99 protein-coding genes and 1 riboswitch (2 of these 100 cut by a window edge) are annotated in these 114,054 nt (G+C 67.9%); of the genes, 56 read left to right on the forward strand and 43 right to left on the reverse strand.

What is annotated here, in order from left to right:
• On the forward strand, positions 1–538 hold the 3' portion of the coding sequence (locus CAL29_RS31715) for a hypothetical protein (protein ID WP_179284183.1). The gene continues 53 nt to the left of window position 1, outside the view; 538 of the gene's 591 nt are visible here — the last part of the coding sequence; its start codon lies beyond the left edge, outside the window; it ends in the stop codon at positions 536–538.
• Between the two features lie 43 nt (positions 539–581).
• Here the strand turns inward: CAL29_RS31715 and CAL29_RS31720 are convergent, their stop codons facing one another.
• Positions 582–800, reverse strand: coding sequence for a hypothetical protein (locus tag CAL29_RS31720; protein WP_179284184.1), 219 nt, complete (start codon positions 798–800; stop codon positions 582–584).
• A 94-nt stretch (positions 801–894) separates the two neighbouring features.
• Between CAL29_RS31720 and CAL29_RS25305 the strand changes: the two genes are divergently transcribed.
• The 7 genes from CAL29_RS25305 (at position 895) to CAL29_RS25335 (ending at position 6,711) form a co-directional block, all read left to right on the forward strand.
• Complete coding sequence (locus CAL29_RS25305; protein WP_179284185.1) at positions 895–1,857, forward strand: aldose 1-epimerase; 963 nt, start codon at positions 895–897, stop codon at positions 1,855–1,857.
• Positions 1,858–1,873: 16 nt separating this feature from the next.
• Complete coding sequence (locus tag CAL29_RS25310) at positions 1,874–2,473, forward strand: DUF2946 family protein (protein ID WP_094855687.1); 600 nt, start codon at positions 1,874–1,876, stop codon at positions 2,471–2,473.
• Positions 2,474–2,504: 31 nt separating this feature from the next.
• A complete protein-coding gene (locus tag CAL29_RS25315; RefSeq protein ID WP_094855688.1) occupies positions 2,505–3,404 on the forward strand; it encodes a LysR family transcriptional regulator in 900 nt (299 codons plus the stop codon).
• A 57-nt stretch (positions 3,405–3,461) separates the two neighbouring features.
• Positions 3,462–4,040, forward strand: coding sequence for an NUDIX hydrolase (locus CAL29_RS25320; RefSeq protein WP_094855689.1), 579 nt, complete (start codon positions 3,462–3,464; stop codon positions 4,038–4,040).
• Positions 4,037–4,801, forward strand: a complete 765-nt coding sequence (aat, locus tag CAL29_RS25325; RefSeq protein WP_094855690.1) for a leucyl/phenylalanyl-tRNA--protein transferase — start codon at positions 4,037–4,039, stop codon at positions 4,799–4,801. Before CAL29_RS25320 ends, aat begins: the two co-directional genes overlap by 4 nt.
• A 49-nt stretch (positions 4,802–4,850) precedes the next feature.
• Positions 4,851–5,597 carry an arginyltransferase gene (locus CAL29_RS25330; RefSeq protein ID WP_094855691.1) on the forward strand — a complete coding sequence of 249 codons (747 nt, stop codon included), beginning with the start codon at positions 4,851–4,853 and terminating at the stop codon, positions 5,595–5,597.
• Between the two features lie 64 nt (positions 5,598–5,661).
• Positions 5,662–6,711 carry a quinone-dependent dihydroorotate dehydrogenase gene (locus CAL29_RS25335; protein WP_094855692.1) on the forward strand — a complete coding sequence of 350 codons (1,050 nt, stop codon included), beginning with the start codon at positions 5,662–5,664 and terminating at the stop codon, positions 6,709–6,711.
• Positions 6,712–6,928: 217 nt separating this feature from the next.
• On the opposite strand, the gene phaP is transcribed toward CAL29_RS25335, so the two are convergent.
• On the reverse strand, positions 6,929–7,519 hold the full coding sequence (gene phaP / locus CAL29_RS25340; RefSeq protein WP_094855693.1) for a TIGR01841 family phasin: 591 nt from the start codon (positions 7,517–7,519) through the stop codon (positions 6,929–6,931).
• Between the two features lie 501 nt (positions 7,520–8,020).
• On the opposite strand from phaP, the gene CAL29_RS25345 reads away from it, so the two are divergent.
• The 3 genes from CAL29_RS25345 to CAL29_RS25355 all read left to right on the forward strand — a co-directional run bounded on the left by CAL29_RS25345 (position 8,021) and on the right by CAL29_RS25355 (position 11,576).
• Positions 8,021–9,001: a tripartite tricarboxylate transporter substrate-binding protein gene (locus tag CAL29_RS25345; protein ID WP_094855694.1), complete on the forward strand. Its 981-nt coding sequence runs from the start codon at positions 8,021–8,023 to the stop codon at positions 8,999–9,001.
• A gap of 354 nt (positions 9,002–9,355) precedes the next feature.
• Positions 9,356–10,345, forward strand: a complete 990-nt coding sequence (locus CAL29_RS25350) for a Bug family tripartite tricarboxylate transporter substrate binding protein (RefSeq protein ID WP_179284186.1) — start codon at positions 9,356–9,358, stop codon at positions 10,343–10,345.
• Between the two features lie 7 nt (positions 10,346–10,352).
• Positions 10,353–11,576 carry an alpha/beta hydrolase family protein gene (locus CAL29_RS25355; RefSeq protein WP_094855696.1) on the forward strand — a complete coding sequence of 408 codons (1,224 nt, stop codon included), beginning with the start codon at positions 10,353–10,355 and terminating at the stop codon, positions 11,574–11,576.
• A 6-nt stretch (positions 11,577–11,582) separates the two neighbouring features.
• On the opposite strand, the gene CAL29_RS25360 is transcribed toward CAL29_RS25355, so the two are convergent.
• The 3 genes from CAL29_RS25360 to CAL29_RS25370 form a co-directional block, all read right to left on the reverse strand.
• Positions 11,583–12,452: an IclR family transcriptional regulator gene (locus CAL29_RS25360; protein WP_373559808.1), complete on the reverse strand. Its 870-nt coding sequence runs from the start codon at positions 12,450–12,452 to the stop codon at positions 11,583–11,585.
• A gap of 107 nt (positions 12,453–12,559) precedes the next feature.
• Positions 12,560–13,366, reverse strand: coding sequence for a competence/damage-inducible protein A (locus CAL29_RS25365; RefSeq protein WP_094855698.1), 807 nt, complete (start codon positions 13,364–13,366; stop codon positions 12,560–12,562).
• A 48-nt stretch (positions 13,367–13,414) separates the two neighbouring features.
• A complete protein-coding gene (locus CAL29_RS25370; protein WP_373559809.1) occupies positions 13,415–14,233 on the reverse strand; it encodes an EI24 domain-containing protein in 819 nt (272 codons plus the stop codon).
• Positions 14,234–14,382: 149 nt separating this feature from the next.
• On the opposite strand from CAL29_RS25370, the gene CAL29_RS25375 reads away from it, so the two are divergent.
• Positions 14,383–14,802 (forward strand): thioredoxin family protein, encoded by a 420-nt coding sequence (locus CAL29_RS25375; protein ID WP_094855699.1) that lies wholly within the window; start codon positions 14,383–14,385, stop codon positions 14,800–14,802.
• Positions 14,803–14,821: 19 nt separating this feature from the next.
• On the opposite strand, the gene CAL29_RS25380 is transcribed toward CAL29_RS25375, so the two are convergent.
• From CAL29_RS25380 to CAL29_RS25390, 3 genes are all read right to left on the reverse strand, one after another.
• Positions 14,822–16,303: a DEAD/DEAH box helicase gene (locus CAL29_RS25380; RefSeq protein WP_094855700.1), complete on the reverse strand. Its 1,482-nt coding sequence runs from the start codon at positions 16,301–16,303 to the stop codon at positions 14,822–14,824.
• A 215-nt stretch (positions 16,304–16,518) separates the two neighbouring features.
• A complete protein-coding gene (locus CAL29_RS25385) occupies positions 16,519–16,857 on the reverse strand; it encodes an AzlD domain-containing protein (RefSeq protein WP_143277742.1) in 339 nt (112 codons plus the stop codon).
• The gene (locus tag CAL29_RS25390; protein WP_256977744.1) at positions 16,857–17,603 is read right to left on the reverse strand and encodes an AzlC family ABC transporter permease; all 747 of its coding nucleotides are present in this window, start codon (positions 17,601–17,603) and stop codon (positions 16,857–16,859) included. The genes CAL29_RS25385 and CAL29_RS25390 overlap by 1 nt, the downstream gene beginning before the upstream one ends.
• A 142-nt stretch (positions 17,604–17,745) precedes the next feature.
• Between CAL29_RS25390 and CAL29_RS25395 the strand changes: the two genes are divergently transcribed.
• The 4 genes from CAL29_RS25395 to CAL29_RS25410 all read left to right on the forward strand — a co-directional run bounded on the left by CAL29_RS25395 (position 17,746) and on the right by CAL29_RS25410 (position 20,577).
• Positions 17,746–18,666: a branched-chain amino acid transaminase gene (locus tag CAL29_RS25395; RefSeq protein WP_094855701.1), complete on the forward strand. Its 921-nt coding sequence runs from the start codon at positions 17,746–17,748 to the stop codon at positions 18,664–18,666.
• A 90-nt stretch (positions 18,667–18,756) separates the two neighbouring features.
• A complete protein-coding gene (locus tag CAL29_RS25400; protein ID WP_094855702.1) occupies positions 18,757–18,972 on the forward strand; it encodes a zinc-finger domain-containing protein in 216 nt (71 codons plus the stop codon).
• Positions 18,973–19,037: 65 nt separating this feature from the next.
• Positions 19,038–19,460, forward strand: a complete 423-nt coding sequence (locus CAL29_RS25405; protein ID WP_094855703.1) for a YybH family protein — start codon at positions 19,038–19,040, stop codon at positions 19,458–19,460.
• A 16-nt stretch (positions 19,461–19,476) separates the two neighbouring features.
• A complete protein-coding gene (locus CAL29_RS25410; protein ID WP_094855704.1) occupies positions 19,477–20,577 on the forward strand; it encodes a YheT family hydrolase in 1,101 nt (366 codons plus the stop codon).
• Between the two features lie 10 nt (positions 20,578–20,587).
• On the opposite strand, the gene CAL29_RS25415 is transcribed toward CAL29_RS25410, so the two are convergent.
• Positions 20,588–22,105 (reverse strand): beta-barrel assembly-enhancing protease, encoded by a 1,518-nt coding sequence (locus CAL29_RS25415; RefSeq protein ID WP_094855705.1) that lies wholly within the window; start codon positions 22,103–22,105, stop codon positions 20,588–20,590.
• Between the two features lie 72 nt (positions 22,106–22,177).
• On the opposite strand from CAL29_RS25415, the gene galU reads away from it, so the two are divergent.
• Positions 22,178–23,023 (forward strand): UTP--glucose-1-phosphate uridylyltransferase GalU, encoded by an 846-nt coding sequence (gene galU / locus CAL29_RS25420; protein WP_094855706.1) that lies wholly within the window; start codon positions 22,178–22,180, stop codon positions 23,021–23,023.
• 63 nt (positions 23,024–23,086) lie between these two features.
• Here galU and CAL29_RS25425 read toward each other — a convergent pair whose 3' ends face one another.
• The 4 genes from CAL29_RS25425 to CAL29_RS25440 form a co-directional block, all read right to left on the reverse strand.
• Positions 23,087–23,956 (reverse strand): cytochrome c oxidase assembly protein, encoded by an 870-nt coding sequence (locus CAL29_RS25425; protein ID WP_094855707.1) that lies wholly within the window; start codon positions 23,954–23,956, stop codon positions 23,087–23,089.
• 120 nt (positions 23,957–24,076) lie between these two features.
• Positions 24,077–25,183: a porin gene (locus tag CAL29_RS25430; protein WP_373559836.1), complete on the reverse strand. Its 1,107-nt coding sequence runs from the start codon at positions 25,181–25,183 to the stop codon at positions 24,077–24,079.
• 91 nt (positions 25,184–25,274) lie between these two features.
• Positions 25,275–25,610, reverse strand: coding sequence for a hypothetical protein (locus tag CAL29_RS25435; RefSeq protein WP_094856904.1), 336 nt, complete (start codon positions 25,608–25,610; stop codon positions 25,275–25,277).
• A gap of 585 nt (positions 25,611–26,195) precedes the next feature.
• Positions 26,196–27,206, reverse strand: coding sequence for a sodium:calcium antiporter (locus CAL29_RS25440; protein WP_094855709.1), 1,011 nt, complete (start codon positions 27,204–27,206; stop codon positions 26,196–26,198).
• Between the two features lie 95 nt (positions 27,207–27,301).
• Positions 27,302–27,428: riboswitch (yybP-ykoY riboswitch) on the reverse strand.
• A 129-nt stretch (positions 27,429–27,557) separates the two neighbouring features.
• Here CAL29_RS25440 and CAL29_RS25445 point away from each other — a divergent pair.
• On the forward strand, positions 27,558–28,913 hold the full coding sequence (locus tag CAL29_RS25445; protein WP_094855710.1) for an aminopeptidase P N-terminal domain-containing protein: 1,356 nt from the start codon (positions 27,558–27,560) through the stop codon (positions 28,911–28,913).
• Between the two features lie 91 nt (positions 28,914–29,004).
• On the opposite strand, the gene CAL29_RS25450 is transcribed toward CAL29_RS25445, so the two are convergent.
• Complete coding sequence (locus CAL29_RS25450; RefSeq protein ID WP_373559810.1) at positions 29,005–29,460, reverse strand: hypothetical protein; 456 nt, start codon at positions 29,458–29,460, stop codon at positions 29,005–29,007.
• A 32-nt stretch (positions 29,461–29,492) separates the two neighbouring features.
• Here CAL29_RS25450 and CAL29_RS25455 point away from each other — a divergent pair, with 32 nt between their 5' ends.
• From CAL29_RS25455 to ruvC, 5 genes are all read left to right on the forward strand, one after another.
• Positions 29,493–30,857: an FAD-dependent monooxygenase gene (locus CAL29_RS25455; RefSeq protein ID WP_256977746.1), complete on the forward strand. Its 1,365-nt coding sequence runs from the start codon at positions 29,493–29,495 to the stop codon at positions 30,855–30,857.
• A 159-nt stretch (positions 30,858–31,016) separates the two neighbouring features.
• The gene (gene dusB / locus CAL29_RS25460; protein WP_094855711.1) at positions 31,017–32,042 is read left to right on the forward strand and encodes a tRNA dihydrouridine synthase DusB; all 1,026 of its coding nucleotides are present in this window, start codon (positions 31,017–31,019) and stop codon (positions 32,040–32,042) included.
• A 47-nt stretch (positions 32,043–32,089) separates the two neighbouring features.
• Positions 32,090–32,329 (forward strand): helix-turn-helix domain-containing protein, encoded by a 240-nt coding sequence (locus CAL29_RS25465; RefSeq protein ID WP_088599925.1) that lies wholly within the window; start codon positions 32,090–32,092, stop codon positions 32,327–32,329.
• 61 nt (positions 32,330–32,390) lie between these two features.
• Entirely contained in the window at positions 32,391–33,980 is a 1,590-nt protein-coding gene (gene purH / locus CAL29_RS25470) for a bifunctional phosphoribosylaminoimidazolecarboxamide formyltransferase/IMP cyclohydrolase (protein WP_094855712.1), read from the forward strand.
• A complete protein-coding gene (gene ruvC / locus CAL29_RS25475; RefSeq protein ID WP_094855713.1) occupies positions 33,980–34,525 on the forward strand; it encodes a crossover junction endodeoxyribonuclease RuvC in 546 nt (181 codons plus the stop codon). The genes purH and ruvC overlap by 1 nt, the downstream gene beginning before the upstream one ends.
• Positions 34,526–34,634: 109 nt before the next feature.
• Here ruvC and CAL29_RS25480 read toward each other — a convergent pair whose 3' ends face one another.
• The gene (locus CAL29_RS25480) at positions 34,635–35,909 is read right to left on the reverse strand and encodes an RNA-guided endonuclease InsQ/TnpB family protein (RefSeq protein ID WP_094856907.1); all 1,275 of its coding nucleotides are present in this window, start codon (positions 35,907–35,909) and stop codon (positions 34,635–34,637) included.
• A 124-nt stretch (positions 35,910–36,033) separates the two neighbouring features.
• On the opposite strand from CAL29_RS25480, the gene CAL29_RS25485 reads away from it, so the two are divergent.
• The 3 genes from CAL29_RS25485 to ruvA all read left to right on the forward strand — a co-directional run bounded on the left by CAL29_RS25485 (position 36,034) and on the right by ruvA (position 38,826).
• Positions 36,034–36,450, forward strand: a complete 417-nt coding sequence (locus tag CAL29_RS25485; RefSeq protein WP_256977872.1) for a serine/threonine-protein phosphatase — start codon at positions 36,034–36,036, stop codon at positions 36,448–36,450.
• Entirely contained in the window at positions 36,447–38,132 is a 1,686-nt protein-coding gene (locus tag CAL29_RS25490) for an ATP-binding protein (RefSeq protein WP_094855715.1), read from the forward strand. The genes CAL29_RS25485 and CAL29_RS25490 overlap by 4 nt, the downstream gene beginning before the upstream one ends.
• A 121-nt stretch (positions 38,133–38,253) precedes the next feature.
• Positions 38,254–38,826, forward strand: coding sequence for a Holliday junction branch migration protein RuvA (ruvA, locus tag CAL29_RS25495; protein WP_094855716.1), 573 nt, complete (start codon positions 38,254–38,256; stop codon positions 38,824–38,826).
• A gap of 74 nt (positions 38,827–38,900) precedes the next feature.
• Here the strand turns inward: ruvA and CAL29_RS25500 are convergent, their stop codons facing one another.
• Positions 38,901–39,833, reverse strand: a complete 933-nt coding sequence (locus CAL29_RS25500) for a complex I NDUFA9 subunit family protein (protein ID WP_094855717.1) — start codon at positions 39,831–39,833, stop codon at positions 38,901–38,903.
• Between the two features lie 64 nt (positions 39,834–39,897).
• Positions 39,898–40,866 carry a threo-3-hydroxy-L-aspartate ammonia-lyase gene (locus tag CAL29_RS25505; RefSeq protein ID WP_094855718.1) on the reverse strand — a complete coding sequence of 323 codons (969 nt, stop codon included), beginning with the start codon at positions 40,864–40,866 and terminating at the stop codon, positions 39,898–39,900.
• 200 nt (positions 40,867–41,066) lie between these two features.
• Between CAL29_RS25505 and ruvB the strand changes: the two genes are divergently transcribed.
• A complete protein-coding gene (gene ruvB, locus CAL29_RS25510) occupies positions 41,067–42,134 on the forward strand; it encodes a Holliday junction branch migration DNA helicase RuvB (RefSeq protein ID WP_094855719.1) in 1,068 nt (355 codons plus the stop codon).
• Positions 42,135–42,182: 48 nt separating this feature from the next.
• Here ruvB and recQ read toward each other — a convergent pair whose 3' ends face one another.
• Positions 42,183–44,006 (reverse strand): DNA helicase RecQ, encoded by a 1,824-nt coding sequence (gene recQ, locus CAL29_RS25515; RefSeq protein ID WP_094855720.1) that lies wholly within the window; start codon positions 44,004–44,006, stop codon positions 42,183–42,185.
• A gap of 155 nt (positions 44,007–44,161) precedes the next feature.
• A complete protein-coding gene (locus CAL29_RS31725; RefSeq protein ID WP_094855721.1) occupies positions 44,162–45,673 on the reverse strand; it encodes a hypothetical protein in 1,512 nt (503 codons plus the stop codon).
• Between the two features lie 265 nt (positions 45,674–45,938).
• Between CAL29_RS31725 and CAL29_RS25525 the strand changes: the two genes are divergently transcribed.
• Both CAL29_RS25525 and CAL29_RS25530 read left to right on the forward strand, forming a co-directional pair.
• Positions 45,939–46,646, forward strand: coding sequence for a response regulator (locus tag CAL29_RS25525; protein ID WP_094856908.1), 708 nt, complete (start codon positions 45,939–45,941; stop codon positions 46,644–46,646).
• 6 nt (positions 46,647–46,652) lie between these two features.
• Positions 46,653–48,218, forward strand: coding sequence for an ATP-binding protein (locus CAL29_RS25530; RefSeq protein ID WP_094855722.1), 1,566 nt, complete (start codon positions 46,653–46,655; stop codon positions 48,216–48,218).
• 26 nt (positions 48,219–48,244) lie between these two features.
• Here the strand turns inward: CAL29_RS25530 and CAL29_RS25535 are convergent, their stop codons facing one another.
• Together CAL29_RS25535 and CAL29_RS25540 are read right to left on the reverse strand one after the other, a co-directional pair.
• Positions 48,245–49,402 carry a cytochrome d ubiquinol oxidase subunit II gene (locus CAL29_RS25535; protein WP_094855723.1) on the reverse strand — a complete coding sequence of 386 codons (1,158 nt, stop codon included), beginning with the start codon at positions 49,400–49,402 and terminating at the stop codon, positions 48,245–48,247.
• Positions 49,399–50,742: a cytochrome ubiquinol oxidase subunit I gene (locus CAL29_RS25540; RefSeq protein WP_094855724.1), complete on the reverse strand. Its 1,344-nt coding sequence runs from the start codon at positions 50,740–50,742 to the stop codon at positions 49,399–49,401. Before CAL29_RS25540 ends, CAL29_RS25535 begins: the two co-directional genes overlap by 4 nt.
• Positions 50,743–50,996: 254 nt before the next feature.
• On the opposite strand from CAL29_RS25540, the gene CAL29_RS25545 reads away from it, so the two are divergent.
• Positions 50,997–52,763 (forward strand): glutamine--tRNA ligase/YqeY domain fusion protein, encoded by a 1,767-nt coding sequence (locus CAL29_RS25545; RefSeq protein WP_094855725.1) that lies wholly within the window; start codon positions 50,997–50,999, stop codon positions 52,761–52,763.
• A 38-nt stretch (positions 52,764–52,801) separates the two neighbouring features.
• On the opposite strand, the gene CAL29_RS25550 is transcribed toward CAL29_RS25545, so the two are convergent.
• Complete coding sequence (locus CAL29_RS25550; RefSeq protein WP_094855726.1) at positions 52,802–53,077, reverse strand: hypothetical protein; 276 nt, start codon at positions 53,075–53,077, stop codon at positions 52,802–52,804.
• A 248-nt stretch (positions 53,078–53,325) separates the two neighbouring features.
• On the opposite strand from CAL29_RS25550, the gene minC reads away from it, so the two are divergent.
• The 3 genes from minC to minE all read left to right on the forward strand — a co-directional run bounded on the left by minC (position 53,326) and on the right by minE (position 55,760).
• Positions 53,326–54,423 (forward strand): septum site-determining protein MinC, encoded by a 1,098-nt coding sequence (gene minC, locus CAL29_RS25555; protein ID WP_094855727.1) that lies wholly within the window; start codon positions 53,326–53,328, stop codon positions 54,421–54,423.
• Between the two features lie 260 nt (positions 54,424–54,683).
• On the forward strand, positions 54,684–55,499 hold the full coding sequence (gene minD, locus CAL29_RS25560; protein ID WP_094855728.1) for a septum site-determining protein MinD: 816 nt from the start codon (positions 54,684–54,686) through the stop codon (positions 55,497–55,499).
• Positions 55,500–55,502: 3 nt separating this feature from the next.
• On the forward strand, positions 55,503–55,760 hold the full coding sequence (gene minE / locus CAL29_RS25565; protein WP_094855729.1) for a cell division topological specificity factor MinE: 258 nt from the start codon (positions 55,503–55,505) through the stop codon (positions 55,758–55,760).
• Between the two features lie 257 nt (positions 55,761–56,017).
• On the opposite strand, the gene CAL29_RS25570 is transcribed toward minE, so the two are convergent.
• Positions 56,018–56,239 (reverse strand): glycine zipper 2TM domain-containing protein, encoded by a 222-nt coding sequence (locus tag CAL29_RS25570; RefSeq protein WP_094855730.1) that lies wholly within the window; start codon positions 56,237–56,239, stop codon positions 56,018–56,020.
• Positions 56,240–56,838: 599 nt separating this feature from the next.
• Positions 56,839–58,512: an energy-dependent translational throttle protein EttA gene (ettA, locus tag CAL29_RS25575; protein ID WP_094855731.1), complete on the reverse strand. Its 1,674-nt coding sequence runs from the start codon at positions 58,510–58,512 to the stop codon at positions 56,839–56,841.
• A 196-nt stretch (positions 58,513–58,708) separates the two neighbouring features.
• On the opposite strand from ettA, the gene CAL29_RS25580 reads away from it, so the two are divergent.
• From CAL29_RS25580 to CAL29_RS25595, 4 genes are all read left to right on the forward strand, one after another.
• Complete coding sequence (locus CAL29_RS25580; RefSeq protein WP_094855732.1) at positions 58,709–59,233, forward strand: hypothetical protein; 525 nt, start codon at positions 58,709–58,711, stop codon at positions 59,231–59,233.
• Between the two features lie 14 nt (positions 59,234–59,247).
• Entirely contained in the window at positions 59,248–60,393 is a 1,146-nt protein-coding gene (locus tag CAL29_RS25585) for an ABC transporter substrate-binding protein (RefSeq protein WP_094855733.1), read from the forward strand.
• 49 nt (positions 60,394–60,442) lie between these two features.
• Entirely contained in the window at positions 60,443–62,323 is a 1,881-nt protein-coding gene (locus CAL29_RS25590) for a branched-chain amino acid ABC transporter ATP-binding protein/permease (protein ID WP_256977747.1), read from the forward strand.
• Between the two features lie 77 nt (positions 62,324–62,400).
• Positions 62,401–63,333, forward strand: coding sequence for a LysR family transcriptional regulator (locus CAL29_RS25595; protein WP_094855734.1), 933 nt, complete (start codon positions 62,401–62,403; stop codon positions 63,331–63,333).
• 196 nt (positions 63,334–63,529) lie between these two features.
• On the opposite strand, the gene CAL29_RS32135 is transcribed toward CAL29_RS25595, so the two are convergent.
• Complete coding sequence (locus CAL29_RS32135; protein ID WP_255361982.1) at positions 63,530–63,658, reverse strand: hypothetical protein; 129 nt, start codon at positions 63,656–63,658, stop codon at positions 63,530–63,532.
• A gap of 422 nt (positions 63,659–64,080) precedes the next feature.
• On the opposite strand from CAL29_RS32135, the gene uvrA reads away from it, so the two are divergent.
• The 3 genes from uvrA to CAL29_RS25610 all read left to right on the forward strand — a co-directional run bounded on the left by uvrA (position 64,081) and on the right by CAL29_RS25610 (position 72,010).
• Positions 64,081–69,855, forward strand: a complete 5,775-nt coding sequence (gene uvrA, locus CAL29_RS25600) for an excinuclease ABC subunit UvrA (RefSeq protein WP_094855735.1) — start codon at positions 64,081–64,083, stop codon at positions 69,853–69,855.
• 27 nt (positions 69,856–69,882) lie between these two features.
• Complete coding sequence (gene pabB / locus CAL29_RS31900; protein ID WP_256977749.1) at positions 69,883–71,178, forward strand: aminodeoxychorismate synthase component I; 1,296 nt, start codon at positions 69,883–69,885, stop codon at positions 71,176–71,178.
• Between the two features lie 175 nt (positions 71,179–71,353).
• A complete protein-coding gene (locus CAL29_RS25610) occupies positions 71,354–72,010 on the forward strand; it encodes an aminotransferase class IV family protein (protein WP_094856911.1) in 657 nt (218 codons plus the stop codon).
• Positions 72,011–72,045: 35 nt separating this feature from the next.
• Here CAL29_RS25610 and CAL29_RS25615 read toward each other — a convergent pair whose 3' ends face one another.
• Positions 72,046–72,996, reverse strand: coding sequence for a LysR family transcriptional regulator (locus tag CAL29_RS25615; protein ID WP_094855736.1), 951 nt, complete (start codon positions 72,994–72,996; stop codon positions 72,046–72,048).
• Between the two features lie 175 nt (positions 72,997–73,171).
• Here CAL29_RS25615 and CAL29_RS25620 point away from each other — a divergent pair, with 175 nt between their 5' ends.
• From CAL29_RS25620 to CAL29_RS25635, 4 genes are all read left to right on the forward strand, one after another.
• A complete protein-coding gene (locus CAL29_RS25620; protein WP_094855737.1) occupies positions 73,172–73,927 on the forward strand; it encodes a nitroreductase in 756 nt (251 codons plus the stop codon).
• The gene (locus tag CAL29_RS25625) at positions 73,927–75,477 is read left to right on the forward strand and encodes an AMP-binding protein (protein ID WP_143277745.1); all 1,551 of its coding nucleotides are present in this window, start codon (positions 73,927–73,929) and stop codon (positions 75,475–75,477) included. Before CAL29_RS25620 ends, CAL29_RS25625 begins: the two co-directional genes overlap by 1 nt.
• Before the next feature lie 32 nt (positions 75,478–75,509).
• Positions 75,510–76,046 carry a gamma carbonic anhydrase family protein gene (locus tag CAL29_RS25630; protein WP_094855739.1) on the forward strand — a complete coding sequence of 179 codons (537 nt, stop codon included), beginning with the start codon at positions 75,510–75,512 and terminating at the stop codon, positions 76,044–76,046.
• Positions 76,047–76,126: 80 nt separating this feature from the next.
• Complete coding sequence (locus CAL29_RS25635; protein ID WP_179284188.1) at positions 76,127–77,113, forward strand: Bug family tripartite tricarboxylate transporter substrate binding protein; 987 nt, start codon at positions 76,127–76,129, stop codon at positions 77,111–77,113.
• 46 nt (positions 77,114–77,159) lie between these two features.
• Here the strand turns inward: CAL29_RS25635 and CAL29_RS25640 are convergent, their stop codons facing one another.
• From CAL29_RS25640 to CAL29_RS25675, 8 genes are all read right to left on the reverse strand, one after another.
• Entirely contained in the window at positions 77,160–77,819 is a 660-nt protein-coding gene (locus CAL29_RS25640) for a thiopurine S-methyltransferase (RefSeq protein ID WP_094855741.1), read from the reverse strand.
• 5 nt (positions 77,820–77,824) lie between these two features.
• The gene (locus CAL29_RS25645; protein ID WP_094855742.1) at positions 77,825–79,129 is read right to left on the reverse strand and encodes a UDP-N-acetylglucosamine 1-carboxyvinyltransferase; all 1,305 of its coding nucleotides are present in this window, start codon (positions 79,127–79,129) and stop codon (positions 77,825–77,827) included.
• An 83-nt stretch (positions 79,130–79,212) separates the two neighbouring features.
• Positions 79,213–79,896: a GntR family transcriptional regulator gene (locus CAL29_RS25650; protein WP_094855743.1), complete on the reverse strand. Its 684-nt coding sequence runs from the start codon at positions 79,894–79,896 to the stop codon at positions 79,213–79,215.
• A gap of 1 nt (position 79,897) precedes the next feature.
• On the reverse strand, positions 79,898–80,929 hold the full coding sequence (locus CAL29_RS25655) for a Bug family tripartite tricarboxylate transporter substrate binding protein (protein ID WP_094855744.1): 1,032 nt from the start codon (positions 80,927–80,929) through the stop codon (positions 79,898–79,900).
• Positions 80,930–81,000: 71 nt separating this feature from the next.
• Positions 81,001–81,759: a class II aldolase/adducin family protein gene (locus CAL29_RS25660; protein ID WP_094855745.1), complete on the reverse strand. Its 759-nt coding sequence runs from the start codon at positions 81,757–81,759 to the stop codon at positions 81,001–81,003.
• Between the two features lie 196 nt (positions 81,760–81,955).
• Positions 81,956–82,804, reverse strand: coding sequence for a tRNA threonylcarbamoyladenosine dehydratase (locus CAL29_RS25665; protein WP_094855746.1), 849 nt, complete (start codon positions 82,802–82,804; stop codon positions 81,956–81,958).
• A 49-nt stretch (positions 82,805–82,853) separates the two neighbouring features.
• Positions 82,854–83,522 (reverse strand): response regulator, encoded by a 669-nt coding sequence (locus CAL29_RS25670; protein ID WP_094855747.1) that lies wholly within the window; start codon positions 83,520–83,522, stop codon positions 82,854–82,856.
• Positions 83,519–85,093: an ATP-binding protein gene (locus CAL29_RS25675; RefSeq protein WP_094855748.1), complete on the reverse strand. Its 1,575-nt coding sequence runs from the start codon at positions 85,091–85,093 to the stop codon at positions 83,519–83,521. The genes CAL29_RS25670 and CAL29_RS25675 overlap by 4 nt, the downstream gene beginning before the upstream one ends.
• Positions 85,094–85,407: 314 nt before the next feature.
• Between CAL29_RS25675 and CAL29_RS25680 the strand changes: the two genes are divergently transcribed.
• From CAL29_RS25680 to purU, 5 genes are all read left to right on the forward strand, one after another.
• Positions 85,408–86,604, forward strand: coding sequence for an MFS transporter (locus CAL29_RS25680; protein WP_373559811.1), 1,197 nt, complete (start codon positions 85,408–85,410; stop codon positions 86,602–86,604).
• Positions 86,605–86,638: 34 nt separating this feature from the next.
• On the forward strand, positions 86,639–87,289 hold the full coding sequence (locus CAL29_RS25685; protein WP_094855749.1) for a gamma-glutamylcyclotransferase: 651 nt from the start codon (positions 86,639–86,641) through the stop codon (positions 87,287–87,289).
• Between the two features lie 135 nt (positions 87,290–87,424).
• Positions 87,425–88,057, forward strand: a complete 633-nt coding sequence (gene pdxH / locus CAL29_RS25690) for a pyridoxamine 5'-phosphate oxidase (RefSeq protein WP_094856913.1) — start codon at positions 87,425–87,427, stop codon at positions 88,055–88,057.
• 37 nt (positions 88,058–88,094) lie between these two features.
• Complete coding sequence (locus CAL29_RS25695; RefSeq protein WP_094855750.1) at positions 88,095–88,607, forward strand: flavin reductase family protein; 513 nt, start codon at positions 88,095–88,097, stop codon at positions 88,605–88,607.
• Between the two features lie 33 nt (positions 88,608–88,640).
• Positions 88,641–89,495 (forward strand): formyltetrahydrofolate deformylase, encoded by an 855-nt coding sequence (gene purU, locus CAL29_RS25700; protein WP_094855751.1) that lies wholly within the window; start codon positions 88,641–88,643, stop codon positions 89,493–89,495.
• A 28-nt stretch (positions 89,496–89,523) separates the two neighbouring features.
• On the opposite strand, the gene CAL29_RS25705 is transcribed toward purU, so the two are convergent.
• The 5 genes from CAL29_RS25705 to CAL29_RS25725 all read right to left on the reverse strand — a co-directional run bounded on the left by CAL29_RS25705 (position 89,524) and on the right by CAL29_RS25725 (position 94,083).
• The gene (locus CAL29_RS25705) at positions 89,524–90,261 is read right to left on the reverse strand and encodes an amino acid ABC transporter ATP-binding protein (RefSeq protein WP_094855752.1); all 738 of its coding nucleotides are present in this window, start codon (positions 90,259–90,261) and stop codon (positions 89,524–89,526) included.
• Between the two features lie 26 nt (positions 90,262–90,287).
• The gene (locus tag CAL29_RS25710) at positions 90,288–90,980 is read right to left on the reverse strand and encodes an amino acid ABC transporter permease (protein ID WP_094855753.1); all 693 of its coding nucleotides are present in this window, start codon (positions 90,978–90,980) and stop codon (positions 90,288–90,290) included.
• Between the two features lie 10 nt (positions 90,981–90,990).
• Complete coding sequence (locus tag CAL29_RS25715) at positions 90,991–91,746, reverse strand: amino acid ABC transporter permease (protein ID WP_094855754.1); 756 nt, start codon at positions 91,744–91,746, stop codon at positions 90,991–90,993.
• 172 nt (positions 91,747–91,918) lie between these two features.
• The gene (locus CAL29_RS25720) at positions 91,919–92,818 is read right to left on the reverse strand and encodes an amino acid ABC transporter substrate-binding protein (protein ID WP_094855755.1); all 900 of its coding nucleotides are present in this window, start codon (positions 92,816–92,818) and stop codon (positions 91,919–91,921) included.
• 362 nt (positions 92,819–93,180) lie between these two features.
• Positions 93,181–94,083 (reverse strand): LysR substrate-binding domain-containing protein, encoded by a 903-nt coding sequence (locus CAL29_RS25725; protein WP_094855756.1) that lies wholly within the window; start codon positions 94,081–94,083, stop codon positions 93,181–93,183.
• A gap of 264 nt (positions 94,084–94,347) precedes the next feature.
• Here CAL29_RS25725 and CAL29_RS25730 point away from each other — a divergent pair, with 264 nt between their 5' ends.
• The 7 genes from CAL29_RS25730 to CAL29_RS25765 all read left to right on the forward strand — a co-directional run bounded on the left by CAL29_RS25730 (position 94,348) and on the right by CAL29_RS25765 (position 110,473).
• Entirely contained in the window at positions 94,348–96,033 is a 1,686-nt protein-coding gene (locus CAL29_RS25730; protein WP_094855757.1) for a thiamine pyrophosphate-binding protein, read from the forward strand.
• A 153-nt stretch (positions 96,034–96,186) separates the two neighbouring features.
• Positions 96,187–97,380, forward strand: a complete 1,194-nt coding sequence (locus CAL29_RS25735; protein ID WP_094855758.1) for an acyl-CoA dehydrogenase — start codon at positions 96,187–96,189, stop codon at positions 97,378–97,380.
• A 370-nt stretch (positions 97,381–97,750) separates the two neighbouring features.
• A complete protein-coding gene (locus CAL29_RS25745) occupies positions 97,751–99,304 on the forward strand; it encodes a hypothetical protein (RefSeq protein WP_143277746.1) in 1,554 nt (517 codons plus the stop codon).
• 137 nt (positions 99,305–99,441) lie between these two features.
• Entirely contained in the window at positions 99,442–100,224 is a 783-nt protein-coding gene (locus tag CAL29_RS25750) for a hypothetical protein (protein ID WP_094855761.1), read from the forward strand.
• Positions 100,225–100,355: 131 nt separating this feature from the next.
• Positions 100,356–103,616: an autotransporter outer membrane beta-barrel domain-containing protein gene (locus tag CAL29_RS25755; RefSeq protein WP_094855762.1), complete on the forward strand. Its 3,261-nt coding sequence runs from the start codon at positions 100,356–100,358 to the stop codon at positions 103,614–103,616.
• A 178-nt stretch (positions 103,617–103,794) separates the two neighbouring features.
• On the forward strand, positions 103,795–107,031 hold the full coding sequence (locus CAL29_RS25760; protein ID WP_094855763.1) for an autotransporter outer membrane beta-barrel domain-containing protein: 3,237 nt from the start codon (positions 103,795–103,797) through the stop codon (positions 107,029–107,031).
• Positions 107,032–107,044: 13 nt separating this feature from the next.
• The gene (locus CAL29_RS25765) at positions 107,045–110,473 is read left to right on the forward strand and encodes an autotransporter outer membrane beta-barrel domain-containing protein (RefSeq protein ID WP_094855764.1); all 3,429 of its coding nucleotides are present in this window, start codon (positions 107,045–107,047) and stop codon (positions 110,471–110,473) included.
• Positions 110,474–110,506: 33 nt separating this feature from the next.
• On the opposite strand, the gene CAL29_RS25770 is transcribed toward CAL29_RS25765, so the two are convergent.
• The 4 genes from CAL29_RS25770 to CAL29_RS25785 form a co-directional block, all read right to left on the reverse strand.
• Positions 110,507–111,352 (reverse strand): hypothetical protein, encoded by an 846-nt coding sequence (locus CAL29_RS25770; RefSeq protein ID WP_094855765.1) that lies wholly within the window; start codon positions 111,350–111,352, stop codon positions 110,507–110,509.
• A gap of 110 nt (positions 111,353–111,462) precedes the next feature.
• Entirely contained in the window at positions 111,463–111,912 is a 450-nt protein-coding gene (locus tag CAL29_RS25775; RefSeq protein ID WP_094855766.1) for a MaoC family dehydratase, read from the reverse strand.
• A gap of 79 nt (positions 111,913–111,991) precedes the next feature.
• The gene (locus CAL29_RS25780) at positions 111,992–113,014 is read right to left on the reverse strand and encodes an amino acid ABC transporter substrate-binding protein (protein WP_094855767.1); all 1,023 of its coding nucleotides are present in this window, start codon (positions 113,012–113,014) and stop codon (positions 111,992–111,994) included.
• Positions 113,015–113,214: 200 nt separating this feature from the next.
• Positions 113,215–114,054: the 3' portion of an L-threonylcarbamoyladenylate synthase gene (locus CAL29_RS25785; RefSeq protein ID WP_094855768.1), read on the reverse strand. It continues 192 nt past the right edge of the window; only the last 840 of its 1,032 coding nucleotides appear in the window; the start codon falls outside the window, past its right edge; its stop codon occupies positions 113,215–113,217.

A 114,054-nucleotide genomic window follows, 5' to 3' on the forward strand; every position in this document is an offset into this window, starting at 1 on the left:
CCCCGCCGCGGCGCAGGTCGCGAGCCCCTCGTCCGAGGGGCCGGATTTCGGCAAGTGGGAAACCAGCGTCCTCGGCGGCTCGGGCAAGGAAGTGGTGCGCGCCGCCACCTGGAGCGCGAGCAACAAGACCCTGCTGTCCTACGACTTCTACGTCGACGACTGCCGGGGCGTGAGCTTCTCCATGGCATGGATACGCGCCCAGCCGGCCGATCACGACCTTTACCTGAACCACGTGGCCACCACGCTGCAGGTCGACGCGCATCCGGCGATTCCCTTCCTGAGCACCTACCAGGTCGCGAAAGGCGAGATCGCGTCCGTGCTGACGCTGGCCGAGATCGACGATTTCACGGCGGCCATCGAGCAGATGGAGCAAGGCCGGACGGTGCGCATGCGGGTACCGTGGGACGTCGAAACCCGCGCCAACGACATCCTGGAGGACTATCCGCTGGACGGTTTCGCCGCGGCGCTCGCCTGGGCGCGCAAGACCTGCTGGGACATCGCGGGCCATCGTCCGGGCAAAAGCCAGCCGCTGCCCTGAGCGCCGGCGGCGCGGCAAGGCCGGCGAGACGCCGCGCCAGCCGTCACATCCGCACCGGCCGCGGATCCACGGGAGGATCGCCCGCCGGCGGCTCGCCCTCGGGAGGATCGCCCTCCGGCGGCGGCGCCTCGTCCGGATCGGGCGGCGGGCTTTGCGGACCGCCCGGCGGCGGCACGCCGGGATCGGCGTCCGGCGGCTCGGGCGTGATGTGGGCGCGGTACGGGACGGGCTGGATATCGGCGGGAAGCAACAGGCTCATCATGGCGGGCAAGGGTCCGGTCGGACGGCGTTTCTCGGTTGGGGATGCCCGGCGGCCGCAAGCGCCATGCCGACGCGCCTATCCCTATAATCCAGCGATGACCGACACCGCCACCCCGCGCCTCACCCCCCTGCGCCTTGCGGCAGGCCCCGCCACGCTGGAACTGCTGCCCGCGCTGGGCGGGACCATCCTCCGCTACGACTGGCACGGCGTGCCCGTGCTCCGTCCCACCGACGGCATTCCCGAACAATCGCGGGTGACGGCCTGCTACCCCCTGGCGCCTTATTCCAATCGCATCGCCGGCGGCCGCCTGGCCTTCGGCGGCCAGTCCTGGGACATTCCGCGCACCGCGGACAACCATCCCTTGCCCATACACGGCCTGACCTGGCAGCGGCCCTGGACCGTGACGCGCCACGACGCGACGCACGCCTGCATGGAACAGAGCTACGAGGTGCCGGACGCGCGGACGCCGGATGCCCCCCTGCCCTGGCCCTTCCCCTTCCACGCGACGCAAACCTTCGAGCTGGACGAGGACGCCTTGCGCATGACGCTGGCGCTGCGCAACACCGGCAGCACGGAGCAGCCGGCCGGGCTGGGCTGGCATCCCTATTTCCCGCGCACGCCGCAAACGCGCGTGCGCGCGCAGGTCAGCCACATGTGGGTCAACGACGACCAGAGCCTGCCGCAAGAATTGCTCGACACCGGCGGCGCCGTGGGCGACGGCTTGCCGGCGGCGCAAGTCGACCTGGACAACGTATTCAACGGCTTCGCCGGACAGGCCAGCGTCGCCTGGCCGGAGCGCGGCATGGCGGTGGACCTGGAGGCCGAGCCGCCGCTGGGCCACCTGGTGATCTTCACGCCGCCGGGCAAGCCACACATCGCGGTGGAGCCGGTCAGCAATATGACCGACGCCTTCAACCGCTACGCCCGGGATCCGGCGCCCGAACTGATCGAGCTCGCCCCCGGCGTGCGCCAGGACCGCGCCACCGGCACCCTGCTGCTGGCCCCCGGCGCGCAGGCGAGCGCCACGCTGACCCTGCGGCCGCGCCGGCTGCGCTGACCCGCCCGGAACGCGCATGGACGACGCCGTACTCGCCGCGATCAAGCGCTGGCCCGACGTGCCGGCGGTTTCCGGCTGGCTGTCGCTGGACGAGCGCGGCCGCTGGCGGCTGCATCCCAACGGCGATGCCGGCCAGGGCGGCCCGGGCGAAAGCATCGCGAGCCCCGCCATCCTCGCCTTCATCGACCGCAACTACGCGCGCGACGACGAGGGCCGCTGGTTTTTCCAGAACGGCCCCCAGCGCGTCTACGTGCGCCTGGACGCCGCGCCCTACATCCTGCGCGTGAGCGCGGACGGCGCCGGCCTGCAGACCCACACGGGACTGGCGGTGCGCCGGGTGGCCGCGTGGTGGCTGGACGAGGACGGCCGGCTCTATGCCGACACCGACGCCGGCCCCGGCATGCTCGACGGACGCGACATGCCGCGCGTGCTCGACGCCCTGGCCCTGGAAGACGGCACGCCGGCCCTGGAAAGCCTGGCGACCCTGCCCCTCCAGGGCACGCTGAAGGTCTGCTACCGGCCGGCCTCCGCCACGGCCCGGCCGGCGTCCGCGCCCCTGACTCACGCCACCCGCGACCGCATTGCCCAGGCGCTGGGCTACGCCGTCGGCGCTTGAAGCGCGACCGCTCCCGCACCGAGGACATTCCATGGACACGCACGGCGCGATGCGCACTTTCGCCAAGGTGGTCGAACTGGGCTCGTTCGCCGCGGCGGCCGACAAGCTGGACCAGGCCCGCTCGGCGGTCACGCGCCAGGTCGCGTTCCTCGAACAGCGCTACGGCGTGCGCCTGCTCAACCGCACCACGCGCAAGCTGGGCCTGACGGACGCCGGCCAGGCCTTCTACGACCGCATCCGCCCCATCCTGGCCGACCTCGACGACCTGGAGCAGGCGCTGCAGGCCGAGGACAGCCGCCCCAGCGGGCGCCTGCGCGTGGCCGCCCCGGTCTCCTTCGGCGTCCGCCACCTGGGCCCCGCCATCGCCGACTACATCGCCGCCTATCCCGACGTCTTCATCGACCTGGACCTGAACGACCGCGTCGTCGACCTGGTGGAGGAAGGCTACGACGTCGCCGTGCGCATCGGCAGCCTGCCGGACTCCACGCTGGTGGCGCGGCCGCTGGCGCCGCAGGCCCTGAAGGTCTGCGCGTCGCCGGCCTACCTGGCGGCCCACGGCGAACCGCGCCACCCGGAGGACCTGAAGCGCCACCGCTGCCTGCAATATGCATATTCCCGCACGGGCAACGAATGGCGTTTCGAGAAGGACGGCCAGACCCATGCCGTGCGGGTGCCGACCTTCCTGCGCGCCAACAACGGCGACATCCTGCGCACGGCGGCCGTGGCGGGCCACGGCATCGTCCTGCAGCCGGGCTTCCTGGTCGACACCGACATCGACGCCGGCCGGCTGGTGCCGCTGCTGCGCGACTACAGCCATGCGCCCATCGCCATGTACGCCGTCTATCCGCACCGCCGCTACCTGACGGCCAAGGTGCGCACCTTCGTCGCCTTCCTGGAGGCGCGCTTCTGTCCCGCCGCCCCGGATCGCTGAGACGCTTGCCGCCCGAATGACGCGCCGCGGCGCGCGCCACCCGTTAGAATCGGCGTCATGAGTGCAAATCCCATCACCTATTTCCCCGCCCCGCGCCTCTCGCGCTACTGTAGCCAGTGCGGCGCCCCCACCGTCCGCCGCGTCCCCGAGGGCGACAACCGCGAGCGCGACGTCTGCGACAACTGCGGCGCCATCCATTACCAGAACCCGCGCCTGGTGGTGGGCACCGTGCCCGTCTGGGAAGGCCGCATCCTGCTGTGCCGCCGCGCCATCGAGCCGCGCTACGACACCTGGACGCTGCCGGCCGGCTTCATGGAACTGGGCGAGACCACCGCGCAAGGCGCGGCGCGCGAAACCCTGGAGGAATCCGGCGCGCGGGTGAAACTGGGCGGCATCTTCACCATCATCGATGTCCCGCAGGTGGACCAGGTGCACGTCTACCACCTGGCCGAAGCGCTGGGGCCCGAACTCGATCCCGGCCCGGAAAGCCTGGAGGCGCGCTACTACGACGAGGCGGACATCCCCTGGGACAATCTCTCCTTCCGCACCGTGGTGACGACCCTGCGGCACTACCTGGAAGATCGCCGGCGCGGCACGTACGGGCCGCACTACTACTCGCTCGATACCTCCCATTGAAACTGCCCTGGCTGGAACCCGATACGCCGCTGCCGCCCGCCGAGTCCGCCCTGCGCGATCCCGACGGCCTGCTGGCCGCGGGCGCCGACCTGTCGGTGGCGCGGCTGCGGGAGGCCTACGGCAAAGGCATCTTCCCCTGGTATTCCGATGGCGAGCCGGTGCTCTGGTGGAGCCCGGACCCGCGCATGGTGCTGGCCTGCGCCGACTTCGTCGAATCGCATTCCCTGGCCAAGCGCCTGCGGCGCATGGCGCGCGAGGAAGGCACGCCCGCGGCGACCGTCGAGGTGCGCGTCGATACGGCCTTCGAGCAGGTGCTGCTGGCCTGCGCCGCGCCGCGCGGACAACAGCACGGCACCTGGATCACCATGGAGATGCGCGAGGCCTACCTCGCCTGGCATCGCGCGGGGGCGGCGCACAGCATCGAGACCTGGATCGACGGGCGCCTGAGCGCCGGCCTCTACGGCATCAGCCTGGGCGGCATGTTCTTCGGCGAGTCGATGTTCACCCGCGTCACCGACGGCTCGAAGATCGCGCTGGCCCACCTGGTGCGCTTCCTGGTCCGCCACGAGGTCCCCTGGATCGACTGCCAGCAGCAGACGCGCCACCTGGCCAGCCTGGGCGCGCGCGCCATCCCGCGCGCGCGGTTCGTGGCCGAAGTACAACGGCTGACGCAACGCGCCACGCCGCCGTGGCGCCCGGGGCGGCTCGACACCCAGGGCCGCCTGCATCCCCGTCCCGCGCCTGCGGGCGATCCGGTTTAGGCGTTATCATGTTCCTACGCAGCCGGCCACGGCCCGGTTGCGGCCGCACATGAGCCAGCTCAAGGAACTTCCGTTTTCCACTCTGCAGTTCTATGCGACAGCGCCCTATCCGTGCAGTTACCTGTCCGGACGCCAGGCCCGCTCGCAGGTGGCCGCCCCTGGCCACCTGATCAATGCTGGCACCTATTCCCAACTGGTCGAACAAGGCTTTCGCCGCAGCGGCCTGTTCACCTACCGGCCGCATTGCGACGGCTGCAACGCCTGCATCCCGGTGCGGATCGACACGGCCGCCTTCGCGCCCAACCGCAGCCAGCGTCGCGCCTGGCGCGACCACGCCGACCTGCAATCCTTCGTGGCCGAGCTGGCCTGGTCGCCTGAACACTATTCCCTGTACACGCGCTACCAGCAGGGCCGCCACCCCGGCGGCGGCATGGACGAGGACAGCCGCACCCAATACGCGCAATTCCTGCTGACCAGCCGCGTGAATACCCGGCTGGTGGAATTCCGCACGCCGGCGGGCCAACTGGCGATGGTCTCCATCATCGACGTGCTGGACGAAGGCCTGTCCTCCGTCTACACCTTCTACGACCCGGACATGCACGGCAGCCTGGGCACCTACAGCATCCTGTGGCAGATCGAGCAATGCCGCACGCTGGACCTGCCCTGGCTCTACCTGGGCTACTGGATCGAGGCCAGCCGCAAGATGGCCTACAAGGCCAACTTCCAGCCGGCCGAGTTGCTGGTCAACGGCCTCTGGCAGCCGGCGCGGGAAAGCGAAGGGGCGGCGCGGCCGTAAGCTGGGCCCGGCCCCGCGCCGAAAGGCTCGCCGAGCCCACGCTCTGCCTCTACAATTCGCCCCCATGCCTATCCTCTTTCACGCCTATCCCCTGGCCCGCGCGGCGCTCTTCGCCATGGACGCGGAAACCGCGCATGAAGTGACCTTGAAGTCGCTGCAGCGCGCCTACGAATGCGGCGCCACGCGCTCGCTGCTGCACGCCGCGCCGCTGGCGCCGGCCGACCTGATGGGGCTGCGGCTGAGCAACCCCGTCGGCCTCGCCGCCGGGCTGGACAAGAACGGCGCCTACGTGGACGCGCTGGGCAACCTGGGGTTCGGCTTCATCGAAGTCGGCACGGTGACGCCGCGCGCCCAGCCGGGCAATCCCAAGCCGCGGCTGTTCCGCCTGCCGCGCGCCGAAGCGCTGATCAACCGGCTGGGGTTCAACAACCAGGGGCTGGACGCCTTCATCGCCAACGTCACGCGCAGCAAATGGCGCGCGAATGGCGGCATCCTGGGCCTGAACATCGGCAAGAACGCCGATACGCCCATCGAGCGCGCCGCCGACGATTACCTGATCGGCCTGTCGGGCGTGTATCCGCATGCCGATTACGTGACGGTGAATATTTCCTCGCCCAACACCAAGAACCTGCGCGCCCTGCAGAGCAGCGACGAATTGGGCGGCCTGCTGGCGCAATTGCAGGAGCGCCGCAAGGAACTGGCCGACACCCACGGCCGCCAGGTGCCCTTGGCCGTCAAGATCGCGCCGGACCTGACCGCCGAACAGGTCGACGCCATCGCGGACACCCTGCCCCGCTACGGCGTGGATGGGGTCATCGCCACCAATACCACCCTCTCGCGCGACGCCGTGACCGGCCTGCCGCACGCGCAGGAGACGGGCGGCCTGTCGGGGCCGCCGGTGCACGAACTGTCCCTGGCTGTCATCTCCCGCCTGCGCGAGCGCCTGGGCAAGGACTTCGCCATCATCGGCGTCGGCGGCATCGTTTCCGGCCGCCAGGCGCGCGAGAAAATGGCGGCGGGCGCCAATGCGGTGCAAATCTATACGGGCCTGATCTACAAGGGCCCCGCCCTCGTCCGCGAATGCGTCCAGGCCGTCGCCACGCGCGGCGCCTGACAGGCAGTACGGCGAGAAGCACGAGGCGACGAAGAAAAGCCCCCGCGCCGCATGGCGTGGGGGCTTTTTCTTTCACCGGGGGCGGCGACAAGGCAAAAAAAAGGGGCCGCCCAAAGGCGGCCCAATTTCCAGCTCTGCTCAAACTCTACAAAGCATACCCCTGCTCAAGCGGCCGGCCAAGCGAGGGTCTCCCCGTACCCGGCCGTGAAAAACCGGCTTAAGCTGCGGCGGCAGCGCGACGGCTGCGGGGCGAGGCGACCTTGTTGGCAACGTCGGCGGCATCCGAAGCAGCCTTGAAGGTCGCGTTGGCGGCGGCATTCAGGTTGGACTCGGCCACTTCGGCGGCCTGCTTGGCGGCCTTGGTGAGCGAATCGAAAGCGCTGGTGGCGGTAGCCAGCGAGGACTTGACCAGGGCGACAGCGCCTTCCGAACCGGTCGGGGCGTTCTTGGACCATTGGTCGATGGCTTCCGAAAGCTGGCTCTGGCCTTCGGCGATCTGCTCTTCGCCCAGCTTGACCAGTTCGGTCTGCACGCCGGTGACGATGTCATACACGTGCTTGCCGTAGGCCAGGGCCTTTTCCGCGCCCGGTTGCACCAGGCCGGTCGAGAAAGCCACGGCTTCCTGGGCATCCTTGACGTCGGTGGCTTGCTGCGAACGCAGGGCAACTTCATCCAGGCTGGCCTTGACGACCTTCAGGTTCAGGTCGATCAGCTTTTCGAAACCGGCGAACAGCGCGGTTTGAGCGGCGATGAAGGTGTTCAGTTGGGCTTTTTGGCGGGCCAGAACTTGTTGCGGAATGGCGGTCATGAACGAATCTCCTGTGTGGGACATCACGGGTCCCTGATGTGTGTGTAGATGTCCGTCTGGGTTCGTGTGCCGATGCACGACGAAAAGCCGGACAAAACAATTACTTGAGTACTACGTAGCCATCGAGGGGTGGCGCCCCGTGACCCGCGCCCTACTGCCGGTCGAGTCGTCTGCTGCACTGCACAATTGCCATTTTAAGCACGTGCAATTTGATGTCAAGCACATTTTGTGCATCGCAACAAAGAGATACCCGCGCTGTGTGGCAAAAACCACTTCCCTCACATGGCATTTCGGCTCGCCTCCTACGCAGGCCGGCTTTGTTACGGTTCTGATGCAACATGGGGAAACACCTGGGATGACACCGTTGCCTTTCTTACTTAGACTCGTTTAAAAATACCGAACACAAAAAGAAGAAGCATAGGGAGGCATGATGGGACGCCCCGTTCCCGCATGGACAGCCCGCTTGCAGCGAATGACGAAATAAACCCTGAGGAGACGTCAATGGTTTTTCGTGCCCGTCCGGTTTCCGCGCTGCTTGCGGCGGCTACTTTCTGTTGCATGGCTGGCGCGGCGCATGCCGCCTATCCGGATCATGTGGTCAATATGGTGGTGCCGTTCGCCGCCGGCGGTCCCACGGACAACGTGGCGCGCTCGCTGGCCGAAGCCATGCGCCCCACCCTGGGCCAGACGGTGATCGTCGAGAACAAGGGTGGCGCGGGCGGCACCATCGGCACCACCTACGTGGCGCGCGCCGACCCGGACGGCTATACCGTGCTGCTGATGCACGTCGGTTTTTCCACCGCGCCGTCCCTGTACAAAAACCCGGGCTATGACGCGCTGAAGAGCTTCGAGCCCATCGGGCTGGTGGTGGACGTGCCGATGACCGTCATCGCCCGCGACAATTTCCCGCCCAACACCATCCAGGAGCTGGCCAAGTACGTCAAGGAAAACAAGGACAGCGTCACGCTGGCCAATGCCGGCATCGGCGCCGCCAGCCACCTGTGCGGCACCATGCTGAGCGAAGCCTTCGGCGTGCAGTTGCTGACCGTGCCGTACAAGGGCACCGCGCCGGCCATGAACGACCTGCTGGGCAAGCAGGTCGACCTGATGTGCGACCAGACCACCAACACCACGCAGCAGATCGCGGCCAAGAAGGTCAAGGCCTATGCCGTGACCAGCCTGCAGCGCGTGCCGACCCTGCCCGACCTGCCCACCATGAACGAGTCCGGCTACAAGGGCTTCGAAGTGGGCATCTGGCATGGCATGTGGGTGCCGAAGGGCACGCCCAAGCCGGTCGTGGACAAGCTGGTGAAGAGCCTGCAGGCCGCCGTCAACGATCCCAAGTTCCAGGAACGCATGACCGGCCTGGGCGCCACCGTGCTCGTGAAGGAAGCCAATCCGAAGGCGCTGGACGACAAGGTCAGGCAACAGGTGCCGCAATGGGCGGAACTGTTCAAGAAAGCGGGTGTAGAAAAACAATAAACCCGATCGATCGGCCCCTCGTCGGGCCGTGTGGAAAGCCCGGCTTGCCGGGCTTTTTTTTTGCCGCCGGGCCGCCAAGAGAGGCCCACCCCCTACCCGCTACGCGGGCCCCCTCAAGGGGGCGGCGTTGGCGGACCGGCAAAGCCGGCTCCGCTACGCCCTGGATGGGCATCGAGGCTTGCGGCCGGCTTTTTTTTCGCCAACGTGTACGAATTCCACTGGATTCCGCTCGATCGAGCATTGATCGCCGGGACATAGCAAGTTGATATGGCGCGCCCTGGCAATGGTATTGGATCGCGCGCGGCCATGCGCTTAGTATGGCGGCAACCATGGAGCCCCAAGAGACTCACAGCGATGGCTATAAAAACGGCGCCGGGACACGCCTTGACGATTGCCGCGGCCATGGCGGCCGCCACGCTTATCCCCGCTGCTTCACTCGCGCAGAGCAAGCCCTGGCCCGACCATGCCGTGCGCATCATCGTGCCGTTTGTCGCGGCCGGGCCCACCGACGCGCAGGCGCGGTGGGTGGCGCAGCAGCTCAGCGCGGCGACAGGGCAGTCCTTCATCGTGGAGAACCGCGGCGCGGCGGGCGGCACGCCCGGCACGCAGTACGTGGCCAAGAGCCCACCTGACGGCTACACCTTGCTGGTAGCCAATCCCGGTCCGCTGACGGTCGGCCCGCAATTGCGGGATACCGGCTATACGCTCAAGGATCTGGCGCCCATCACCCTGCTGTCCAAATCGCCGAGTTGCGTGGTGGTGAAGCCGGCCATCCCCGCCAAGACCTTCAAGGAGTTCGTCGCGCTGGCCAAGAGCAAGCCCGGCCAGATCAATTACGGCAGCGCGGGCCTGGGCACCGTGGGCCAGCTCACGACGGAGCTGATCGCCCAACAGGCGGGAATCAAGCTCAACCACATCCCTTACCGAGGCGCCGCGCAGGTCACGACGGATCTGCTGGGCGGCGCCATCGACATGAACGTCATGCAGATCGGCACCTGCGTGCCGCTGGCCAAACAGGGAAAGCTGCGCGCCCTGGCCGTGACCTCCCTGACCCGCTATCCGCAGTTGCCTGACGTGCCGACGCTGTCCGAATCGGGCCTGCCGGGTTTCGAGTTCAACAACTGGAATGGCGTACTGGCTCCGGCCGGCACGTCGCCCGAGATCCTGAAAAAAATCAGCGACGTGCTGGGGAAAGCCTTGGCTACCCACGAAGCGCGAAGCTGGCTGGCCTCGCAGGGGTACACCGCGGGCCACGAATCGCTGGCGAGTTTCGGCACGCTTCTGGCCGCCGAATCCGCCCGCTGGGGCAAGCTGATCCAGGTCGCCAATATCAAACCGGAGTAAGCGGCACATGAACACGCAGATTGCCTCTCCGTCCAAAGACACAGGTCAGCCCGCCACCGTCGCGGGCAAGAAGGACGCCGCGTATTTCCAGTACTTCCCCGGCAACTACCGCTGGTCCTCCGGCATGATCAACATGATGGGCGTGGCGCCCTATGGCGGCAGCGACATCAGTGAACTGCATCGCATAGGCCTGATGCTCAAAGGCAAGGACGGCACCGACGACCAGGCATGGTTCGAGGCGTGCGTGGCCATGGGAGATCGCATACGCGAGCAGGCGGAAGGCTTCGACGCCAAGGGTTATCGCCACTCGGCGGCGCATTCCTATCTGCGCGCCTGCAATTACTACCAATTCGGCGAACGTTTCCTGACACCGAAAACGGCGCGGTCGGACCAGGCCTACAAGACGGCGATGAAGTGCTTCAAGCGCCATCTCGAACTGGGCGACATCAAGGGCGAAGTCGTGGAAGTGCCCTACGACAATGGCCAGAGCATGCCCGCTTACTTCATCCATGCGCAGAACCCACGCAGCGAGCGCGTGCCCTGCATGGTGTTCTTCGGCGGCCTGGACATCACCAAGGAAATCCAGTTCACGCGCGGCGTGCCCGATCTGATCAAGCGCGGCATCTCATGCCTGGTGATCGATGGCCCCGGCACCGGCGAAGCGATCCGCTTTCGCGAACAATTCCTGCGGCACGATTACGAGGTGCCGGGCAGTGCCTGCATCGATTACCTGCAAACGCGAGCCGACGTCGATCCCGGGCGTATCGGCATCGTCGCCATGAGCCTGGGCGGCTACTATGCGCCGCGCGCGGCGGCCTTCGACCATCGCTGGGCGTGCTGCATTGCGTGGGGCGCGCAATGGGATTACCACGCCGTGTGGAAGAAGCGGATCGACGCCGCGCTCAAGGCCAGCATGTCCGTGCCAGGACATCACATCCTGTGGATATTCGGCGTGGACAACTACGACGACGCGCTGAAAAAGCTGGAGCCCTTCAAACTGGATGGCGTCGTCCAGAAAATGACCTGCCCCTTCCTGATCACCCACGGCTCGGAGGACGAACAGGTAACGATGGCCGACGCACACAAGCTGCTGGCGTCATGCGGCTCCAAGGACAAGACCCTGCGTGTCTACACGCCCGAAGAAGGCGGCGCGCAACATTGCCAGCGGGATTACCTGCCGCTGGTCGTCGCCGACATGTGGAATTGGGCGGGAGACCGCCTGTTCGCCTGATCCCCGCTACGCGGCCTGCGCGCCCTTGGGCGTCAGGGCCAGGTCGGCAGAGGCGGAAGCGGAGCCCGGCGCCGGGGCTTCGAACCCCAGCGATTCGGAAATCTGCGCGGCGGTGTCCTTCAGCCGCTGTATCCACTCGTCCTGCAGCCGCTCGGCCGGCGCGGAGATCGACAGGCCGGCCACCAGCTTGCCGGTATCGTCGTAGATGCCGGCGGCGATGCAGCGCACGCCCAGCTCCAGTTCCTCGTTGTCGCGCGCGTAGCCGTGCCGGCGCACCAGCGCCAGCTCGCGCTCCAGGGGCTCCAGCTCGGTCAGGCTGTTGCGCGTATGGCCCGCCAACCCCGTGCGCAGCGCATAGGCGCGCACCTGGCGCGCGTCGATGGTGGACAGGAACAGCTTGCCCGTGGACGTCAGGTGCAGCGGCGCGCGGCCGCCGATGGCGCGCACCACCTGCATGCCGGAACGCTCGCTCCAGGCCCGGTCGATATAGACGATTTCATCGCCCTGCTGCACCGACAGGTTGACGGTCTGCCCGGTCAGCCGGTGCAGGAGGCGCATGGGCGAGAGCGCGGCCTCGCGCACGTTCAGGCGTCCCTTGACCAGCGACCCCAGTTCCAGCAGCCGCATGCCCAACTGGTAGACGCCGTTGTCCACCCGCTCCACATAGCGCCCGACGACCAGGTCGTTCAGGATGCGGTGCGCGGTGGAAGCATGCAGCCCCGTGGTCGCCGCCAGCTCCTTCAGGCTGACCGGCTCCGGCTGGGCGGCCAATGCGTCGAGCAGGGACATGGCCCGCTCCAGAACCTGGATGGCAATAGTGGTATGGACGCCCGCCACGGGCGCCATCCCGGTGCTATCAGTCGTAGAACGCCTCATGGAATCCACACCCTTCTCGCGCCGAGATCGCCGCAAGGGATTTTGCGGCGTCGCAGCATTTTTATCGTTCCCGTATTGTGAAATACGAACGGGCTTTTGACAACCGCTCAATCCGGGGCGGTCATCCGTCCCCCCAGGCGCTGCGCCTCCTCGCGCAGGAAGGCCAGGGCCGCCGCGGCGGCCACCGGCTCGCCTTTCACGCCCAATTCGATGTGCGGGCGCTCGCCGCGTTCGCCCACGCTGGGCAGGCTGAAGGCGCGCACCTCGGGCCAGCGTGCCTGCACGGCTTCCATGGCGGGGGTGATGCGCGATTCGGGCAGGCCGTAGACCAGGAAGGAATGCTCGGCATGGCTGACCTGGTGATGCAGGTGGCGATACCGGTTGTCCAGGGTCCACTCCAGCATGGGCCAGGCCATGACGGGAAAGCCCGGCACGAAAGTATGGTCGCGGATGAAGAAACCGGGAATGCGGTTATACGGATTGGGCACGATTTCGCTGCCGACGGGAAATACCCCCATCTGCAGGCGCTGCTGGTTTTCCGGCGTGCTCATGTCGGCGCTGCCGCGGCCCTCGGCGGCCATGTCGGCGCAGCGCAGGGCGATCTGCTCGGCCGCCTCGGGATGCAGGGCCAGGGGCAGGTCCAGCGCCGCCGCGGCGGCCTGGCGCGTGTGGTCGTCCGGCGTGCCGCCGATGCCGCCGCAGGAAAAGACGATGTCGCCGGTGGCGAAGCTGTGCCGGTACGCCGCCACCAGCGCGTCCCGCTCGTCGGACAGGATCTGCGCCCAGGCCAGCTTCAGGCCGCGCGCCGACAGCAGCTCGACGACCTTGGAAAAGTGCTTGTCCTGCCGCCGTCCGGAGAGGATTTCATCGCCGACGATGATCAGTCCGATGCGTCGCGCGTTTGCTGTCGCCATGTGCATTCCCTGAAATGATGAAGGCTGAAAACAAAGAGGCCGGCGGCGTCAGGACACGTCGATGACGTCGATGACGGTTTCCTGCCGCAGCCGTTGTAGCGCATCCAGCCCGTAATGGGCGAATACCAGCGCGGAAAACACCGGCAGGAAGATCCATGCCGGCGGCAGCAGGTTGATCAACGCGCAGATGAAGCCCAGCGACCAGAAGCCCATATTGTGACGCCGCAGCAGCAGCTCGCGCTCCGCCGGCGTGGCGTGCTCGACGATGGCGTCGATACGCATCATCCGCGAAAACGCGAAGGCCCACCAGAAGATATGCAGCAACAGCGCCATCGGCGGCACCAGCCACAGCGGCAGCGTCAGCACCCAGCCCACGCCGAAGGCCAGGCTGACCCACAAGGCGTTCCATACGCTCACGGCGGTGGCGTGGCGACCCCGCGGCGCCACCGTCTTGTATTCGCGTTCGCCGACGTGGCGCAGCACCAGCGGCATGACGAATACCGCGGCGATCGCCAGCCCCAGGATGCCCGACAGCGGCAGCAGGATGGCCGCGGCCAGCACCGGCACCAGGTAGACCTTGAGCGAGAACAGGCCGACGCTGATCAGCCAGTCGTCGACGCTGTTGATGACGTGCCATTGCGACGCCTCGTCGCGCAGCCATCCGGTCAGCGGCGCCCAGCCGAACCACAGCAGCAGGATGCCGCCGGCGAGCGCGATGAGGAAAGGCAGCAGCACCGCGAACAGCATGCTGGGGTGGCATTGCGACACCGTGGCGCGCTTGAAGGCGCGCGCGATCCCGGCCATGCCGGCGCTGGGCGCCGGCGCGCCGAGTCGGGCCGGCACGGAGGAAGAAGGTCTGGTCATCATGTAGGAAAGCCTCGCGGGAGATCGCGGGTATGATAGTTGACATCCTCCCCGGCCAGACGTTCGGAGACGCCCAGGGCGCGCATCGCGGCATCCCGCCGCGATGCCTTGCTTCGATGGGTTCCCCCCGCTGGCGGCACTGCCTCGCCGATATGTCCGCTTCCTCGACCTCCACCGCCCCCCTGCCCGTCCCGGCCAGCCTGGCCTTCGAACCGGACCACCCGGCGCTGCGAGCGCGGCTGCGCGACCCCGGCACGGCCCTGGTCGCCTGCTTCTGCGCCGCCTGGTGCGATACCTGCCGCGAATACCGCCCCAAGCTGGACGAACTGGCGGCGCAATGGCCGCAATACGCCTTCGCCTGGATCGATATCGAGGATCACGCCGACCTGCTCGGCGACGAGGATGTGGAGAACTTCCCGACGATACTCGTCCAGATGGGCGACCGGACCGTCTTCTACGGCCCGATGCTGCCGCATATCGGCCATCTGGAACGCTTGCTGGGCACGCTGGACGACAGCAGCCCGGCGGTGACGACCCAACTGCCCGACGTGCGGGCGCTGCTGGGCCGTTGAGCCGCCGTCCTCAGGATGCTCAGGACGGCTTGCGATTGCCGCCCAGTAGCACGGCCACCTTGCGCTTGGGCGCGCCCGCGCGCTCCTGGGTGTCGGGCTTGTCGGCTTCGGCCTGCAGGGCCGAGGGGCTGGGCTCGTAGGGGCGGAAGAAGAAATCGTCCACCGGCGGCCGCGCCGGGGCGTCGTTGTAGCGGCGCCGGCCGGACGAACCGCGGCTGTCCCGGTCTTCGTGGCGGTCACGGCCGCCGCGGCGTTCGCGGCTGCTTTCGGGCTCGCCGCCCCGGCCATGGCTGCGCGCCAGCAGATCGGCCGGCACGTCGAGATGGCCGCGCGGCACCTGGCGCTTGATCAGTTTTTCGATGTCCAGCAGGAATTTTTCCTCGCTGGGCGTATACAGGGCGATGGCCTCGCCCGACGCGCCGGCGCGGCCCGTGCGGCCGATGCGGTGGACGTAGTCCTCGGCGTTGTACGGCAGGTCGTAATTGATGACGCAAGGCACGCCGGCCACGTCCAGGCCGCGCGCGGCCACGTCGGTGGCCACCAGCACTTCCAGTTCGCCGGCCTTGAAGGCTTCCAGCGCCTTCATGCGGTCGGCCTGGCTCTTGTCGCCATGGATCGATTCGGCGCGCACGCCGTCGCGTTCCAGTTGGCGCGCCAGGCGGGCGGTGCCGATCTTGGTGTTGGAGAAGACGATGACCTGGCTCAGGTTGCGCGACTTCACCAGGTGCACCACGGCCGCGCGCTTGCCTTCCGAGGTCATCGGATAGGCGATCTGCGTGACCGTGTCGGCCGTGGCGTTGCGCGCCGCGACCTCGATTTCCACCGGGTCGTTCTGGAAGGAACGCGCCAGCTTGCGGATCTCGTTGCTGAAGGTGGCCGAGAACAGCAGGTTCTGGCGCTGCTTGGGCAGCAGGCGGATGATGCGATCGAGATCGGGCAGGAAGCCCATGTCCAGCATGCGGTCCGCCTCGTCGAGCACCAGCACCGAGACCTGGCCCAGGTTGACGTTCTTCTGCTCGACGTGATCGAGCAGGCGTCCGGGCGTGGCCACCAGCACCTCGCAGCCATTGCGCAGCGCTTCCTTCTGCGGGCCGATGTCGACGCCGCCGAACACCACCGCCGAACGCAGCGGCGTGCGCACGCTGTAGCGCTTGACGCTCTCGAAGACCTGGTCGGCCAACTCGCGCGTGGGGGTGAGCATCAAGGCCCGCACCGGATGGCGCGCCGGCGAGGCGCTGGTATTGGCCAGCGGCATCAGGCGATGCAGGATGGGCAGCGTGAACGCGGCCGTCTTGCCCGTGCCGGTCTGCGCGGCGCCCATCACGTCGCGGCCCGACACGACCACCGGAATGGCCTGCGCCTGGATGGGCGTGGGCGTGGTGTAGCCGGTGTCGGCGATGGACTGCAGCAGCAGCGGGTGCAGGCCGAAGTCCGAGAAAGTGGGCGCGGGCGTGGCGGCGTCTGCCGGCGTAGGCGCGGCGGGAGAGGTGGAGTCTGTCATCAGGATAGGCGATACCGGGCCACGTGCAAGGCACGAAACTGGCAAAAGGTCAGGCCCGGATTGCTGTGGAATGCGTAATTTTAGCGCAGGTGGGCGTTTCTGCCGCGTCCGGGTCCCAAGCGGCGGGATCCCGCGGGGGATTTCGCCGGCGCCGCGGCCCCCCTCTCCGCCCCCTCTCCGCCCCGCCAGCCGGGCCGCCCGCCCGGCGGCCGCGCCTATCCCGCCACCCAGCGCAGGCCCCACAGGGCCAGCATGCCGGCGACGATCACCAGCACCGCGCTGCGCGTGCGGAAATAGACCAGCGCGGCCACCACCGCCGCCAGCAGGCGGGCGTCGAAACGGGGCCCTTCCCCGGGCGTCCAGGGCAGGATTTCCGGCACGATGATGGCGGTCAGCGCCGCCACCGGCGCGAAACGCAGCGCCCGGCGCAGGCCGTCGGGCAGCGGCAGGTAGTCCCCGAACACGGCGAAACCGGCCCGCGTCAGGATGCTGCAGACGGTCAGCAGCCCGATCGCGGCATAGACGTACAGCTCGTACTGCGAAAAATCCGGCATCACGCGCTCCTGCGCCAATGGCGCTCGGCCAGCATGCCGGCCGCCACGCCGGCGAACACCGCCAGCGCCAGGCCCAGCCGCAGGGGCAGCGCCTGGCCGCACCAGGCCACCACCCCGGCGGCCAGCATGGCTACCCGCATCGGGCGGGCGCCGGCCAGGGGAATCGTCACCGCCAGCAGGGCCAGCACGGCGGCGAAGTCCAGCGACCAACTGGTGGGCACCATGGCGCCCAGGTAGATGCCCAGGATCGAGGAGGCCTGCCAGACGACCCAGCCCGGGGCGATGACGCCGACGAAGAACCAGATCTGTTCCCGCGTGCCCCGTTCGGCCGCCTCGCCGTAGCGGGGCATGAACAGGACGAACCCCATGTCGGTCGTGAAATAGCCCAGCGCCAGGCGGCGCGGCCAGCTCAGGTGGCGGATATAGGGCTGCAAGGCGGCGCCGAAGATGACGAACCGCAGGTTGACCACGCAGCCGGCGGCGAAAATCAGCCAGAGCGGCGCGCCGGTGGCGATCAGCGGCAGCGAGGTGAGCTGGGCCGAGCCGGCGTAGAGCAGCAGGGTCATCGCCAGCGCCATGGATTCGGTCAGCCCCGCCTTGACCATGGCCACCCCGGTCACCAGGCCCCAGGTTGCGGTGGCGATCAGCGAGGGCACGACGGCGCGCAGCCCCTCCTTCATGGCCGCCAGGCGCTCCTGGCGGATCAGCGCGATGTCAGGATCGGAAAACGCCGGTTCGGAGGACAACGGGCTACCTGTGACGAGGGAATTCCGGCGCATGCCGGAGGAATCGACTTGGTGCAAGGACGTCGGACAGCCGCACCGGGATAGTGCGTATTGTAGCCGCGCCAATTGATACAATACGGCCCATTCTTTGTGGAGAGCTACCATGTCGATGGCGGACCGAGACGGTTTCATCTGGTATGACGGCAAGCTGGTGCCCTGGCGCGACGCCACCACCCACGTACTGACCCACTCCCTCCATTACGGCCTGTCGGTCTTCGAAGGCGTGCGCGCCTACAAGACGGACGAAGGCACCGCCATCTTCCGCCTGAAGGAACACACCCGCCGCCTGTTCAACTCGGCGCACATCTACCAGATCCCCATGCCGTACGACCAGGCCACGGTGGAGGCCGCGCAGTGCGAAGTGGTGCGCGCCAACAACCTGGAATCCTGCTACCTGCGGCCGCTGGTCTTCTACGGCGCGGAAAAGATGGGCGTCTCGCCCAAGGGGGCCAGGGTGCACGTGGCCATCGCGGCCTGGCCCTGGGGCGCCTACCTGGGCGAGGAAGCGCTGGCCCAGGGCATCCGCGTCAAGATCTCGTCCTTCGCGCGCCAGCACGTCAACGTGACCATGCCGCGCGCCAAGGTCGCCACCACCTACGCCAACTCCATCATCGCCAACGCCGAAGCCCTGCAGGACGGCTATGACGAGGCCCTGCTGCTGGACACCGAAGGCTTCGTGGCCGAAGGCGCCGGCGAGAACGTCTTCATCGTGCGCGACGGCGTGCTGTGCGAACCGGAAATCGCCTCCGCGCTGACCGGCATCACGCGCTCCACCATCCACGCGCTGGCCGCCGACCTGGGCATCCCCATCCGCACCAGCCGCCTGACGCGCGACGATATCTATATCGCCGACGAAGCCTTCTTCACCGGCACCGCCGCCGAGGTCACGCCCATCCGCGAGGTCGACAACCGCACGATAGGCAGCGGCCGCCGCGGCCCCATCACCGAACGCTTGCAGAAGGCCTTCTTCGACGTGGTCCAGGGGCGCGACTCCAAGCACAAGGACTGGCTCACCAAGGTCTGACCGGCGCGGCCCGCCGCGGGCCGCCCTTTTTTCAACCGGCGCGCGCCGCGCGCGCCAACGGCTTTGCCCTTACCCATTTCAGGAATCATCATGACCGCCGCCGCCGCAACCGCTCGCCAGCACGAAACCATCGAGGTCGGTGCGGAAGACCTGCCCGTCTTCTGTCCCGGCCCCAAGGCCCCGCTGTGGAGCATGCACCCGCGCGTCTTCCTCGACGTCGCGCACACCGGCAGCGCACGCTGTCCCTATTGCGGCGCCGAATACCGCCTCAAGCCCGGCACGGTGCTGACCGGGCACGGCCACTGATTCGTTTACCGGAGCACTGGACGACGCGCGCCGCGCGCCCCGCGGCCCATTGTTTTGGATAGCTCATGTTCGCCACGCCCGACGAAGCCGAACACGCCTTCTACGAAGCCCTGGAACAGGCCGATCCCGTACGCCTGATGCAGGTATGGGCCGACGATGAGGAAATCGTCTGCATCCATCCCGGCGGCTTGCGCGTGGTCGGCCACAGCGCCGTGCAGGAATCCTGGCAGCAGATCCTGTCCTCCGGGCCGCTGCGCCTGCACCCCATGCGGCCGCTGGTCCTGATGAGCATGATGAGCGCCGTGCACGTGCTGATCGAGCAGATCGCCACGTCCGACCATCCCCAGGCATCGTTCGCCAACTGCTACGTGACGAACATCTACCACAAGGGCCCCACCGGCTGGCGCATGGTCATGCACCACGCCTCGCCGGCGCCCGCCGAGGCCGGCGTGCTCGATCTGCACGACGTCCCGGACATGCTGCACTAGACGAACGGACCCGCCATTGGCCAACGCTCGCCTGGACACCACGCCCTGCCCCGTGCCCGCCTGGCTGCCCGACGGGCACAGCCAGACCATTTACGCCGCCACGCTGGCGCAGTACCACCGCATCGCCTTCGTGCGCGAGCGCGTGGAGACGCCCGACGGCGACTTCGTCGATTTCGACTGGACGGGACCCGGGCTGTTTCCCCACAAGGCGCCCGACAACCAGGGCGGCATCGTCACCCCCGCGGTCGCCAGCGTGCCCACGGCCGCGGCCCGCTGGGTCACCGACGCGGACTGGGCGTCGCTGCCGCAGACGCCGGGCACGCCGGCCCTGGTGCTGTTCCACGGCCTGGAAGGCGGCAGCATGAGCCGCTACGCCCAGTCGATCTCGCACCACTTCCGCGCGCGCGGCTGGATCGTCGCCATCGCCCATTTCCGCGGCTGCTCGGGCGTGCCCAACCGGCTCGCGCGGGCGTATTACTCCGGCGATTCGGACGAGGTCGGCTTCATGCTCAACAGCGTGCGCGCCCGCGTGCCCTATGCGCGCTGGCATGCCGCCGGCGTGTCGCTGGGCGGCAATGCCCTGCTGAAGTACATCGGCGAACAGCAGAAGCAGGTCGAGTGGCTGGCCGCGTGCGCCGGCATTTCGGTGCCGCTGGACCTGGTGGCCGGCGGCAACTGCCTGTCGAAGGGCTTCATCAACCGCCGCATCTACAGCGCCTATTTCCTGCGCACCATGAAGCGCAAGGTGCTGGAGAAGGCGCGGCGCTTCCCGGGCTCCATCGACGTCATGCGCATCGCCCATGCGCGCGACCTGCGCGACTTCGACGACGCCTACACCGCGCCCATGCATGGCTTCCGCAACGCCCTGGATTACTGGACGCGGGCCTCCAGCAAGCCCTGGCTGTCCAGCATCGCGGTGCCGACGCTGGTGCTGAACGCGCGCAACGATCCCTTCTTCCCCGAGCCGGCCTTGCCGGGACCGGCGGACTGCTCGGCCTCCGTGCTGCTGCACCAGCCGGCCACGGGCGGACACGCCGGTTTTCCGACCGGCGCGTTTCCGGGACACCTGGGCTGGCTGCCGCAGCGCCTGGGCCGCTTCTTCGAAACGGGGATGTAGGCCCCGCGAATCAGCCCTTGAAGCGCTGCAAGAGGCGGCGCTGTTCTTCCAGGCTGTCGCGGACTTCCTTGATCTGGACGTCGATCTGCGACTGTTCGTAGAAATCGCGGGAGATGTCGCGCGCCTGGCGCAGTTGCGCCTCGGCCGCGGGCAAGGCGCCGATGGCCACGTAGTAGCGCGCCATTTCGCGGCGCGCGCCGACGCGGTCGCCGGTGCTCTCCTCGCTTTGCGCCAGCATCTGGTGGAAGGTCGGCTCGTCGACGCCCCATTGCTTGATGCGCTCGCGCAGGAAGGCCTCGGCCTGGTCATGGCGGCCGGCCTTCTGCAAGGCCTGCACGTACGCCATGCCGATGGCGTAGCGGTCCGGATATTTCTTCCAGGCGGCCTCGGCCAGCGCCAGCGCGCGCGGCACGTCCTTCTGCGCGACGGCCAGGTCGATGGCCAGCTTCGCCAGTTCGGGCGACGAGCGGCCGTCGGCGCTGGCCTGATCCAGGTTCCTGGCCGCGGCGGTCAGGTTGCCGCGCTGCAGCTCGCCGTAGGCCAGGCCATAGAACGCCGCCGACTGGCGCAGCCCCGTCAGGGTGCGCGATTCGTCCTGCAACTGCTGCGACGCGGTGCGCAGGCTGATCGCGTCCTTGCCCTGCACCACGCGCATCTTGGCGCGCAGATACCAATAATCGTCGCTATCCACGTGATGCACGGCCGGCATGCTGCGCACCCGGTTCTGGATATCGGACATGCGATCGATGGACAAGGGGTGGGTCGACGCCCACGCGCCGCCGCCCGTGCCTTCGTTCAGGCGCGAGGCGTTCATCAAGCGGGCGAACATGCGCGACATGCCGGCCGGATCGAAGCCGGCGCCGGTCAGCATCTGGAAACCGGCGCGGTCCGCCTCGCGTTCCGCGTCCCGCGAGAAGCCCAATTGCCGGTCGATGGCGGCCGCCTGGCCGAACGCGGCCACCCCCATCGCCAGGTTGCCGCCGCCGCCCGCCAGCGCCGCGAGCAGCGCGCCGGCCAAGGAGGCCAGCGCAATGGCGCCGTTCTGGCTCTGCTGGGTCATGCCGCGCGCGATGTGGCGTTGGACGACGTGGCCGATTTCATGGCCCAGCACGGCGGCCAGTTCGGATTCGCTGTCGGTGGCGACGATCAGGCCGGTGTTCACGCCGATGAAACCGCCAGGCATGGCAAATGCATTGATCTCGGGATCGCGCACGCCGAACAGCTCGATGTCCGGGACGGCGCCCGGCGAATACTGCACGAGCTTGCGCCCCAGCGCGGTCAGGTACTGGTTCAGCTCGGGATCGTTGATGTAGGTGGGATCGCGCCGGCCTTCCGCCATGATGGCCTGGCCCAACTGTCTTTCCACGTAGGGAGAAAGATCGGCGCTCGAGGCGGCGCCCATCGACGGCAATCCGACAGGCTGGGCCCGGACGGCCGTGACGGCGCCCATGGCGACTGATGCACTAAGCAACAGGATTAACGGCTTGCATACCCAACTTGGGGTCGATGTCTTATCCCAGCGTTTCATGCGATTATCATAGTCGAGCCGATCAATATACCGCTTTCCTTTAACAGATCCGATTATCACTTCGAGGTTCCAATGCGCCCTATCAGAAAAGCCGTGTTTCCCGTCGCAGGGATGGGCACCCGCTTCCTGCCAGCCACCAAGGCCATGCCCAAGGAAATGCTCCCGGTCGTCGACAAGCCGCTGATTCAATACGCCGTCGAAGAGGCTGTCGCAGCGGGTATCACCGACCTGATTTTTGTGACGGGGCGAAACAAGCGCGCCATCGAAGACCACTTCGATTCCGCGCCGGAACTGGAATCCGACCTGGAGAAAAAGGGCAAGGTAGAGCTGCTGAACATGGTGCGCGGCATTCTGCCGGCCGGCGTGAACTGCATCTACATCCGCCAATCGGCGCCGCTGGGCCTGGGCCACGCCGTGCTCACCGCGGCCCCGGCCGTGGGCAACGAGCCCTTCGTCGTGGTGCTGGCCGATGACTTGATCGACGCCGACACCCCCGTGCTCAAGCAACTGGTCAACACCGCCATCAAGTACGACGGCAGCGTGCTGGGCGTGCAGGACGTGCCCCGCGAAGAGACCAAGAAGTACGGCATCGTGGCCGCCACGCGCGTGGACGACCGCACAGAGCGGGTCAACCACATCGTCGAAAAGCCCGAGCCGGCCGATGCGCCGTCGACCCTCGCCGTGGTCGGCCGCTACGTGCTGGAAGCGGAAATCTTCGATCACCTGCGCTCGACCAAGATGGGCGCCGGCAACGAGATCCAGTTGACCGACGGCATCGCCTCGCTGATGCGCGAGCGCGCGGTGTTCGCGCATCGCTACGAAGGCATCCGCTACGATTGCGGCAACAAGTCCGGCATGTTCCAGGCCACCGTGGCGCTGGGCCGCAAGTACCACGACCTGACGCCCGACGAAGAATGAAGCGCGGCGGTTCCGCGGCAGCCGCCGCGGAACATCGTCATGCCAGGGCCGGCCGGCCCATGATCACGCGCCCGCCGGGCGCGTTGTCTTTTTCCCCGCCGCAGGCGCCGGCCGCCGCCTGCGCTCCGGCAGGCGATGCTTGCCCGACAGGCGCATCAGGGTGCCCAGCGCAATCAACAGGCCGACGACCTCGACCAGCGCGGCCGGGATCCACATGGTCAGGCCGCCTATGCTCTGGTCCATCAGGGCCGGCATGGCGATGGCGCGGCCGCAGAGTTCGAACAGGGGATAGAGATCCCGGCTGGTCAGGGCGATGTAGGCGCCCGCCACCATTTGCGGCGCCATGGTGAAAACGGGAGAAAGCACGCGTCCGCCCGGCGACATCGCCGCCGGCGGCGCGGGCCGGCGATCCAGCACCAGATTCCAGTAGAGGAAGCCGCTGATCACCACGGACCAGTTCATCAGGCGATAGAGACGCCAGTCCAGCATGGAATAGAACTGCACCGTCGGCAGCAGCCAGACCAGCACCAGGAAGACGAACAGCGCGGGAATGAAATACTTGTTGGTGAGAACGGCGATCAGCAGGCGCCCCGCGTTCCCCGCATTGAACCGGCGCAAGGCCGCGCGCCAGGCCAGCGGCAGCCCGGCGCGCATGGCCGATCCCGGATAGGCGCCCATCAGCAGCAGCGGCCCCAGGTGATGCAGCACCAGGTGCTGGGCGCGGTGAATGAAGAACATGCGCTCGGCGTAGTAGTCCAGCCGCGTGTGCAGGGACAGGTAAAGCAGCACCCAGCCGGTCCAGAACAACGCCTTGCGCGCGCCGCTGACGCGGTGCGCCCGCCCGCCGCGCACGAACAGCACCGCGGCGGCCAGGAACAGCGCCACCAACGTGGGGGAAAACTCCCAGGGCACCAGCCAGTCCAGCAATTCCATGAAGATCCTTGCCGAGCGGTGGGCGAACGGCCGTCCATGCCTGACAGGACCAGGCCGCGCCGCCCAGGGGCCGCACGACGCGGCCCGCTGCCGGTCGATTGTAGACCGTGCGCCCGGGGCTCAGAAACGATGCTGCATGCCCACCGCCACGCGGGTGGTGTGCGACCCCTGCGGATCGAACTGGTTGTCCAGCGTGTAGCGCGAGGCGTAGCCGACGAAACCGTACAGGCTGGTGCGCGGCGACAGCACATGGATATAGCCCAGCGTGCCCAACTGGGCGCTGCGCGCGCGCCGGCCGTCGTCCCACGTCCACGACGGCCGCGCCGGCGACCATTGCAGCACGATGCTGTCCGCGCCCACCGGCACGGTCAGGCCCACGAACCAGGCATCCGCGTGGCCGCCGTCGACGAAGGCACGCGGCCCCGCCGCCACGCCCAGCGCATCCGGGTCGCCGCCGTCCAGGCCGACGTAGCCGTTGCTCTGCCGCGACCAGCCCAGCGCCACCTTGGCGACCTCGAAGTCATAGGCCAGCCCCAGTTGCACCGCGCGCGGCCGCGCCCGCGTGGCGACGGCGCTGCCCAGCCGCATCTCGTCCCAAGTGGCCACGGCCAGCCATGGCCCCTGTTCATACTTGAGCCCCGCGCTGGCGGCGCGGTTGTTGGCGCCGGTGGCGAAGCCGCCCGGCCTGGCGGCGTCGAAGGAATAGCCCAGGCCCAGCGTCCAGCCGGCGAAGGAGGGCGACACGTAGTTCACCATATTGTCGAACTGGAAATTGTCCGAGGCCTTGAACGTGGCGCCCAGGCCCATCTCCTTCCAGCCGGCCTGTTCCAGTTCGTTGCCGAAGGACTGTCCGATGGTGTACTGGCGGCCGAAGGTGAGGCGTCCGTATCCGTCCTGGGCCAGGCCTACCCAGGACTGGTAGTTGAACAGGCGGCCGTCCTGGTCGTCGACCTGGCCGTTACTGGGGTTGAATCCACTCTCCAGGCCGAACAGCGCGCGCCAGCCGCCGCCCAGGTCTTCCCGGCCGCGCAGGCCCCAGACGGAATCCGTTTCCCCGCCGTTGACCAGGCCGTTGCGCGTGCCGCTTCCCGATACGTGGGTCGTGCCCACGCCCAGGTCGACGATGCCGTACATCGTCACCCCGGGCCCTTCGTCCGTGCCGGCCCGGGCTTGCGTGTGGGTAAAAAAAAGCGCAAAAAAAACCGCTCCGTAGGAAAACGGAGCGATATAGCGGGCGGACTTTTGCTTGAACAGCTTCAACGAGGTGGCTTTGGACAATTCGGCGGCTCCGTGTTCGGCGCCGGCATGCATTGTCTCGTCATGCGGCGGCGCGGCGTTGATCTCCGAAACGTACGGAACAAATCGCCGGATTGTCTCTCAACTGCCGGGCCTGCGACATGAGCACCCCGCGCATGTCCGCCGGGCAATTCACGGTAATGCAGGCCGAAGCCAGGGCCTGGTCGTGCCCCTGATCCACCTGCATCTGGGCGACGTTCAGGCCGGCCGCCTTGAAGTCCAGGCAGATCTGCTTGCGCACGGCGCCCAGCGCCTCGCGCGCACAGACCACGGTCAACCTCGAACTCGCGCGCCGTCCGGCCAGCGTGGCCGGACGATCTACACCGGCGCGCCGAAGAAACAAGTCGAATATACGCATGATGACCTCCTCTCGCACGAGCGGGATGGCATACGTCAAAAACCAGCCTGGCCAGCCTGGAGGCGTCGCGCACGCGCAAGACATGCGGGACCCGCGGGCGGGCAAGGCGGAAACTCAGGCGGAATGGCGCGGAGGAAATCGTTACGGGAAAGCGTTGGTTGGCACAGACGGCACGCGCATTCATTTGCGCGCGGCCCCGCATACGACATTTGGACACCGCACCCTGCAAAACAGGGCGCGGCAGAGGTGAATCTGCGTAAACCCTGTCAGGCAGCGACGCCGACACTAGGTCGACTGTTACTGTCGCCGGAATCGGTATTCACGTAGCAACCCCTGGATATGAAGAAGCCATCAGTTTACTCGGGTTTGTCCCTAGGAACAAGGCTGTTGCGGGACAAAAGCGTGGGAAAACAAGCGCCTGCGACAGATGACATGTCATATGGCTGACCCCTGCCCGACGCCCGCGCGCCTGGTCGCTGGCAGTGGAGCTCCAGCCCATGACCTTCGGCTCATCCGGCGCGGGATCGTCCGGGGGGCATATCCGGAAGCCGGGACAGGCGGGAGCATCCGGACCTGCCGGGCCGCTCAGGCGTGCAGGTGCCAACCCACGTAGCCGGCGAACAGCGCGTACAGGCCGCCCACCGCCGACAGCGCCCGCAGGTTCATGGTCTCGCGGCGGAAGCGCAGCCACAGCAGGCCGATCGACAGCATGGTGACCAGGCCGGCCGCCATCAGCGTGTCGTCCAGCAGCCACGGCGTCATCATGATGCCCATGGCGCTGGGGATGGTGGCCTGGATCATCATGGCGCCGGAGATGTTGGCCAGCGCCAGCCTTTCCTTGCCCTGCCGCACCCAGATCAGCGCATTCATGATTTCCGGCAGTTCGGTCGCCACGGGCGCCAGCAGCAAGGCGGCCACGTGGGGCGTCAGGCCCAGCATCAGGCCGATATCCTCGATCTGGGCCACGAAGACGCGCGACGCGCCGGCGATCGCCGCCAGGGCCAGCACGGTCTGCAGGCAGGCCCAGCCCATGGTGGGCTCGGCGTCGCGCGGCCGCAGCTTGAGCGGCTCCAGGTCGCCGGCTTCGGCGCGATCGTCCTCGGCCAGCAGTTCGCGCCGCACGTACAGGCCGTAGGCCGCCAGGAAAGCCAGGCCCAGCCAGGGCTTCCAGGCGAACGCGACCAGCCCGAGCGCCAGCTTGAAGACGAAGATCCCCATGAACCAGCCCTGGTCGCGGGCCAGCTTGCGCTGGTCCGCGTTCATACAGGTCACGCATTCGGCGGCGGGCTGGCGCCGGCGCTGCCTTATCAATCCCAGTCCCACCACCGCGTAGGCGACCGTGGCCAGCACCAGCGGGCCGCCCATGACGGCGCCCACGCCGATGTCCTTGTGGTCCGGCGTGCCGCCGAAGGCCACGGCCATGAAAGTCACCGCGCTTTCGGGCAAGGCCGTGCCGAAGGCCGCCAGCACGGTGCCGACGGCGGTCGCGCCCAGGTTCAGGCGCTGCCCGACCCATTCGACGCCGTTGACGAAATATTCGCAGGCCAGGTAGATGATCGCGGCGGACGCGCAGAACAGCAGCAAGGTGGACAACATGGAATGACGACAGCCGGACGAGCGGATTACCCAAGGCGCGACGACGCGGCTCGCCCGGCTGGGTAGCGCGTCGTGGCCAAAGGTCTCGCCTGGCTGGGCCGCCCGCGAACGGGGAAAATCCCGCGGCGGATGGCTGCCGTTTGCGCCATGGGGTCATGGACCGCCAAGCGTGTTGACGCAAACTCCTTGGGGCAAGGATGGCTACTCCCCAATGAACACGGCGCGGATTGTATCAGCACGGGATGACGAGTCGGGGGAAATTTCCCGTTTTGCCCTGGGGTAGCCCGGCGGCAAAAAAAGCAGATAAAGTTACCCCACTCCCTTTTTTTCGCGTCCTCGCGCGCCCACGACATGAGCCTACCTCCCGTCGATCTCACGCCCCATATCGAACGGCGCCAGCGCCTGCGGGACTACATGCGCTCGCAGGGCGGCGGCATCGCCGTGCTGGCGACCGCGCCGGAAACGACGCGCAGCCGCGACTCGGAATTCCCCTATCGCTTCGACAGCGACTTTTTCTACCTGACCGGCTTCACCGAGCCCGAGGCGTGGCTGGTGTTGCTGGCCGGCGAGCGCGAGGCCAGCATCCTGTTCTGCCGCGAACGCCACGAAGAACAGGAAACCTGGACCGGCCACCGCTTCGGCCCCGAGGCCGCCGCGGCGCGTTTCGGCTTCGACGAGGCGCACGCCGTCGAACGCCTCGATGAACTCCTGCCGTCCCTGCTGCTGAACCAGCCCACGCTGTTCGCGCCGCTGCAAGCCGGCGGGGCCGTGGGCGAACGGCTGTCGCGCGCCCTGGAAACGGCGCGCCAACAGGCGCGCGGGCAGCACCAGCCGCCCAGGCGCCAGATCGATCCGCGGCCGCGGCTGGCCGATATGCGGCTGATCAAGGACCCGGCCGAAATCGCCCTGATGCGGCGCGCCGCGCGGATCTCCGCCGGCGCCCATGCGCGCGCCATGCGCCACGTGCGCCCCGGCATGCACGAATACGAGATCGAGGCCGAGCTGCTGCACGAATTCCGCCGCCACGGCGCGCAATCGGTGGCCTACAACAGCATCGTCGCCGCCGGCGCCAACGCCTGCACCCTGCACTACCCCGCCGGCGACGCCGTCCTGCGCGACGGGCAGTTGCTGCTGATCGACGCCGGCTGCGAGTACGACGGCTATGCCGCGGACATCACCCGCACCTTTCCCGTCAACGGCCGCTACAGCGGGCCGCAGCGCACGCTCTACGACCTGACGGTGGCGGCGCAGGACGCCGCGTGCGCCGCCATCCGGCCGGGCGCCAGCTTCAACGACGGCCACGAGGCCGCCGTGCGCGTGCTGGCGCAGGGCATGATCGACGAAGGCCTGCTGCAAGGGTCGCTGGACGGGGTGCTGGAGTCCAAGGCCTACACCCGCTTCTACATGCACCGCACCGGCCACTGGCTGGGCCTGGACGTGCACGACGTCGGCGACTATCGCGAGTCGGGCGAGTCGGGCGCCCCGGACGACGCGGGCGACCGCCCCTGGCGCACGCTGGAGCGAGGCATGATCCTCACCGTCGAGCCCGGCATCTACGTGCGCGGCGCCGCCGACGTGCCGGAGGCCTTCTGGGATATCGGCATCCGCACCGAAGACGATGCGCTGGTGACGGACGAGGGCTGCGAACTGATCACGCGCGGCGTGCCGGTGCATGCCGGGGAAATCGAGGCGCTGATGCGGGAGTGAGCGGGGACCGCGCGCCGCCACGCCGCCGCGCCAATGCCGCCGCGCTGGCGCAGGCATCGCGACCGACGGCGCCGACTACAGCACTACGGCACTACAGCACGTAGCCGTCCAGCCATCCCATGGCGGACCACACGTACACCACCACCATGGCGATGCCGAACATGGAGCAGACCGCGCCGACCAGGGTGGCGACGATGGCCAGCGCCACTTCGCGCCAACCGGTGCGCGATGACGGCGGCAGGCCCGGGTTGTAGTCGCGATCGAATTTCTCGTCGCTGCGCAGGCAGAACACGACGCTCTCGATGAAGCCGTCGATCATGGGAATGAAGAGCAGGAAGAAGGCCGGATTGTCGTACCACACCGGGAACAGCCGGGTGGCGACGAGGCAGGCCACCGCATAGGCCGTCACCCAGGCCGCGCCGCGCCGGCCCACGTACCACCAGTGCGCGCCCACGAAACCCAGGCACAGCGCCAGGGACGCGGCGCGCAGCTTGGTGCGCGAACGGGGAAGGGGCGCGGGCAGGACGATCTCGTCGGTCATGGGCATGGAGTGTAGAGCCGCGGCGCTAGAATCGCCACATGAGCAAACCCGATTTCTCCGTCGCCATCCTGGGGGCCGGCCCGGTGGGCTGCGCGCTGGCGCTGATGCTGGCGCGCCATGCCGCCGATCCTTCCTCCATCCTGCTGGTGCGGGCCGCGGCGCCGTCATCCCAAGCGGCGTCGCCCGCCGCCCAAGGCGTGTCGCCTGTCCCACCCATTGCGTCGCCTTCCTCGTCGCCTTCCTCCCAGGCCACGCCGCCGGCCCCGGGCGCGACCACCGGCCCCACGCCGGGCTCGGTGGTCGCGCCCATCGCGGCGCCCGCCAGCGCGCCGCTCGCCGCGCCCGCGATTCCCGCCCTGCCGGCCAGCGCCGCGCCGGCGGCGCCGGAGGCCGACGCCCGCGTGCTCGCCCTGAACCACGGCAGCCACGTGCTGCTGGAATCGCTGGGCGCATGGCCGCGCGAAGCCGCCGACATCCGCACCATCCACGTGTCCCAACGCGGCCGGCTCGGCCGCACCGTGATCCGCGACAGCGACTTCGACGTGCCGCGGCTGGGCGCGGTCACGGCATACGCCACGCTGCACGCCGCGCTGATGCGCCAGGTCGAACGGGCCGGCATCGCCGTGCGCGCCCTGCCCGGCGCGCGCCTGTCCGCCCAGGACGCCGACGGCGCCACGCTGGCCGACGCCGGCGGCGCCACCCTGCGCTGCGGCGTGGCGGTGCAATCGGACGGCGCCGGCGCCAACGACATCCGCCGCGAATATGGCCAGCATGCGGTGCTGGCCACCGTGCGCGCCTCGCTGCCGCGCGACGGCTGGGCCTTCGAGCGCTTCACCCGCGAGGGCCCGCTGGCCCTGCTGCCCCATCCCGCCGCGCCCGGGACCTACGCCGTGGTCTGGTGCTGCGCGCCGGAACGCGCCCAGGCCCTGGCCGCGCTGGACCAGGCGGCGTTCTCCGCGGCGCTGACGGAAGCCTTCGGCGACCGCCTGGGCGCCCTCGCCTGCGTGGCGCCGCGCCACGTCTTCCCGCTGTTCCTCAGTGCCCGGCGCGCCCTGGTGAACGGCCGCGCCGTGGCCGTGGGCAACGCCGCGCAGACCCTGCATCCGGTGGCCGGCCAGGGGCTGAACCTGGGACTGCGCGACGCGGCCCGGCTGGCCCAGTCGCTGGCGCCCTGGCTGGAGCGGCCTGCCGCGCCGCCCACGGAGGCGCTGGCCGGCTTCGCCCGCGCCCGGCGCGACGATCGCTGGCTGACGGCCGGGCTGACCGACCTCATGCCGCGCGCCTTCGCCACCGGCCTGGCGCCGCTCGAACACGCCGGCGGCCTGGCGCTGCTGAGCCTGGACTTGTTACAACCGCTGCGGACGCCGCTGGCGCGGCACCTGCTCCAGGGCCTGCGCGCCTGAGGGCCCGATGAAGGAACAATGAAGGCCCGGTGAAGGGTCAACGAAGGGCCAATGAAGGGCCCGACGAGGCGCCGATGAGAGGCCCGCGCAGGGGCGGTTTTCCTGCCCCTGGATACCGTGCAATCCGGGGTCGGATCGGCGCGGTTAAAATCCCCGCCCATGCGTATCGGCTCCTGGACTCTCCCCAACAATGTGCTGGTCGCGCCCATGGCGGGCGTGACGGACCGGCCATTCCGCCAATTGTGCAAGCGGCTGGGGGCGGGCTATGCCGTCTCGGAAATGGCCGCCAGCAACCCGCGCCTGTGGGACAGTGTCAAGACCTCGCGCCGCCTGAACCACGAGGGCGAGATCGCTCCCGTGGCGGTGCAGATCGCCGGCGCGGATCCCGCCATGATGGCCGAGGCCGCCGTTTTCAACGCCGCCAAGGGCGCGCGCATCATCGATATCAACATGGGCTGTCCGGTCAAGAAGGTGTGCAACCTGGCGTCCGGCTCGGCCCTGCTGCGCCATGAAGACCTCATCGCCCGCATCCTCGACGCGGTGGTGCAGGCCTGCCGTCCGCTGGACGTGCCGGTGACGCTGAAGACCCGCACCGGCTGGGACCGCGAGCACCGCAATGCCCTGCGCATCGCCCGCCTGGCCCGGGACAGTGGCATCGCCGCCCTGACCCTGCACGGCCGCACCCGCGCCGACATGTACACCGGCCAGGCCGAATACGACACCATCCGGGAAGTCAAGGCTGCCATCGATATCCCGGTGGTCGCCAATGGCGACATCGACAGCCCGGAGAAGGCGCGGCACGTTCTCGACTACACTGGCGCCGATGCCGTCATGGTCGGCCGCGCGGCGCAGGGCAAGCCGTGGATTTTCCGTGAGATTGACTACTATCTGCGTACGGGCGATAAACTGCCGCCCCCGACCTACGGCGAAATGCGCGACCTGCTGCTGGAACACCTGGACGACCACTACCGGTTCTACGGGGAGCACACCGGCGTGCGCACGGCGCGCAAGCACATCGGATGGTACGTCGACGGCCTGCCTGGCGCCGACGCCTTCCGCGCTCACATGAACCAGATCGACGGCACCGGCGCGCAGGCAAGCGCCGTGGCCGACTGGTTCGATCGTTTCGCCTGCGATGCGCGGCCCGCCGAAACCCTCGGCGAGCAAACCTTGCTGGCGGCGTGATCGAACCTTATCCCGCCGTTTCACATAAACAAAAAAAGTTGTGCATGATGAGTAAAAAAGATGTCCTGGAAGAATGCGTACGCGCCAGCCTGGAGCGCTACTTCGAAGACCTCGGCGATTCCGAGCCCCACGACATGTGGGAAATGGTGATGCGCTGCGTTGAACGCCCGGTCCTCGAAGTCGCGCTGGAACGCGCGGGCGGCAACCAGTCGCGCGCATCGGAAATGCTGGGCATCACCCGCAATACGCTGCGCAAGAAGCTGCTTGCGCATAACATCCAGGTCTGAACCGCTTTCCACCCATCCCTGAAACGGATCCGCCGCGGCCCGCCGCGCGTCCCGCCCGCCCATGAAAATCGAAACCGCCCTGCTCTCGGTCTCCGACAAGACCGGTATTGTTGAATTCGCCCGCGCCCTCGCCACGCGCGGCGTGCGCCTGCTGTCCACGGGAGGCACGGCGAAGCTGCTGGCCGAAGCCGGCCTGGCCGTGACCGAAGTGGCAGCCCACACCGGCTCGCCGGAAATCCTCGACGGCCGCGTCAAGACGCTCCATCCGAAGATCCACGGCGGCCTGCTGGCGCGCCGCGACAGCGCGGAGCACCTGGACACCATCGCCGCGCACGGCATCGACCGCATCGACATGCTGGTGGTCAACCTCTACCCCTTCCGCGAAACGGTGGCCAAGCCCGACTGCACCTTCGCCGACGCGGTGGAGAACATCGACATCGGCGGCCCGGCGATGCTGCGCGCGGCCGCCAAGAACCACGGCACCGAGGCCGGCGGCGTGACGGTGGTGATCGACCCCGCCGATTACCCGCGCGTGCTGGCCGAACTGGACGCCACGGGCGCCACTTCCTACCCCCTGCGCCTGAACCTGGCGACCAAGGTCTACGCCCACACCGCCGCCTACGACGGCGCCATCGCCGCCTACCTGAGCAGCCTGGCCGACGCCGCGCCGGCCCAGGACGCCACGCCGGCGCGCAAGGAATGGCCCGACACCCTGACCATCCAGGTCAAGCAGGAACAGGCCCTGCGCTACGGCGAGAACCCGCACCAGTCGGCGGCCTTCTACGTCGACCCGCAGCGCCAGGCCGGCCTGCTGGGCAACTACCGCCAATTGCAGGGCAAGGAGCTGTCCTACAACAACATCGCCGACGCCGATGCCGCCTGGGAATGCGTGCGCAGCTTCGACAGCGCCGCCTGCGTCATCGTCAAGCATGCCAATCCCTGCGGCGTGGCCGTGGCGGGGCATGCGCTGGACGCCTACCGGCAAGCCTTCAAGACCGACCCCACGTCGGCCTTCGGCGGCATCATCGCCTTCAACCGTCCGGTCGATCTCGCCACGGCGGAAGCCGTCAGCGAGCAATTCCTGGAAGTGCTGCTGGCCCCCGCCTACGACGGCGCGGCCCTCGCGCTGCTGGCCAAGAAGAAGAACGTGCGCGTGCTGGAAGTGCCGACCGGCGTCGGCCAGAACGCCTTCGACGTCAAGCGCGTGGGCGGCGGCTGGCTGGTGCAGTCGCCCGACACGGGCAGCCTGACCGAGGCGGACCTGAAGGTCGTCACCAGGAAGCAGCCCACGGAACAGCAACTGAAGGATCTGCTGTTCGCCTGGAAGGTGGCCAAGTACGTCAAGTCCAACGCCATCGTGTTCTGCGCCGACGGCATGACGCTGGGCGTCGGCGCCGGCCAGATGAGCCGCATCGATTCCGCGCGCATCGCCTCGATCAAGGCCGAGAACGCCGGCCTGTCGCTGCGGGGTTCGGCCGTGGCGTCGGACGCCTTCTTCCCGTTCCGCGACGGCCTGGACGTGGTCGTGGCGGCGGGCGCCGGCTGCGTCATCCAGCCCGGCGGCAGCGTGCGCGACGACGAAGTGATCGCCGCCGCGGACGAGCATGGCATCGCCATGGTGCTGACCGGCATGCGTCACTTCCGCCACTGATGCGCATCCTCGGTGTCGATCCCGGCCTGCGCCGCACCGGCTTCGGCGTCATCGACACCGACGGCGCGCGCCTGCGCTATGTCGCCAGCGGCACCATCGTCGTGCCGCCGGCGGCCGCGCTGGCGCAGCGCCTGAAGGTCATCCTCGACAACCTGCGCGAGGTCGTGCGGGACACGCGGCCCGACGTGGCCGCGCTGGAAATCGTCTTTCTCAATACCAATCCCACCTCCACCCTGCTGCTGGGGCAGGCGCGCGGGGCGGCGCTGTGCGCGCTGGCGGACTGCGGCCTGGACGTGCACGAGTACACCGCCTTGCAGATCAAGAAATCGGTGGTGGGCACCGGCCGCGCGGCCAAGGAACAGGTGCAGGCGATGGTGCGGCACCTGCTGTCGCTCGACGGCCTGCCCGCGCCCGACTCCGCCGACGCGCTGGCCTGCGCCATTTCGCACGCCCACGTCGGCCCGCTGGCCGACCGTCTCTTATTGATGAGCAAGAAAAGCAAAGGCAGCCGCGCGCGGTTGCGCGGCGGCCGGCTGACGATCTGAAGTGTCCCGCCGGCGCGCGCATACAACGAACAAGCCCCTCCCCCACGGCGTGGATAGAACTACAGGTTGCGGAATCGAACAGCAAGGGCCTGTTGACATCCTCCCACGTCTAAAGACGGAGGATTCCTACGGCGCTCATTGCAGGCATCGCGCCCGAACAAGCCGCTTCGGTGGGTTCCTGCTTTACCGAGGCTGCACGCATGGCCTTTGCAGGCTTTGCGTGGCTGACATCCTCTCCACAGGCTAGCCGGGCGTGTCCCGCCCTTAAAACATTGATGGCGCCGACCTCATCGGCATTGGCTTCGTGACCGCATTGCACGCACTTGAACTGCGATTGCGTCTTGCGGTTGTCCGCCGATACATGGCCGCAACATGGGCAGGTTCGGCTGGTGTTTTGCGGCGGCACGGCAATGAGTATCCCGCCATTCCAGGCCAGTTTGTATTCCAGTTGCCGCCTGAACTCGAACCAGCCCTGAGCCAGGATGGCTTTGTTCAGTCCCGATTTGGCCTTGACGTTCCTGCCCGGAGCCTCTGCCGTGCCGGCGGCCGATCTGGACATGTTCTTAACCTGCAAGTCCTCGATGCACACCATCGCGTGGTTTTGGCTGATCGTGGTCGTGGCCTTGTGCAGGTAATCTTTGCGGCAGTTGGCAATCCGCGTGTGTATAGATCGAACCTTCCTTTTGGCTTTGTGCCAGTTCTTGCTGAACTTCTGTTTTCGGCTCATGGCTCGCTGGTAGCGGCGCAGGCGGATTTCGTGCTGTTTGAAGCTCGCCAGCGGTTCCAGAAACGTACCGTCCGAGAACGTAGCTAAGTGAGTAACACCCATATCGATGCCGATGGCCGATGTGGCCCGCGGCACAGCTTGCACCATTTCGCGCTCTGTCTGAATGCTCACAAACCATTTGCCGCCCGATCGGCTCACCGTAGCATTGCAGGGCTTGCCCAGAACCGCCCGGGACAAACGCAAGCGCATCCAGCCCAGCTTGGGCAGGAAGATTCGGTGATTGGTCTCGTCGAGTTTGAATTGCTTGGCGTCGGGATAGCGAAAGCTCTCCCTGAGGCCTTTCTTCTTGAAGCATGGAAAGGCTGCCCGCCGGGCAAAGAAATTCTTGTACCCCCGCTCCAGGTCCTTGAGCGCATGTTGCAACGGATGCACAGGCGCATCCTTGAGCCACGGGGTTTCGGTTCCATTGCGCCAAGCCGTCAGGTGCCTTGCCATCGCCACATAGCCGATGAATTTGCCGCCCGCTTCGTAGTTGGCTTTTTGCAGCGCCAGCGCCCTGTTGAACACGAACCGGCACGCGCCAGCGAAGCGGCGCATCTGGCTCGCTTGCTGACCGTTGGGACGCAGTTCGTATTTGAAGGCTTGGAGGCGTTGCACAGGCACAGCATGGTTTGGTCCATGAGTAGCGACAACATTCGTCGCGGCAGACATTGCGTATTCCTTATGCAGGTTCATTTTGTCTGTGTAACCCGCGCCGCCTCAATGTATTCACCGCAGAGATATTGAACGACCTACGGCCTATCTTCGCAAGGTTCGCGCTGCCCATGCCGCACTGAAATCGACCCGCGGCGCGGTGATGGCGGTGGCGGTCATCCGGCCCGTCCTCGGCAGTTTCGAATTCGCCGGCATCGGTAATATTTCCACGGTGTTGATCACGCCGGACGAGCTGCGCCGCCTGCCCTCGACCGACGGCACGGTGGGCTACAGCGTCCGCACCATACGAGAACAATCCTATCCCTGGGTCCCGGGTTCGATCCTTGCTTTGAGCACGGACGGCCTGTCCACGCGCTGGAACCTGGCCGCGCACCCGGGCTTGCATCGGCGCCATCCGGCGCTGATCGCCGGCGTCATACACCGCGATTTTTCCCGCACCAACGACGATGCCACCATCGTGGTCGTGAAGGATGAACAAGCATGATCCATAGATTGCTGTCGGCGCGCATCGAGAACGATCAGGCCCTGGTCCGGGTGCGCGACCGCACGCGCCAGGTCGGCGACGTCTTCGGCCTGGACAATCTGCAGCGCACCCGCCTGGTCACGGCGGTGTCCGAAATCGCCCGCAACGTGGTGCAGCATGCCGGCGAAGGCCGCATCGAGTTCTTCTTCCGCGACGAGGACGAGCACGCGCCGCAAGCCCTCATCGTCCGCATCGTCGACGACGGCCCGGGCATGGACGTGGCGGCCCTGCCGGCCAACGGGCAGCGCGCCGACGGCAGGACCATGCTGGGCATCGCCGGCAGCCGGCGGCTGGTGGACCGTTTCGATATCGCGTCCGAGCCGGGCGGCGGCACCCGCGTCACCCTGGAAATGCAGCGCGGCCATGCGCGGCCCGTCATCAGCCGCGCCGCGCTCGCGCCGCTGGTCGAACAACTGGCGCGCCGCAAATCGCAGACGCCGGTCGAGGAACTGGAACAGCAGAACCGCGAGATGCTGCTCATGCTGGAGGAGCTGCGGCTGCGCCAGGCCGAGCTGGAAAAGGCCGACGAGCGCAAGGACGAATTCCTGGCCATGCTGGCGCACGAGTTGCGCAATCCGCTGTCGGCGATCGGCACCGCGCTGGAGCTGCTCAAGCGCAAGCGCAACGCCAGCGAGGCCGATTTCCAGCGCCTCGGCGACCTGGTGGCGCGCCAGACGGCGCAACTGACGCGCCTGGTCAACGACCTGCTGGACGTGTCGCGCGTGACGCGCGGCAAGATCGAGCTGGCGCGGGCGCCGGTGCTGCTGACGGACCTCATCGATCACGCGCTGGAGACCACGCACGGCGCGATCACCGCCAGGCATCACGTCCTGGAGTACACGCCGCCCGCCGAACCGATCTGGATCAGCGCCGATCCCATCCGCTTTCGCCAGATCCTCAGCAACCTCCTGCACAACGCCGCGCGCTACACGCCCGAGCACGGGCGCATCGCCGTCCGGGTGGCGCGCGAGGGCGCGCGGGTCGCCCTCTCGGTGGAGGACAACGGGATCGGCATCGACGCCGCCATGCTGCCGCACGTGTTCGACCTGTTCGCCCAGGCCGACACCAGCCTGGGGCGCCAGGACACCGGCCTGGGCATCGGGCTGACGCTGGTGAAACGGCTGCTGCAGTTGCACGGCGGCAGCGTCGAGGTGCAGAGCGCGGGCCTGGGCAAGGGCAGCCGCTTCACCGTGTACATGCCGGTGCTCGCGCGCGACGCGGCGACGCCGCCCGCGCGGCCGGAGCCGGCGCAGGCCGCGCCGCAGCCGCCGCAGCACGCGGCAGCCGGTTCGCGCATCCTGCTCATCGACGACAACGTCGACGCGGTGCACACCTTGCGCCAACTGCTGGAGGACGCCGGCCACGTGGTGGCCGAAGCGCACACCGGCGAACGCGGCGTGGCGGTCGCGGAACTGTTCTCGCCCAACGTGGTGGTCATCGATATCGGCCTGCCCGGCATCGACGGCTTCCAGGTGGCGCAGGAAATCCGCGCGCAGCCGGCGACGTCGGCCAGCCTGCTGGTGGCGCTGTCCGGCTATACCTCCGACGCCATGCGCCAGCGCGGCCGCGCAGCCGGTTTCGACCGCTATCTGACCAAGCCGGCGGACATCGACGCGCTGGAAGACATGATCCGGGAGTACTGAGCGCGCGCCCCGCGCATCCGCCCGTCCGCCCATCCACGGCCGGCAACGGTAGAATGCTCGCCTGACGACGGCGGCCCGCGTCCGCCGGCCGCTCCTCCCCTACTCGCACGCTATCCGCAACATGATCGGAAGACTCACCGGCACCCTGGTCGAAAAAACACCCCCGACGATCTGCGTCGACGTCAACGGCGTCGGCTACGAGGTCGACGTGCCCATGAGCACGCTGTACGCGCTGCCCGAGCTGGGCGCGCGCGTCAGCCTGCATACCCACCTGGCCGTGCGCGAGGACGCGCACCTGCTGTACGGTTTCGCCAGCACGGCCGAACGCGCCGCCTTCCGCCAGTTGATCAAGGTCAGCGGCATCGGCGCCCGCACCGCGCTGGCGGTGCTGTCGGGCCTGTCGGTGGCGGATCTCGCGCAGGCCGTCACGCTGCAGGAATCGGGCCGGCTGACGCGCGTGCCGGGCATCGGCAAGAAGACCGCCGAGCGCCTGCTGCTGGAATTGCGCGGCAAGCTGGGCGCCGACATCGGCGTGAGCCCGCAACAGGCGCCGGACAGCCAGTCGGACGTGCTCAACGCCTTGCTGGCGCTGGGTTATTCGGAGAAGGAATCGCTGTCCGCGCTCAAGGGCCTGCCGGCGGGCGTGGACGTGTCGGAAGGGATACGGCTGGCGTTGAAGGCGCTGGTTCGTTAATGCTGGTTCGTTAATCGGCGCTGGCAGGGATACGCTTCGCTGCCGGACTACCCTGCCCGGACGGGAAAACCGCCCTAGAAATACACGCCCGCGTGGCGGCCGAGATAGCCCGGCGCCACGGCGTCCAGCGAGGCCGGCACCACCCCCAGTTCGGGCGCCATGGGGCCCGACGCCACATTGTCCACGCGCAGGCTGTCGAGGTTGTCGGGCGTCATCAGCGGCGTTCCGGGCAGCATGGCCAGCAGGCCCGCCTGCAGGCGCCCCAGGCCGTCCGGCACCCGGCACACGAGGCGCGGATGGCCGCTCCAGCGCGCGCACAGGCCCGCGACTTCGCCCAGCGTGTAGACCTGCGGACCGGCCAGCTCGTAGGTCTTGCCCGCGGCGTGCGGGTTGGCGATCATGGCCGCGATGGCGGCGGCCACGTCCGCCACGTGCACCGGCTGCACGCGCGCTTCGGCGCCGGCCAGCGGCAGCACCGGAAAGCGGCGCGCCAGGCGCGCGAACAGGTTCGTGAAGTTATCGTCGGCGCCGAAGATGATGGACGGCCGCACCAGCGTCCAGGCGGGTTCGGCGGCATCGGCCCAGGCCTGGCGCACCGCGGCCTCGCCGTCGCCCTTGGAACGCAGGTACATGCTGGGCCCGGCGCTGTCGGCGCCCAGCGCGCTCATCTGCACGAAACGCCGCACGCCATGGCGGCGGCAACTGGCGGCGACGCGCTGCGGCAAGGTGACGTGGGCGCGGGCGAAGGCGGCGCCGTAAGGCTTGCCGCGATCGCCGTGCAGGATGCCGACCAGGTTGACCACGGCGTCGCAGCCCTCCACCAGGCGGTCCAGGGTGGCGTCGTCGTGGATGTCGGCCTGGAACAGCGTGACCGTCGGCAGCACCAGCAGGTCGCGGCCGTGCGCGTAGCCGCGCGTCGGAACCCGCACCGAGTGCCCGGCCTTGGCCAGCGCCGCCGCCAGGTGACGGCCCACGAAACCTGTACCGCCCAGAATGAGGATACGCATCTTTGCTCCGCCAGAGTACGCCAATCCGCACAGCATACGACAGCAAGGCCGGCGTACGGCGCGTTCAGCCCGCCAGGTAGCCGCCGTAGGCCTTCAGGTCGACGTTGCCGCCGCTGATGATGACGCCGACGCGGGCGCCGGCGGCGACGGGATGCACCTTTTGCAGCACCGCGGCGGCGCCCAGGCAGCCCGTCGGCTCGACGACCATCTTCATGCGCTCGGCGAAGAACTTCATGGTCGACACCAACTGGGCATCGCTGACCGTCAGGATGTCCTTAACCTTGTCCTGGATAATGGGAAACGTCAAGTCGCCCAGAAAGGGGGTCAAGGCGCCGTCGGCGATGGACTTGGGCGGCTGGATCGCGACGATCTTGCCCGCCCGCAGGGATTGCTGGCCGTCGTTGCCCGCCTCGGGCTCGACGCCGTACACCTGGCAGGACGGGCTCAGGGCCGCCGCCGACAGCGCGGAGCCGGACAGCAGGCCGCCGCCGCCGAGGCAGACGAACAGGTAGTCCAGTTGCCCCACGTCCTCGAACAATTCCTTGGCGGCGGTGCCCTGACCGGCGATGACGTCGGCATGGTCGTAGGGCGGGATCAGGGTCGCGCCGGTCTCGGCCTGCATGCGCCGGGCCACGGCCTCGCGGTCTTCCTTGTAGCGGTCGTAGGTGACGACCGTGCCGCCGTAGCCCTCGGTGGCGGCGCGCTTGGCCGCCGGCGCGTCCAGCGGCATGATGATGGTGGCCTTCACGCCTTGCAGCCTGGACGCCAGGGCGATCGCCTGGGCGTGGTTGCCGGAGGAGAAGGTCAGCACGCCCCTGGCGCGCTGCTCGGGCGTCAGCCTGGCGATGGCGTTGTAGCCGCCGCGGAACTTGAAGGCGCCCATGCGCTGGTAGTTCTCGCATTTGAAGAACAGCTTGGCTCCGGCGATGGCGTCCGCGGTGGAGGACGTCAGCACCGGCGTGCGGTGGGCGACTCCCTGGAGCCGCTCGCTGGCGGCAACGACGTCATCATAGGTGGGCAAAGCGGTCGACATGGCGATTCCTGGATAAGAACAATGGCGGCATGCGCGCCGGCGGCGACGGCGGCGGCCGGGCAACGCGCGGAAGGGCCCCGTGGAATCCGCGGCGGCAAGGCCGCCGGGCGGCGCGGGGACACGGCATGATAGTCCACCCGGGGCGTCTCCGGTAACGCCCCCTGGTGGTACGATTGGACGGCTTTCCACCTGCTCGAACCATGGCCATCCAGTCCGATTCCCTCAGCTCCCGTCCCGACGCCGCCCGCCTGGTCGCGCCGCAGCCCGTCTCGCCCAACGAGGAGTCGGTCGAACGCGCCCTGCGTCCCAAGATCCTGCGGGAATATGTCGGCCAGGCGCGGGCGCGCGAGCAACTGGAAATCTTCATCGCCGCCGCCCGCCAGCGCGGCGAGGCGCTGGACCACGTGCTCCTGTTCGGCCCGCCCGGCCTGGGCAAGACCACGCTGGCCCACATCATCGCGCACGAAATGGGCGTGCAGTTGCGCCAGACCTCGGGCCCGGTGCTGGAACGCCCGGGCGACCTGGCGGCGCTGCTGACCAACCTGGAAAAGAACGACGTCCTGTTCATCGACGAAATCCATCGCCTGTCGCCGGTGGTCGAGGAAATCCTCTACCCCGCGCTGGAGGATTTCCAGATCGACATCCTGATCGGCGAAGGGCCGGCCGCGCGCAGCGTCAAGCTGGACCTGCAGCCCTTCACCCTGGTCGGCGCCACCACGCGCGCCGGCATGCTGACCAATCCGCTGCGCGACCGCTTCGGCATCGTGTCGCGCCTGGAGTTCTACAACGCCGAGGACCTGGCCCACATCGTCACGCGCAGCGCATCCTTGCTGCAGGCCACCATCACGGCCGACGGCGCCAGCGAAGTGGCGCGCCGCGCGCGCGGCACCCCCCGTATCGCCAACCGCCTGCTGCGCCGCGTGCGCGACTATGCGGAGGTGAAGGCCAAGGGCGTCATCGACGGCACGGTGGCGGGCAGCGCCCTGTCGATGCTGGAGGTCGACCCGCAGGGCCTGGACCTGATGGACCGCAAATTGCTCGAGGCCATCGTGCACAAGTTCGACGGCGGCCCCGTGGGCGTCGACAGCCTGGCCGCCGCGATCGGCGAGGAACGCGACACCATCGAGGACGTGATCGAGCCCTACCTGATCCAGCACGGCTACCTGCAACGCACCCCGCGCGGCCGCATGGCCACGCAGACCACCTGGCGGCACCTGGGCCTGACGCCGCCCGCCGGCGCCACCGCCGCGACCGGCGATCTTTTCTAGAAGATACGGCTGCCAGATACGGCTGCCGTCAGACACGGCTGCCGGCGGTCAGCCGATGTGCGCCGCCACCCGTTCCAGGATGTCCTCGCCGTAGGCTTCGAGCTTGCGCGCGCCCACGCCGCTGATGTGGCCCAGGGCCTCCAGCGAGTCGGGCTCCGACAAGGCGATTTCGCGCAGGGTGGCGTCATGGAAGATGACGTAGGCCGGCACGCCATGCTCGCGCGCCACCTCGCCGCGCCAGGTGCGCAGGTCCTCGAACAGGGCCTGGGCGGCGGCCGGCAGCTCCACGGCCTGCGGCTTGGCGCGCGTGCCGCGCGCGGCACGCGCCGCCTTGGCCGACTCGCGCCGCAGCATCAACTGGTATTCGCCCTTGAGCACCGCGCGGCTGCCTTCGGTCAGGGCCAGCGTGCCGTAGCCGTCGTGGTCGACCTGCAGCAGCCCCTTGGCCAGCAATTGCCGCAGCACGCCGCGCCAGGCCGATTCCGACAAGTCCGCGCCGACGCCGAACACCGACAGCGTATCGTGCCCGTATTGCGCCACGCGCTCGGTCGACTTGCCGCGCAGGATATCGATGATGTGGCCGGCGCCGTAGCGCTGGCCGCGCTCCTTGGCCAGGCGATAGACCGCGGACAGCACCTTCTGCGCCGCCACCGTGCCGTCCCAGGCCTCGGGCGGCTCCAGGCAGACATCGCAGTTGCCGCAGGCGGTGATGGTCTGGCCGAAATAATTCAGCAGCCGCACGCGCCGGCACTCGACGGTCTCGCACAGGCCCAGCATGGCGTCCAGGTGCTGGCCCAGGCGGCGCTTGAAGGTCTCATCCCCCTGCGACTCGTCGATCATGCGGCGCTGCTGCACCACGTCCTGCAAGCCATAGGCCAGCCACGCCGAGGCGGGCAGGCCGTCGCGGCCGGCGCGGCCGGTTTCCTGGTAGTAGCCCTCCACCGACTTGGGCAGGTCGATGTGCGCGACGAAACGCACGTCGGGCTTGTCGATGCCCATGCCGAAGGCGATGGTGGCGACCATGACGATGCCGTCCTCGCGCAGGAAACGCGACTGGTTCTGGGCGCGGACCTGGGGACTGAGGCCGGCGTGGTACGGCAGCGCGTTGATGCCCTGGTTGCACAGGAACTCCGCGGTTTCCTCGACGCGGGCGCGCGACAGCGCATAGACCACGCCGGAATCGCCCATGTGCTCGGCGCGGATGAATTCCAGCAACTGCTTGCGCACCTCGTTCTTCTCGACGATGCGGTAGCGGATGTTGGGACGGTCGAAGCTGGCGACGAAATGCTCGGCCTCGTCCAGCTTCAGGCGCTGGGCGATCTCGGCGCGCGTGTGCTCGGTGGCGGTGGCGGTGAGCGCGATGCGCGGCACGTCGGGCCAGCGCTCGTGCAGCAGCGACAGCCCCATGTATTCCGGGCGGAAATCGTGGCCCCACTGGGAAACGCAGTGCGCCTCGTCGATGGCGAATAGCGCGATGCGGCCGCGATCGAGCAGTTGCTGGCAGCGGTCGGTGAGCAAGCGCTCCGGCGCCACGTAGAGCAGGTCCAGCTCGCCGTTGACGAAAGCCTGCTCGACGTCGCGCGCCTCGCGCCAGTCCTGCGTGGAGTTCAGGAAGGCGGCGCGCACGCCCAGTTCGGTCAGCGCGTCGACCTGGTCCTGCATCAGCGCGATCAGCGGCGAGACCACCACGCCGGTGCCGGCGCGCACCAGCGAAGGCACCTGGTAGCAGAGCGACTTGCCGCCGCCGGTGGGCATGAGCACCAGCGCGTCGCCGCCGCCGATCACGTGATCGACGATGGCCTGCTGGTCGCCGCGAAACGATTCATAGCCGAACACGCGCCGCAGCACTTCCAGGGCGCGCGGGTCAGACATGGGAAAAAGCCGGGAGCATCATGAGGGGCATTCTAATGGATGCGCGGGGCGGCGGTTCCGGCGTTACGCAAAAACATCCGCCCCCCGGGACGGCGGAGTCCGGGGCGCCCACGCCGCGGCGGACGTCCGGAAATCCGGGGCCGGCCGCCGGCGCCTCAGCGGCCCAGCGGCAGGGACAGGTTCATGTTGACGGCGTATTCGCCCGTGACCACGTCGCGGTCCGCGCCCAGGGCCAGGCGGACATTGGGAGCCAGCAACATGCTCTGCGACAGGCCGAAGTGGCGTTCGGCCAGGACGCCGTCGGCATCGCGCACCCCGTAATAGGTGCCGGTGAGCGTGCCCCAGCCGCCCATGGGCAAGCCGGCGGACAAGGTGTTGCGCGACTGCCGCGTATCGATGGGACCGGTGGAATAGGTGGACAGGTCGTTATAGCCGGCCTGGGTCTGTTCGTTGGCATAGCCCAGCGTGATGCCGGACCAGACGTCGACCTTGTAGCCCAGCCGGTAGCGCCAGCTTTCCGCCTCGTCATAGCGGCTTTGCGTGGCGCCGGCGTTCAGCGTGCCCCATTGCCCGATCGAATAGGTCGACCCCAGGCCGGTGGCGCTCAGGGCGCGCGCGCTTTGCGCCTGGCCTTCGACCGTCCAGTCCTTGGTGACGCCGTAGCGCAGCGCGCTGCTGCCGGCCGCCGAGCCATAGGCGATGCCGCCCTGGGTGGCCGACGTATCGGTGTAGTCCAGGTGGCCGAACATGGACGAATAGCCCAGCTTGCCTTCCGCCACCGGGGCGTCGGCGGCGGCCGTCAGGTTGGAAAAACCGAAACCGCCTATCGTGGCCGCGCTGCCCCAGGCGGGGGTGTACGTCGATTGCGACCCCAGCGAAAGGGAAGGCCCTTCGACGGAGCGATAGGTCAGGCTGCGATCGCCTTCCTCGATGCCGCCCACGGTCGAGATGCCGGCGAACCAGGGCTTGGGCGCGCCCAGGGGACGGGCCCATTTGACCTTGCCGGGGGTCCCCGGGGCCGGCGGCTCGTAGCTCAAGGCGTAGCGGGATGCGGCGGGCGCCATGAGGTCGTCGGGAAGCGCGTCCTGCGCCTGGGCGGCGGTGTTGCGGCACTGCACAGGGCTGGCGATTTGCGAGGCCGCGGGATCGACCGGCTGCGCGGCCAGTCCGGGATCGGGCCGGCCCAGCACCGCGGCCAGGGGATCGTCCGCCGGCGCCGTTCCGTTTGCTCCATTCGCCCCGTTCGTTCCGTTTGCTCCGTTCGCGCCGCTTGCCACGTTCGCCCCATCCGCAGCATTCCCGGCATTCGCCGCGTCGACCGCCCTTGCCGCGCGCGCCGTGGCGTCCGCGCCCGGCGCGGCCGGCTGCGTCGCGGCGGGCAGCGTAATCCGTCCGGTCCCGCTGCCTGCGTCATTCACCGCGGCGGCCACCGACTCGGCCGTGGGATCGGCCGCGGGCGCGCAAGGCGGCAATTCCGCCGTCAACATCACCGAATTGCCCACCTGGACCGGCAAGGGCTGGGCGGGCGCCAAGTTGCCGATGGTGGCCGCGACATACTGGGGCGGCGCGGCGACGGACAGCGCGGGCACGGCCAGCGCCAGGCCGCCGGCCAGGCGGGCCAGCCGCGCGCGCCGGAGACGGGCAGGTGCGTACGCAGGAGGAAACATGGTGAATGTGATGAGTAACGGCAAGATGGCAGCGAAATAACGACCGGACCCTGGTCAAAGACGGGGCGCGGAAACGGGGATTTTAGGCTGCTTGCTGCGGCACGGAAACGCCTGTGCCCCCATCGTCGGAAACAAACCATGACCGTGTCGCGACGCCGCCACCACCCCGCCCCGGCACGGGCGAAAGCCAAACGTCAAATACCGTATATTTCAGTCGATTTCCCGCCTCTTGCACAGGAAGCCGGACCATAACAATATGGGCGCCATGGATACGTCTACCCCCCACACCAAGCTGTTGGTCATCGATGACGACCCTGCCCTGCGCCAATTGCTGGCCGACTACCTCAACCGGCACGGCTACGACACCCTGCTGGCGCCGGACGCCAGCGACCTGGCCGCGCGCATCGCGCGCTACGCGCCCGACCTGCTGGTGCTGGACCGCATGATGCCGGGCGGCGACGGCGCCGATGCCTGTCGGCGCCTGCGCGAACAGGGGGAAGACATTCCGGTGATCCTGCTGACCGCCCGCGACGAGGCGGTCGACCGCATCATCGGCCTGGAGGCCGGCGCGGACGACTACCTGGGCAAGCCCTTCGACCCGCGCGAACTGCTGGCGCGCATCGAGGCCGTGCTGCGCCGCAAGCGCGGCCCCTCGGCGCTGACGCGCGACGCGCCGGTGACCTTCGGCCCCTTCACCTTCGACCCCACCACGCGCCAGTTGCTGCGCGAGGACACGGTGGTCAAGCTGACGGGCGGCGAGATCAACCTGCTGGAAGCCCTGGTGCGCAACGCCGGCAAGCCCCTGTCGCGCGAACGGCTGCTGGCGCTGGCGCGCGACGACGACGCCGGCGAACGCAACGACCGCGCCATCGACATCGCCATCCTGCGCCTGCGCCGCGCCATCGAGGACGATCCCAAGCAGCCTCGCTGGATCCAGACGGTGTGGGGCATCGGCTATCGTTTCTCGCCCTGATTACGCATGTCCTTTTCGCTCCGCAAGCTGCTGCCCCGTTCACTGCGCGCGCGCCTGACGCTGCTGGTGCTCGGCTGCGTGCTGCTGGCGCAGGCCGCCACCCTGGTGGTCGGCGCCCACTACCGCGACCGCTATCTCGAGGAAGTGGGGCTGGACTACATCGCCACCACCATACGCACCTTGCGCGCGGCGCTTTCGGAAATTCCGGCGGAAGACCGCGCCGACTTCGTGCGCGACGCCTCGCAAGGCCAATGGCACCTGTGGGCGCGCACCCTGCCGGCCGAAGCGCAGATACAGCGCTTCAACTGGGGCGGGCTGCCACCGCCGCCTCCCCCGCCGCCGCCCGAGGCCGATCCGCAAAACGCGCCCAACGCCGGCCGCCAGCCCGGACCGGGCGGCGCCGCGGGCGCCAATAACCCCGCCGGCCCCGCCGCGGGCCAAGGCCAACGCCCGGGCGGCGAGGACCGGGGCGGCGGCCGCGATCGATTCCGCGACCGCCGCGGCGGCGCCGACGGCGACACCCGCAAGGACCTGCGTGAACTCGTGCGCCAGCTCAACCGGCGCCTGAACGACGGCACCCGCGTCGCCCTGTCGCGCGGCCCCACCGCCGAAGTCTTCATTTCCCTGGCCAACAACCCGACCAGCGAGGACGCGCCGCGCCTGCGCGAATGGCTGGTCATTCCCGTCGACCGCCTCGACCCGCCGACTCCGACGCCGCTGATCGTCGCCTGGCTGGGCGGCCTGGGCCTGGTGCTGCTGCTGGCGGCGGGTTTTTCCTGGACCATCACGCGCCCCATCACCCGCCTGGCCCATGCCGCCGACCAGTTGGCGGCGGGACAGCCGCAGCGCGTGGAGCCCGCCGGCCCCCACGAGACCCGCGTCCTGGGCGAGCGCTTCAACGCCATGCTGGACGCCCTGGCCGAATCGGAATCGGTGCGCCGCACCCTGCTCGCCGGCCTGCCCCACGACCTCAAGGGGCCCTTGTCGCGCATGTGGCTGCGCATCGAAATGGCCGACGACCCCGTGCTCAAGGAAGGACTGCGCAAGGATTTGCAGGACATGCAGCACATGGTGGACCAGTTCATCGGCTTCGTGCGCGGCACCGATCCGGCCGGCTACCGCTACGCCCCCATCCCCCTCGCGGAATGGGTGGTGGAGCGGGTGCATAACTGGGCGGGCGCCGGCTCGCCGGTGCAGTTGACCATGGCGCCGGACACCGCCATGACCCTGCAAGGCGACGCGGTGGCGCTGGCGCGGCTGCTGGACAACCTGATCGGCAACGCCCTGCACCACGGCGCGCCGCCGGTCGAGGTGACGCTGGAGAAGCGCGACGGCGAGGCCGTCCTCACCGTGGCGGACCATGGCCCGGGCATTCCGCCGGAGCGGCGCGCGGAAGCCTTGCGCCCCTTCGCCCGGCTGGACGACGCGCGCACCCGCAGCGGCAACGTCGGCCTGGGGCTGGCGCTGGCCGAGGCCATCACCCGCGCCCACGGCGGCCGCCTGACCCTGGGCGCCGCGCCCTGGGGAGGATTGAGCGTGGAAATCGTCCTGCCGCTGCAAAACGGAGAATAGCCCGGCAGCGCCGCGCCGCCCTCCCCTCAGGACTTGCCCGTCGCCGGCGCGGCGGGTGCAGCCGCGGCCGGGCTCGAACCGCCGGCGCCGCCACCCGTGCCCGGCGCGGAGGCGACGGCCGCGGAGGCCGCCGCCGGCAAGGCCAGCCGGGGCGGCTTTTCCTTGCCGAACACGGAGCGGTAGGAAAGGATGTTGAACACCAGGATCAAGGGGATCGCCACCACGGCGCCGGCCAGCACCAGCCGCAGGGACCCGGGGGAAGCCGCGCCGTCCCAGATCGTCATGTCGTCCAGGATGAGATAGGGAAACAGGCTATAGGCCAGCCCGCCCATCATCAGCAGGAACAGGCAGACGCACAGGACGAAGGGGACCCAACTGAAACGCTCGGCCCGCGTCGGCAGGCGCGCCAGGACCATCTCGGTCGTCACGAATCCCAGCAGCATCGCGCCCCAGGTGGAAACGGCCAGCCCCAGGTGCGACAGATTGCTCCATTTATAGAAGATGCCGGCGTTGGCCAGGCCCAGCGTCACCGCGATCGCCACCATGCCCGCGGCGGCCCAGCGTATGGCATGGCGCGCCCAGTTCACGGCGCGCCGCTGCAGGTCGCCCTCGACCCGCATCACCAGCCAGGTCGAGCCCAGCAGCACGTAGCCCGCCACCGCGCACAGCCCGACGAACACGGAAAAGAAGGTGTAGCCCGGCAGGCCCTGGTAGTTGGTGGCGATGCGCCCCAGCACCATGCCCTGGCCGAAGGCCGTCATCAAGGAACCGGCCCAGAAGGCGAACAGCCAGCGCGGCTTGTGCTCGTTGCGGGCGCGGAAGCGGAACTCGAACGACACGCTGCGCAGCACGGCGCCCAGCAGCATCAGGGTCAAGGGCGTATAGAGCTGCCCCAGCACCACGCCCCAGGCGAAGGGAAAGGCCGCGGCGAACAGTCCCACCCCCAGCAGCAGCCAGAACTCGTTGGCGTCGCGCCAGGGGCTGAGCAGCGTCATCATGCGGCCGCGCTCGGCCGGCGGGGCCAGTTGCAGCAGCATGCCCACGCCCAGGTCGAAGCCGTCGAGCACCGTGCCGGCCAGGATGAGGACGAAGAGCATGGCCATGAAGGCCAGCGGCATCCAGAAACCAGGGTCTTGCGGATTCAGGCCCAGCGATGCGGCAAGCGAGGTAAAAGCGGAAATCATGCGGGGGCCCTGGCGAATTTGCGCACCGGCACCACGCCATAGCGCGCGGCATGGAACAGCATGCTGACGAAGGCCCACAGCAGCAGGCCGTACAGCAGCACGTAGCCCACGGTGCCGTACAGGAGGCCGCGGCCCGTGGCCGGCCCCAATATCTCGGTCTGCGTGATCGCGCCGTTGACGATATAGGGCTGGATGCCGACCAGGGTCATCACCCAGCCCGCCAGCAGCACGATGGCGCCGGAGAAGGTCAGCGCGCTGAGCACCCGCAGCCAGCCGCGCGGCAGCACGGCGGGATCGAGCCCGCGCTTGCGCAGGCGCAGCAGGGTGGCCCAGGCGGCCAGGAACATCAGCCCCCACATGATCACCATCACCCGCAGCGACCAGAACGTGAGCGCGACCGGCGGCTGCATGCCGGAATAATTCTCCAGCGCCAGCAGCTTGCCCTTGACGTCACGGCCCAGCCAGCGCTCGCCGGCGCCGGGGATGGACACGCTGGCCAGGTTGCTGCTGGTTTCGGCGTCGGGCATGGCGAACAGGACCAGGTCCGGGCTGTCGCTGTCGTGCCAGAAGCCGACCGCCGCGGCGGCCTTGGCCGGCTGGTAATGCGCGATCATGAGGCCCGCCTTCATCCCCGCCGGGGCCAGCGCCAGGATGGCCAGGCACGCCACCACCAGCGCCGCGCGAAAGCCCAGCCGTTCGCCGTCGTCCAGGGGACGCCGCAGGGCCTGCCAGGCGGTAATTCCCATGACCATGAAGGACACGGTCAGGGCCGCGCACAGGAGGTTGATGCCCAGGGTCAGCTTCAGCGAGGGATTGACGAGCACGGCCATCCAGTCGAACACCTGGTAGCGGCCGTCCACCGCCACCGCGCCGTCCGGCGTCTGCATCCACGACACCAGCGCCAGCACCCAGAAGACCGCCACCAGTTGCCCCAGGGCGACCATGAAGACCGACAGCGTGTGCACGGCCTCGGACACGCGCCGCTGGCCGAACAGCATCACGCCCAGGAAGCAGGATTTCAGCGCGAACACCGACAGGACCGCGAAGCCCAGCAAGGGGCCGGCGACGTTGCCGATGCGGTCCATCAGGCCGGACCAGATGGTGCCCACCTGCACCAGCACCGGCACGGCGGCGGCCAGGGCCAGCACGAAGGCCAGCGCGAAGATGCGCACCCAGAACCGGTAGGCGGCGGTCCAGCCCGGATTGCCGCTGAAACGGGCCTTCAACTTGAAGAAAAGCAGCAGCCAGGACAAGGCCAGCCCCAAGGCCACGAAAAGCGCCAGGAAACCGAGACAGACCGTGAATTGCACCCGGCCCAGAAGTAAAGGGGGAAGGATCATGATGCGCGCTAGTTTAGAGCGACTTGGCGGAATCGGCGCGGAGGCTTCGTCCAGGACAGGTTTCGGGAAGTTTCATCGGGCGCAAGCCCCCCGCTCATCGCCTGGAAGCCCCGGCGCGAGCAGTCCCGGCGCCGGCGGACATGGCGCCGCCAGCGCGATTTGCGCCCGCCCGGGCGGCCGATTCGGACCCCGGCGGGCCCGAAGGACGCGGACGTGGCAAAATTGTCCTTTTGCCGCCGCCCCGACGTAACAGCATGACGACCGCCCCGACGACTCCCGCCGCCCCGAATTTCCTGCGCCACATCATCGAAGCCGATCTCAAGGCCGACCGCTTCCATGCCAAGCGCTGGGCCGGCGTGCCCGGTCCGGCCAGCGTGCAGGCGGCCGGCCAGCCGGATCCGGCGCGCATCCGCACCCGCTTCCCGCCCGAACCGAACGGCTATCTGCACATCGGCCACGCCAAGAGCATCTGCCTGAATTTCGGCCTGGCGCGCGACTACGGCGGCGTCTGCCACCTGCGTTTCGACGACACCAATCCGGAAAAGGAAGACCAGGAATACGTCGACGCGATCATCGACGCGGTGCGCTGGCTGGGCTTCGACTGGAAGGCGGGCGACGGCGCCGAGCAGTTGTACTTCGCCAGCGACTACTTCGACTATATGTACGACTTCGCCCAGGCCCTGATCCGGGCCGGCCATGCGTACGTCGACCAGCAGAGCGCGGAAGAGATCCGCGCCAATCGCGGCACCCTGACCGAGCCCGGCGCCAATTCGCCCTGGCGCGACCGTCCCGTGCAGGAATCGCTGGACCTGCTGGAGCAGATGCGCGACGGCAAGCATCCGGACGGCAGCCTGGTGCTGCGCGCCCGCATCGACATGGCCTCGCCCAATATCAACCTGCGCGATCCCGTCCTGTACCGCGTGCGCCATGCCACCCATCACCGGACCGGCAACAAGTGGTGCATCTATCCCATGTACAGTTGGGCCCACCCGGTGGAGGATGCGCTGGAAGGCATCACCCACAGCATCTGTACCCTGGAATTCGAGGATCAGCGGCCCTTCTACGACTGGACCCTGACGCGCCTGGCCGAACTCGGCAAGCTGGCCCAGCCGCTGCCGCACCAATATGAATTCGCCCGCCTGAACCTCAGCTACATCGTCACCAGCAAGCGCAAGCTGCTGCAACTGGTGCGCGAAGGCTATGTCGACGGCTGGGACGATCCGCGCATGCCCACGCTGTTCGGCATGCGCCGGCGCGGCTACCCGGCCTCGGCCATCCGCCTGTTCTGCGACCGCACCGGCGTGTCGAAATCCGACTCGCGCATCGACTACAGCCTGCTGGAAGCGGCCGTGCGCGACGAGCTGGACCCGGTGGCGCCGCGCTCGGTGGCCGTGCTGCAGCCGCTGAAGCTGATCATCACCAATTACCCGGAAGGCCAGGTCGAGGCCTGCACCGCGCCGCGCAATCCGCACGATCCGGCGCAAGGGCAGCGGGAATTCCCGTTTTCGCGCGAACTGTGGATCGAACAGGACGATTTCCGCGAAGAACCGCCGAAGAAATACTTCCGCCTTTTCCCCGGCAACCTGGTGCGCCTGAAGTACGGCTACGTGGTGCGCTGCACCGGCTGCGTCAAGGACGCCGACGGCAAGGTCGTCGAGGTGCACGCCGAATACCTGCCGGAAACCCGCAGCGGCACGCCGGGCGCGGACAGCGTCAAGGTCAAGGGCAACATCACCTGGATCAGCGCGGCCCATGCCGTCGCCGCGCAGATCCATCTGTACGACCGCCTGTTCGCCGATCCGCATCCGGACGCCGGCGACAAGGACTTCCTGGCCGCCCTCAATCCCGATTCGCGGCGCACCGTTCAAGGCTGGATCGAGCCGGGCACCGACCTCGCTTCCGGCGCCACCTGGCAGTTCGAACGCCTGGGTTACTTCGTGGCGGACAGCCGGACTTCCACGCCGCAAGCCCCGGTGCTCAATCGCGTGGTGACGCTGCGGGATTCCTGGGGCCAGGGCTGAGCCGACAGGGCCGGGACCGGTTCCGGTCGCAGTGAACCTTACGAATCCGCCGGCCCGGGGTCGTCCTCGTCCGGGTCGTCCAGGGGCGGCGCCACCGTGCCGCGGCTCGGCAACAGGCCGCCTTTTTCCGCGTCCAGCAAGGGCCGCCGGCGGGCCAACGAGGGCGCCGGCGGGTCGGAGGGCGCGCGCGCGTCCGGATCGGGCTCGGGCAAGGCGCTGGCTTCGTCGTCATAGCCTTTTTCCCGGGCGCGCAGGTCTTCTTCTTCCTGGCCGCTGAGACCGGTCGGGCGTTGCGGAGGGTTGGGATGGGACATGTCGGACTCCTCGCGATGAGTGCCTAAGAGGAATCTCCACGATAAACGAAGGGGACCGTGTCCATACGCGTCTTGCGCGCAGGTCTCGCAATACGTAGCCCATCCTTACGCTCGATTACCGGTGGGCGCGGGCGGCATATTGCCCGGCACGGGGGCACGAATATGCGCAAACTGTTCGATGAAGGGAAGGCCTCGGTTATCATTCCCCGCTATTCCGCAACCGGAGTCCTTGTCCGGTCTCCAACGAAATGAATAGCGCACCCCTAGCCCTCGACTTCAAGAGCGCCACGCTTTATGCCGTGCGCGTCGTCCTGCACAACGCCGACCTGGCGCAATTGACCGCCGCGCTGGACAAGCGCATGGCCGATGCCGGCAGTTTCTTCGAAAACGAACCCGTCGTCATCGACGCCAGCCGCGTGGAAGACCCGGTGGACTGGCCCGCCCTGCTGGCCGCCTTGCGCGGCCACAAGCTGCCGCCCATCGGCGTGGTCGCCGAAGGCGACAACCTGCGCGCCGCGCAGGCGGCCGGGCTCGCCGCCGTCGAGTTGTCCACCCCGCCGGCCCGCGCGCCGCAGCAAGCCGACACCGGCGGCGCGCCGCCGCCCATGCCCACCCAGCCCGCGGCCGAACTGGTGGCCGCCCCCGAGCCCACGTCCACCGCCGCCGAAGCGGAGACCGCCGCCAAGGCGATCAGCGGCGCGGGCACGTCGTCGTCCGAACAGCAGTCGGCCGCCGAGGGAAAGACCGCCGACGGGAAAGCCGCGGGCGAAGCCGCTTCTCAGCCGGCGCCGGCCGGGGAAAACGCGGCCGGCAATGACAACGCCAATGGCAATGGCGGGCAGCGCCAGGGCAAGCGCGCCGATGGCGCCGCCCCGCGCAATGGCGGAAACGGGAGCAATGGCGGCAATGGCGCCGGCCTGCCCGCCGCGCCGGCGCGCCAGCCCATCCCGGAACGCGCCGCGCGCAGCACCACCTCGGCCGCCGCGCCGACCGCGGCCGATCCGCATTCCTCGTCGGCCTTGGTCATCACGCGGCCGCTGCGTTCCGGCCAGCGCGTCTATGCGCGCCACTCCGACCTGGTGGTGATCGGCATGGTCAGCCAGGGCGCCGAGGTCATCGCCGACGGCAACGTCCACGTCTACGGCCCGCTGCGCGGCAAGGCCATGGCGGGGGCGCGCGGCGACACCACGGCGCGCATTTTCACCACGCACCTGGACGCCGAGCTGCTGGCCGTGGCCGGCGTCTACCGCGTGGTCGAAGACAAGCTGGACGCCTCGCTGCACGGCAAGCCGGCGCTGGTGCGCCTGGAAGGCGACACCTTGCGCCTGGAGGCATTGAAGTCCTAGGCACGAGGATCGGAACCCGGGCTCTGGGAACCCGGGACGATGCGCGCCTGGGACAGGGGAACACGGGACATGGGGACGTGGGATAGGGGACACGGGAAAGCAAGGGCATGCGATGCAATCGTGCCGCCCCATCGCCGATCCCCTGGCCCATCCCTATAACCGATCCCTATAACTTGTAAGAAGCATCCATGGCCGTCGAGGCTGACGGCTTTTTGCATTACGATACTGCGATTTGTTCCGAACATAAGGGCTACTGAGTCATGACGCGTATAGTTGTGGTCACTTCCGGCAAGGGCGGGGTTGGCAAGACGACCACCAGCGCCAGCTTTTCCTCCGGGCTTGCCATGCGCGGTCACAAAACCGCGGTGATCGACTTCGACGTCGGTCTGCGCAATCTGGACCTGATCATGGGTTGCGAACGCCGCGTGGTCTACGATTTCGTCAACGTCATCCAGGGCGAAGCGTCCCTGAAACAGGCCTTGATCAAGGACAAGCAGCTCGACAACCTGTTCGTCCTGCCGGCCTCGCAGACCCGCGACAAGGATGCGCTGACGCAGGAAGGCGTGGGCAAGGTGATCGACGACCTCAAGGAAATGGGCTTCGATTACGTCGTCTGCGATTCGCCCGCCGGCATCGAGACGGGCGCGCTGATGGCTGCTTATTTCGCCGACGACGCGCTGGTGGTCACTAACCCGGAAGTGTCCTCGGTGCGCGACTCCGACCGCATTCTCGGCATCCTGGCCGCGAAGTCGCGCCGCGCCGTGCAGGGCGACGAGCCGGTCAAGGAATACCTGCTGCTGACCCGCTACAACCCCAAGCGCGTCTCCGATGGCGAAATGCTTTCGTTGCGCGATATCGAGGACATCCTCCGCATCAAGCTCATCGGCGTCATTCCCGAGTCGGAAGCGGTGCTGCAGGCCTCCAACCAGGGCCTGCCCGCGGTCCATTTGAATGGCACCGACGTGTCCGAGGCCTACAAGGACGTCGTGGCGCGTTACCTGGGCGAAGAGAAAGAGCTGCGTTTCACCGAATACAGCAAGCCGGGCTTCCTCAAGCGCATTTTCGGAGGAAAGTAAGCAATGTCCCTGTTGTCGTTTCTGCTCGGCCAGAAGAAGAACACGGCAAGCGTTGCCAAGGAACGTTTGCAGATCATCCTCGCCCATGAACGGACCGGCCGCGATGGCTCCTCGCCCGACTACCTCCCGCAACTGCAGCAGGAGTTGATCGCCGTTATCTCGAAATACGTGAAGATCAATCCGGACGACATCAAGGTGAACCTGGAACGCCAGGACACCCTGGAGATCCTCGAAGTAAAAATCGAGATGCCGCAGCCGTAGAGGCCCCCCCGTACCGCGCGGAGCGCGGCCCCCCAGGGGGCGACACCGGCGGACCGGAAGGAGGGGCCCACCCCAGGCGCGCTACGCGCGCCTCCCCTCAAGGGGCGACACCCGCGGACCGGGGGACCCGGATCCGCGGTGTCCTCGATGGGGCTGGGGTTCTTTTGTGCGGTTTCGAAAGGGGGCGTCGCCGTATGGCGCGCTGCCAAACAAAAAGGCCCGTCAGGGCCTTTTTGTTTGGTGGTGTCGTTTGGGGGTTATCGGCCTATCTGGTTGCCGATGACGCCGCCGATGGCGGCGCCGCCTACGGTGCCGAGGACGCCGCCGTTGGTGATGACGGCGCCGGCGAGGCCGCCGACGCCCGCGCCCGCGACCGTGGACCGTTGCCGATGGCTCATGCTGTCCCAGGTGGAGCAGCCCGTCATGGTGAACGCCAGCAGGGCCAGCGCGCAGACTTTGCGCAAGGGTATCCGTTTCATGATTGTTCTCCTTTGCCCGCGGAGATCGGCGCGAGAGGCACGGGTTTGACACGAAACCCCGACCGGACGCGGTGCGGCAGTTAACGAGGCTTTCAGGATCGCGCAAGCCGCCCCGCCGCGGTGTGAGGATTGCCCTAAGGTTGTGTCAATTGGTAGGCCCCCCGCAACGCAACATCCTCGCCACCCCCACCACCCTGTCGCCCTCCGTCCCAACGCTGACGTTACGTAACAGGGATCTGTAACACCCGCAACACTGTTTGCGGCATCCCCGCGACACACCCAAATGTCCCGTCGCCAACCTGGCCATGGACCACTTGCCGCCAGGAATATGTTCCGCCGTGGCGGTCAGGCAATAAAAAAGGCCCTGACGGGCCTTTTTTTTACTTGGCGCTACGGGGTACGTGACAAATACCCAAGGACCGCCGAGCACGCAGCCTCGGATAGATATCTGAAGCCTGTGACCGCAATCAAAAAATCCTGTGCCCTTTATCGAAACCGCGCAAAAGAACCCGATCCCATCGGGGACACCGCGGATCCGGGTCCCCCGGTCCGCCGGTGTCGCCCCCTGGGGGGCCGCGCTCCGCGCGGTAGGGGGGGGCCTACTTCAACGGCTTGTAGCGCAGGCGTTTGGGCTTGGCGCCTTCCTCGCCCAGGCGGCGCTTCTTGTCCGCTTCGTATTCCTGGTAGTTGCCGTCGAAGAAGACGACCTGGGAGTCGCCTTCGAAGGCCAGGATGTGGGTGGCGATGCGGTCCAGGAACCAGCGGTCGTGGCTGATGACCAGGACGCTGCCGGGGAACTCCAGCAGCGCGTCTTCCAGCGCGCGCAGGGTTTCGACGTCGAGGTCGTTGGACGGTTCGTCCAGCAGCAGGACGTTGCCGCCGGCGATCAGCGTCTTGGCCATGTGCAGGCGGCCGCGTTCGCCGCCCGAGAGCTGGCCGACGACCTTGTTCTGGTCGCCGCCCTTGAAGTTGAAGCGGCCCAGATAGGCGCGCGAGCTCATTTCGAACTTGCCCACCGTCAGGATGTCGGCGCCGTCGGCCACCACGTCGAACACGGTCTTGGCGTCCTCCAGCGCATCGCGCGACTGGTCGACGTAGGCCAGCTTCACGGTCTGGCCGATGATCACTTCGCCCGAATCCGGCTGCTCGCGGCCGGCGATCATGCGGAACAGGGTCGACTTGCCGGCGCCGTTGGGGCCGATGATGCCGACGATGGCGCCGGCCGGAACGCGGAAGCTCAGGTTGTCGATCAACAGCCGGTCGCCATAGGCCTTGCTGACGTTCTTGAACTCGATGACTTCATTGCCCAGGCGCTCGCCCACGGGAATGAAGATTTCCTGGGTTTCGTTGCGCTTCTGGTATTCGTACGAGGACAATTCCTCGAAGCGCGCCAGGCGCGCCTTGGCCTTGGCCTGGCGGCCCTTGGGATTCTGGCGCACCCACTCCAGTTCTTTCTTGATGGTCTTCTGGCGCGCCGATTCGGACGCCTCTTCCTGCTTGAGGCGGTCTTCCTTCTGCTCCAGCCAGGAACTGTAGTTGCCCTTCCAGGGAATGCCGTGGCCGCGGTCCAGTTCCAGGATCCACTCGGCGGCGTTGTCGAGGAAGTAGCGGTCGTGGGTCACGCCGACCACGGTGCCCGGGAATTTCTGCAGGAACTGCTCCAGCCACTCCACGCTTTCCGCGTCCAGGTGGTTGGTGGGTTCGTCCAGCAGCAGCATGTCGGGCTTGGAAAGCAGCAGGCGGCACAAGGCGACGCGGCGCTTTTCGCCGCCGGACAGCTTGTCGACCTTGGCGTCCCAGGCCGGCAGGCGCAGCGCGTCGGCGGCGATTTCCATCTGATGCTCGATGTCGTCGGCGCCGCTGGAAGCGGCCGCCGCGATGATGGCTTCCAGTTCGGCCTGCTCCGCGGCCAGCTTGTCGAAGTCGGCATCCGGCTCGGCATAGGCCGCATAGACTTCGTCCAGGCGCTTGCGGGCATTGACCACCGCGCCCAGCCCTTCTTCGACGGCCTGGCGCACGGTATGCTCGGGATCGAGCTGCGGCTCCTGCGGCAGGTAGCCGATATTCAGGCCGGGCATGGGCACGGCCTCGCCTTCGATTTCCTTGTCGACGCCGGCCATGATTTTCAACAGGGTCGATTTGCCGGACCCGTTCAGGCCGAGCACGCCGATTTTGGCGCCGGGGAAAAACGACAGCGAAATATCGCGCAGGATCTGCCGCTTGGGCGGCACGATCTTGCCCACGCGATTCATGGTGTAGACGTATTGGGCCATGGATGTAGGGGGATGATGGAAGTCAAACCCCGATTGTAGCCAGCCCGCGCGACCGTCCGATGTTTGCGCTTCTCCCCCTGGGAGGACGACAATAAGACGATATTGCTTGCAGGCGACTTTCGTTATGCTTGTGAGCCAAGATAGCGACGCCGCCGCGCGGCGAACGCGTCCCCTCGATATGCCAGGAATTTTCATCATGTCCGCCTCCGCCATCCCCCCCGCCTCCGTCTCCCGCTTCCAGACCGCGGAGCTGGACATGCTGGCCAAGACCGCCGACGCGCTCAGCGCCTATCTCGGCAAGCCCGTGCTGGCCGAAGTCGATGCCACCGAGGAAGGCCTCGAATGGGTCACCTTCGGCATCCCCATGGAAGAAAACGCCGCCCGCGACGGCGAAGAACCGGTGCGCGTGCAGATGGGCGGGCCCGGCTCGCGCCTGCTGGGCAATCGCGGCGGCCTGGACCACACCGATGAGGACGTCTACGACTGCCTTTACCTGTGGGCCGTCCAGATCACGCTGGCCGAAGGCGAGCGCTTCGTGAAGCTGGACCAGGACGGCGAGGAAGCCGCCTGGTCCGACACCCTCGCCGACGTGCTGCCCTTCGACCTGACGGACGAGGACCTGTCCGACCTGGACGACGAAGACGACGAGGATGACGACGACGACGAGGACGGCGGCCATGACGGCGCCGGCGCGGGCGTCGACGGCGCGCATCGTCATTGAGGCCGCCCGTCCCCATGCTGTTGAAAACCGTCGGCGCGCTGTTGGCCGCCACCCTGCTGGCGGCTGGCGCCGCCCACGCCCAGATGAAAGTGGGCGTGATCACGTCGTCCACCGGCCCCACGGCCATGGTCGGCATCCCGCAGAAAAATACCGTGCCGCTGCTGCCGCCCAGGCTGGGCGGCCTGACGGTGGACTACATCGTCCTGGACGACGCCAGCGATCCCGCGCAATCGGTCGCGGCCGTGCACAAGCTGATCGACGAGCAGCACGTCGACGCCATCATCGGCCCGCCCGGCACGCCCAATACCCTGGCGATGATTCCCTTCGTCGCGGAGGCCGGCGTGCCCCTGCTGGCGCCCGTGGGTTCGGCCGCCGTGGTGCAGCCCATGGACGCGCAGAAGAAATGGGTCTTCAAGACCACGCAGAACGACGACATCATCGCCCAGGCCCTGGTCGGGCACATGGCCGCCAACGGCGTGAAGACGGTGGGCTTCATCGGCCTGGGCGACGCCTATGGCGAGAACTGGTACAAGGTGTTCAGCGCGCTCGCCGCCGATCACGGACTGCGCATCGTGGCGCGGGAACGCTATCAGCGCAACGACAGTTCGGTCATCGGCCAGGCCCTGAAAATCCTGGCGGCGCGGCCTGACGCCGTCCTCGTGGCGGCGACCGGCGCGGCCGCCGTGCTGCCCCAGGTCACGCTGGCCGACAAAGGCTACAAGGGACGTTTCTACCAGACGCACGGCGCCGCCCTGCCGGACTTCCTCAAGCTGGGCGGCAAGAGGGTGGAGGGCACCGTGCTGGCCGCCAGCCTGATGCTGGTGCTGCCGGAGATGCCGGACACGCATCCTTCCAAGCCCGTCGCGCAAGGCTACATCGACGCCTACGAGCAGCGCTACCATGCCATGCCCGCCACCTTCGGCGCCAATGTCTACGATGCGGGCCTGCTGCTGCAACGCGCGACGCCGCAAGCCGAGCGCGCGGGCCAGCCGGGAACGCCGGCATTCCGCGCCGCGCTGCGCGATGCCCTGGAACAAACCCACGACCTGGTCGGTACGCAGGGCGTGTACGACATGACGCCGCAGGATCACAGTGGATTCGACGCCCGCGGGCGCGAGCTCATCGAGGTCCGCGACGGCGCCTGGAAACGGCTGCCCTGAAGGAGGAAGGCGGGGGGCCGCGCGACGCAGGAACCGAGGAGAAAGCGCAATGACGCCTTGCCCGCCGCCTGTCTGCCCCACCGGCTCCGCCAAGCCGGCGGTGCCGCCGCGCTATCTGCTGTTCGCCCTGCTGGCGCTGCTGGCCGTCGCGCCCGCGCTTCTGCCCGCCCGCTACGTGCTGCTGCTGGATCACATCGGATTGGCCGCGCTGGTGGCGCTGGGCGTGGTCCTGCTTACCGGCATCGGCGGCCTGGTCAGCCTGGCGCAGGCCGCGTTCGTCGGCGTGGGCGCCTACGCCACCGCCCTGCTCACAGCGCAGGCGGGCGCGCTGCCGGAAGGATGGGCCTGGCTGGGGGGATCGCCCTGGCTGGCGCTGGCGGCCGGACTGCTGCTGACGCTGGCGCTGGCCGCCTTGCTGGGCGCGCTGACCGTGCGCCTGCCCGGCCCCTACCTCGCCGTATGCAGCGTCGCCTGGGGGCTGGCGCTGCACTACGCCTTCGGCGCCGTGGCGGGCGAGCGCGGCATCGACGGCATCCCGCCCATCCAGGTCGCCGGCGTGGCCCTGGACACGGCGAACCGCATGTACTACCTGATCTGGCCGGTGCTGCTGCTGGGCCTGTGGGCCCAGCGCAACCTGCTCGACTCCCGCCAGGGCCGCGCCATGCGCGCCTTGCGCGGCGGCTGCGCGATGGCGGAATCGATGGGCGTGAACAGCCGCCGGCTGCGTTTCGCCATCCTGCTCATCGCCGCCGCGCAGGCCTGCATGGCGGGCTGGCTCTACGCCCACCTGCAGCGCCACGTCGACCCCGCGCCGTTCGGCCTGCGCATGGGCATCGAGTACGTCTTCATGACCATCGTCGGCGGCGTCGCGCATGTGTGGGGCGCGCTGCTGGGCGCGGGCATCTTCACCGCGGCCGGACAATGGCTGCGCGAGCTGCTGCCCGGCCTGGCGCAGCCGCCCGCGGGCGACGGCGCCTCCGGCATATACGGCGAATACGGCGGCTATGGCGGCATCGAAGCGATCCTGCTCGGCCTGGTCGCGATAGGGATGCTGCTGCGCGCGCGCGAGGGCTTGTGGCCCATGCTGGCGCGCCGCCTGCCGCTGGACCGCGAGGACGGCAAGGTCAACATGGCGGCCGAGCCGCTGCCGCGCCGGCCCCTGCCGCCGCGCGGCGACGTCATCCTGGAGGTGTCGCGGGTGACGCGCCGCTTCGGCGGGCTGGAAGCCAACCGCGACGTCAGCCTGGCCGCCGAAGCCGGCAGCATCGTGGCGCTGATCGGTCCCAACGGCGCCGGCAAGAGCACCCTGCTCGACCTGCTGTCCGGCGTCGACACGCCCACCTCCGGCGCGATCCTGTTCATGGGCGACCCGGTGGCGGGCCGCGGCGCGCGCCACCTCGCCGCGCTGGGCCTGAGCCGCAGCTTCCAGCAGGTCCATCTGCTGCCCGGGCGCAGCGTGCTGGACAACGCGGCCATCGGCGCGCACCTGCGCGGCACGCACGGCCTCGCCGCCTGCGCGGTGCATGCCGACCGGCGCGAGGAGGCGCGCCTGCTGGCCGAGACCACCCGCCAACTGGAGCGGGTCGGGCTGGGGGACTGCCTGCACCAGCCGGCCGCCGCCTTGCCGCCCGGCCGCCGGCGCCTGCTCGAGATCGCGCGCGCCCTCGCGGCCGATCCCTCCCTGTTGCTGCTGGACGAACCGGCGACCGGCCTGCGGACCGCGGAAAGACAGGAGCTGGCCGTACTGCTGCGCAAGCTGCGCGACGGCGGCATGACCATCCTGCTGGCCGAGCATGACCGGGATTTCGTCATGACGCTGGCCGACCAGGTGCTGGTCATGGACGCCGGCGCCATCACCGCGCGCGGCACGCCCGCGGAAATAATGCGGCATCCGGCCTTGCTGGCGGCCTACGTCGGCAACGTGCCATAGGGCCAGTTAACGCTAGAAGGGGCCTGCGGGGCGCGTGCCCGCGCAGTAGAATGCGGGATCCTTTTTCCGGACCTTGCATGGACGCCGCCAACGTTCAACTGAACGACATTGCCCTGTTCGTCGAAGTCGCCCGGCGCAAGAGCTTCAGCCTCGCCGCGCGCGCGCTCGACATGCCCACCTCGACGCTGTCGCGCCGCATCAGCGAACTGGAAAAGGCCGTGGGCATGCGCCTGCTCAATCGCAACACGCGCCGGCTGGACCTGAGCGACGCGGGGCAGGTGTATTTCGATCGCTGCCAGAGCCTGGTGGACGAAGCCCGCCTGGCCCATGAGCAGTTGCTGTCCATCTCCAGCCAGCCGCAGGGCAAGCTCATCGTCAGCATGCCGGACAGCCTGGCCTTGCTGCTGCTTTCGGATTCGCTGCAGGAGTTCACCGACCTGTATCCCGAACTGGAATGCGAGCTGGACCTCAGCCTGCGCGCCGCCGATCCGCACGCCGCGCCGTTCGACGTGATGCTGCGGCTGGGCGAGCCCAGCATGCAGAACGACGGCATGGAGGTGCGCGAGCTGTTGTCGATGACGCGCTACCTCTATGCCTCCGACGAATACGTGGCGCAGCGGGGCGAACCCCGCACGCCGGCCGACCTGCGCGAGCACGAATGCCTGCGCGGCTTCGCCAGCGAAGCCGCCTCGACCTGGCTGCTCACGCGCGGCGACACGCAGGAACGCGTGGTCGTCGATGGCCGCGTCACGGCCAACAACATGGGCTTGCTGAGCGACTTCGTCAGCCTGGGCATGGGCATCGCCCCCCTGCCCGCCTATGCCGCCACCCAGGGCCGCATGGCGCGCGACCATTCCCTGCGCCGCGTCCTGCCCGAATGGCGGGCCGCCCCCCTGCCCCTCTACGCCGTCTTCCCCTCGCGCATCCTGCCCGCCAAAACCCGCGCCTTCATGGACTTCATCGTCCCGCGCCTCGAAGCCGCCAACGGCGAGGCGACGGAACAGGCCTGACGCCGGGCGGGTTTGCCAGTGACGCAAAAAGCAAAAGGCCCCAAAAGGCCTTTTCTCACCACCGGCGCGCCCCAAAAAAACAAAGACCTGTGCATTGCACAGGTCTTGTAGATCGCAGACACCGCGGAGCCGGCTTTGCCGGTCCGCGGGTGTCGCCCCCCTGGGGGGCCGCGCTCCGCGCGGTAGGGGGGTACCCTTACACTCGCTTAATTTTTTCCAGCATCTTGAACACACCCTTGGGCGAGTTCACGAACAGGCGCTTGAAGGCCTTGCCCAGGCAGCGGCGTTCCAGGGTGTTACGGCGGGTGCGTTTGCGTTCAGCCATGACGATTCTCCGATCAGCGATGGTCCACTGACGGACACATCAAAAGGTTAGCGAGCACATGAAGTGCGGAAAGGGCCCGCGCAACGGCTGGAGGAAACCCAGGCTGGCGGAAACTTTGGAAAACCCGGCATTCTACCCGGAATTTCAGCCCCTTGCCCAGCCAACCCCGTCCCCGTTTCAACGAAGCCGCATCAGGCCGGCGGACCGCGGCCGCCATGCCCGGCAGTAACGCCGATAGCCGCCGCGCCGGCGCCCCATCCGGCCATCGCTTGTGGAAAGCGGAATCGCCGCCATATACCCAGTTCACCGGCGCCGCCGCGGAAGCAGTCCCGCGCGGCCGCTCCTCCCCGCTTTCCCCCAATACCCACGACGCCGACCCCGCCGCGGCCGGCCCCTCTTGACGCACAGGCTACGATTACAGGATGACATCCGAAATTCGCATCGTTGGCGCACGCCAGAACAATCTCAAGAACCTGGACGTAACGTTCGCCACCGGCGAACTCGTCGTCGTTACCGGCGTCTCGGGCTCGGGCAAAAGCTCCCTCGCCTTCGACACGCTCTATGCCGAAGGGCAGCGGCGCTACGTCGAGACCTTTTCCCCTTATGCGCGCCAGTTCCTGGACCGCATGGACAAACCCCAGGTCGACCGGATCGAAGGCATCCTTCCCGCCATCGCCATCGACCAGACCAACCCCGTGCGCAGCTCGCGCAGCACCGTCGGCACGATGACGGAGCTGAACGACCACCTCAAGCTGCTGTTCGCGCGCGGCGCCCGCCTGTTCTGCCGGGGCTGTGGCCGGCCGGTGCGGCGCGACACCGCCGAGTCGATCCGCCAGTCGCTGGCCGAACGCAGCGCCGAAGCGGGCGACCCGCGCCTGGTGGTGACGTTCCCCATCAAGGTGCCGGCGAACTTCACCGAGGACGAAGTCCGCGGCTTCCTGGAGCAACAGGGCTATACCCGCGTCCATGCCCAGGAAGGCGAGGCGGCCGCGCCCGGGCCGGCCCCGGCCGCCGCCGGCAAGGGATCGGCCAGGAAGGCCAAGGACGACAAGCATGCCCCGGTGGCGCAGCGCGTGCTGCACGTGGTGCAGGACCGCTTCCGCTTTTCCAGCGCGGAAAGCGACCGCGTCATGGAGGCGCTGGACACCGCGCTGCGCATGGGCGCCGGCCACCTGGCCGTGCACGTGCTGGACGACGACGGCGGCGACGCCCAGGTCTGGAAATACAGCGACCGCCTGCATTGCGCCGATTGCGACATCGAATACGCCGATCCGCTGCCCAGCTCCTTCTCCTTCAACTCGCCGCTGGGGGCCTGCGAGGCCTGCCGCGGCTTCGGCCGCGTGATCGGCATCGACTTCGGCCTGGTCATTCCCGACGAGAACAAGACCCTGCTGGAGGGCGCCATCAAGCCCTGGCAGACGGCCAGCTACAAGGAATGCCAGGACGACCTGCAGAAGTACGCGCCGCGCGCGGGCGTGCCCCTGTCCGTGCCCTGGAAGAGCCTGACGCCGGAACAGCAGGCGTGGGTCCTGCACGGCGACCCCGAATTCAAGGGCGGCAGCCAGGCCTGGAAGACCCAGTGGTACGGCGTGCAGCGCTTCTTCGCCTGGCTCGAGACCAAGGCCTACAAGATGCACGTGCGCGTGCTGCTGTCGAAATACCGCAGCTACACGCCCTGCCCCACCTGCCACGGCTCGCGCCTGAAGCCGGACGCCCTGCTGTGGCGCGTCGGCACCAAGGAGGAAGCGGACGCCGTCATGCCGCCGGAAGACGGCCGCTACCGCCGCTTCAAGCCGGTCCAGGCCAACTGGTCCGACGAGCTGCTGTATCTGCTGGACGGCCTGTCCATCCATGACGTGATGCTGCTGCCCATCGAACGGGTGCGCGCCTTCTTCGACAAGCTGCGCTACCACGGCGTGCTCGACGCCGCCACCGACCTGCTGCTGACGGAGGTGCGCGCGCGCCTGAAATTCCTCTGCGACGTCGGCCTGGGCTACCTGACGCTGGACCGCCAGAGCCGCACGCTGTCCGGCGGCGAGGTCCAACGGATCAATCTCACCACCGCGCTGGGCACCTCACTGGTCAATACGCTGTTCGTCCTGGACGAACCGTCCATCGGCCTGCACCCGCGCGACATGCATCGCGTGGTGGAAGTCATGCACCGGCTGCGCGACGCCGGCAATACCCTCGTCGTCGTCGAACACGACCCGCAGGTCATGGTGGCGGCCGACCGCATCATCGACATCGGCCCCGGCCCCGGCGAGCGCGGCGGCAGCATCGTCTTCGACGGCACGCCGGCGCAACTGCGCGCCGCGCCGACGCTGACCGGCGACTATCTCGGCGGCCGCCTGCGCGTGGAAGCGCCGCGCCCCATGCCGGTGGCGGCCAACACGCCGCGCCTGCTGCTGGAAGGCGTCAACGCGCACAACCTGAAGAACGTCTCGGTGGAAATCCCGCTGGGCCGCCTGGTGTGCGTGACGGGCGTGTCCGGCTCCGGCAAATCGACCCTGGTGCAGGACGTGCTGTATCCCGCCCTGCTCAAGCTCAAGGGCAAGCCGTCGGAAGCGCCGGGCGCTTTCGGGCGCTTGCTGGGCGCCGAGCAGATCGCCGACGTGGTGCTGGTGGACCAGACGCCCATCGGCAAGACCGCGCGTTCCAATCCGGCCAGCTACGTCGGCGCCTTCGACGCCATCCGCAAGCTGTTCGCCCAGGCGCCGCTGTCGAAGGAGCGCGCCTATACGGCGGGCACCTTCAGCTTCAACAGCGGCGACGGCCGCTGCCCGGTCTGCGGCGGCACCGGCTTCGAGCACGTCGAAATGCAGTTCCTGTCCGACGTCTACCTGCGTTGCCCGGACTGCGACGGCAAGCGCTTCCGAGCGGAAGTGCTGCAGGTCCGCGTCGAGCACCTGGGCAAGAGCGCGTCCATCGACGAAGTGCTGGAAATGACGGTGAGCGAGGCCCTGGAATTCTTCAAGGGACTGCGCGACGTCCAGACCGGCCTGGCGCCGCTGGCCGACGTGGGCCTGGAATACGTGCGCCTGGGGCAGCCGGTGCCCACGCTGTCGGGCGGCGAAGCGCAGCGCCTGAAGCTGGCCGGCCACCTGGCCGAAGCCGCCCGCAGCGGCATCTCCACCGCCAAGGTCGCCAAGAAGGGCAGCCTGTTCCTGTTCGACGAACCGACCACCGGCCTGCACTTCGACGACGTCGCGCGCCTGATGCGCGCCTTCCGCAAGCTGCTGGCGGCGGGCCACACGCTGCTGGTCATCGAGCACAACCTGGACGTGATCCGCGCCGCCGACTGGCTGCTGGACCTGGGCCCCGAAGGCGGCGACGCCGGCGGCCTGCTGGTGGGCGCCGGCACGCCCCGCGACCTGATGGACAACCCCGCCTCGCACACGGGCGCCGCCCTGCGCGACTACGAACAGGCCGTGCTGCCGGCGGAAGCGACGCCCGTGCGCGCCGCGGCGGCGGACGCGGCCGCCGAACTGGCGGTGGAGGAACCCGCCGTGGCCTACGCGAACGGCAACGGCAACGGCAATGGCAACGGCGACGGCATGCCCCTGCAGGCCGCCCTGCGCCGCCAGGCGCCGATGTCCATCGAGATCCGCAACGCGCGCGAGCACAACCTGAAGAACGTCAGCGTGGAAATCCCGCGCGACAAGTTCACCGTGATCACCGGCGTGTCGGGCTCCGGCAAATCGACCCTGGCCTTCGACATCCTGTTCAACGAAGGCCAGCGGCGCTACCTGGAATCGCTCAACGCCTACGCCCGCGCCATCGTGCAGCCGGCCGGCAAGCCCGACGTCGACGCCATTTTCGGCATTCCGCCGACGGTGGCCATCGCCCAGCGCACCAGCCGCGGCGGCCTGAAGTCCACCGTCGCCACCATGACGGAAATCCATCACTTCCTGCGGCTGCTGTACGTCAAGCTGGGCGTGCAGTATTCGCCGGACTACAACGTGCCCGTCCAGCCGCAGACGCCCGACCAGATCGTCGCCCGCATCCTGCGCGAGCGCGCCGGCCAGCGCATCGGCGTCCTGGCGCCCCTGGTGACCGCGCGCAAGGGCTACTACACCGACCTCGCCAAATGGGCGGGCGGCAAGGGCCATACGCATCTGCGGGTGGACGGCGTCTTCACGCCGGTCAGCCCGTGGCCGCGCCTGGACCGCTACAAGGAACACACCATCGAACTGCCGGTGGCCGACGTGCTGGTCGATCCCGCCAACGAGGCGCCCCTGCGCGAGGCCGTGCGCAGCGCGCTGGACTACGGCCAGGGCGCGCTCAGCGTGCTATGGCCCCTGGACGCCCTGCGCGACGATCCCCAGGCGACGCTGGAACAGGCGCACTTCTCCACCAAGCGCACCTGCCCGATCAGCGGCGTCAGCTTTCCCGAGCTGGACCCGCGCATGTTCTCCTACAACTCCAAGCACGGCTGGTGCCCGACCTGCTTCGGCGCGGGCGTGGTCATGCCCGAGTTCGACGAAGAGCAGACCGGCGAGGAAGCGGGCTGGAGCGAACGCTATGCCGGCGAAGCCGTGGTCTGCCCCACCTGCCACGGCCAGCGCCTGAACCGCGTGGCCCTGCACGTGCGCTGGCGCGACCGCTCCATCGCCGAGCTGGCCGCCATGTCGGTGAACGAGGCCCACACCTTCTTCACCGGCCTGGTGGTGCGCGGCCGCGAAGCGGAAATCGCGCGCGACATCCTCGCCGAAATCCGCAGCCGCCTGAACTTCATGAAGGAAGTCGGCCTCGATTACCTGGCGCTGGACCGGGCCGCGCCCACGCTGTCCGGCGGCGAGGCGCAACGCATCCGCCTGGCCGCGCAACTGGGGTCCAACATGCAGGGCGTGTGCTACATCCTGGACGAGCCCACCATCGGCCTGCATCCGCGCGACAACCGCATCCTGCTGGACGCGCTGGGCCGCCTGGAAGGCAACGGCAACACGCTGGTGGTGGTCGAGCATGACGACGACACCATCCGGCGCGCCGCCCACATCATCGACATCGGCCCCGGCGCCGGCGTGCGCGGCGGCCAGGTCGTCGCGCAGGGCACGGCGGACGACCTGATGAAGAACGAGCGCTCCGTGACCGGCCGCTACCTGGCGCAGCCGCTGCGCCATCCGCTGCAGGAACGCCGCGCCGTCGGCAAGGACACCGCCTTCGTGGAGGTGCGCAACGCCCATCTGCACAACCTGCGCAACGTCAACGCGCGCTTTCCCATCGGCCGCCTGAGCGTGGTCACCGGCGTGTCCGGTTCGGGCAAGTCGACGCTGGCGCGCGAAGTGCTGCTGGACAACCTGCTGCAGGCGGTCTCGCAGGGCGCCGCGCCCAAATGGAACGGCTGCACCGGCATCAACGGCTGGGAAGCGCTGGACCGCGTCCTCGAAGTGGACCAGACGCCCATCGGCAAGACGCCGCGTTCCTGCCCCGGCACCTACATCGGCTTCTGGGACGACGTGCGCAAGCAGTTCGCCGAAACGAAGGAAGCGCGCATGCGCGGCTGGACGGCGGCGCGCTTCTCCTTCAACACCGGCGACGGCCGCTGCCCGATCTGCGAAGGCCAGGGCATGCGCACCATCGAAATGAACTTCCTGCCGGACGTGAAGGTGCCCTGCGACGCCTGCAACGGCGCGCGCTTCAACGCCGACACCCTGTCGGTGCAGATGCGCGGCAAGCATGCCGGCGAAGTCCTGTCCATGGAGGTCGACGACGCGCTGGAGTATTTCGCCGCCCATCCCAAGGTGCGCCGGCCCCTGCAACTGATGCAGGACGTCGGCCTGGGCTACCTGACGCTGGGCCAGCCCTCGCCCACCCTGTCCGGCGGCGAGGCGCAGCGCATCAAGCTGGTGGCCGAGCTGTCCAAGGCCCGCCTGACCGACGGCGTCATCACCACCGGCCGCGCCTCGCGCATCCCGCACACGCTGTACGTGCTGGACGAGCCGACCGTGGGGCTGTCCATGGCCGACGTCGAGAAGCTGATCCACGTGCTGCACCGGCTGGTCGAGGCCGGCAACACCGTGGTGGTCATCGAGCACAACCTGGACGTGATCGCCGAAGCCGACTGGCTGCTCGACATGGGCCCGGAAGGCGGCAGCGGCGGCGGCCAACTGGTGGCCCAGGGCACGCCGGAGGACGTCATGGCCTTGCGCGACAAATCGCATACGGGCCAGGTGCTGGCGGAGTTCCTGCGACAATAGAGGACTGTTCGCCCTTTCGACCCCGCAATGTATTGCCGTTTTGAAGACCGCCTGGCTGGCCGGGCACTGGAACTGGTGGGTTTCCGCCGGCGCATCGAAGCCCGTGCGCCGCGGGAACTGCCGGACGCGCTGGCGGCCATCGAGACCGCCCGGCGGGACGGCCATTGGGTCGCCCTGATGCTGGACTTCGAGCTGGGCGAATGGCTGCTGCCCGAGGTCGTCCGCGCGCCCGGCGGCCATGCCGGCGAGCGCAGCGGCCGCAGCGCCATCGGCCGGGCCGCGCAACGCTGCGGCGGCGCCGGGGCCGGCGTGCAGGCCGGGGGAGCGGGCGCGGCTAACGCTGCAAACGCGCCAGGCATCGCGGAGACAAGCGCCGGCGACACAGGCGCCGCGGGAACCGGGACGGACCCGGGATCACCCTCCCCGCGGCTGCGGCCGCGCCTGCGCGCGCTGGTCTTCGACGGGGTCGTGCACGGCCAGCCCTGGCCGGTGCCGGCCGACGCCGGCAGCCGCATCCTGGAAGCCCGGCCACGCACCGCGCACGCGGACTACCTGGCCCAGGTCGAGGCCATCCGCGACGGCATCGGGCGGGGCGAGTACTACCAGGTCAACTACACCCAGCCGCTGGACCTGCGCGTGCAGGGCGACCCGCGCGAACTGTACGCGCGCATCGCGGCCGCCAATCCGGCCGCGCACGCCGCCTACATCGAGGACGGCACCCAGACCATCCTGTCCTTTTCCCCCGAATTGTTCGTGGCCCGCCAGGGCGCCACGCTGACCATGCGGCCGATGAAGGGCACGGCGCCGCGCGACCCGGACCCGGAACGGGACGAGGCCCTGGGCCGCGAACTGCACGCCAGCGCCAAGAACCGCGCCGAGAACCTGATGATCGTCGACCTGCTGCGCAACGACCTCGGCCGCCTGGCCGAGCCGGGCTCGGTGAAGGTGGACGCCCTGTTCACGCTGGAACGCTACCCCACCATCTGGACCCTGACCTCGACCGTCAGCGCGCGGGCCCCGTACGCCACCTTGGGCGAGGTGCTGGCCGCGCTGTTTCCCTGCGGATCGGTGACCGGCGCGCCCAAGATCGCCGCCATGCGCCAGATCCGCCGCGCGGAAACGTCGCCGCGCGGGCTATATTGCGGCAGCACCGGCTGGCTGGCGCCCGACGGCGATTTCTCGCTGAACGTGGCCATCCGCACGCTGGTGCTGGACGCGGACGGCCATGGCGTCTATGGCGCGGGCGGCGGCATCGTTTTCGATTCCGACGCCGAGGCCGAGTGGCAGGAATGCTTGTGGAAGGCGCGCATCCTGGCGCATTGAGCGGCGGCAAGGCGGCCGCCCGGAGCCGGAGCCAGACCAACCGGAGCAACCGGAGCATGGGTCCGCGCAGGCCGCGCATGTGACGGCGCCTGGACCAAGCGGCACGGCGGCACAGCGGCACAGCGGCACAGCGGCACAGCGGCACAGCGGCACAGCAGAAAAGGATCTCATGACCATGATCGATACTCAGCCCTCCCTCATCGAAACCATGCGCGTCGAGGCCGACGGCCGCATCCTGCTGCTGGACCGGCACCTGGGCCGCCTGCAGGTCTCGTGCGCCGCGCTGGGCCGGCCCTTCCATGGCGAGACCCTGCGCGAACGGGTGCTGACCGCCGCCGGCAAGGCGCGCACGCCCGGCGCGCAGCGCGTGCGCCTCCTGGTCGACGCCCAGGGCCAGGCCAGCGCGCAGGCCACGCCGCTGCCCGACCTGCCGCCCCTGCCCGGCGTGCGCCTATGGTCCACGCGACTCGATTCGCGCGAACCCCTGCTGCGCTACAAGACCACGCGGCGGCCCTGGTACGACGCGCCCACCGCGTGGCTCGCCGGGCATCCGGCCTTCTTCGACGTCCTGCTATGCAACGAGCGGGGCGAACTGTGCGAAGGCAGCCGCAGCAACGTCTACCTGCAACTGGGCGGCAAATGGTTCACGCCGCCCGTCGATTGCGGCTGTCTGCCCGGCGTGCAGCGCGCCGAACTGCTCGAACGAGGATGGGTCGAGGAGCGCCTGCTCTACGAGGACGACTTCCCCCGCGCCCGCGGCATCCGCCTGTCCAACGCCTTGCGCGGCTGGTTCGACGTGGAGTGGGTGCGCACGCCAGCCGACGCGGCCTGATCCGCGCCGTCGTCGCCCGGCTCAATCCGCGTCACTCAATCCGCGTCATCGACCTCGAACTCGGCCAGGCGGGCCCCTGGCCACGTTCCCTCGCGGACCAGGTCGTGCACCAAGGTGAAGAGGATTTCCTCGACGCAGCGCACCGATTCGGAGCGTTGCCGCGCAACCGAACAAGCCAGGACCACCCGGCGCGTCAGCGCGGGGCGTCCAAGGGGCACCCTCGCCACATGCCGTTCCAGTTTCTCATCGGCAATGGCGACGCCGGGCAGCACGGTGTAACCGATGCCGGACAACAACAGCGCTTTTGTCAGTTGCGTGGTATCGGCCTCCGCCACGATATCCAGCGCGATATCTTCGACCGCGCAGGCGTGTTCCAGGATGCCGCGCACGCTATGCGAACCACTGGGCAGGATGAGCGGCAAGCCCCGCAGCGCGGACAAGGGTTCCGACTTTTTCCATCGAGGCTTCAGCGTACGCGCCCCCACCAGGTACAAGGGTTCGTCGAGCAAGGGGCGCGTGTCTATGGCGGCATGCGTCTTGGGGTCATAGAGCAGCCCCAGGTCGAGCGCATTGTCCTGAAGCGCATCCTGCAGTTCTCCGGCGTAACCCCCGGCAAGACGCAGGCGTATCTGCGGATATGCGTCGCGCACCCGCTTCAGTAAAGGAGCCGCGACGAGATCGATCACGCTGGGCAGCATGCCGACCGACACCAGGCCGGCGACGACGCCGCGCCTGGGCCGGATTTCGGTCACCGCCTGTTCCAGGGTCAGCAGTGCGCGGCGTGCGTGCTCGGCCAGCACACGACCTTCGCGCGTCAACGCCATGCCGTTGCGGGTACGCGTGAACAAGGGCTTGCCCAGTTCCTCTTCGATGCCGCGCAATTGCCGTGAAAGCGCCGGCTGGACCACATGAAGCAGTTCCGCCGCCTTGGTGACGCTGCCGGTCTCGGCGATCGCCAACACCGCCCTGAGTTGTCTCAATTCCATACGCTGGTTGCGATTGCGGCACGCCGCCTATGCAAAATCCTGATCCGTGACAGGCCAATTTGTTATTGGCGACAGCTTGGGATTACAGCCTAGGATGACAACTCCTTCAATCAGGGGTGATCCTGAAGCGCCGCTCCCGACGCATCCCGGTCGCCCTTACATGAACCTTCCGCGCATGAGCAAGAATGCCGCCAGAGGGGCATCCGCGGACGCCCTCTCCGCCCTGTACGACCGCAGATCGATACGCGCTTATCGTCCGGACCCTGTCCCGCCCGAACTGATCGAACGCATACTCGACGCCGCCAGGCAGTCCCCCAGCGGCACCAATACACAACCCTGGCATGTCCTGGTCGTCGGCGGCGACGCCAAGCGCCGCCTGTGCGATCGCGTGAGCCGCGTACGCGAGACCGAACCGGCACGCGAGGCCGGGAACAATCTCGAAGGCGAATATCGCTATTACCCGGACCCCATCGTGGAACCCTATCTCTCTCGCCGCCGCGCCGTCGGCTGGGAGATGTATCGCCTGCTCGGCATCGAAAAAGGCGACCGCGCCGGCAGTTGGGCGGCGGCGGGACGGAACTACCGCTTCTTCGACGCCCCCATCGGCCTGGTCTTCACGCTGGAACGGATCATGGAGAAAGGAAGCTGGATCGACCTGGGCATCTTCCTGCAGTCGGTGATGATCGCGGCGCGCCACTTCGGCCTGGACACCTGCGCGCAAGGAGCCTGGGCGCGCTACCACGACGTGCTGCGTGAAGAACTCGGCATACCCGCCGGACACGTGGTGGTCTGCGGCATGGCGCTGGGCTACGCGGACGCTTCCGCCGCGGTAAATACCGCAAGGGCCGGAAGGGCGTCGCTGCCCGAGTTCACCCGGTTCGTCGGCATCTCGCCGAGCCAGGATTTCCAACGTTGCACAAAGGCACGCTGATGACAGGCGTACACGTATTTCTGGACAGATCGGCGCTTGCGTCGCCCGAACGGATCGCCGTGGTCCATCGGGGTCGAACGATCACTTATCGTGCCCTGCGCGAGGCCAGTTGCAGATTGGCCAACCGCTTGCTGGACACGTCGCTGACAAGGGGTGACCGCATCGCCTTGCTCATGCCCAACCATCTCGCCTCGTTCGTCTGCCAACTCGGGATAGACCGGACGCCATTCGTCTCGCTGCCGATCAATGCAATGGCCGCACTACCCGAAATCGTCGACATCCTCGAACGTTTCGGCGCGAAATGGCTTTTCGTGCACAGCGATTTCGCGCGGCACCTCGATGAAATCCGTAGCCGTTCTCCTGCCTTGCAAGGCGTCGTATGCGTTGACGACGAACTGCCCGGCGCGTCTCGGCTGGACGACTGGATGGCCGGCGCACCCGCCACGGAACCCATGACCGGCCCGACGCCCATGGATACGGCAGTCCTGCGCACCACCAGCGGCTCCACCGGCAAGCCCAAGGGCGTCAAGCGCACCCACCTGTGCCAGATCCTGCAAACCATGGACTACCTGGTGGCGCTGCCCTACGACGAACCGCCGCGCAACCTGGTCCTGGCGCCGCTCTCCCATGCCGCGGGGTCGGCGGCGCCGCCCATTTTCGCCGCCGGCGGGACCCATTACATCCTCAACGACACATCGCCGGGCGCCATATTGGAGGCTATCCAGAATCATGGCATCACCACGATGTTCATGCCGCCCACCCTCATCTACAAGCTGCTGGCTTGGCCCGCCATCCGCCAGTTCAACCTGAGCTCATTGAAGTACGTGCTTTATGGAAGCGCGCCCATGTCGGCGCACAAGCTGCGCGAGGCCATGGACATCTTCGGACCGGTCTTCGCGCAAATATATGGCATGACGGAGGCGAGCAGCACCATCTCCATCATGACGCCACGCGAACACGACGACGCATTGGCCGTCCATCCCGACCGGCTTGCCAGTTGCGGCCGGGGCTCCGTGAACTACCGGTTGCGCGTGGTCGATCCGCAAGGCGTCGCCTGCGCGCCCCGTGCGCTGGGCGAGATCGTGTGCGCATCGAACGAACTCATGGACGGCTACTTCGAGGATGCGGCGGCCACCGCGCAGGCGATACGCGACGGCTGGCTGCATACGGGCGACGTCGGCTACATGGACGAAGACGGATACGTCTACATCGTCGACCGCATCAAGGACATCATCATCAGCGGCGGATTCAACGTCTACCCGGGCGAGGTGGAGAAAGCCATCCTGCGACATCCCGCCGTGCGGGATTGCGCGGTCATCGGCGCGCCGGACGCCTTATGGGGCGAGGCAGTCGCCGCGGTCGTCGAATTGAAAGCCGGACACACGCTTGAGGCGCAGACCCTGATCTCCCATTGCAAGACACTGCTGGGCAGCGTCAAGGCGCCAAAACAGGTCCATGTGTGGGACGACCTGCCGCGCAATCCGGCCGGGAAAATCGAGAAAAAAAGCATACGCGCGCATTTCTGGCAAAACGCGGCGCGGGCCATCTAAGCCTTCATCGGAAACACTGGCGAGAAATCATCATGGCGATATATGCATTGCACGGCGTTGCACCCACGCTTCCGGCCGACGGCGAATACTGGATCGCGCCAACCGCCGCGGTCATGGGTAATGTGCGCCTCGGCCGGGAGGCCAGCATCTGGTTCGGCGTATCGGCTCGTGCCGACCATGCGGAAATCTCGATCGGCGATCGCAGCAATGTCCAGGAAAACACCGTCCTGCACGTCGATCCGGGATTCCCCGTCAAGATAGGCGCGGACACCACGATCGGACACGCGGCCATCATTCACGGCTGCACCATCGGCAACGGCGTCATCGTCGGAATGGGCTCGGTCATCATGAACGGAGCCGTCATCGGCGACGGCAGCATCGTCGGGGGCGGAGCGGTGGTCACGGAAAACGCGAACTTCCCGCCGAATTCACTGATCGTCGGCACACCCGCCAAGGCCATCCGCACACTGGACGGGGAAAAAGCGAAAAACCTGAAAAGCGCGGCAGCTTCCTACGTCGCGAATTGGCGAAACATGAAAACGTCTCTGGTACCGATACAGGAATCCTGAACCGCGGCGGACAACGCGGGACCATAGCCGCCGGAGTGCGGGGGGCTCGCGGATACAGGCGCAAATCAAGGGGAATGCAAATGGCGAACATCCTTCGCAGAAAAATCCTGCGTGGCGCGGGCATGGCGGCGGCAGCGCTGACAAGCGCGCCTCGCGTAATCCTGGCGGCGGAAAATGATTTTCCGTCCAAGCCGATCCGCATTATCGTGCCGTACGGGCCGGGCGGAATCGGGGACTTCACGGCACGCGCCCTCGCCAGATACCTGGGAGAGGCGTGGAACGCCCGTATCATCGTGGAAAACAAGCCCGGCGCGTCAGGCCTGGTGGCCATGAATTGGATGCGCAGCGTCCCGGCCGATGGCTATACGGCGGTCATGACCTCCAATACGACGGTGTCGGCGGTGCGCCACTTGTTCAAGAATGTCGCCTACGACCCGATGCGGGACTTCTCCCATGTCGGCATGATCGGGGTATTCGGCTCCGTGGCGCTGGCGCCGTTGGAAGCGCCATTCGGGTCCATTCCGGAACTCGTCGAATATAGCCGGCGGGATCCCGAGAAGGTTTTCTACGGATACACGAATGCATCTTCCCAGGTTCCCTCGGAGATGCTGAACGCCTATGCCGGAATCCACATGCAGGGCGTGCCATACAAGGAAACCGGACAGGCGGCCACGGACCTCATCGCGGGCCAGACGCAATTCATGTTCATGGACTACGTCGCGGCATATCCCCTGGTAAAAGGCGGCAAGGTACGCGCGCTCGCGGTTTCGCAACGGGAGCCGGCTCCGCTGTGGCCGAAACTCCCCGTCATGGCGACCTTCTACCCGGGTTTCGAGTTCAGCGGCTACATCACCCTTTCGCTCCCGAGCGGCGCGCCGGCGAATATCATGGAGAAATTCAATTCGGCGACGCGCAAGGCGATCACCGACCCGAATTTCCGCAATCTGCTGACGTCCAACGGGCTCGTTCCCCAGGACGACGACCTGACACGCCTCGACGATTTCATTTCCGCCGAGAACCGGAAATGGGATGAGTACGCCAGAGTCGCGCAATTGGTCCCGCAATGAGGCGCCGGCGCGGCGCCTCCGCGCGCAACAAGGCGCGCCGGCCGCCTTAGCCGCGCCTTTCCAGCGCGTAGACCAGCGTGTCCAGCCAGGTCAGCCCGCGTTCCTTGAACTTGGGTTCCTTGTCCAGCATGGCGCGGCGGTCCAGTTGCCGCACCTGGGTATGGCCTTCATACAGGGCCTGCACCTCGGCGTCGCCGACCGAGAAGGGCGGCCCGGCCATCATTTCCTGGTCGTAGTCCAGCGTGATCAGCAGGCCGCGCGCGCCCGGCGCCAGGCCCGCATAGACGTGCGCCGCGTAACGCTTGCGCATGTCCGGCGGCAAGGCCACCAATGCCGCGCGGTCGTACACGCCCGCGCAGGCCGCCAGCGTCTCGGCGTCCAGCGCGAAAATGTCGCCGCACAGAATCTCGATATTGCCGGCGCGATACAGGTCGCCCGCCGCCGTTTTCCGCATGGTGGGCGTCAGGCCGTTCGCGGCGAAGAACTGCTCGACGGCCAGCGGCGACAGCTCCACGCCCAGCACCTCGTGCCCCTGCTCCGCCAGCCAGACCATGTCCAGGGTCTTGCCGCACAGCGGCACCAGCACGCGGCTGCCGGGCGTCACCTCCAGTCCCGGCCAATACTTGGCCAGCAAGGGCGTGACACGCTCCTGATGAAAGCCCGTGACGCCTTCGCGCCAGCGGTCCAGCCAGAATTGCGCTTCCATGCGAATTACTCCTCTGCCGTCCATTCGACCTGCACGCCCAGGCTGCGCAGGTTTTCGACGAAGCGCGGGTGCGCGCGCCGGATGGGCGTGGCATTGCGGATTTCCGAACGGCCCTCGATGCTCGCCGCCACCATGAACAAGGCGATGGCGACGCGGATGATGTAGGGGCTTTCCACCACCGCCGGCCCCATGGGCGCGCCGCCGCCGAAGGTGATCAGGCGATGCGGATCGGAAAGGAAGACGTGGGCGCCGAACTTGGACAGCTCCGTGGTCCAGCCCAGCGCGCCGTCATAGACCTTGTTCCAGAACATGGCGTTGCCCTGCGCACGCACGCCCAGCGCGATGAAGATCGGCAGCAGGTCCACCGGCACGTAGGGCCAGGGCGCGGCCTCCACCTTGGTCAGCACGTTGCTGGTGAAAGGCGCCTGCACCTTCAGGGGACCGGACACCGACGCGCGCGACCAGCCGTCCTCGTGTGTGATATGCACGCCGAACTTGGCGAAGGTGCGGTCGATCAGCGGGAAATTGCCCGGCACGCTGTTGCGCACCACCACGTCGCCGCCGGTGATGGCCCCCAGCGCCAGGAAGGTGGTGATCTCGTGGAAGTCTTCCTCGAAGCGGAACTCGCCGCCGCGCAAGGCCGCGCCGCCGCGCACCGACAGGCGCGAGGTGCCCAGGCCCTCGATATGCGCGCCCATCATGGCCATGAAGCGGCAGAACTCCTGCACGTGCGGCTCCGAGGCGGCATTGTTCAGGGTGGACAGGCCGTCGGCCGCCACCGCGCACAGCACGAAGTTCTCCGTCGTGGTGACCGACGCGTAATCGAGCCAGTGGTCGATCGCCTTGAGGCTGTCCGCGCGCCGCACCAGCAGCGAACCGTCCTGCCGTTCGATGCTGCCGCCGAAGCGCTGGAAGACGTCGACGTGCGGGTCGATCTCGCGCACGCCCAGCGTGCAGCCCTTCACGTTGTCCTCCAATCGCGCCACGCCGAAGCGCGCCAGCAGCGGCGGCACCAGCATGATGGACGAACGCATTTCCTCGGGCAGGTGATGGTGCGCCGGATCGAACACCGTGTCGCGGTGGCACAGGTCCAGCGTGCGAGTCTCGGGGTCCAGGCTCACCTGGCTGCCCAGCATACGGAAGATGTCGAGGATCTTGCGGACGTCGGTGATGTCCGGCACGCCGTGCAGGCGCAGGGGTTCGGAGGTTAGCAGCGTGGCGCAGAGGATGGGTAGTACAGCGTTCTTGTTGGCCGAGGGCGTGATGCGGCCGCGTAGGGGCGTGCCGCCGTGGACGATGAGATTGGACATGGAACGTGTCTAAAAGAAACAGGCGAATGAGCGGCCGGCTGGCCGGCGTACCGGCGCGCGGGCCGGTGCAAGTGGCAGCAAGTTTACTCGCGTACGTATATCTTCGCGTAGGCTTCGCGGATATACGCGCTGATCTGCTCCTGGCGCCGGTCGATGTGCTTTTCGAGCACGCTGGCGCACAGGTCGGCGTCGCGCGCCCGCAGCGCGGCGACGACGGCGTCGTGATCGTGCGGCACGCCGCGGCGCTTGTCGGCCTGTTCGATGTCGATCCAGCGCACGAAGCGGATGCGCTCGTTGATGTTGCGCAGCACCTGCAGCATCTCCGCGTTGCCGGACAAGGCCATCAGCCGCTGGTGGAAGGTCTCGTCGAGTTCGGCCAGGGCCATCGTCGACAAGCTGCTGGAGCCGGGCCGGGCGCGTTCGAGGAAATCGGCCAGGGCGGCGATTTCCTCATCGCCGGCCCGCGCCACCGCCAGGCGCGCCGCGCCCGTCTCGATGATCTTCCGCATCTCGTACAGCGAGTAGATCTCCCGCGCGTCCAGTTCGCGGCAGAAAAACCCCTTGCCCGGCGAGGATGTCAGCAAGCCTTCCGTATTCAGGCGATTCAGGGCCTCGCGCAGCGGCGTGCGGCTGATGCCCAGGTGACGCGCCAGCGCCGGCTCGTTGATGCGCTCGCCCGGCTTGAACCGGTAGGACACCGCCATGACCTTGACCTGGTCATAGGCGCGGTCGACGGTGCTGTCGGAGGCGGCGGCGCTGGCTGGCATGCTACTCCGCGACGATGTGCGCGCGGTCGGCCACCGCCTTCCAGGTCGCGATATCGTCGCCGATCTTCCTGGCGAAGGCCTCGGGCGTGCTGCCCATGGGTTCGACGCCCAGCCGCCCCAGCACGGCCTTGCCCTCCGCCGAGCCGGTGAACTGCGCCACGCCGGCCTGGATTTTCTGGACGATGGCCGGCGGCGTGCCCGCGGGCGCCACGAGGCCGTACCAGAACACCGCGTCGAACCCCGGAATGCCGACCTGCGCGAAAGACGGCGTATCGGGCAGCAGGTCGGTCCGCTGCGTCACCGCCAGCGCGCGCAGCTTGCCGGACTTCACGTATTCGGCGGAGGCCACCGGGTTGTCGAAAAAGGCCTTGACCACCCCGCTCATCAGGTCGGTATAGGCCTGCGACGCGCCTTTGTAGGGCACGTGCGTCATGGATACCTTCTGGTCGAGTTCGAGCATTTTCGTGATCAGGTAACCCAGCGTGGTCGGGCCGACCGACGCGTATTCCACCTTGCCCGGATGCTGCCGCAGGTAGGCGATGAAAGACTTCATGTCCGACGCCGGAAAGTCCGGCGTGATGGCCAGCACGTAGCCCGTGCTGCCGATCTCGGAGACCGGGGCGAAACTGGTCAGCGGATTATAGGGCGTGTCCTTCATCAGGATCGCCGACGTGACGTGGGTGCTGGACGTGGCGATGCCCAGGGTATAGCCGTCGGGCGGCGCCAGCGCCACCACGTGCGAACCCAGCGTCCCGCCGGCGCCGGGCTTGTTCTCCACGACCACCGGCTGGCCCAGCGTCGTGCTGAGCGACTTGGCGACCGCGCGGGCCACCAGGTCGGTGCCGCCGCCGGGCGGGAAAGGCACCACCAGGCGGATGGAATGCGTGGGCCAGTCGGCGGCGGCGGCCGCGCCACAGGACAGGCCCGCCAGCCCCATCAAGCCCAGGGCGCCCAGCAGGCCCCGCGCCAGCCTGGCGCAGCGCGGCCATGCGGCGCCGGCGCGCCTTGTCCACTTCGAAACGATGACGGACATGGAGATACTCCTTGCGATATGCGACGAGAGGATGTGGAACGGAGATACGGATCGGCGATGCCGATACCGCCTCAGGACGATTGCCTGGCGGTGACGACGCTGGGATAGACCACGTCGTCGCCGCGCGAGAACATCCACGCCATGTCCTCCTTGGACAGGTACTCGGGACGGGTCTTGTGCAAGCCGGAAAGCGTCTCGACGATGATGTTGCGCTTCACCTCCGAGACCAGCACGTTGGTGCGGTGATAGCACTCCGAGACGGTGCGGCCCAGAACGGTGAAGCCGTGGCGGCGCATGATGATGCAGTTGGTGTCGGCGATGAAGGTCTTGATCGGCCCGACGTCCTCCTCGACGTTCAGGCTGGCCGGCAGGTAATGGGCCGGCTTCTGCATCAGGTAGGAGAAGGTGAGCGAGGTGCTGCGTATCTCCTCGAAGCCGGCGGCCAGGAAGGCGATCGTTTCGTCGTGATGCAGGTGGATCACGCAATTCACGTCGGGCCGCAGCCGCAGGATTTCGCGGTTCATCTGGTGCCCCACCGTGGTCGGCCGCTCGCCGTAGAGGATGCGGCCATAGGGGATGTCGGTGATGACCAGGTCGTCGCGCGTCATTTCCTCCAGCGAGACGGCCGAGGGCTTGGCGTAGGCCACGCCGTCGGGATAGTCCGGGTGCGGGGCCCGGATCACCATGCCGCCCAGCGAACTCTGCACGTAGCCGCGCGCGACCAGCATGCCGGCGTACTTGAGGTAGGACTGGGCGATTTTTTCGTCGAAATGGACGTTGGGATCGGGCGTCAGTTCGTTGACGCGGTAGGGAGGCGCAGCGGTATTCATCGGGATCGACCTCGCTTTCGGTGTACCGCCGGATGGCCGGCGGCGGCGGTGGAAAATCAGAATTCCGGTCTGTATACAGATTGGAATTCTGATTTCGACGCCGGTCGCCCTCAATCGGGAAATACCCGCGATACGTATGGCCGAACGCGGTGCGGGCGCCCATTAGGCGCCCGCGCGGTATGAATGCAAAAAAGAATCAGGCCGGACCGAGGATGCGCCGCAGCGCCCGGTCGGCGGCCGCCATGCCCATGGCCGCGGTCACGGTGACCACCGAGCCGTAGCCGGCGCAGGACAGGCCTTGCGGGGCGGGACCCGGCTCCACCTGGGCGCCCATGTCGTCCTCGGCCTCGCTCGCCAGCGTCCAGGCGGCGGGCAAGATGGGCGGCTGGTCGAACCATAGCGCCTCGACCTGCATCTTCGGCACGCGCTTGCGCGCCTTGCCCGCCCGGTCGGCGGCCTTGGGATAACCGTGCTCGCGCCGCAGCTTGTTGCGCAGCTTGGCCAGCAAGGCGTCGTTCAAGGCGGCCGACAGGTCGCCGGCGCGCAGCGCCAGCGGGTCGGTCTTGCCGCCCGCGCCGCCGCAGACCAGCAGCGGGCAGCCCAGCCGGCGGGCGTGGAGCACCATCGCGATCTTGGCCGCGACCTGGTCGGTGCAATCGACGATCATGGCATAGGGACCGGCCAGCACCTCGCCCACGTTATCGGGCGTGACGAAATCGTCCACGCAGCGCACCGCGCATTCCGGGTTGATGCCGGCGATGCGGTCGGCCATGGCCTGGATCTTCGCCGCCCCCAGCGTGCCGGTCAGCGCATGGATCTGGCGGTTGACGTTGGATTCGGCGATATGGTCCAGGTCGATCAGCGTCAGCGCGCCGACGCCGCAGCGCGCCAGCGCCTCGGCGGTCCAGGAGCCGACGCCACCCAGCCCGGCCACCGCCACGTGGGCGGCGCGCAGCCGTTGCGGCGCCCGCGGGCCGTAGAGGCGGGCCAGGCCGCCGAAACGCCGTTCGGCGTCGATGTCGCAGGAAAGGGGAACCGTCGTCATGATGGCGCGATTTTCTCACGCCGCGCGGGCGAAGGGCCGCGCCCGCGCCTCAGTTCAATTCCAGCTTGTAGCCGACGCCATAGATCGAGCGGATCAGGTCGTGGCCGGGCATGACGGCGTCGAACTTGCGCCGCAGGTTCTTGATGTGGCTGTCCACCGTGCGGTCGGTCACCACGCGGTGATCGGCGTAGAGATGGTTGAGCAGGTGCTCGCGCGACAGGATATTGCCCTCCGCCGCCGCCAGCGCCTGCAACAGGCGGAATTCGACCGGCGTCAGCGACAGGACCTGGCCGTCCAGCTTGGCCGAGTGGTGCTCCGGCCGGATTTCCAGCAGGGACTGCGTGGGGATGCCGCTGCTCTTGGCGCGGGCCCGGCGCAGGATGGCCTTGACGCGCGCGACCATCTCGCGCGGGCTGAAAGGCTTGCAGATGTAGTCGTCGGCGCCCATTTCGAGGCCGATCAGGCGGTCGATCTCCTCGACGCGCGCCGTCAGCATGATGACCGGCACGTCGCTGAAGGTGCGCAGTTCGCGGCACACCTCCAGGCCGTCGCGGCCGGGCAGCATCAGGTCCAGCAGCACCAGTTCCGGCTTCTTGGCGCGGATCGCCGCCAGGGCTTCGCGCCCGTCGGCGATGTGCTCGGTCTCGAAATGCGCCGCTTGCAGATAATCGGTGACCAGGGAGGCCAGTTTGGGTTCGTCTTCTACGATCAGGATCATGATATTCCCGCGAGTTCTGTGTGATCGGCCCCTTCGGCCAGGGGAATTTCGATACGGACGGCCAGCCCGCCCAGTGGCGAAGGCATGGCCTTGATGGTGCCGCGGTGCGATTCAACGATGCGTTGGCAGATCGCCAGGCCCAGCCCGGCGCCGCCGCTTTCGCGGCTGCGCGAGGCGTCGACCCGGTACAGCCGGTCGAACAGGCGCGGCAGGTGCTGCGCCGGCACGCCGGGCGCCGAGTCCTGGCAGTCGACCACCAACTGCCGCCCTTCGGTGCGCACGTCGATCTGGACGCGGCCGCCAGGATCGGTGTAACGCAGGGCGTTTTCCAGCAAGTTATTCATCAATTGCATCAGGCGCTGGCGATCTCCCTCGATGGTCGTGCCCGGCTCGGCCACCGTGACCTCGACGGCCAGGCCGCGCGCCTGCATGCGGTCGTGGAAGGCATCAGCGGCCATGGCGGCGATCTCGCCCATGTCCACCGGCTCCATACGATAGGACAGCGCGCCCACGTCCGCCAGCGAAAGGTCGTACAGATCGTCGATCAGCTTGCTCAGCAGGCCGACCTCCGACAGCAGGGACGCCAGCGCCGCCGGCGAAACCGAACGCACGCCGTCCTGCAAGGCTTCCAGCTCGCCGCGCAGCACCGCCAGCGGCGTGCGCAGTTCGTGCGAGATGTCGGCCATCATCTCGCGCCGCAGGGCCTCCGTGCGTTCCAGCGCATGGGCCAGCCGGTTGAAGTCCTGGCCCAGCCGGCCCAGCTCGTCGGCCGAGGTCACGTTCACCCGCGTCGAGTAATCGCCCGCCGACAGCTTGTGGGTGGCGCGCGCCAGGCGCCGCACGGGCGCCAGGAAGACCCGCGCCAGCAGGATGCTGACCACCGCCGCCAGCAGGGCCGACAGGGTGCCGATGACCCAGGTCGCCTCCGACTGCTCGCGCTGGAAGCGCTGGTCCGACTCGTTGGGCATGCGGTCGGGAAAAGGCGTGACCAGCCAGCCCACCGTCAGGCCGTTGACGTTGATCGCGTGCCGCGGCGCGCTGGCCAGCGGATTGCCGCCCGCGACCACGCGCAGTTGCGCATCGAGCAAGGTAAACGGCGGCGCCAGGAAATCGTGCCCGCGCGGCGGCCCTTCCATGCCATCGTCCGGTCCGGCGCCCGGTTCGAACGGGTCGCCGGGGCCCCCCGGCGGCTCCTCGCGTCCCGGACGGCCGCCGCCCCGCGGCCCGGGACGCGGCGGCTGCCACAGGAAGCCGTTGAACTCCGGCGGCAGGTCGAAAGGGCCGCGCGCCCGATACGGGCGCTGCGGCATGCCTTCGTCCGGCGGCGGCAGGGTCAATAGATGGTTCCACAGCGAGTCGTTGCCGCGCAAGGCGTCCCAATTGCCGTCGTCACGATAGACGTCGGCCAGGGTCTGGCGCAGACGTTCGATGCGGCGGCCTTCGCGCTCCTTGACGTAGGAGAAGAAATGCCGCTCGAAGTTCCAGCGCACGGCGGCGCCCATGGCCAGGGTGACGGCCAGGCAGGTGGCCAGGATGGCCAGGAAAAGTTTGAAGGTGATGCCTAATTTCATGGCGGTAGGAGGCGCCGCGCAGCGCGGCGAAAACGGCCTGTGCCGCCCGCATCTTAACCATGGCGCGCGGACTGTGGCGCTGCTTTGCGGCGGGTTTCATAAAATCTGCGCATTAGCTTTCATTCAGCACACAAGTAACAAAGCGGGCGGTGAAATTAATACGGCCAGGTAGGCGTCAGGTTGATGGAAATTTCGCGTATTTGCGCGATATAGCGCTCACGGGGCTTGACAAGCATCAGCGAGGTTGACGTCTTTTGCTGCGCCGCAACTCGACATAGCCGGGAGTACGGCACAGAATAACGACAAATAACGCCGTGTCAGCTACCTCCCTGCCCCCCTCCGATGAAACCGCAGTGCCCGCCATTTCCGGGGCGGCGCTGCTTTGCATCATCAATATGCTGAATCACGTGGCCCTTACCGGCGGCCGCGTCACGGTTTCCCTGAGCGCCCTGCACCTGGGCATGTCGACCCTCAAGGTCGGCGCGCTTATCGCCGTTTTCGCCATACTTCCCATGCTTTTCTCGGTAAAAGTCGGAAGATGGGTGGATCGGGTGGGCATTGCCCGTCCCATGTCCTATGGCACCGGCCTGCTGATCTGCGGCACCCTGGCGCCGGCGCTGCTGCCCAGCCAGATCACCCTGCTGCTGGCCTCCAGTTGCATCGGCATCGGCTTCATGCTGCACCAGGTGGCCACCCAGAACATCCTGGGCATGGCGCCGCCCCGCATCCGCCTGCGCAATTTTTCCTGGATGTCCCTGGCCCTGGGCGCCTCCGGTTTCTGCGGCCCGCTGTTCGGCGGCATCGCCATCGACCACATGGGCAACGACGCCGCCTTCGGCCTGCTCGCCCTGGGGCCCATCGCGGCCGCGGCCGGCCTGTATCGCCTGCGCGCCGAACTGCGCAGCGTGCGGCCCAACGCCGCCGGCGAGTCGGGGCGGCGCAATATCCGCGAACTGGTCGCCCTGCCCGCCCTGCGCCGCATCCTGTTCGTCAACACCATTCTTTCGGGGGCCTGGGACAGCCACTTGTTCATCGTGCCGATCTTCGGCGTCTCCATCGGCTTGTCCGGCACCACCATCGGCGTCATCCTGGCGTCGTTCGCGGCGGCAACTTTCGTCATCCGCCTGCTTCTCCCCCTCATCCAGCGCCGCGTGACTTCCTGGACGCTGATCCGCATGGCCATGGGCACGGCGGCGGCGGATTTCATGATTTACCCGCTGTTCACCGATGTTGTCTTCCTGATCGCGCTCTCCTTCGCCCTCGGACTGGCCCTGGGGGTCAGCCAGCCCAGCATCCTGGCGCTGCTGCACCAGCACTCGCCGCCGGGCCGCGCGGCGGAAACCGTGGGGCTGCGCATGGCCCTGATCAACGGCTCCCAGGTCTCCCTCCCATTGACCTTCGGCGCGCTGGGTGCGGTAATCGGGGTAGCTCCGCTGTTCTGGGCCTACGCCCTGGCCCTGATGGCGGGCGGCTGGCTCAACCGCAACCCGCCCGTGGAAGCGGAGCGCTAGCCTTTTCCTGCAACTCCGCGTGAAGTGAACCTGCGTGAAACCCGCAACACCCTCCTGCCTCGTTCCCTCCGACATTCCCTTCCGGCTCTGGACGCCGGACGAGCGCCAGGCCTCCCTGGAAGACGCCCTGCGCGACTGGCGAAAAGGAGAAGACGTCTGGGTCTTCGGCTACGGCTCGCTGATCTGGCGTCCGGAATTCGACTTCCTGGAACGGCGCAAGGCCACCCTGCGCGGCCACCACCGCGCCCTGTGCCTGTGGTCCAGGGTGAACCGCGGGACGCCGGAGACGCCCGGGCTGGTGTTCGGCCTGGATCGCGGCGGCTCCTGCCAGGGCATGGTCTACCGCCTGCACGGCCACGCCGTGCGCGAACGCTTCACCGCCCTCTGGCAGCGCGAGATGTCGACGGGTTCCTATCTGCCGCGCTGGCTGAACTGCGCCACCGGCGAGGGGCCGGTGCGGGCGCTGGTCTTCGTCATGAACCGCGCCAGCCCCTCCTATATCGCCGCCTTGCCGGACGCCGAGGTCGTGGCCATCGTGCGCCGCGCCAGCGGCAAGTACGGCCCCTGCACCGACTACGTCATGCAGACCGCGCAGGCCTTGAAGGAGGCCGGCATCCACGACCTGCGGCTGCAGCGCCTGGCGCGGCTGCTGGAGGCCGCGGAGGAAGCGCTGCCCGAGTCCTGAGGACCGAATCCCGAGGCCCTGAACCTGGCCGATGCGCGCCATTCCGTCCCTGCGTAAAACCGGCCGGACGGCAACGGCGTTACACTGGGTGCGTTTCTTTTGCATCGCGGCGCTTCCGCCGCCGCGCCCGCCATCATGAGCCTTGCCGATCTGCGCCAGACCTACGACAAGAACGAGCTGCTGGAGTCCCAGGCCGCCGCGTCCCCCTTCGATCAATTCGCCAGTTGGTTCGACGAGGCGCTGGCCGCCGAGGTCCCCGAACCCAATGCCATGACGCTGGCCACCGTCGACGCCGCGGGCCAGCCCTCGGCGCGCATCGTGCTGGTCAAGGGCGCGGACGAGCGCGGCTTCGTCTTCTATACGAATTACGAATCGCGCAAGGGCCACGACCTCGCCGCGAACCCGCGCGCCAGCCTGTTGTTCTTCTGGCAGCCGCTGGAGCGGCAGATCCGCATCGAGGGCCGCATCGAAAAAGTGTCGGACGAGGAATCGGACGCCTATTACAAGAGCCGCCCGCTGGGCTCGCGCATCGGCGCCTGGGCTTCGCACCAGAGCCAGCCGGTCACGCGCGAGGCGCTGGAAGCCAGCACCCGTGAATTCGAGCAGCGCTATGGCGAAACCCCGCCGCGCCCCCCGCACTGGGGAGGCTATCGCGTCGTGCCGTCCCGCTTCGAATTCTGGCAGGGCCGCCCTTCGCGGCTGCACGACCGCCTGGTCTACGCGCTCGATGACAAGCAGCAATGGCGATTGAGCCGTATCTCGCCCTGATTCCGGATTCTTGCGCCTCCGAGCGCCCTATCGCAGCATGCCCGCTTCCCCGCCCGATTTCGACGCCACGTATTTCCGCACCGCCCTGGGCCGTTTCGCCACCGGCGTGACCGTGGTCACGGCCATGGCCGAAGACGGCCAGCCCATAGGCATGACCGTCAGCTCCTTCAACTCGGTCTCGCTCGATCCGCCGCTGGTCCTGTGGAGCCTGTCGCGCGACTCGTCCTCGCTGGCGGGACTGCAGCGTTGCCAGCGCTACGTCGTCAACGTGCTGTCCGCCGACCAGTTGACGCTGGCCAAGCGCTTCGCGCGCGGCAGCGCGGCCGAGCGCTTCGCGGACCTGGCGACCCGGCGCGCGCCGGGCGGCACCCTGATGCTGGGCGACGAATGCGCCGCCTGGTTCGAATGCCACAACCGCAGCCGCTATGAAGAAGGCGACCACGTCATCATGGTGGGCGAGGTGGAACACTGCGGACACAGCGGCGCCTTGCCGCTGGTCTATCATGCGGGCGGTTTCGACCTGACGCCGCAAACGGAACAAACCCGCTGACGCTCTCTTTCCTACCGGTCCTTCCTACTGGCCATGCAGCATAACGACTACATCCTGACCCTTTCCTGCCCGGACCGCACCGGCATCGTCTATCGCGTCAGCGGCCTGCTGTTCGAGCTGGGCTGCAACATCCTGGATTCGCAGCAATTCGGCGACGACGAGACCGGCCGCTTCTTCCTGCGCGTGCACTTCGACCTGCCGCCGGCCACCAGCGCCGACGCATTGCGCGAACGCTTCGACGTATTGGCGCGGGACTACGACATGGACATGCAGGTCCACGACGCCCGCCGCCGGCAGCGCCTGCTGATCATGGTCAGCAGGCAGGGCCATTGCCTGAACGACCTGCTGTTCCGGGTCAAGAGCGGACAACTGCATGCCGACATCGCGGCCGTCGTGTCCAACCACAACGACTACGCGGACCTGGCGGCGTCCTACGGCATCCCCTTCCATCACCTGCCGGTCAGCGGCGAGAACAAGGCGCAGCAGGAACGCCAGATCCTCGACCTGGTGGAACGCGAAGGCGTCGACCTGGTCGTCCTGGCGCGCTACATGCAGATTCTGTCCGCGGACATGTGCCGGGCGCTCTCCGGGCGCGCCATCAACATCCATCACAGCTTCCTGCCCAGCTTCAAGGGCGCGCGGCCTTATCACCAGGCGCACCAGCGCGGCGTCAAGATCATCGGCGCCACGGCCCACTACGTGACGGCGGACCTGGACGAAGGCCCCATCATCGAGCAGGACATCGAGCGCGTCGACCACACCATGACCGCGCAGGATCTCACCCAGGTCGGCAGCGACGTCGAGTCCCTGGTGCTTTCACGCGCGGTGCGCAGCCACATCGAGCATCGCATCCTGCTCAATGGGGCGCGCACCGTCGTTTTCCGCTAGGGGCAAGCAGGGCGGGGGCAATGCCCCTTCAGTGCGTGAGGATCTTGGAAAGGAACTGCTGCGCCCGGGGCGAGCGCGCTTCCAGGTTGCCGAAGAACTCTTCCTTCGGGCAATCCTCGACGATGTGGCCGCCGACGTCCATGAACACCACCCTGTTCGCCACCTTCCGCGCGAATCCCATTTCGTGGGTCACGACCATCATCGTCATGCCCTCGCGCGCCAGGTCCACCATCACGTCCAGCACCTCGTTGACCATTTCGGGATCGAGGGCCGACGTCGGTTCGTCGAACAGCATCGCGACCGGGTCCATCGCCAGCGCCCGGGCGATCGCCACCCGCTGCTGCTGGCCGCCGGACAACTGCCCGGGGAACTTGTCCTTGTGCGCGCTCAACCCCACGCGCTCCAGCAGCTTCAGGCCGCGCGCGTAGGCCTCGTCCTTGCCGCGCCCCAGCACCTTCATCTGGGCCAGCGCCAGGTTTTCCGTCACCGTCAGATGCGGGAACAGCTCGAAATGCTGGAAGACCATGCCCACGCGCGAACGCAGCTTGGGCAGGTTCGTCTTCGGATCGCCCACCGACGTCCCGTCGACGATGATCTCGCCCTTCTGGAAGGGCTCCAGCGCGTTCACGGTCTTGATCAGCGTCGACTTGCCCGACCCCGAGGGTCCGCAGATCACCACCACCTCGCCCTTGGCGACCGAGGTGGTGCAGTCGGTGAGCACCTGGAAATCGCCGTACCACTTGCTGACATGCTTGATTTCTATCATTGTTCCTACCCTTGGGGCCGCCCGCGTCAGCGGATGATGGCCATGCGATGCTGCAAGCGCCGCACCAGACGCGACGCCACGAAGCAGATGATGAAGTAAACCGCCGCGGCGAACAGGTACATCTCCACCAGGCGGCCGTCGCGCTGCGCCACCTTGGCCGCCGCGCCCATGAAATCGGTCAGGGACAACACGTACACCAGCGAGGTGTCCTGGAACAGCACGATGGTCTGCGTCAGCAGCACCGGCATCATGTTGCGGAAGGCCTGCGGCAGGACGATGTTGCCCATCACCTGGGCGTAGTTCAAGCCCAGCGCCTGCCCGGCGGCCACCTGCCCGCGCGAAATGGACTGGATGCCGGCGCGCATGATCTCGCAATAGTAGGCCGCCTCGAACAGCGTGAACGTGATCAGCGCCGAGGTGAAGCCGCCCACCGTCAGCGGCCGGCTGGCGCCGGTCACCCAGGCGCCGATGTACGGCACCAGGAAATAGAACCAGAAGATCACCAGCAGCAAGGGCAAGGCGCGCAGGCCGTTCACGTATGCCGTCGCGATGCCGCTCAGCAGCCGGTTGGAGGACAGCCGCATCATGGCCAGCAAGGTCCCGAGCACCAGCCCGCCCAGGGCCGACAGCACGGTCAGTTGCAAGGTGAACACCATGCCGTCGCGGAACAGGTACGGCGCGGTGCGGACGATGACGTCCCAATCGAATCCGTTATTCATGTCCGCCCCCTCAATGCCCGCCGGTGTCGACGCGGGATCCCATGAATCCCGGCACCGACACGCGCCGTTCCAGCAGCCGCGCCAGCAACTGCACGACGATGTTCAGGATGAAATACAGGATGGTCGCGCCGGCGAAGGCTTCGAACACCTGGAAGCTGAATTCCTGCATCGAACGCGCGCTGCCGGTCAGTTCCAGCAAGCCGATGGTGAAGGCGATGGACGTGTTCTTGATCAGGTTGAGGAATTCCGACGTCAACGGCGGCAGGATGATGCGAAACGCCATGGGCAGCAGCACATACCGATACACCTGCTTGGGCCGCAGGCCCAGCGCCGTGCCGGCCATGCGCTGGCCGCGGGGCAACGCGCCGATGCCGGCGCGCACCTGTTCCGCCACCCGCGAAGACGTGAAGAATCCCAGGCAGAGCACCGCCGGCCAGAACATCGCCCACGGCGGCGCCATCTGCTTGATCTCGTCGCCCAAGGCGCTGGGCATCAATTCCGGCAAGACGAAATACCAGAGGAACATCTGCACCAGCAGCGGAATATTGCGGAACAGCTCCACATAGCAGGTGCCGATGCGCTGCGCCCACTTGCTCTCGGTGGTGCGCATCACGCCGACCACGGCGCCCAGCGACAAGGCCAGCGCCCAGGCCAGCAGCGCGGTCGCCACCGTCCACCCCAGCCCGCGCCACAAACTATCCAGATAGGACCCCGACCCATCGGGCGCCATCTCGAAAAAGATGGACCAATTCCAGTTGTAATGCATGGTTTTCCAAGAAAACGGACATCCCCACCCCGGACATCCTCGGACCCCGATACGCCGAAGGCAAGAACCCCCGTAAAGAACCCCACCCCCATCGTGGGCACAGCGGATCCGGGTCCCCCGGTCCGCCAGTGCCGCCCCCCTGGGGGGGCCGCGCTCCGCGCGGTAGGGGGGGTTACTTATACACGGCGGGGTCGCCCGAATCCGTCGGATTCGCCAGCACCTTCTTCAGCGACGCGCTCATCGGCAGGTTCAGGTTCACGTTCTTCGGCGGGATCGGGTTCATGAACCACTTGTCGTACAGCTTGGCCACCGTGCCGTCCTTGATCATCGCGACCACGGCGTCGTCGACCACCTTCTTGAAGGCAGGATCGTCCTTGGGCTCGATCACGGCGTAGGGCTCGACCGTGTAGGCCTCCTTGCCGATCATCCATTCGCCGGGATTGCGCGAGGTGGCGACCAGGCCGGCCAGCAGCACGTCGTCCATGAAGAAAGCCGTGGCGCGGCCGCTTTCCACGGTCAGGAAGGCTTCGGCGTGGTCCTTGGCCGGGATGATGTTCATGCCCAGCTTGTGCTCGGCATTGGCTTCCGTCGTCCACTTGATGTTGCTGGTGCCGGCCGTGGAAATGACGGTCTTGCCCTTCAGGTCGGCCAGCGTATTGATGTTGGACGACTTCTTGGCCACGTAGCGGTTGGCGGTGACGAAGGTCGTGGGCGCGAAGCTGACCTGCTTCTGCCGCTCCATATTGTTGGTGGCGGAGCCGCACACCAGGTCGACGGTGCCGTTGGCGACCAGCGGAATACGCGTGGACGACGTCACCGGCACCAGGTTCACCTTCACCGGCTTGCCTACGCTCTTCTCGACGGCCTTGACGATGCCGTGACAGATATCCATGGAATAGCCGATCGGCTTTTGCGTGTCGTCCAGGTAGGAGAACGGCAGCGACGCGTCGCGGTAGCCGAGCGAGATGGTTCCCGAGGACTTGATCTGGTCCAGGCGGCCTTCGGCATGTGCGGCAACCGAAGCCAGGGTGGTGACAGCGGCGAGAGCAGCGATGAGCGGCAATTTTTTCATATGGAAGATCCCATGGTGAGGAAAGGCCCCAGGATCCGCGGATAGCGGCATGAGGTCGGAAAGACATTGTTTCAGACTGGCGCGGTAAAACAATCGGTAATAGCCCTCTATCCGCTATCTCGCCGGCGACGCGGGGCCATCCTCTTCTATTCTGGACGAAAACAGTGCCCGCGTGACGACCTGCCTTACCGGCGGAATTCACGCCTTCTATACGTTTTTACGGATATCGACGCGCCTGGGGGCCGGAACGCAGGCGCGTGGGCCGCCAAGGTCTTGCCGGGGCCAGCTCAGCAGTAAGGACGGATGGCGCGAAATCGGCCGCGGGCGCGCACGCGCCGGCTTCCGCGCCACGCATATCCCGCTCAGGCACCCGACTCGCCGCCCGCCGTGGCCTGCAGCCACGCCTGGAAGCGCATCAAGGCCTCCTGCCGGCTGCCCGATTCGGGATAGCTGAAGTAATAGCCGTGCGGCACGCGCAGGACGCCCGGGCAGGCCGGCGCCACGCGCCCGGCATCCAGCGCGTCCTGCGCCAGGAAGCGCGGGACCAGCCCCACGCCCAGGCCCGCCTCGGCCGCGGCCAGCACCATGGTGAACAGCTCGTAGCGCGGACCGCCGGCGGCATGCGGCGCGAAATCATGGCGATTCTGGCCGTACCAGTCGCGCCATGCGTCCGGCCGCGACGTCAGGTGCAGGTGGGGCATGACGCCCAGCGGCCCTTCCCCCTCCTCTCTCGCGCGCGCCATGGACGGCGCGCACACCGGCACCAGCTCCTTCTCGCGGAACAGGAGAACGCCGCGCGTCCCCGGCCAGAGATGATCGCTGTGATACAGCGCCCCGTCGAAGGGCTGGTCCTTGAACTGGAAAGGCAGGGTGCGCACGGACAGGCTGACGGTGATGTCCGGATGCCGCCGGGCGAAGTCCGCCAGGCGCGGGATGAGCCAGGTGGTGGCCAGGGTCGGCACCACGGCGATGTGCAGGCTGCGGCCCATGCCCGTGCGGCTGACCAGGCCGAAGGTGTCCTTCTCGATCTGGTCCAGGTGCTGCCGGATGCGGCCGGCATATTCGGCGCCGTGGTCGGTCAGCACGATGCGCCGGCGCACCCGCGTGAACAACTGCACCCCCAGCCGCTGCTCCAGGCTGGCCACCTGGCGGTAGACGGCGCTGTGGGTCAGGGACAACTCCTCGGCGGCCCGCGAGAACGTGCCGAGGCGCGCCGTGGCCTCGAAGGCCTGGAGGGCGGTCAGGTTGGGAATGCCGGATCTCATGGGACGGTTGAACGGGCCAGTAGCCGAAAGGGGATGGCTGAAAAAAAGCAATGAAAGGATAGAAGAGCACGACCCGCACCGGGCGCCGCCGCGCCGCCCGTAGCCGCAGGAAAGTCCGGACCGCCAAACTGCTGCGTCGCAGCATCGCCACGTCGTGCGCCGGCCGCACTAGATTGTGCAATTTTATCAATTGCAATGTGCAGCCAAGGAACATTATTCTCGCCAGTATCCCTGATTCCGTATCGACCACTGCACAACTCTGCCATGCCGAATTCGCAACAACCCCGCCTCGGCGGACACATCCTCGTCGATCAGCTCGTCGCCCACGGCGTGAAACACGTCTTCTGCGTGCCGGGCGAAAGCTACCTGGCCGTCCTGGACGGCCTGCACGACGCCAACATCGACGTCACGGTGTGCCGCCAGGAAGGCGGCGCGGCCATCATGGCCGACGCGCACGGCAAGCTCACCGGCGAACCGGGCATCTGCGTGGTCACGCGCGGCCCCGGCGCCTCCAACGCCCTGGCCGGCGTGCACATCGCCATGCAGGATTCGACGCCCATGATCCTGTTCGTGGGCCAGATCGAACGCGGCATGCGCGAACGCGAAGCCTTCCAGGAAATGGACTACCGCGCCGTCTTCGGCACGCAGGCCAAGTGGGTCACCGAGATCGACCAGGTCGAGCGCATTCCCGAACTCGTGTCGCGCGCCTTCCACGTCGCCACCTCGGGCCGCCCCGGTCCGGTGGTCATCGCGTTGCCGGAAGACATGCTGGTCGAGACCGCCGCCGTGCCCGACGCGCCGCACTACGAAGTGGTGGAAAGCGCGCCCACGCCGGCCCAACTGGCCGAGCTGGAAATCCTGCTGGCGTCGGCGGAATCGCCCATCGCCATCCTGGGCGGCACGCGCTGGGACGCCAAGGCCGTGGCCGAATTCTCCGCCTTCGCCGAACGCTTCCAGTTGCCGGTGGCCGTGTCCTTCCGCCGCCAGATGCTGTTCCCCGCCGATCATCCCTGCTTCGCCGGCGACGTCGGCATCGGCCTGAATCCCGCGCTGCTCAAGCGCGTGGCCGAAGCCGACCTGGTGCTGCTGGTCGGCGGCCGCATGTCGGAAATGCCCAGCCAGTCCTACACCCTGTTCGACATTCCCGTGCCCAGGCAGAAGCTGGTGCACGTCCATCCGGACAGCGGCGAACTGAACCGCGTCTACCGCGCCAACCTGGCGGTCAACACCTCGCCCATCGCGTTCGCGCGCACGCTGAAGGACCTGAAGGCGCCGTCGCGCACGCCCTGGGCCGTCGATACGGAAGCCATGCACGCTTCCTACCTGAAGTGGAGCGACCCGTCCGCCATCAAGACCGCCGGTGCGCTGCAGATGGGCCAGGTCATGCAATACCTGGAGGAACACCTGCCGCCCGACGCCATCATGACCAACGGCGCCGGCAACTACGCCACCTGGCTGCATCGCTTCCACCGCTTCCAGCAGTACGGCACCCAGTTGGCGCCGACCTCCGGCTCGATGGGCTACGGCCTGCCCGGCGCGGTGGGCGCCAAGCGCGTGTATCCGAGCCGCACCGTGGTCTGCTTCGCCGGCGACGGCTGCTTCCTGATGCACGGCCAGGAATTCGCCACCGCCGTGCAGTACGCCCTGCCCATCATCGTGCTGGTGATCGACAACGGCATGTACGGCACCATCCGCATGCACCAGGAACGGCATTACCCCGGGCGCATTTCCGCCACGGAACTGAACAACCCGGACTTCGCCGCCTATGCGCGAGCCTTCGGCGGCCATGGCGAACGCGTCGAAACCAGCGAGGAATTCGGCCCGGCCTTCGAGCGCGCGGTGGCCAGCGGCCGCCCCGCCATCCTGCACTGCCTGATCGACCCCGAGGTGATCACGCCGGCCACCACGCTGGAAAAAATCCGCGCCGCCGCGCTGCAAGCCAAGCAATAAGAAAGAACGGCGCGGCGGGCGCGCAGGCAGGCGCCCGCCCCGACCGGCGGCACGGCCTCGCGCTCCACCGCGCCGCGGCGCATCGCGCCGGCCCGACGCCGGATTCCGAATCCCGAGAACATCCAAAACACGACTTTTTACCGAGGTGACTTCATGTCTTCGACGCCGTCCTTCAACTGGCAAGACCCCCTGCTGCTCGATTCCCAACTGACCGACGAAGAACGCATGGTGCGCGACGCCGCCGCCGCGTACTCGCAGGACAAGCTGGCGACGCGCGTGCTCAACGCCTTCCGCAACGAGCAGACCGACGTCGCCATCTTCCGCGAGATGGGCGAACTGGGCCTGCTGGGCCCGACCATTCCCACCGAGTACGGCGGCGCCGGCATGAACTACGTCTGCTACGGCCTGATCGCGCGCGAAGTCGAGCGCGTCGACTCCGGCTACCGCTCCATGATGAGCGTTCAGTCCTCGCTGGTGATGGTGCCGATCAACGAATTCGGCAGCGACGCGCAGAAGCAGAAATACCTGCCCAAGCTGGCCAGCGGCGAATGGATAGGCTGCTTCGGCCTGACCGAGCCCAACCACGGCTCCGACCCCGGCGGCATGGACACGCGCGCGGTCAAGACCGCCAACGGCTACAAGCTGACGGGCAACAAGATGTGGATCACCAACTCGCCCATCGCCGACGTCTTCGTGGTGTGGGCCAAGGCGGTCGGCGGCGAACATGACGGCAAGATCCGCGGCTTCATCCTGGAAAAAGGCATGAAGGGCCTGTCGGCCCCGGCCATCCACGGCAAGGTGGGCCTGCGCGCGTCGATCACCGGCGAAATCGTCATGGACGAGGTCGAGGTCGGCGAAGAGCAGATGCTGCCCAAGGTGAGCGGCCTGAAGGGTCCCTTCACCTGCCTGAATTCCGCCCGCTACGGCATCGCCTGGGGCGCCCTGGGCGCGGCCGAATTCTGCTGGCACACCGCGCGCCAGTACACCCTGGACCGCAAGCAGTTCGGCCGCCCGCTGGCCGCCAACCAATTGATCCAGAAGAAGCTGGCCGACATGCAGACCGAGATCACGCTGGGCCTGCAAGGCTGCCTGCGCCTGGGCCGCATGAAGGACGAGGGCACGGCCGCGGTGGAGATCACCTCCATCATGAAGCGCAATTCCTGCGGCAAGTCGCTGGACATCGCGCGCATGGCGCGCGACATGCTGGGCGGCAACGGCATCTCCGACGAGTTCGGCATCGCCCGCCACCTGGTGAACCTGGAAGTGGTCAACACCTACGAAGGCACGCATGACGTGCACGCCTTGATCCTGGGCCGGGCCCAGACCGGCATCCAGGCTTTCTCCTAAGCCTTCCCCGGCTGTCCGGGAAAGGCCTCCCGCCCACGCGGGCGCCCCGGACCAAAAGCCCCGCATCCAAACCGTTTCCCGAAAGCCGGATATCGATCCGGCCTGGGGCATGCGGTTCCGATGCGGGGCTTTTTTTTGTCGCCGGGCCGCCCCAAGGCAAAAAGCCCCCGTGGGGGGCAGCAAGCGGCGCAAGCCGCGCGGCGTGGGGGCGTTTCGTTCTGGCCGTGGTGTTTCGTTCTGACCGTGCCGGTGAACGTAAGGTCTGGTTGCAGGATATTGCCTGCCTCTCGGACTGAGTAAGGTGCAGACTGCCTCCACCTTACCCGCCTTGGCGCGACGGTGTCGTCGAGGCCTCACCACGGAGTTCATCATGGCCGACTGGACTATCACCCCGCAAGCGGGAAGCTCGCCCAACATCTACAGCGACACGACAAACGGAACCACAATCTCGGTGGAGCTCGCGGGACCGGGCTCCCGAAACGCTACCGGCCTGGCATTCAGCCTGACGTCGGACCAGGCGGGCACGACCCCGGTGCCGCCCTCGGTCGCGATAGTCTTTCCCGCTACGGGCTCTGCGGACGTCTCGGGCAATGTCACCACCCCGCTGACCATCATCCTCATGAGCCAGCCGGCAACGCTATACCTGAAGGTAGCGGGCACGGGGGATTCGGGCACGCTGCAGCTTACTCCGCATCTCATCAAGACGGTTACCCTGACACCGGATCCGGCAAAGCTGCAAACGACGGGAAACATTACCGTGACCGCCTCCCCGGTGGAGAACGCCGACGGAACACCTCTCGCCGCCGGCATTCCGCTCATCTGGACCCTGGACGCGCATACCTATCAGTACGCGTTGGGACGGCAGTCCTCGGACGACGCGACCGTGGCGAATACCACGAGCTACAAGTGGCAGTCGAACACGATTACCGACAGGCAAATGAAATACCTGGGCGCGGACGCGATCACGGTCTCCCTCGCCATCGGCGACGGCGATCCCCCCATGTCCCTGGGCATCCTCAGCGTGCCCATCCAACCGCTGCTGAGCGCGCCGGTATGGTCATTCCAATCCATATACGGCAATGTCGTGACCCAGGAACTGCATGATTCCTGCATGACGACGGGATATCCGGTCTCCATCCCCATTACCGTCAATGGCACGTATCAAGGCGACCTCATCAATCTCTATGCCTATGACCCGAAGGATGAGGCGCGGGAAGTCAGATACTCCTTGCAAACCCATGTCGTGACGGCCGCCGAAGCGGGCCGGTCCATCGCCATGTATGTCCCGGTGGACACGCCCCCGCTCAACGGCAACGGGAATTACAACCTGGCGTATCTGTATCTCAAGGCCGGCGTGCAAAGCCTGGGCGATTCGCAGCCCACGCCCATCGTCGTGGAGCTGGCCAATCCCGATCCCTACGGTCCCATCGCCGAAGGCCTGACGTCGCCGCGCGTGGCGCCCAGTCCCTACAACCTGGCGAATGAAAACAACAAGGACAGCGTCACGTTCACCGTCACGTTCGACGGCACCATCGCCCCGAAAGAAGGCGACACGATAGAACCCAACTTCCGTGTCGTCGGCTACACCATGGCGAACTTCAATGTGGTGACCCAGAAGAAGCTGCCCAAATATACGATCACGGCTGCCGACATCGCGAATAAGACCATCGTATACACCTTTCCCGATGCCGCGACGCGACGCACCACGTGGACGTATGTGGATCTCGCGGGCATCGACGGTTCCAACGGCAGCATGTTCTACAAGTATCAGTCGGTCGGCCAGAAAACCGCCTTAAGCTCTCCTCCGCGCCCATGGGGGATCGATACGGTAGCGCCCTACAGCGGAGAGGATGAAACAGTGCCGCCGGAAATCCGGAAAGCCCGCGAAGCGCTGATGGCCAAGCTCGATGCCCTGAAGAAATAACGGCGCCGTCCCTCCACCGAAGCGCCGGCGCCGGCAACGGCGCCGGCGATCCTCATCGACGATTTCAGCGGGCTGGCGGCAGGGGTCGGGCACGACGCCGCGTCGCGCCCGCCACGCCATCATGCGAGGCCCGTTTCATGGAAACAGACAGCTCGACGCCCCCCGCCGCGCCGGAAATCGCCATACAGAATTTCAACGGCCTGATCGACGACCGGTTCGTCACCTCCTGCCAGAACCGCATCCCCTTCTACTGGCCGTCGTACGCGGACCAGAACGTGGGCGACCAGGTCCTGCTGTTGGCCAACGGCACGTTGATCTTCTTCGGCACGCTCCCCGAAAGCGCGCTGAGCGGCAGGCCGACATTCACGGTCGACGGCAACGCCTTCGACTACACCGGCCGGTGCAATCTGCATTTTCAGATCGTCGACATCATGACGCACAACCCGGCCCTGTCCGATTCCCGCGTCTATACGGTGCAACGGAACGCCTATCCCGCTCCCGACGATCCAAAAGGCATCGCCCTGACCGCGCCCGTCATTTCTCCCTTGAAATACGACAAGAAGAGCTATGACGGCAAGCTCGCCCTGTCCGTCTCGATCGCCTATGAGGACATGAAGACCACCGACGCCGTGACGCTGAAGTTCGAACTGCGCAAGACGACCGCCAACTATCGAGGCCCCGTGCCGCTCTTCTACGACGTGCCGGACATCCCCGTTCCCATCGGCGCGAACGATGCGGCGGCGGGGAAAGTCACCGTGTCCCTGCCGGCCGGCATATTCCAGGGCGTGGACGAGAACATCGCCAGCGTCTATTACGTCGTGCGCAGCATGCCCGTCGATTCCAACGCCAGGTACCTGGACATGGAATCCCGCAGGAACCTGACATTCCAGGTGGACGTCGTCCCCCCGTACAGCGCTTGAACATGCATACGCGTCCCGGCGCCGTGTCCCGGACGCATGCATTGCTTACACAAAGTTGCCTGTCCGCCGCTTTATGAACGCGGCAGACTGCGGGCATCTTTCATCGCACCCGCACAACGGAAGACAGGATCATGCACAGGAAATTCTTTCGCCTGAAGGCCACCGCTTGCGCGCTGGGATCGTCATCCCTGATGTTCTGCGGTGCGGCGCAGGCCGTGCCGGACACCTGCTCGCCCACCTTGAACTCGGCGGCAAAAATGAGCACGGCCACGACGATCGTCACCACCGGGAACAAGACCGTGACGGGGAACGACGGCTGCAATACCTGGCAAGCCTCCAACGGGGGAACCGGTATCAGCGTCAAGGAAAATGGCGGGAAAGTCGGAAACGTGATCCTGGACGGCGGTGCAAGCCTGCTGGTCTCGGGCGTGAGCACCAGCGCCAGCGGCGATACGGGCGGCGTCGTCGCCGGTTTCGTCGAAGCGGGCGGCATCTATACACCGAACGGCGGCAGGGAGAGCCAGCAGGGCGGCAAGGGGACCATCACTATCCAGTCCGGCGCGCAGGTCGGGCGAGTGCTTCTCGGTCCGGACTCGATACTGCGCAACAGCAACATCGGCCCCCAGCAGGCTCAACTCGGCTCCGTCCAGACGACGGGCACCGTCACGCTGGACAATGTGCGCATGGCCTATTCGACGGCCACCAGCAGTTCCACCTACCTGCCCGACGTCGGCGTGATCTGGCAGCAGGGCGGCTCCGTAACCGTCACCAACTCGGAAATCTCCGGCGACAACGGCCTCGTGCTCGGCGTGGGCATCCTCGTCTCCAGGCCGCAACAGAACCCGCTCGTCACGCTGAACGTCGCCAACACGACGTTCGGCAACCTGGTGGACTCGGGCATATTCCTGCGGGAAGCCACGGGCTACGTCGACTACCAATTGACGCTCACCGGCAACACCGTCATGGCCGGCAAGGGGGGCGCGGGACTCGACATCAATCAATACAGCCTCGACATGTCGGGGAACGTCACCGCGCGCGGCAGCATCACGGCGACGGTCAGCGGCGGCACCTACGCCGGTCCGGCGGGCACGTTCATCGACGTGGACGGCCTCCATCCGGTCAACATCTCGTTCAAGGACAACGTCACGCTGCGCGGCCTCGGCGGGGGCACCCTGGAAGGCAGCGGCGCGGCCCTGTGGGTCGGCGGCAACGCCAACGTCAGCGTCGCCGACAGCACCCTGGACGGCGCCGCCAACGGACTGAAGATCACCTCGAACCGGACCGCCGCCGACGGCGCCACCATCACGCTGCTCAATACCGCCGTCACCAGCCACGACGACGCCGCCATCTACATCACCAACAACAAGGGCGAAACGCCCCGGCGCTCCACCCTCGGCATCGGCGCCGGCACGACGCTGGCCGGCGGCGACGGCAACATCCTCAAGATGGACAGCGGCGCCCTCTCCACCGTCATCGTCGACGGCAACGTCGGCGGCCGCAGCGGCAAGGTCGATCTCGCCGGCGATATCGCCGTCTCCGGCGCGGGCACCGACCTGCAACTGACCGTGGGCGACCGCGCCACGATCGCCGGCGGCCTGTCCGTCAGCGACCAGGCCACCACCACCGCCACCCTCTCCGGCGCCGGCGCCACGCTGGCCAACGGCCAGGGCGCGGCCGTCACGGTCGACAACGGCAGTGCCGCCATAGACCTGGCCAGCGGCGCCACCCTGGCCGGCAAGGACGGCCTGCTCGTCGACGTCAGGAATGCGGGGCAGGCCCAGGTCACGATGGAAGGCGGCGCGCGGACCGGCGACATGACCCGCTCCGCGGACGGCACGCTGAACGTCGCCTTGCTCAATGGCGCCACGTACACGGGCAGCGCGACGGCCAGTTCCATGGCCGTGAACGACGGCACCTGGGTCCTGGGCAATACCTTCGCCTCGTCCACCGACACGCTTTCCATGAAGGGCGGCATCGTCGACTTCAATGCCGGCGCCGGCGCCTACAAGACCCTCGCCGTGAATACGCTCTCCAACGCCGGCGGCACGTTCAAGATGGGCGTCGACTTCAACCCCGGCGGCGGCAACGACCTGCTGGCCGTCAAGGGCCAGGTCGACAACGCCAACCAACTGGCCGTGAACAACGGCGACCAAGGCATTCACCAGCCCCGCAACAACATTACCCTCGTCCAGACCGGCGGCGGCAACGGCCATTTCTCGTTGGCGGCGGGCGGCAAGGTCGACGCCGGGATCTATGTCTATTCCCTGCAGAAGACAGGCAACGATTGGCAACTGGTGCGCGACGGCTCGACGCCGACGGACCCCACCGATCCTACCGACCCGACCAATCCCACCGATCCGACCAACCCTACGAATCCGACGAATCCCACCAACCCGACCGATCCCACCCACCCGACGAATCCCACCGATCCCACCAACCCCGACAACGGCGGTCCGACCAAGCCCCCCGAGCCCAAGGACATGTCGCCGGCGGCCAAGACGGCGCTCAACCTCTCCAGTTCGCTGCCCTACGTGTTCTACGGAGAGATGGGCCTGCTGCGCCAGCGCCAGGGCGACCTGCGCCTGAACAAGGCCGGCAGCGGCGCCTGGGCGCGCAGCTTCTACAGCCACACCCAGATCGCCCAATCCGCCGCGCCCGGCTACGACCTGGACCAGTACGGCGGCGCCATCGGCACCGACAAGCGCCTGGTGCTGCAATCCGGCGATCTCTACGTCGGCGGCTTCGGCAGCTACAGCTACAACACCCTGGGCATCGCGGGCGGATCGACGGGCCGCGTCAACAGCTACGGCCTCGGCGGCTACGCCACCTGGGTGCGCGCCGACGGCTGGTACCTCGACGGCGTGCTCAAGGCAAACAACTTCGACAACGAAGCCCGCGTGATCGGCAGCAACGGCCAGCCGGCGCGCGGCAAATACAGCACGCCCGGCATCGGCGCGTCCGTGGAGGCCGGCAAGCACATCGACGTCGGCAACCGGGGCTTCATCGAACCCTATGCCCAGCTCGCCGCTTTCCACGCGCGCAGCGCGAGCAAGGACCTGGACAGCGGCTTCCGGATACGCACCGGGCCGACCAAATCCGTCCAGGCGCAGGTGGGCATGCTGGCGGGAACCGATATCGAGGTAGGCAAGGGATATGTGGTGCAGCCCTACATCAGGGGCGCCTTCATCCGCGAGTTCGTCAACAACAATAGCGTGACCTTGAACGGTACGCGCATCGTCGACGACCTCTCCGGCAACCGCATGCTCGCGGGCGCGGGCGTGGCCATGCAGCTCAAGCAGAATCTGCAGGTGCATCTCGACGTCGACTATACGACGGGCGGCCCCGTCGACAACGCGATGAACGTGAACCTGGGCGTGCGCTACGCCTTCTGATGCCATTGCGTTTCCGCCGCGACGGACGATCAGATTTTTCGGATATGGCTAACGGTAAATCCCGATAAGAATTCGGTTTTTACTTTCGGCACACGGCCTCGCCCATCGTCAAAACCAGGCGCGATGCGGTCTTCGAACGACCGCTCGCGCCGACGCACGGGGCCGCGCCACCATTCCCATGCCTATCGAATCCTTCCGTCTCAAGGCCGGCGCCTGCCTGCTCGGATCCTCATCCCTGATGTTCAGCGGCGCGGCATACGCAGCGCAGGACAACTGCTCCCCCCCGCTGGTCTCGGCGCCCAAAATGGACCAGTCCGATATCCTGGTCAACGGCACCAGGCACGTAAATACGAACCAGAGTTGCAGCGCCTTCGGTGTCAGCGGCAGCGAACTCGTCGTCGATGCCAACGGCGGCGTGGCCGGCAACGTCAAGCTCGACGCGAACGGCAGCCTGGTGATCAAGGGCGCGGCCAACCCCGGCGACACGGGAGGACAGGTCGCCGGTTACGTCGAAGCCGGCGAAACCTATACGTCGATAACCTCCCTCGCCTCCCCGGTCCCCCCGGGCACCACGGGTCCGAAGGGAGGTTCGGGAAAGGTCACGCTCGAATCCGGCGGGCAGATCGGTTTTGCGCTGATCGGGCCGCAGTCGACCCTGACGACCGTCAACACCAACGATCAGCAAGCGCGGATCGGCGTCCTGAAAACCGAGGGCGACGTCACGCTGGACAATGTGCGCATAGACTACGCCCTCAGGCCTGTCAGCACGATCGACAGCAACAAGCAGCAGGGCGTGCTCTGGGTGCAAGGCGGCAATACCTCCATCACCAATTCGGAGATTTCCGGCGACAACGCCATGGTGACGGGCGTGGCCTTCCTCGTTTCCCTGCCGCAACAGAACCTGCTCACCACGTTGACCGTCGCCAACACGACGTTCGACAACCTGGCGGACTCGGGCATATTCCTGCGGGAAGCCACGGGCTACGCCGATTACCAGATGACGCTCACCGACAACACCGTCATGGCCGGCAAGGGGGGCGCCGCGCTCGACATCAATCAACGCAGCTTCGACATATCGGGGAACGTCACCGCGCGCGGCAGCATCGCGGCGACGGTCAGCGGCGGCACCTACACCGGTCCGGCGGGCGCGTTCATCGACGTGGACGGCGTCCACCCGGTCGACATCTCGTTCAAGGACAACGTCACGCTGCGCGGCCTCGGCGGGGGCACCCTGGAAGGCAGCGGCGCGGCCCTGTGGGTCGGCGGCAACGCCAACGTCAGCGTCGCCGACAGCACCCTGGACGGCGCCGCCAACGGACTGAAGATCACCTCGAACCGGACCGCCGCCGACGGCGCCACCATCACGCTGCTCAATACCGCCGTCACCAGCCACGACGACGCCGCCATCTACATCACCAACAACAAGGGCGAAACGCCCCGGCGCTCCACCCTCGGCATCGGCGCCGGCACGACGCTGGCCGGCGGCGACGGCAACATCCTCAAGATGGACAGCGGCGCCCTCTCCACCGTCATCGTCGACGGCAACGTCGGCGGCCGCAGCGGCAAGGTCGATCTCGCCGGCGATATCGCCGTCTCCGGCGCGGGCACCGACCTGCAACTGACCGTGGGCGACCGCGCCACGATCGCCGGCGGCCTGTCCGTCAGCGACCAGGCCACCACCACCGCCACCCTCTCCGGCGCCGGCGCCACGCTGGCCAACGGCCAGGGCGCGGCCGTCACGGTCGACAACGGCAGTGCCGCCATAGACCTGGCCAGCGGCGCCACCCTGGCCGGCAAGGACGGCCTGCTCGTCGACGTCAGGAATGCGGGGCAGGCCCAGGTCACGATGGAAGGCGGCGCGCGGACCGGCGACATGACCCGCTCCGCGGACGGCACGCTGAACGTCGCCTTGCTCAATGGCGCCACGTACACGGGCAGCGCGACGGCCAGTTCCATGGCCGTGAACGACGGCACCTGGGTCCTGGGCAATACCTTCGCCTCGTCCACCGACACGCTTTCCATGAAGGGCGGCATCGTCGACTTCAATGCCGGCGCCGGCGCCTACAAGACCCTCGCCGTGAATACGCTCTCCAACGCCGGCGGCACGTTCAAGATGGGCGTCGACTTCAATCCCGGCGGCGGCAACGACCTGCTGGTGGTCAAGGGCCAGGTCGACGACGACAACCGCGTGCACATCAACGCCCAGGACCAGGGCGTGGCGGCTCCCCGCGACCACATCACGATGGTCGAGTCCGGCGGCGGCAGCGGACAATTCGCCCTCGTGGACGGCGAGCAGGTCGACGCGGGCATCTACGTCTATACCCTCAAGCGCGTGGGCGACAACTGGGAACTGGTGCGCAACGACATCGACCCCGATCCGACGAAGCCCGTCGATCCGACGCATCCGGACGATCCCACGCATGACGATCCTACCCACCCCGACGACCCCACGCATCCCGACGATCCCACGCATGACGATCCGACACATCCCGATGCCCACCACCTGTCGCCCGCGGCCAAGACCTCGCTGAACGTCGCCAGCGCGATGCCCTTCGAGTTCTACGGCGAGATGGACACCCTGCGCCAGCGCCAGGGCGACCTGCGCCTGAACAAGACGGACAGCGGCGCATGGGTGCGCAGCTTCAGCAACTTCAGCGAGATCGGCCAGGCATCGGCGCCGGGCTACAGCCTGAACCAGTACGGCGGCGCCTTCGGCGCGGACAAGCGCTTCATCCGGCCCTCGGGCGACCTCTACGTCGGCGGCTTCGGTTCATACAGCTACAACACCATCGGCGTGGAAGGCGGCTCGTCCGGGCGCAGCAACAGCTATGGCCTGGGCGGCTATGCCACCTGGATGCGCAACGACGGCTGGTACGTGGACGGCATACTCAAGGCCAATAGCGTCGGGAACGACCTGCGCGTGGTCGGCAGCAACGGCACGCCCGCCCGCGGCCGCTACGACACGCCCGCCTATGGCGGCTCCCTGGAAGCGGGCAAGCACGTCGACGTCGGCAAGAAGGGCTTCGTCGAACCCTATGGCGAAGTGGAAGGCTTCGTCGCGCCGAGCGCCAACGACAAGCTGGACAGCGGCTTCAGGATCCACAACGGCGCGACCAAGTCCATGCAGGGCGAGATCGGCGTCGTGGGCGGCGGCAACTTCGAACTGGGCCGCGGCTACGAAATGCAGCCCTACGTCAAGGGCGCCGTGGTCCGCGAATTCGTCAACGACAACAGCGTCACGCTCAACGGCACCCGCTTCAAGAACGACATGTCGGGCAATCACCTGCTGGTCGGCGCCGGCGTCGTCGTGCAGCTCAAGCAGAACCTGCAGGCCCATGCGGACGTCGACTACACCAGCGGCGGCCCCATCAAGCACACCACCGACGTGAACATCGGCGTGCGCTACGTGTTCTGAGGGAGAGCTTGCCATGTCGAACCGATTCAAGCGGCGCGAGCTCGCCTTGCTGCTTTCCCTGCTCGGCGCGGGCGCGGCCTGCGCGGCGCCCGAGGCCCATGCCGCGACCCAATGTCCGGGAAACCAGAGCCAATTCTCCGCCGACGCGCTGGATGCGTCCAAGGTGCCGGCCACTCGCCGGGCGGCCGGCGGCCACACCGTGAACGTGAACGCCGGCCGGGATTGCGATACTTTCCTCGCCAACGGCGGCCAGTTGAACGTCCAGGCAGGCGGCGCCACCGGCAATATCCTCACCCAGCAGGACGGCCAGGTCGTCGTGCAGGACGGCGGCACGGTCAACGGCATCATCGCGGCCGGCAATACCATGCAGCCGGCCGCGGGCTCGCCCCCGGCGGCCTATGGCCAGCGCGGCGACGTCATGCTGCAGCCGCACGCCACCGTGGCGGGCATCCTCATAGGCGAAGACTCGACCCTGACCGCCGACGGCGCCGACGTCGGCTGGATCAAGTCGGCCGGCACGACCACGCTGAACGACGTGCAGATCGAACCCAGCGCCTACGCCCTGGGCACGCCGGGGCTGCAATACGACGCCGGCCTGGAGGTCAACGGCGGCACGACCTCGGTCAGCGATAGCGTCGTCTACATGCTGACCGACGCCATGGACGATCCGCATGCCACCGGCATCGCCGTCCATGGCGACAACGCCTACGCCGGCGGTCAGCAGATAGACGTGCATATCCTCGGCACCAGCGTCACGTCCGGCACCGCGCTGAGCATCGCGCGCGACGGCGCCGCGCCCGACGAGGCGTACGACGTCGAACTGAAGGACTCCCGGTTCCTCGGCGAGGGGCCCGCGGGCGGTCCCAGCGGCACGGGCGCCTATGTGTCGGTGACGGGCGGGACGCAAGCGGTTGCCATCGTCTCCGAAAAGAACGTCTTCGAAGGATCGAGCGGCCTGCAGTTCATCGCGTCGGACGGGAACACCCGCTTCACGGACACGGGCAGCAGGTTTTCGGGGGACAACGCGCAAACCACGCAGAACCCCTACGGCGCCGGCACCGGCATCTATGCGGCGGGCAACGGCCAACTGGCGTTGAGCGGCTCGACCGTGCGCGGCAAAAACGACGGCATACAACTGGACACCCTGGCCGGCGGCGACGGCGCCACCTTGTCCCTGACCGACGGCGCGCACGTCCAGGGCACGGGCGGCGCGGCCCTGCACATCGTCAACCACGGCGGCAATGCCGACGCGGTCGCGCACGTCCTGATCGCATCCGGGTCGACGCTGGACACGGCCCAGGGCAACGGCGACATCATCCAGGCCGACGGCGGCGGCAAGGCGGACGTCACCGCCGACGCCGTCGCCCTGAACGGCAACATCGCGGCGGCGGACACGAACACGGCGCTCGACGTCTACGCGCGCAACGGCGCGTCCCTTGCCGGCGCCTTCAGCGCCGCCGGCGGCGCGACCCTGGGCATGGGCGCCGCCGACGCCCGCTTGAACGGAACCGTCGAGGCCGGCGGCGCGGGCACGCACGCCATCGTCCAGCTCGATGCCGGCGGCGTCCTCGACGGCGGCGTGGCCCTGAGCGGCAAGGCCCAGGGCACGGTGAGCGTCGCCGGCGCCGGTTCACTGCTCTCGCGCGCGGACGGGGCCGCGGTCGAGGTGGACGACAGCGACGCGACGATAGCCGTGCGCGACGGCGGCCGCCTGCAAGGCCGGGACGGCATGCTGGTGAACGTCGCCGACGGCGGCAGCGCCCAGGTGCTGCTGGCCGATACGACGCAGCAGGGCGACATGGCGGCCTCCGCCGACAGCAGGCTGGACCTCACGCTGGCGGGCAGCGCGGTGCTCGACGGCAACGTGTCCGGGAAAAACGGCAGCGTGGTCCTGCGGGACCACGCCCGGCTCAACGGCGACGTCGGCAGCCCCGCCGTGGTCGTGGCGGACGCCGCCACCCTGAACGGCGACCTGGACGGCGGCTCGCTCACCCTGGCGGGCGACGGAACCTGGGAGCTGGGCGGCGCGCCCACGGAGAACCTGGACACGCTGGTGATGAACGGCGGCGACGTCGACTTCAATTCCGGCGCGGGCGGCTTCAAGACCCTGAAGGCGGCCTCGCTGGGCGGCGCCGGCGGCACGCTCTCCATGGACGTCGACTTCAACCCGGGCGGCGGCAACGACCTGCTCCAGGTCGATACCGTCGACGGCGCGCACGGCCTGCGCGTGAACGCCGACCAGGGCGTGGCGCATCCCCGCAACGACATCACCCTGGTCCAGGCCGGCGGCGGCGCCGGCAGCTTCCGGCTGGTGGGCGACGGCAAGACCGACGCCGGCATCTACGTCTACGAGGTCAGGCAGAACGGCGGCCAGTGGCAGTTGGTGCAGACCGGGACCGTGTCGCCAACGGATCCGACGGATCCCACGAATCCCACCGATCCCGTTAATCCCGATAACCCTGCCAATCCCGTTAACCCCGTCAACCCGGCCGACCCGCGGAACGATCCCATCCCCAAGCCCAGGGACCTGTCTCCCGCGGCCAAGACGGCGTTGAGCATGGCCTCGTCCCTGCCCTATGCCTTCTACGGCGAGCTCGACACGCTGCGCCAGCGCGAGGGCGACCTGCGCATGAACAAGGCCGGCAGCGGCGCGTGGGTGCGCAGCTTCGCCAACAGCAACAAGATGGCCCAGTCGACGGCGCCGGCCTATCGCCTCGACCAGTACGGCGGCGCCTTCGGCGCGGACCGGCGCTTCGCGCTGTCTTCCGGCGGCGATGTCTATGCCGGCGGCTTCGGCAGCTACAGCTACGACACCTCCGCCATCGACGGCGGCTCCACCGGCCGCGTCAACAGCGTCGGCGTGGGCGCCTATGCCACCTGGCTGTCGCAAGGCGGCTGGTACGTGGACGGCGCCCTGAAGGCCAACAGCTTCGGCAACGAATTGCGCGTGGTCGGCAGCGACGGCGCCCGCAGCCGCGGCAAGTACGACAGGCCGGGCTACGGCGGCTCGGTCGAAGCCGGCCGGCACTTCGACCTGTCCGGCAAGGGCTACGTCGAACCCTACACCCAGATCGCCGCCTTCCAGGCCGGCAGCGCCGGCAAGACGCTGGACAGCGGCTTCCGGATCCACGACGCGCCGACCCGCTCCGTGCGCGGGCAGCTCGGCTTCCAGGCCGGCGCCGCCTTCGCCACGGACAAGGGCTATCTGATACAGCCTTATGTGAAGGCCGCCGTACTGCGCGAGTTCGTCAACAGCAATCGCGTCAGCCTCAACGGCGCCACGCTTTCGGACAACCTGAACGGCAACCGCGCGCTGGTGGGGATGGGCCTGCAGGCGCAGTTCAAGCGGAACCTGCAGGTGTATGCCGACGTCGACTACACCAGCGGCGGGCCCGTCGATCACAGCGTCGACGGCGACCTCGGCCTGCGCTACGTGTTCTGAAGGCGGCGGCTTTCCACCTTGCGGGCGGCCACGCTAACCGGGAGGCGGCGCCGAGGATTTCTGCACGGGGGCCGGTCCCACGCCGCGCAGCAGGAAGCGGCGGTAGACCGGCCCCTTGCCCTGGTCGATCACCACGGCGCCGCCGACGTTCATGCGCGGCTCGGCCTTGCAGGACGGGTCCAGCAGCCACAGGGCGGGCACGCTGCCGCGCGGCGGCACGTCTTCCCATTGCGCGGGCACGAAGCCGGCGGCCATGGGGATGTTGAGCGCATCGATGCGCGTGCATAAACCGGCGAAGGATTGGGAGGCCAGGAAAGCCGCGCGCAGCGGCGTGCTTCCCTCGTTGCTCACCAGCACCTGGATGGCGACGCGGTCCAGGTTGCGCTGCCAGCCCAGGACGGTGATGCGGACGGGATGCTCCAGCGCGGCGTGGCGCGGCCACGTCAGGTCGGCGGGCGCCTCGCCCGCCAGCACCTGGGCCGAGGTGTCGGCCAGCCACAGCGCGCCGCCGCGCCATTGCCCCAGCGCGAGGCCGTCGCAACCGCCGGCATTGGCCACCACGCGGCGCGCCTGCGCCGCCGTCATGAGGAGAGGCGGTTCGCGCGCGGCCAACGCGCGCCAGGCGGCCCGCGCGGAGACCTTCAGGCGCGTGCGCGCGATGTTCTCCAGTTGCGTCGCGCGCGCGTCCTCGCGGCCGAAACGCGGGCAGACCGCGGCCACCTTGTCCAGCATGTCCAGCCCGGTGATGGCCTGGTTCAACACGAAATTGCCGGCGGCGGGCGGCAGGGCGGCGCGCGCGGCCTGCCCCTTGTTCGGCGCCGGGTCCGCGGCCCGCGCCGGCGAGGAAGAAAGGATGGCGATGGCAGCCGTGGCCGCCATTACCGTAGCCATTACCGTGGCCCTTGCCGTGGCCATCCGCGTGGCCGCGCGGGCCGCGAACCGCGCGCGCATGTGGGTCGCAACGATGAACGGCATGGTGCGCGCGCCCATCAACCCGACTTGTCTTCGCTGAGATCGAACAGTATGGTGGCGTCCAGCTCCAGCACGCTTTCGCCGTGCTGGTTCAGCACCACCCAGGTCCAGGACGTGATGCCGAGATCCGGCCGCGAGGAGGACGTCCGCACGGCCTGCACGCGGGCCTCCAGGCGCAACTGGTCGCCGGGCCGGACGGGAACCCGCCAGCGCACCTCGCCCAGCCCGGGCGAGCCGAAGGATTCGGAATCGTGGAGCGCGGCGTCGACGGCCATGCGCATGGCCAGCGCGCAGGTATGCCAGCCGCTCGCGATGAGGCCGCCCCAGCGGCCTTCCGCGGCGCGGGCCGGATCGGCGTGGAACCATTGCGGATCGTACTGGCGGGCGAAGGCCAGGATCTCGGCCTCCGTCACGGTGACCGGTCCTCCCTTGATCACCATGCCCTGCTTGAACTCGGCGAACTTCATCGTGCGTCATCCCCTGGCAGCAGCCGCGCCAATCCGGCGCGGCTGCTCCTAGGATAGATCAAAGTCGCGCCGGGGGTATTCAGCGGATCGGCCAGGGGTACATCGCCCCGCCCTGGCTCCACAGGGCGTTGGTGCCGCGCGCCAGGCCCAGCTTGCTCTGCTTGCCGACGTTGCGCTCGAAGATTTCGCCGTAATTGCCCACCGCCTTGATGGCGTTGTAGGCCCATTTCTCATCCACGCCCATGTTCTTGCCCGCGCCCGGCGTCACGCCGAGGATGCGCTGGATGTTGGGATTGGGACTCTTGAGCATCTGGTCGACGTTCTTCTGCGTGATGCCGTATTCCTCCGCCTCCATCAGGGCGAACAGCGTCCAGCGCACCACGTCCAGCCACTGGTCGTCGCCCTGCCGCACCATCAGGCCCAGCGGCTCCTTGGAGAAGCGTTCGGGCAGGATTTCATAGTCGTCCGGCTTGGCCAGTTGCGTGGCGCGCACGGCGGCCAGTTGCGAGGCATCGTCGGTGAACGCGTCGCAGCGGCCCGATTCGAAGGCGCGCACGACTTCGGTGACCTTGTCGATGACCACCGGCGTGAACTTGATGCCGTTGGTGCGGAACCAGTCGGCCAGGTTCAGCTCCGTCGTGGTGCCCGGCTGCACGCAGATCGTGGCGCCGTCCAGCTCCTTGGCGCTTTTCACGTTCAGCGACTTGCGCACCAGGATGCCCTGGCCGTCGTAGAAGCTGGCCGCCACGGCCGCCAGGCCCAGCGAGGTATCGCGCGTCTGCGTCAGCGTGACGGTGCGCATCAGCACGTCGACCTCGCCGGACTGCAGCGCGGTGAAGCGCTGCTGCGTCGACAGCGCGGTGCCCTTGAACTTGGAGGCGTCGCCGAACATCGCCGCGGCGACCGCGCGGCAGATGTCCACGTCCATGCCTTCCCATTCGCCCTTGCTGTTGGTGGCGCTGAAGCCCGACACGCCGTCGCTGAGACCGCATTGCACATAGCCCTTGCTCTTGACCGCGTCGAATACCGGCCCCGCCGCAGCGCTGGCCGAAGCAAGGGCCAGCGCTGCGGCGGCGGCCAGAACGGACAAGTGTTTCTTCATGAGGTGTCTCCCGGATTGCGTGCCTTGCCTGAACGGATGGTTCAAGCAGGAATGGTTGAAACGCACGGGGTCCAGGCGGATGGCGTGGACCGGCGACGGCCCGCGCGGCGACGGTGCGTCGGCGCGGGCCAGCACGCAAACTTAGGCCAGCCGGGGCCGGCCGGCAATTAGGTACAACACTAGTCGCCGGGGGCGTGTCCTCAGGCCGGCCGGAAGGCCGCGGCGGCGCGGCCGATGCGGTCGTTGACGGCGTCCCACTCCGGCGTGCGCGGCGGCGCCTCGACCAGGATCTTCGTATAGCCCCGGCCATCCAGTTCGCGCATCAGGGAATAGATCGCATGGGCGTATTGCGCCGGATCGGCGGAGACCGGCTGCCAGGTCAACGCGGGGTCCATCTCCAGGGGACGAGGGGTGTAGCCGATCACCACGCAGCGGCTGCCGGCGGGCAGTCCCACCCCCACCACCAGCGCCTCCAGGGTCGCCCTGTCCACCAGCTCCAGCGGCGTGCTCGGCGCGTAGTGCGCCTTGAGCGTGCCGGACGCGCGCGGCGCGGCGGCGTCGGGCGCGTCCGGCAACCGGCCCAGCACGCGCGCGATGTCCTCCGGCCGGATATGGCCGGGCCGCAGCAAGACGGGCCCCACGCCCTCTTGCAGGCGCGACAGGTCGAGGATGGTCGATTCGATGCCGACCTCGGCGGGGCCGCCCTGCAACACGGGCATGCCGGCGGCGACCTGCTCGGGAAACTCCGCCAGCACGTGCTCGGCGCGCGTGGGCGACACGTGGCCGAAACGGTTGGCCGACGGACCGGCCACGCCGCCATGCCCGCCCTTGAGCGCGGCAAAGACGCGCAGCAGGCGCTGCGCCACGGGATGCGCGGGGCAGCGCACGCCGACGCTGTCCTGCCCGCCGCTGACCGCCGCGTCGACGTGCGGCGCGCGCTTGAGGATCAGCGTCAACGGCCCCGGCCAGAAGGCATCGATCAAGGCGCGCGCCTGCGCCGGAACGTCGCGCGTCCAATAGTCGAGGTCCGCTTCCGGCGC

Origin of the sequence: Bordetella genomosp. 10, from assembly GCF_002261225.1 — a bacterium.
In the GTDB taxonomy this organism is placed as follows: Bacteria; Pseudomonadota; Gammaproteobacteria; order Burkholderiales; family Burkholderiaceae_B; genus Bordetella_C.

Excerpts from the sequence above, each read along its gene's own strand:
- CAL29_RS25755 (WP_094855762.1), top strand. The coding sequence starts at position 100,356 with ATGCACAGGAAATTCTTTCGCCTGAAGGCCACCGCTTGCGCGCTGGGA.
- CAL29_RS25385 (WP_143277742.1), bottom strand. The coding sequence starts at position 16,857 with ATGCCGGATTTTTCGCAGTACGAGCTGTACGTCTATGCCGCGATCGGG.
- CAL29_RS25715 (WP_094855754.1), bottom strand. The coding sequence starts at position 91,746 with ATGCATTACAACTGGAATTGGTCCATCTTTTTCGAGATGGCGCCCGAT.
- CAL29_RS25455 (WP_256977746.1), top strand. The coding sequence starts at position 29,493 with ATGAGCAAACCCGATTTCTCCGTCGCCATCCTGGGGGCCGGCCCGGTG.
- CAL29_RS25405 (WP_094855703.1), top strand. The coding sequence starts at position 19,038 with ATGTTCGCCACGCCCGACGAAGCCGAACACGCCTTCTACGAAGCCCTG.
- minC (WP_094855727.1), top strand. The coding sequence starts at position 53,326 with ATGAATAGCGCACCCCTAGCCCTCGACTTCAAGAGCGCCACGCTTTAT.
- CAL29_RS25585 (WP_094855733.1), top strand. The coding sequence starts at position 59,248 with ATGCTGTTGAAAACCGTCGGCGCGCTGTTGGCCGCCACCCTGCTGGCG.
- CAL29_RS25450 (WP_373559810.1), bottom strand. The coding sequence starts at position 29,460 with ATGCCCATGACCGACGAGATCGTCCTGCCCGCGCCCCTTCCCCGTTCG.
- CAL29_RS25645 (WP_094855742.1), bottom strand. The coding sequence starts at position 79,129 with ATGTCCAATCTCATCGTCCACGGCGGCACGCCCCTACGCGGCCGCATC.
- CAL29_RS25665 (WP_094855746.1), bottom strand. The coding sequence starts at position 82,804 with ATGACGACGGTTCCCCTTTCCTGCGACATCGACGCCGAACGGCGTTTC.
- CAL29_RS25415 (WP_094855705.1), bottom strand. The coding sequence starts at position 22,105 with ATGAAACGCTGGGATAAGACATCGACCCCAAGTTGGGTATGCAAGCCG.
- CAL29_RS25540 (WP_094855724.1), bottom strand. The coding sequence starts at position 50,742 with ATGATCCTTCCCCCTTTACTTCTGGGCCGGGTGCAATTCACGGTCTGT.
- CAL29_RS25725 (WP_094855756.1), bottom strand. The coding sequence starts at position 94,083 with ATGAGATCCGGCATTCCCAACCTGACCGCCCTCCAGGCCTTCGAGGCC.
- minE (WP_094855729.1), top strand. The coding sequence starts at position 55,503 with ATGTCCCTGTTGTCGTTTCTGCTCGGCCAGAAGAAGAACACGGCAAGC.
- galU (WP_094855706.1), top strand. The coding sequence starts at position 22,178 with ATGCGCCCTATCAGAAAAGCCGTGTTTCCCGTCGCAGGGATGGGCACC.
- CAL29_RS25330 (WP_094855691.1), top strand. The coding sequence starts at position 4,851 with ATGAGCCAGCTCAAGGAACTTCCGTTTTCCACTCTGCAGTTCTATGCG.
- CAL29_RS25595 (WP_094855734.1), top strand. The coding sequence starts at position 62,401 with ATGGACGCCGCCAACGTTCAACTGAACGACATTGCCCTGTTCGTCGAA.
- CAL29_RS25335 (WP_094855692.1), top strand. The coding sequence starts at position 5,662 with ATGCCTATCCTCTTTCACGCCTATCCCCTGGCCCGCGCGGCGCTCTTC.
- CAL29_RS25550 (WP_094855726.1), bottom strand. The coding sequence starts at position 53,077 with ATGTCCCATCCCAACCCTCCGCAACGCCCGACCGGTCTCAGCGGCCAG.
- CAL29_RS25465 (WP_088599925.1), top strand. The coding sequence starts at position 32,090 with ATGAGTAAAAAAGATGTCCTGGAAGAATGCGTACGCGCCAGCCTGGAG.
- CAL29_RS25750 (WP_094855761.1), top strand. The coding sequence starts at position 99,442 with ATGGAAACAGACAGCTCGACGCCCCCCGCCGCGCCGGAAATCGCCATA.
- CAL29_RS25370 (WP_373559809.1), bottom strand. The coding sequence starts at position 14,233 with ATGATGACCAGACCTTCTTCCTCCGTGCCGGCCCGACTCGGCGCGCCG.
- CAL29_RS25630 (WP_094855739.1), top strand. The coding sequence starts at position 75,510 with ATGGCGATATATGCATTGCACGGCGTTGCACCCACGCTTCCGGCCGAC.
- CAL29_RS25710 (WP_094855753.1), bottom strand. The coding sequence starts at position 90,980 with ATGAATAACGGATTCGATTGGGACGTCATCGTCCGCACCGCGCCGTAC.
- CAL29_RS25590 (WP_256977747.1), top strand. The coding sequence starts at position 60,443 with ATGACGCCTTGCCCGCCGCCTGTCTGCCCCACCGGCTCCGCCAAGCCG.
- CAL29_RS25380 (WP_094855700.1), bottom strand. The coding sequence starts at position 16,303 with ATGACAGACTCCACCTCTCCCGCCGCGCCTACGCCGGCAGACGCCGCC.
- CAL29_RS25780 (WP_094855767.1), bottom strand. The coding sequence starts at position 113,014 with ATGAAGAAACACTTGTCCGTTCTGGCCGCCGCCGCAGCGCTGGCCCTT.
- CAL29_RS25425 (WP_094855707.1), bottom strand. The coding sequence starts at position 23,956 with ATGGAATTGCTGGACTGGCTGGTGCCCTGGGAGTTTTCCCCCACGTTG.
- minD (WP_094855728.1), top strand. The coding sequence starts at position 54,684 with ATGACGCGTATAGTTGTGGTCACTTCCGGCAAGGGCGGGGTTGGCAAG.
- CAL29_RS25695 (WP_094855750.1), top strand. The coding sequence starts at position 88,095 with ATGCCCGCTTCCCCGCCCGATTTCGACGCCACGTATTTCCGCACCGCC.
- CAL29_RS25435 (WP_094856904.1), bottom strand. The coding sequence starts at position 25,610 with ATGCGTATATTCGACTTGTTTCTTCGGCGCGCCGGTGTAGATCGTCCG.
- CAL29_RS25315 (WP_094855688.1), top strand. The coding sequence starts at position 2,505 with ATGGACACGCACGGCGCGATGCGCACTTTCGCCAAGGTGGTCGAACTG.
- CAL29_RS25535 (WP_094855723.1), bottom strand. The coding sequence starts at position 49,402 with ATGATTTCCGCTTTTACCTCGCTTGCCGCATCGCTGGGCCTGAATCCG.
- CAL29_RS25395 (WP_094855701.1), top strand. The coding sequence starts at position 17,746 with ATGTCGATGGCGGACCGAGACGGTTTCATCTGGTATGACGGCAAGCTG.
- recQ (WP_094855720.1), bottom strand. The coding sequence starts at position 44,006 with ATGTCTGACCCGCGCGCCCTGGAAGTGCTGCGGCGCGTGTTCGGCTAT.
- CAL29_RS25730 (WP_094855757.1), top strand. The coding sequence starts at position 94,348 with ATGCCGAATTCGCAACAACCCCGCCTCGGCGGACACATCCTCGTCGAT.
- phaP (WP_094855693.1), bottom strand. The coding sequence starts at position 7,519 with ATGACCGCCATTCCGCAACAAGTTCTGGCCCGCCAAAAAGCCCAACTG.
- CAL29_RS25765 (WP_094855764.1), top strand. The coding sequence starts at position 107,045 with ATGTCGAACCGATTCAAGCGGCGCGAGCTCGCCTTGCTGCTTTCCCTG.
- CAL29_RS31720 (WP_179284184.1), bottom strand. The coding sequence starts at position 800 with ATGATGAGCCTGTTGCTTCCCGCCGATATCCAGCCCGTCCCGTACCGC.
- ruvB (WP_094855719.1), top strand. The coding sequence starts at position 41,067 with ATGGCCATCCAGTCCGATTCCCTCAGCTCCCGTCCCGACGCCGCCCGC.
- CAL29_RS25505 (WP_094855718.1), bottom strand. The coding sequence starts at position 40,866 with ATGTCGACCGCTTTGCCCACCTATGATGACGTCGTTGCCGCCAGCGAG.
- purU (WP_094855751.1), top strand. The coding sequence starts at position 88,641 with ATGCAGCATAACGACTACATCCTGACCCTTTCCTGCCCGGACCGCACC.
- CAL29_RS25620 (WP_094855737.1), top strand. The coding sequence starts at position 73,172 with ATGAGCAAGAATGCCGCCAGAGGGGCATCCGCGGACGCCCTCTCCGCC.
- CAL29_RS25615 (WP_094855736.1), bottom strand. The coding sequence starts at position 72,996 with ATGGAATTGAGACAACTCAGGGCGGTGTTGGCGATCGCCGAGACCGGC.
- CAL29_RS25760 (WP_094855763.1), top strand. The coding sequence starts at position 103,795 with ATGCCTATCGAATCCTTCCGTCTCAAGGCCGGCGCCTGCCTGCTCGGA.
- CAL29_RS25500 (WP_094855717.1), bottom strand. The coding sequence starts at position 39,833 with ATGCGTATCCTCATTCTGGGCGGTACAGGTTTCGTGGGCCGTCACCTG.
- CAL29_RS25545 (WP_094855725.1), top strand. The coding sequence starts at position 50,997 with ATGACGACCGCCCCGACGACTCCCGCCGCCCCGAATTTCCTGCGCCAC.
- CAL29_RS25400 (WP_094855702.1), top strand. The coding sequence starts at position 18,757 with ATGACCGCCGCCGCCGCAACCGCTCGCCAGCACGAAACCATCGAGGTC.
- CAL29_RS25660 (WP_094855745.1), bottom strand. The coding sequence starts at position 81,759 with ATGAATACCGCTGCGCCTCCCTACCGCGTCAACGAACTGACGCCCGAT.
- CAL29_RS25745 (WP_143277746.1), top strand. The coding sequence starts at position 97,751 with ATGGCCGACTGGACTATCACCCCGCAAGCGGGAAGCTCGCCCAACATC.
- ruvA (WP_094855716.1), top strand. The coding sequence starts at position 38,254 with ATGATCGGAAGACTCACCGGCACCCTGGTCGAAAAAACACCCCCGACG.
- CAL29_RS25720 (WP_094855755.1), bottom strand. The coding sequence starts at position 92,818 with ATGAAAAAATTGCCGCTCATCGCTGCTCTCGCCGCTGTCACCACCCTG.
- CAL29_RS25770 (WP_094855765.1), bottom strand. The coding sequence starts at position 111,352 with ATGGCGGCCACGGCTGCCATCGCCATCCTTTCTTCCTCGCCGGCGCGG.
- CAL29_RS25635 (WP_179284188.1), top strand. The coding sequence starts at position 76,127 with ATGGCGAACATCCTTCGCAGAAAAATCCTGCGTGGCGCGGGCATGGCG.
- CAL29_RS25345 (WP_094855694.1), top strand. The coding sequence starts at position 8,021 with ATGGTTTTTCGTGCCCGTCCGGTTTCCGCGCTGCTTGCGGCGGCTACT.
- CAL29_RS25490 (WP_094855715.1), top strand. The coding sequence starts at position 36,447 with ATGATCCATAGATTGCTGTCGGCGCGCATCGAGAACGATCAGGCCCTG.
- CAL29_RS25640 (WP_094855741.1), bottom strand. The coding sequence starts at position 77,819 with ATGGAAGCGCAATTCTGGCTGGACCGCTGGCGCGAAGGCGTCACGGGC.
- CAL29_RS25440 (WP_094855709.1), bottom strand. The coding sequence starts at position 27,206 with ATGTTGTCCACCTTGCTGCTGTTCTGCGCGTCCGCCGCGATCATCTAC.
- CAL29_RS25530 (WP_094855722.1), top strand. The coding sequence starts at position 46,653 with ATGTCCTTTTCGCTCCGCAAGCTGCTGCCCCGTTCACTGCGCGCGCGC.
- CAL29_RS31725 (WP_094855721.1), bottom strand. The coding sequence starts at position 45,673 with ATGTTTCCTCCTGCGTACGCACCTGCCCGTCTCCGGCGCGCGCGGCTG.
- ettA (WP_094855731.1), bottom strand. The coding sequence starts at position 58,512 with ATGGCCCAATACGTCTACACCATGAATCGCGTGGGCAAGATCGTGCCG.
- uvrA (WP_094855735.1), top strand. The coding sequence starts at position 64,081 with ATGACATCCGAAATTCGCATCGTTGGCGCACGCCAGAACAATCTCAAG.
- CAL29_RS25360 (WP_373559808.1), bottom strand. The coding sequence starts at position 12,452 with ATGAGGCGTTCTACGACTGATAGCACCGGGATGGCGCCCGTGGCGGGC.
- CAL29_RS25525 (WP_094856908.1), top strand. The coding sequence starts at position 45,939 with ATGGATACGTCTACCCCCCACACCAAGCTGTTGGTCATCGATGACGAC.
- CAL29_RS25655 (WP_094855744.1), bottom strand. The coding sequence starts at position 80,929 with ATGTCCGTCATCGTTTCGAAGTGGACAAGGCGCGCCGGCGCCGCATGG.
- CAL29_RS25305 (WP_179284185.1), top strand. The coding sequence starts at position 895 with ATGACCGACACCGCCACCCCGCGCCTCACCCCCCTGCGCCTTGCGGCA.
- CAL29_RS32135 (WP_255361982.1), bottom strand. The coding sequence starts at position 63,658 with ATGGCTGAACGCAAACGCACCCGCCGTAACACCCTGGAACGCCGCTGC.
- CAL29_RS25320 (WP_094855689.1), top strand. The coding sequence starts at position 3,462 with ATGAGTGCAAATCCCATCACCTATTTCCCCGCCCCGCGCCTCTCGCGC.
- CAL29_RS25610 (WP_094856911.1), top strand. The coding sequence starts at position 71,354 with ATGATCGATACTCAGCCCTCCCTCATCGAAACCATGCGCGTCGAGGCC.
- CAL29_RS25650 (WP_094855743.1), bottom strand. The coding sequence starts at position 79,896 with ATGCCAGCCAGCGCCGCCGCCTCCGACAGCACCGTCGACCGCGCCTAT.
- ruvC (WP_094855713.1), top strand. The coding sequence starts at position 33,980 with ATGCGCATCCTCGGTGTCGATCCCGGCCTGCGCCGCACCGGCTTCGGC.
- CAL29_RS25445 (WP_094855710.1), top strand. The coding sequence starts at position 27,558 with ATGAGCCTACCTCCCGTCGATCTCACGCCCCATATCGAACGGCGCCAG.
- pdxH (WP_094856913.1), top strand. The coding sequence starts at position 87,425 with ATGAGCCTTGCCGATCTGCGCCAGACCTACGACAAGAACGAGCTGCTG.
- CAL29_RS25670 (WP_094855747.1), bottom strand. The coding sequence starts at position 83,522 with ATGATCCTGATCGTAGAAGACGAACCCAAACTGGCCTCCCTGGTCACC.
- CAL29_RS25350 (WP_179284186.1), top strand. The coding sequence starts at position 9,356 with ATGGCTATAAAAACGGCGCCGGGACACGCCTTGACGATTGCCGCGGCC.
- CAL29_RS25735 (WP_094855758.1), top strand. The coding sequence starts at position 96,187 with ATGTCTTCGACGCCGTCCTTCAACTGGCAAGACCCCCTGCTGCTCGAT.
- CAL29_RS25675 (WP_094855748.1), bottom strand. The coding sequence starts at position 85,093 with ATGAAATTAGGCATCACCTTCAAACTTTTCCTGGCCATCCTGGCCACC.
- dusB (WP_094855711.1), top strand. The coding sequence starts at position 31,017 with ATGCGTATCGGCTCCTGGACTCTCCCCAACAATGTGCTGGTCGCGCCC.
- CAL29_RS25310 (WP_094855687.1), top strand. The coding sequence starts at position 1,874 with ATGGACGACGCCGTACTCGCCGCGATCAAGCGCTGGCCCGACGTGCCG.
- CAL29_RS25375 (WP_094855699.1), top strand. The coding sequence starts at position 14,383 with ATGTCCGCTTCCTCGACCTCCACCGCCCCCCTGCCCGTCCCGGCCAGC.
- CAL29_RS25355 (WP_094855696.1), top strand. The coding sequence starts at position 10,353 with ATGAACACGCAGATTGCCTCTCCGTCCAAAGACACAGGTCAGCCCGCC.
- CAL29_RS25570 (WP_094855730.1), bottom strand. The coding sequence starts at position 56,239 with ATGAAACGGATACCCTTGCGCAAAGTCTGCGCGCTGGCCCTGCTGGCG.
- pabB (WP_256977749.1), top strand. The coding sequence starts at position 69,883 with ATGTATTGCCGTTTTGAAGACCGCCTGGCTGGCCGGGCACTGGAACTG.
- CAL29_RS25625 (WP_143277745.1), top strand. The coding sequence starts at position 73,927 with ATGACAGGCGTACACGTATTTCTGGACAGATCGGCGCTTGCGTCGCCC.
- CAL29_RS25580 (WP_094855732.1), top strand. The coding sequence starts at position 58,709 with ATGTCCGCCTCCGCCATCCCCCCCGCCTCCGTCTCCCGCTTCCAGACC.
- CAL29_RS25775 (WP_094855766.1), bottom strand. The coding sequence starts at position 111,912 with ATGAAGTTCGCCGAGTTCAAGCAGGGCATGGTGATCAAGGGAGGACCG.
- CAL29_RS25365 (WP_094855698.1), bottom strand. The coding sequence starts at position 13,366 with ATGGCGACAGCAAACGCGCGACGCATCGGACTGATCATCGTCGGCGAT.
- purH (WP_094855712.1), top strand. The coding sequence starts at position 32,391 with ATGAAAATCGAAACCGCCCTGCTCTCGGTCTCCGACAAGACCGGTATT.
- CAL29_RS25705 (WP_094855752.1), bottom strand. The coding sequence starts at position 90,261 with ATGATAGAAATCAAGCATGTCAGCAAGTGGTACGGCGATTTCCAGGTG.